88 protein-coding genes, 3 tRNA genes and 1 pseudogene (1 of these 92 running past the window's edge) are annotated in these 106,813 nt (G+C 37.2%); 27 read left to right on the top strand and 65 right to left on the bottom strand.

Annotated features, from left to right (window positions below; translation table 11 throughout):
* From V5N67_RS03040 to V5N67_RS03030, 3 genes are all read right to left on the bottom strand, one after another.
* Nucleotides 1-127, bottom strand: a 127-nt coding sequence (locus tag V5N67_RS03040; RefSeq protein ID WP_234924853.1) for a GTP-binding protein, incomplete at its 3' end; no start/stop codon positions are given.
* Between the two features lie 167 nt (nucleotides 128-294).
* Nucleotides 295-368, bottom strand: a tRNA-Gly gene (locus V5N67_RS03035).
* A 29-nt stretch (nucleotides 369-397) separates the two neighbouring features.
* A tRNA-Tyr gene (locus V5N67_RS03030) sits at nucleotides 398-481 on the bottom strand.
* A gap of 202 nt (nucleotides 482-683) precedes the next feature.
* Between V5N67_RS03030 and rlmB the strand changes: the two genes are divergently transcribed.
* Nucleotides 684-1,514, top strand: a complete 831-nt coding sequence (gene rlmB, locus V5N67_RS03025) for a 23S rRNA (guanosine(2251)-2'-O)-methyltransferase RlmB (protein ID WP_332060429.1) — start codon at nucleotides 684-686, stop codon at nucleotides 1,512-1,514.
* On the opposite strand, the gene V5N67_RS03020 is transcribed toward rlmB, so the two are convergent.
* The 6 genes from V5N67_RS03020 to V5N67_RS02995 all read right to left on the bottom strand — a co-directional run bounded on the left by V5N67_RS03020 (nucleotide 1,504) and on the right by V5N67_RS02995 (nucleotide 7,165).
* Entirely contained in the window at nucleotides 1,504-2,244 is a 741-nt protein-coding gene (locus tag V5N67_RS03020; protein ID WP_332060428.1) for a rhomboid family intramembrane serine protease, read from the bottom strand. The two genes, rlmB and V5N67_RS03020, sit on opposite strands and share 11 nt — an antisense overlap.
* Nucleotides 2,245-2,810: 566 nt before the next feature.
* A complete protein-coding gene (locus tag V5N67_RS03015) occupies nucleotides 2,811-3,218 on the bottom strand; it encodes a DUF2155 domain-containing protein (protein WP_332060427.1) in 408 nt (135 codons plus the stop codon).
* Nucleotides 3,219-3,304: 86 nt separating this feature from the next.
* Nucleotides 3,305-3,703, bottom strand: a complete 399-nt coding sequence (locus tag V5N67_RS03010; protein WP_332060426.1) for an NADH:ubiquinone oxidoreductase subunit NDUFA12 — start codon at nucleotides 3,701-3,703, stop codon at nucleotides 3,305-3,307.
* 189 nt (nucleotides 3,704-3,892) lie between these two features.
* Complete coding sequence (gene gatB / locus V5N67_RS03005) at nucleotides 3,893-5,392, bottom strand: Asp-tRNA(Asn)/Glu-tRNA(Gln) amidotransferase subunit GatB (protein WP_332060425.1); 1,500 nt, start codon at nucleotides 5,390-5,392, stop codon at nucleotides 3,893-3,895.
* A 129-nt stretch (nucleotides 5,393-5,521) separates the two neighbouring features.
* Nucleotides 5,522-6,946 (bottom strand): trigger factor, encoded by a 1,425-nt coding sequence (gene tig, locus V5N67_RS03000; RefSeq protein ID WP_332060424.1) that lies wholly within the window; start codon nucleotides 6,944-6,946, stop codon nucleotides 5,522-5,524.
* A gap of 136 nt (nucleotides 6,947-7,082) precedes the next feature.
* Nucleotides 7,083-7,165 (bottom strand) — tRNA-Leu (locus tag V5N67_RS02995).
* A 168-nt stretch (nucleotides 7,166-7,333) separates the two neighbouring features.
* Here V5N67_RS02995 and trmFO point away from each other — a divergent pair.
* The gene (gene trmFO, locus V5N67_RS02990) at nucleotides 7,334-8,725 is read left to right on the top strand and encodes a methylenetetrahydrofolate--tRNA-(uracil(54)-C(5))-methyltransferase (FADH(2)-oxidizing) TrmFO (protein ID WP_332060423.1); all 1,392 of its coding nucleotides are present in this window, start codon (nucleotides 7,334-7,336) and stop codon (nucleotides 8,723-8,725) included.
* Between the two features lie 518 nt (nucleotides 8,726-9,243).
* Here the strand turns inward: trmFO and V5N67_RS02985 are convergent.
* From V5N67_RS02985 to V5N67_RS02950, 8 genes are all read right to left on the bottom strand, one after another.
* Complete coding sequence (locus V5N67_RS02985) at nucleotides 9,244-9,522, bottom strand: HU family DNA-binding protein (RefSeq protein WP_332060422.1); 279 nt, start codon at nucleotides 9,520-9,522, stop codon at nucleotides 9,244-9,246.
* A gap of 225 nt (nucleotides 9,523-9,747) precedes the next feature.
* Nucleotides 9,748-12,171: an endopeptidase La gene (gene lon / locus V5N67_RS02980; protein ID WP_332060421.1), complete on the bottom strand. Its 2,424-nt coding sequence runs from the start codon at nucleotides 12,169-12,171 to the stop codon at nucleotides 9,748-9,750.
* A gap of 181 nt (nucleotides 12,172-12,352) precedes the next feature.
* Nucleotides 12,353-13,627 carry an ATP-dependent Clp protease ATP-binding subunit ClpX gene (gene clpX / locus V5N67_RS02975; protein ID WP_332060420.1) on the bottom strand — a complete coding sequence of 425 codons (1,275 nt, stop codon included), beginning with the start codon at nucleotides 13,625-13,627 and terminating at the stop codon, nucleotides 12,353-12,355.
* Between the two features lie 191 nt (nucleotides 13,628-13,818).
* Entirely contained in the window at nucleotides 13,819-14,451 is a 633-nt protein-coding gene (clpP, locus tag V5N67_RS02970) for an ATP-dependent Clp endopeptidase proteolytic subunit ClpP (RefSeq protein ID WP_332060419.1), read from the bottom strand.
* 143 nt (nucleotides 14,452-14,594) lie between these two features.
* Nucleotides 14,595-15,401 carry a glycosyltransferase family 32 protein gene (locus V5N67_RS02965; protein ID WP_332060437.1) on the bottom strand — a complete coding sequence of 269 codons (807 nt, stop codon included), beginning with the start codon at nucleotides 15,399-15,401 and terminating at the stop codon, nucleotides 14,595-14,597.
* A gap of 8 nt (nucleotides 15,402-15,409) precedes the next feature.
* Nucleotides 15,410-16,786, bottom strand: a complete 1,377-nt coding sequence (gene trkA, locus V5N67_RS02960) for a Trk system potassium transporter TrkA (protein WP_332060418.1) — start codon at nucleotides 16,784-16,786, stop codon at nucleotides 15,410-15,412.
* A 3-nt stretch (nucleotides 16,787-16,789) separates the two neighbouring features.
* The gene (gene ntrX, locus V5N67_RS02955) at nucleotides 16,790-18,148 is read right to left on the bottom strand and encodes a nitrogen assimilation response regulator NtrX (RefSeq protein ID WP_332060417.1); all 1,359 of its coding nucleotides are present in this window, start codon (nucleotides 18,146-18,148) and stop codon (nucleotides 16,790-16,792) included.
* 2 nt (nucleotides 18,149-18,150) lie between these two features.
* Nucleotides 18,151-20,415: a sensor histidine kinase gene (locus V5N67_RS02950; protein ID WP_332060416.1), complete on the bottom strand. Its 2,265-nt coding sequence runs from the start codon at nucleotides 20,413-20,415 to the stop codon at nucleotides 18,151-18,153.
* Between the two features lie 179 nt (nucleotides 20,416-20,594).
* On the opposite strand from V5N67_RS02950, the gene rirA reads away from it, so the two are divergent.
* From rirA to V5N67_RS02935, 3 genes are read left to right on the top strand one after another with little or no spacing between them, the layout of a single operon-like run.
* Entirely contained in the window at nucleotides 20,595-21,047 is a 453-nt protein-coding gene (rirA, locus tag V5N67_RS02945; RefSeq protein ID WP_332060415.1) for an iron-responsive transcriptional regulator RirA, read from the top strand.
* A gap of 15 nt (nucleotides 21,048-21,062) precedes the next feature.
* Nucleotides 21,063-22,259 (top strand): bifunctional 2-C-methyl-D-erythritol 4-phosphate cytidylyltransferase/2-C-methyl-D-erythritol 2,4-cyclodiphosphate synthase, encoded by a 1,197-nt coding sequence (locus V5N67_RS02940; protein ID WP_442879233.1) that lies wholly within the window; start codon nucleotides 21,063-21,065, stop codon nucleotides 22,257-22,259.
* Complete coding sequence (locus V5N67_RS02935) at nucleotides 22,256-22,744, top strand: CinA family protein (RefSeq protein ID WP_332060414.1); 489 nt, start codon at nucleotides 22,256-22,258, stop codon at nucleotides 22,742-22,744. Before V5N67_RS02940 ends, V5N67_RS02935 begins: the two co-directional genes overlap by 4 nt.
* Before the next feature lie 321 nt (nucleotides 22,745-23,065).
* Here V5N67_RS02935 and V5N67_RS02930 read toward each other — a convergent pair whose 3' ends face one another.
* From V5N67_RS02930 to tpiA, 16 genes are all read right to left on the bottom strand, one after another.
* The gene (locus tag V5N67_RS02930; RefSeq protein ID WP_332060413.1) at nucleotides 23,066-23,758 is read right to left on the bottom strand and encodes a hypothetical protein; all 693 of its coding nucleotides are present in this window, start codon (nucleotides 23,756-23,758) and stop codon (nucleotides 23,066-23,068) included.
* Nucleotides 23,759-24,328: 570 nt separating this feature from the next.
* On the bottom strand, nucleotides 24,329-24,790 hold the full coding sequence (locus V5N67_RS02925) for a type II toxin-antitoxin system RatA family toxin (RefSeq protein WP_332060412.1): 462 nt from the start codon (nucleotides 24,788-24,790) through the stop codon (nucleotides 24,329-24,331).
* A 2-nt stretch (nucleotides 24,791-24,792) separates the two neighbouring features.
* Nucleotides 24,793-25,755 carry a lipoyl synthase gene (gene lipA, locus V5N67_RS02920; protein WP_332060411.1) on the bottom strand — a complete coding sequence of 321 codons (963 nt, stop codon included), beginning with the start codon at nucleotides 25,753-25,755 and terminating at the stop codon, nucleotides 24,793-24,795.
* A gap of 74 nt (nucleotides 25,756-25,829) precedes the next feature.
* Nucleotides 25,830-27,290 (bottom strand): dihydrolipoyl dehydrogenase, encoded by a 1,461-nt coding sequence (gene lpdA / locus V5N67_RS02915; protein ID WP_332060410.1) that lies wholly within the window; start codon nucleotides 27,288-27,290, stop codon nucleotides 25,830-25,832.
* A 223-nt stretch (nucleotides 27,291-27,513) separates the two neighbouring features.
* The gene (locus V5N67_RS02910; protein ID WP_332060409.1) at nucleotides 27,514-28,842 is read right to left on the bottom strand and encodes a pyruvate dehydrogenase complex dihydrolipoamide acetyltransferase; all 1,329 of its coding nucleotides are present in this window, start codon (nucleotides 28,840-28,842) and stop codon (nucleotides 27,514-27,516) included.
* Between the two features lie 14 nt (nucleotides 28,843-28,856).
* The gene (locus tag V5N67_RS02905) at nucleotides 28,857-30,239 is read right to left on the bottom strand and encodes a pyruvate dehydrogenase complex E1 component subunit beta (protein ID WP_332060408.1); all 1,383 of its coding nucleotides are present in this window, start codon (nucleotides 30,237-30,239) and stop codon (nucleotides 28,857-28,859) included.
* A gap of 16 nt (nucleotides 30,240-30,255) precedes the next feature.
* Nucleotides 30,256-31,293 carry a pyruvate dehydrogenase (acetyl-transferring) E1 component subunit alpha gene (gene pdhA, locus V5N67_RS02900; protein ID WP_332060407.1) on the bottom strand — a complete coding sequence of 346 codons (1,038 nt, stop codon included), beginning with the start codon at nucleotides 31,291-31,293 and terminating at the stop codon, nucleotides 30,256-30,258.
* A 111-nt stretch (nucleotides 31,294-31,404) separates the two neighbouring features.
* Nucleotides 31,405-31,737, bottom strand: coding sequence for an FtsB family cell division protein (locus tag V5N67_RS02895; RefSeq protein WP_332060406.1), 333 nt, complete (start codon nucleotides 31,735-31,737; stop codon nucleotides 31,405-31,407).
* Between the two features lie 173 nt (nucleotides 31,738-31,910).
* Nucleotides 31,911-32,315: an NINE protein gene (locus V5N67_RS02890; RefSeq protein WP_332060405.1), complete on the bottom strand. Its 405-nt coding sequence runs from the start codon at nucleotides 32,313-32,315 to the stop codon at nucleotides 31,911-31,913.
* A 95-nt stretch (nucleotides 32,316-32,410) separates the two neighbouring features.
* The gene (locus V5N67_RS02885) at nucleotides 32,411-32,776 is read right to left on the bottom strand and encodes an NINE protein (protein ID WP_332060404.1); all 366 of its coding nucleotides are present in this window, start codon (nucleotides 32,774-32,776) and stop codon (nucleotides 32,411-32,413) included.
* A 51-nt stretch (nucleotides 32,777-32,827) separates the two neighbouring features.
* The gene (locus tag V5N67_RS02880; protein WP_332060403.1) at nucleotides 32,828-33,229 is read right to left on the bottom strand and encodes a TM2 domain-containing protein; all 402 of its coding nucleotides are present in this window, start codon (nucleotides 33,227-33,229) and stop codon (nucleotides 32,828-32,830) included.
* A gap of 86 nt (nucleotides 33,230-33,315) precedes the next feature.
* Nucleotides 33,316-34,584, bottom strand: coding sequence for a phosphopyruvate hydratase (gene eno, locus V5N67_RS02875; protein ID WP_332060402.1), 1,269 nt, complete (start codon nucleotides 34,582-34,584; stop codon nucleotides 33,316-33,318).
* 77 nt (nucleotides 34,585-34,661) lie between these two features.
* Nucleotides 34,662-35,498, bottom strand: coding sequence for a 3-deoxy-8-phosphooctulonate synthase (gene kdsA / locus V5N67_RS02870; protein WP_332060401.1), 837 nt, complete (start codon nucleotides 35,496-35,498; stop codon nucleotides 34,662-34,664).
* Nucleotides 35,499-35,534: 36 nt separating this feature from the next.
* Nucleotides 35,535-37,163 carry a CTP synthase gene (pyrG, locus tag V5N67_RS02865; RefSeq protein ID WP_332060400.1) on the bottom strand — a complete coding sequence of 543 codons (1,629 nt, stop codon included), beginning with the start codon at nucleotides 37,161-37,163 and terminating at the stop codon, nucleotides 35,535-35,537.
* 128 nt (nucleotides 37,164-37,291) lie between these two features.
* Nucleotides 37,292-37,744 (bottom strand): preprotein translocase subunit SecG, encoded by a 453-nt coding sequence (secG, locus tag V5N67_RS02860; RefSeq protein WP_332060399.1) that lies wholly within the window; start codon nucleotides 37,742-37,744, stop codon nucleotides 37,292-37,294.
* 80 nt (nucleotides 37,745-37,824) lie between these two features.
* Complete coding sequence (tpiA, locus tag V5N67_RS02855; protein WP_332060398.1) at nucleotides 37,825-38,589, bottom strand: triose-phosphate isomerase; 765 nt, start codon at nucleotides 38,587-38,589, stop codon at nucleotides 37,825-37,827.
* A 153-nt stretch (nucleotides 38,590-38,742) separates the two neighbouring features.
* Here tpiA and V5N67_RS02850 point away from each other — a divergent pair, with 153 nt between their 5' ends.
* The gene (locus tag V5N67_RS02850; protein WP_332060397.1) at nucleotides 38,743-40,632 is read left to right on the top strand and encodes a peptidylprolyl isomerase; all 1,890 of its coding nucleotides are present in this window, start codon (nucleotides 38,743-38,745) and stop codon (nucleotides 40,630-40,632) included.
* A gap of 692 nt (nucleotides 40,633-41,324) precedes the next feature.
* Here V5N67_RS02850 and V5N67_RS02845 read toward each other — a convergent pair.
* From V5N67_RS02845 to nagZ, 7 genes are all read right to left on the bottom strand, one after another.
* The gene (locus tag V5N67_RS02845) at nucleotides 41,325-42,185 is read right to left on the bottom strand and encodes a phytoene/squalene synthase family protein (protein WP_332060396.1); all 861 of its coding nucleotides are present in this window, start codon (nucleotides 42,183-42,185) and stop codon (nucleotides 41,325-41,327) included.
* Nucleotides 42,182-42,568 carry an Mth938-like domain-containing protein gene (locus tag V5N67_RS02840; RefSeq protein ID WP_332060395.1) on the bottom strand — a complete coding sequence of 129 codons (387 nt, stop codon included), beginning with the start codon at nucleotides 42,566-42,568 and terminating at the stop codon, nucleotides 42,182-42,184. The genes V5N67_RS02845 and V5N67_RS02840 overlap by 4 nt, the downstream gene beginning before the upstream one ends.
* Nucleotides 42,569-43,085: 517 nt before the next feature.
* On the bottom strand, nucleotides 43,086-43,532 hold the full coding sequence (gene yajC / locus V5N67_RS02835) for a preprotein translocase subunit YajC (RefSeq protein ID WP_332060394.1): 447 nt from the start codon (nucleotides 43,530-43,532) through the stop codon (nucleotides 43,086-43,088).
* A 370-nt stretch (nucleotides 43,533-43,902) separates the two neighbouring features.
* Nucleotides 43,903-45,072, bottom strand: coding sequence for a peptidoglycan DD-metalloendopeptidase family protein (locus V5N67_RS02830; protein ID WP_332060393.1), 1,170 nt, complete (start codon nucleotides 45,070-45,072; stop codon nucleotides 43,903-43,905).
* A 166-nt stretch (nucleotides 45,073-45,238) separates the two neighbouring features.
* A complete protein-coding gene (locus V5N67_RS02825) occupies nucleotides 45,239-45,898 on the bottom strand; it encodes a protein-L-isoaspartate(D-aspartate) O-methyltransferase (RefSeq protein ID WP_332060392.1) in 660 nt (219 codons plus the stop codon).
* A 133-nt stretch (nucleotides 45,899-46,031) separates the two neighbouring features.
* Nucleotides 46,032-47,309, bottom strand: coding sequence for a serine--tRNA ligase (serS, locus tag V5N67_RS02820; RefSeq protein ID WP_332060391.1), 1,278 nt, complete (start codon nucleotides 47,307-47,309; stop codon nucleotides 46,032-46,034).
* Nucleotides 47,310-48,942: 1,633 nt separating this feature from the next.
* Nucleotides 48,943-49,974, bottom strand: coding sequence for a beta-N-acetylhexosaminidase (gene nagZ / locus V5N67_RS02810; protein WP_332060390.1), 1,032 nt, complete (start codon nucleotides 49,972-49,974; stop codon nucleotides 48,943-48,945).
* Nucleotides 49,975-50,836: 862 nt separating this feature from the next.
* On the opposite strand from nagZ, the gene uvrC reads away from it, so the two are divergent.
* Both uvrC and pgsA read left to right on the top strand, forming a co-directional pair.
* The gene (uvrC, locus tag V5N67_RS02805) at nucleotides 50,837-52,825 is read left to right on the top strand and encodes an excinuclease ABC subunit UvrC (protein WP_332060389.1); all 1,989 of its coding nucleotides are present in this window, start codon (nucleotides 50,837-50,839) and stop codon (nucleotides 52,823-52,825) included.
* Between the two features lie 74 nt (nucleotides 52,826-52,899).
* A complete protein-coding gene (gene pgsA, locus V5N67_RS02800; protein ID WP_332060388.1) occupies nucleotides 52,900-53,481 on the top strand; it encodes a CDP-diacylglycerol--glycerol-3-phosphate 3-phosphatidyltransferase in 582 nt (193 codons plus the stop codon).
* A gap of 114 nt (nucleotides 53,482-53,595) precedes the next feature.
* On the opposite strand, the gene ndk is transcribed toward pgsA, so the two are convergent.
* From ndk to bafA (V5N67_RS02780), 4 genes are all read right to left on the bottom strand, one after another.
* A complete protein-coding gene (gene ndk, locus V5N67_RS02795) occupies nucleotides 53,596-54,018 on the bottom strand; it encodes a nucleoside-diphosphate kinase (protein ID WP_332060387.1) in 423 nt (140 codons plus the stop codon).
* A gap of 393 nt (nucleotides 54,019-54,411) precedes the next feature.
* Nucleotides 54,412-58,488: a BafA family autotransporter gene (bafA, locus tag V5N67_RS02790; RefSeq protein WP_332060386.1), complete on the bottom strand. Its 4,077-nt coding sequence runs from the start codon at nucleotides 58,486-58,488 to the stop codon at nucleotides 54,412-54,414.
* 395 nt (nucleotides 58,489-58,883) lie between these two features.
* Nucleotides 58,884-61,397, bottom strand: coding sequence for a BafA family autotransporter (bafA, locus tag V5N67_RS02785; RefSeq protein WP_442879231.1), 2,514 nt, complete (start codon nucleotides 61,395-61,397; stop codon nucleotides 58,884-58,886).
* Nucleotides 61,398-61,592: 195 nt separating this feature from the next.
* Complete coding sequence (gene bafA, locus V5N67_RS02780; RefSeq protein ID WP_332060384.1) at nucleotides 61,593-65,399, bottom strand: BafA family autotransporter; 3,807 nt, start codon at nucleotides 65,397-65,399, stop codon at nucleotides 61,593-61,595.
* A gap of 590 nt (nucleotides 65,400-65,989) precedes the next feature.
* Here bafA (V5N67_RS02780) and V5N67_RS02775 point away from each other — a divergent pair.
* A complete protein-coding gene (locus tag V5N67_RS02775; RefSeq protein WP_332060383.1) occupies nucleotides 65,990-67,279 on the top strand; it encodes an MFS transporter in 1,290 nt (429 codons plus the stop codon).
* On the opposite strand, the gene V5N67_RS02770 is transcribed toward V5N67_RS02775, so the two are convergent.
* On the bottom strand, nucleotides 67,276-67,539 hold the full coding sequence (locus V5N67_RS02770) for a hypothetical protein (protein ID WP_332060382.1): 264 nt from the start codon (nucleotides 67,537-67,539) through the stop codon (nucleotides 67,276-67,278). The two genes, V5N67_RS02775 and V5N67_RS02770, sit on opposite strands and share 4 nt — an antisense overlap.
* An 83-nt stretch (nucleotides 67,540-67,622) precedes the next feature.
* Complete coding sequence (locus tag V5N67_RS02765) at nucleotides 67,623-68,069, bottom strand: DNA polymerase III subunit chi (protein ID WP_332060381.1); 447 nt, start codon at nucleotides 68,067-68,069, stop codon at nucleotides 67,623-67,625.
* 399 nt (nucleotides 68,070-68,468) lie between these two features.
* On the opposite strand from V5N67_RS02765, the gene lptF reads away from it, so the two are divergent.
* From lptF to rsmA, 6 genes are all read left to right on the top strand, one after another.
* Nucleotides 68,469-69,659, top strand: coding sequence for an LPS export ABC transporter permease LptF (lptF, locus tag V5N67_RS02760; RefSeq protein ID WP_332060380.1), 1,191 nt, complete (start codon nucleotides 68,469-68,471; stop codon nucleotides 69,657-69,659).
* Nucleotides 69,656-70,747 (top strand): LPS export ABC transporter permease LptG, encoded by a 1,092-nt coding sequence (gene lptG, locus V5N67_RS02755; protein ID WP_332060379.1) that lies wholly within the window; start codon nucleotides 69,656-69,658, stop codon nucleotides 70,745-70,747. Before lptF ends, lptG begins: the two co-directional genes overlap by 4 nt.
* Nucleotides 70,748-73,108: an LPS-assembly protein LptD gene (locus V5N67_RS02750; protein WP_332060378.1), complete on the top strand. Its 2,361-nt coding sequence runs from the start codon at nucleotides 70,748-70,750 to the stop codon at nucleotides 73,106-73,108. It begins immediately after the preceding gene.
* Nucleotides 73,109-73,210: 102 nt separating this feature from the next.
* Nucleotides 73,211-74,167, top strand: coding sequence for a SurA N-terminal domain-containing protein (locus V5N67_RS02745; protein ID WP_442879230.1), 957 nt, complete (start codon nucleotides 73,211-73,213; stop codon nucleotides 74,165-74,167).
* A complete protein-coding gene (gene pdxA, locus V5N67_RS02740) occupies nucleotides 74,167-75,180 on the top strand; it encodes a 4-hydroxythreonine-4-phosphate dehydrogenase PdxA (RefSeq protein ID WP_332060376.1) in 1,014 nt (337 codons plus the stop codon). The genes V5N67_RS02745 and pdxA overlap by 1 nt, the downstream gene beginning before the upstream one ends.
* Complete coding sequence (gene rsmA / locus V5N67_RS02735; protein ID WP_332060375.1) at nucleotides 75,171-76,001, top strand: 16S rRNA (adenine(1518)-N(6)/adenine(1519)-N(6))-dimethyltransferase RsmA; 831 nt, start codon at nucleotides 75,171-75,173, stop codon at nucleotides 75,999-76,001. Before pdxA ends, rsmA begins: the two co-directional genes overlap by 10 nt.
* A gap of 50 nt (nucleotides 76,002-76,051) precedes the next feature.
* Here rsmA and gmk read toward each other — a convergent pair whose 3' ends face one another.
* From gmk to V5N67_RS02700, 7 genes are all read right to left on the bottom strand, one after another.
* Nucleotides 76,052-76,717, bottom strand: coding sequence for a guanylate kinase (gene gmk / locus V5N67_RS02730; RefSeq protein ID WP_332060374.1), 666 nt, complete (start codon nucleotides 76,715-76,717; stop codon nucleotides 76,052-76,054).
* A gap of 60 nt (nucleotides 76,718-76,777) precedes the next feature.
* Nucleotides 76,778-77,887: an endolytic transglycosylase MltG gene (gene mltG, locus V5N67_RS02725; protein ID WP_332060373.1), complete on the bottom strand. Its 1,110-nt coding sequence runs from the start codon at nucleotides 77,885-77,887 to the stop codon at nucleotides 76,778-76,780.
* Between the two features lie 84 nt (nucleotides 77,888-77,971).
* Complete coding sequence (gene fabF / locus V5N67_RS02720) at nucleotides 77,972-79,234, bottom strand: beta-ketoacyl-ACP synthase II (RefSeq protein ID WP_332060372.1); 1,263 nt, start codon at nucleotides 79,232-79,234, stop codon at nucleotides 77,972-77,974.
* A gap of 99 nt (nucleotides 79,235-79,333) precedes the next feature.
* Entirely contained in the window at nucleotides 79,334-79,570 is a 237-nt protein-coding gene (locus V5N67_RS02715; protein WP_332060371.1) for an acyl carrier protein, read from the bottom strand.
* A gap of 267 nt (nucleotides 79,571-79,837) precedes the next feature.
* On the bottom strand, nucleotides 79,838-80,575 hold the full coding sequence (gene fabG / locus V5N67_RS02710) for a 3-oxoacyl-[acyl-carrier-protein] reductase (RefSeq protein WP_332060370.1): 738 nt from the start codon (nucleotides 80,573-80,575) through the stop codon (nucleotides 79,838-79,840).
* Between the two features lie 19 nt (nucleotides 80,576-80,594).
* Entirely contained in the window at nucleotides 80,595-81,539 is a 945-nt protein-coding gene (gene fabD / locus V5N67_RS02705; RefSeq protein ID WP_332060369.1) for an ACP S-malonyltransferase, read from the bottom strand.
* 74 nt (nucleotides 81,540-81,613) lie between these two features.
* On the bottom strand, nucleotides 81,614-82,201 hold the full coding sequence (locus V5N67_RS02700) for an undecaprenyl-diphosphatase (RefSeq protein WP_332060368.1): 588 nt from the start codon (nucleotides 82,199-82,201) through the stop codon (nucleotides 81,614-81,616).
* 345 nt (nucleotides 82,202-82,546) lie between these two features.
* Here V5N67_RS02700 and rpsF point away from each other — a divergent pair, with 345 nt between their 5' ends.
* From rpsF to V5N67_RS02655, 9 genes are all read left to right on the top strand, one after another.
* On the top strand, nucleotides 82,547-82,954 hold the full coding sequence (gene rpsF / locus V5N67_RS02695; protein WP_332060367.1) for a 30S ribosomal protein S6: 408 nt from the start codon (nucleotides 82,547-82,549) through the stop codon (nucleotides 82,952-82,954).
* Nucleotides 82,954-83,202: a 30S ribosomal protein S18 gene (gene rpsR, locus V5N67_RS02690; RefSeq protein WP_332060366.1), complete on the top strand. Its 249-nt coding sequence runs from the start codon at nucleotides 82,954-82,956 to the stop codon at nucleotides 83,200-83,202. The genes rpsF and rpsR overlap by 1 nt, the downstream gene beginning before the upstream one ends.
* Before the next feature lie 151 nt (nucleotides 83,203-83,353).
* The gene (locus V5N67_RS02685) at nucleotides 83,354-84,346 is read left to right on the top strand and encodes a hypothetical protein (RefSeq protein WP_332060365.1); all 993 of its coding nucleotides are present in this window, start codon (nucleotides 83,354-83,356) and stop codon (nucleotides 84,344-84,346) included.
* A gap of 24 nt (nucleotides 84,347-84,370) precedes the next feature.
* On the top strand, nucleotides 84,371-84,976 hold the full coding sequence (gene rplI, locus V5N67_RS02680; RefSeq protein ID WP_332060364.1) for a 50S ribosomal protein L9: 606 nt from the start codon (nucleotides 84,371-84,373) through the stop codon (nucleotides 84,974-84,976).
* A gap of 670 nt (nucleotides 84,977-85,646) precedes the next feature.
* Nucleotides 85,647-87,164 (top strand): replicative DNA helicase, encoded by a 1,518-nt coding sequence (locus V5N67_RS02675; protein ID WP_332060363.1) that lies wholly within the window; start codon nucleotides 85,647-85,649, stop codon nucleotides 87,162-87,164.
* 6 nt (nucleotides 87,165-87,170) lie between these two features.
* Nucleotides 87,171-88,565 (top strand): DNA repair protein RadA, encoded by a 1,395-nt coding sequence (gene radA, locus V5N67_RS02670; protein WP_332060362.1) that lies wholly within the window; start codon nucleotides 87,171-87,173, stop codon nucleotides 88,563-88,565.
* Between the two features lie 113 nt (nucleotides 88,566-88,678).
* A complete protein-coding gene (locus V5N67_RS02665) occupies nucleotides 88,679-89,260 on the top strand; it encodes a CvpA family protein (protein ID WP_332060361.1) in 582 nt (193 codons plus the stop codon).
* Nucleotides 89,261-89,338: 78 nt separating this feature from the next.
* Nucleotides 89,339-90,829 (top strand): amidophosphoribosyltransferase, encoded by a 1,491-nt coding sequence (gene purF, locus V5N67_RS02660; protein WP_332060360.1) that lies wholly within the window; start codon nucleotides 89,339-89,341, stop codon nucleotides 90,827-90,829.
* Nucleotides 90,830-90,831: 2 nt separating this feature from the next.
* On the top strand, nucleotides 90,832-91,581 hold the full coding sequence (locus tag V5N67_RS02655) for an SDR family NAD(P)-dependent oxidoreductase (protein WP_332060435.1): 750 nt from the start codon (nucleotides 90,832-90,834) through the stop codon (nucleotides 91,579-91,581).
* Between the two features lie 76 nt (nucleotides 91,582-91,657).
* Here V5N67_RS02655 and pssA read toward each other — a convergent pair whose 3' ends face one another.
* The 5 genes and pseudogenes from pssA to cysS form a co-directional block, all read right to left on the bottom strand.
* Nucleotides 91,658-92,497 (bottom strand): CDP-diacylglycerol--serine O-phosphatidyltransferase, encoded by an 840-nt coding sequence (pssA, locus tag V5N67_RS02650; RefSeq protein WP_332060359.1) that lies wholly within the window; start codon nucleotides 92,495-92,497, stop codon nucleotides 91,658-91,660.
* Between the two features lie 8 nt (nucleotides 92,498-92,505).
* A complete protein-coding gene (locus V5N67_RS02645) occupies nucleotides 92,506-93,204 on the bottom strand; it encodes a phosphatidylserine decarboxylase (RefSeq protein WP_332060358.1) in 699 nt (232 codons plus the stop codon).
* Nucleotides 93,205-93,316: 112 nt separating this feature from the next.
* Nucleotides 93,317-95,200, bottom strand: a complete 1,884-nt coding sequence (locus V5N67_RS02640) for an ABCB family ABC transporter ATP-binding protein/permease (RefSeq protein ID WP_332060357.1) — start codon at nucleotides 95,198-95,200, stop codon at nucleotides 93,317-93,319.
* A 143-nt stretch (nucleotides 95,201-95,343) separates the two neighbouring features.
* Nucleotides 95,344-96,020: pseudogene (locus tag V5N67_RS06825) on the bottom strand (YetF domain-containing protein).
* A 44-nt stretch (nucleotides 96,021-96,064) separates the two neighbouring features.
* Nucleotides 96,065-97,573, bottom strand: a complete 1,509-nt coding sequence (gene cysS / locus V5N67_RS02635) for a cysteine--tRNA ligase (protein WP_332060434.1) — start codon at nucleotides 97,571-97,573, stop codon at nucleotides 96,065-96,067.
* Nucleotides 97,574-98,093: 520 nt separating this feature from the next.
* Between cysS and V5N67_RS02630 the strand changes: the two genes are divergently transcribed.
* Nucleotides 98,094-98,465 (top strand): TIGR02301 family protein, encoded by a 372-nt coding sequence (locus V5N67_RS02630; protein WP_332060433.1) that lies wholly within the window; start codon nucleotides 98,094-98,096, stop codon nucleotides 98,463-98,465.
* Between the two features lie 214 nt (nucleotides 98,466-98,679).
* Here V5N67_RS02630 and V5N67_RS02625 read toward each other — a convergent pair whose 3' ends face one another.
* Complete coding sequence (locus V5N67_RS02625; RefSeq protein ID WP_332060356.1) at nucleotides 98,680-100,008, bottom strand: dihydroorotase; 1,329 nt, start codon at nucleotides 100,006-100,008, stop codon at nucleotides 98,680-98,682.
* 64 nt (nucleotides 100,009-100,072) lie between these two features.
* On the opposite strand from V5N67_RS02625, the gene ygfZ reads away from it, so the two are divergent.
* Entirely contained in the window at nucleotides 100,073-100,945 is an 873-nt protein-coding gene (ygfZ, locus tag V5N67_RS02620) for a CAF17-like 4Fe-4S cluster assembly/insertion protein YgfZ (RefSeq protein WP_332060355.1), read from the top strand.
* Nucleotides 100,945-101,565 carry a YfbR-like 5'-deoxynucleotidase gene (locus tag V5N67_RS02615; protein ID WP_332060354.1) on the top strand — a complete coding sequence of 207 codons (621 nt, stop codon included), beginning with the start codon at nucleotides 100,945-100,947 and terminating at the stop codon, nucleotides 101,563-101,565. Before ygfZ ends, V5N67_RS02615 begins: the two co-directional genes overlap by 1 nt.
* A 424-nt stretch (nucleotides 101,566-101,989) precedes the next feature.
* On the opposite strand, the gene panB is transcribed toward V5N67_RS02615, so the two are convergent.
* The 6 genes in view from panB to lepB are tightly spaced (at most 27 nt apart) and all read right to left on the bottom strand, a layout consistent with a single transcriptional unit that may run on beyond the window.
* Nucleotides 101,990-102,805: a 3-methyl-2-oxobutanoate hydroxymethyltransferase gene (panB, locus tag V5N67_RS02610; RefSeq protein ID WP_332060353.1), complete on the bottom strand. Its 816-nt coding sequence runs from the start codon at nucleotides 102,803-102,805 to the stop codon at nucleotides 101,990-101,992.
* An 11-nt stretch (nucleotides 102,806-102,816) separates the two neighbouring features.
* Nucleotides 102,817-103,662: a pantoate--beta-alanine ligase gene (gene panC / locus V5N67_RS02605; protein ID WP_332060352.1), complete on the bottom strand. Its 846-nt coding sequence runs from the start codon at nucleotides 103,660-103,662 to the stop codon at nucleotides 102,817-102,819.
* 27 nt (nucleotides 103,663-103,689) lie between these two features.
* Complete coding sequence (gene recO, locus V5N67_RS02600; protein WP_332060351.1) at nucleotides 103,690-104,436, bottom strand: DNA repair protein RecO; 747 nt, start codon at nucleotides 104,434-104,436, stop codon at nucleotides 103,690-103,692.
* Between the two features lies 1 nt (nucleotide 104,437).
* On the bottom strand, nucleotides 104,438-105,343 hold the full coding sequence (era, locus tag V5N67_RS02595; RefSeq protein ID WP_332060350.1) for a GTPase Era: 906 nt from the start codon (nucleotides 105,341-105,343) through the stop codon (nucleotides 104,438-104,440).
* Complete coding sequence (gene rnc, locus V5N67_RS02590) at nucleotides 105,336-106,043, bottom strand: ribonuclease III (RefSeq protein WP_332060432.1); 708 nt, start codon at nucleotides 106,041-106,043, stop codon at nucleotides 105,336-105,338. The genes era and rnc overlap by 8 nt, the downstream gene beginning before the upstream one ends.
* Nucleotides 106,024-106,813, bottom strand: partial view of a signal peptidase I gene (gene lepB / locus V5N67_RS02585; RefSeq protein ID WP_332060349.1) — the 3' portion only. 23 nt of this gene lie beyond the right edge of the window; 790 of the gene's 813 nt are visible here — the last part of the coding sequence; its start codon lies beyond the right edge, outside the window; the stop codon is at nucleotides 106,024-106,026. The genes rnc and lepB overlap by 20 nt, the downstream gene beginning before the upstream one ends.

The following is a 106,813-nucleotide window of genomic DNA, read 5'->3' as shown; positions in this document are numbered from 1 at the left end:
CATACGCTTTAAATTCACCAAAATATTTTGTAATCGCTGCTGTCAATGAGGTCTTCCCATGATCAACGTGACCAATCGTACCAATATTAACATGCGGCTTCGTACGTTCAAATTTGCTCTTTGCCATCGCTGTCAATCTCTTATTTTACGCCCCAAGGAACAAGGCTCGCAAAACTACATAAACTGGCTTGACACATCAGCCCAACCACTAAAATTCTCAAACAGGAACTCCGTCTAAATCTACGATAGAAATGCTCTTCCTATCATATTACTGACCAATCCTCAACAGATCTTTGGAGCGGGTAGCGGGAATCGAACCCGCGTATTCAGCTTGGAAGGCTGCTGCTCTACCATTGAGCTATACCCGCATACCACAGACGCAATCCCCTTTGATAGATGGTGGAGGGGGTTGGATTCGAACCAACGTAGCATACGCAACGGATTTACAGTCCGCCCCCTTTAACCACTCGGGCACCCCTCCATCGCACCAGTAAAACCACGCGATACGGTATCATTTCAACCAAACCGCGATAACCTGTTCAATTTAAACCGGCTGCGAAGGGTTTATGACGGTTAGTATCGTATCTGTCAACAAAATAAATACAATTTTATAAAATTTTCTGCTAATAATTTAAATCATAAATTTTTATCTACTTCTGTTATTAATACGCTATAAGAAAAATATGACAAAAAAAATATCTAAAAACTTTCGTCACGCTCATATACATCATCAATGTCGTGGTACAAAAAAGTCCCTTTTTTTCTCTATAACACACTCAAAACGCGGAGCCGCTCCTTTAAGAAAAGAAGTAGTCCGTCTTTATGGTATCCACTCAGTTCAAGCCGCTTTAAAAAATCCAAAAAGAGTTTTTAAATATCTCTATATCACACAAAATGCTTTAAAACGATTAAATATACTCGAATCAGATTTACCCTGCCCCGCCACATTATGCTCTCCTAAACAACTTGATGCACTAGTCGGAAATGATGCCGTTCATCAAGGTGTTGTTGCAGAAACTGAACCCCTCAAGCCATGCCAATTATCTGAATTAACAAATACCGATCTTGTTGTTGTAATGGATCAAATTACCGATCCACATAATGTCGGTGCTATTATGCGCTCTGCAGTCGCGTTTAAAGCTGAAGCACTTATCACTACTTATCGTCATTCGCCCCAAGAAAGCGGCGTTCTTGCTAAAGCAGCTTCTGGAGCTTTGGAGCTGATTAATTATATTACCGTACGAAACCTTACTGAAGCACTTCAAGAACTTCATAAAGCAGGCTTTACCAGCTTTGGACTCGATTCAGAAGGCGATTTACCTTTAGAAACAGCATTAACAGGAAAAAAAATAGCTCTTATTTTAGGAGCAGAAGGCAAAGGCTTACGGAAAAAAACACGTGAAACCGCTTGCGCATTAACACGCCTTGATATGCCTGGAAATATTAAATCATTAAATGTTTCAAATGCAGCAACAATTGCGCTTTATGCAACCCATAAATATCTTAGACTGTAATTTTTGATTTATCCCGTGAAATATCAAAAAAACCAACCAACAAAAAACCTGAAAAAAGCCCACCAATATGAGCCTCCCATGCTATTGAAACGTTATCACTTTCAAATAAAAAAGAAAAAATACTCATCATAAAATTAACAATCAACCATATACTTATATAAACAAGTACACCCCTCGAACAAAGCGCCTGTTTGATAGATAATAAAGAACCCAAAAGTTTCTTATCCTGCGCATTAACACTGAAATAAACAGAGAAAAAACTGTAACGTGCAACAGCACCCATCATTCCAGAAACTGCACCTGATGCTCCAACAAGCGGCATTATACTATTCTGGTGAAATACAAAATAAGTTAATGCAGAAACAACCGCTGTTAATAACCAAAAAATTAAAAAGCGTACCTCACCAAAATATCTTACCAAAGGAGACCCAAAAACCAAAAGCCAAGCCATGTTAATAGCAATATGTTCAAAACTACCATGCATGAGCGAATAACTAATAATAGTATGACAGAATGCTAAAGAATCGGTCTTGAATAGCAGCGGTGTAAATGAAAAAAATTGAAGACTTTTAATATAGAGCTGCTCAGAAAAAAAATACCGAGGAATGAAATAAATACAAAAACAAACTGCTATCAAAACAACTATAATAAATGGAACATTCAATAATGATTCCCTCGGCTGTTTTGACAACAAAACAACATCATCATATCGGCGACCTGCATCTTTCATTATATAAATCTCATACTCTTTGTAAAATTAACAGCCTTTTGCATAAAATAAACATGTCAGTTACAATAAGAAAAGGTCTTTAAGCTTAACGCTCCTTTTATTTTCACTCATAAATGCCTAATATCTCTATGTGAAAACATTGGTATCTTATCAAAAAGATTTTTTAAAATACACATCAACAACATCGTCTACAGAATTATCGTACTGCACTAAACTTACAGAGATCATTTGGATGATCTGGAACTTCTATGTACCAATAACATAATCTTAATTGCCAGTTTTACCCACTATTTCGTTAAAATAAAAAGACTAATTTATCGCTAGGAAAAAACGTATCAACTTATTTATGTGCTTATAGTTTATCAGCCTAATACTATACTTTTGCTAAAGCCATCATAAATGTAAAATAAAAAGCCTATTCATTAAATACGAAAGCAGAAACATCAGCGATCTTTTAACTTTAAACCATTGCAATTTTAAAAATTTTCTTACGAAATCAAAAAACAACAAAAGCAAATATTTAATTAATCACATAATTTATACAATAAATCATTAACATAGAAAATTTAAAAGCTCTGCTTGCAATCCTTTAGCCACACATCATAAATAGGATGCTCTACTGCATTTAACCCTGGACTCTCTGCAAACATCCATCCTGTAAAAATACGCCGTATCTTTTTATCTAATGTTATCTCATTAACCTCAATAAAACCAGTTGTATAAGTTGGCTCATCCTTGGAACTAGTATAACATACTCGTGGCGTGACCTGCAAAACACCATACTGATAAGCCTCACCAAGAAGAACTTCAAAACGAGTCGTTCTACCAGTAATTTTATCAAGACCCGCAAAAACAGCAATTCCATTGCTAACACGCTCAGCCTGCACTCCACCAGCTGAAGCAAAGATCACCACAATCCCCATGAAAGCAGCATAAAAAATATGCTTCAATCCTGATTGTACAAAAAAACTCATAATACCCAATCAATCATATATAAAAAACAGTCGTAACTATAACTTATAGCAAAATAAACAAAAATACACTGGTCAATCAAAATGCTCTATTTTTTAGGCGACCATGCATCATAATCCTCATACACACAGGGGCGCTCTCCATTATACACAATAGACCCCTTTGGTCGATAAGCTTCGCTTGTTCCTGTCATATTCCTAACATGAGGCTTTTCCCATTCATATGGCTGATACTTTTCCTGTGTAGGTGGAACATTACAGCGATGATGAATCCAACCATGCCACCCTGGCGGAATAGCTGAAGCTTCAGAGTAACCCTTGTAAACTACCCAACGACGCGGATAACCATCCTTATGATAACCACCCTCATAATAAATATTACCAAACTGATCCTCCCCTATGCGTTTTCCTTTGCACCACGTAAAGAAGCGTGTATTAACGGTATTACCATTCCACCATGTAAAGACTTGCTTAAAAAAACCAGCCATCTTCTCTTCCATTTTTTAGCATACCCTAAAATCAGCTGTTACAATAAGCCTACCTTAACATTTGAAGTTACTGAAAACAGAAACCACCTGTAAATAGCTATCATGATTTTTTTTGGATAAAAACTTTTAATTCGTATTTCTTCAGCTGTAAAAAGATATCATATTTATTAGCTTTTCTCTACCCTATTATTAATCTATGCCAAGTTTTACCCTAATCAGTTCATTAACAGTCTGAGGGTTTGCTTTACCAGCTGTTACCTTCATTACCTGCCCAACAAACCAACCAACTAAAGCAGGTTTTTGTTTTGCCTGTGCAACTTTATCAGAATTATTGGCAACAATTTCATCAACAGCTTTTTCAAGAGCTTTTATATCTGTTACCTGTTTCATATTACGCTGCTCCACAACTTGACGTGGATCACCACCTTCATTCCAAATAATCTCAAAAAGATCTTTAGCAATTTTTCCAGAAATAGTTCCTTCTTTAATAAGATCAATAATGCTTCCCAATTGATCTGGTGTCACTGGTGTATCTTCAATTTCACGATTATCTTTGTTTAAAGCACCCAAAAGGTCATTAATTACCCAATTAGCAGCTATTTTTCCATCACGCCCACGTGCAACTTCTTCAAAATAATCAGCAATAGCCCTTTCTGTCACAAGAATGGAAGCATCATACGCTGTCAATCCCATCTCATTAATAAAGCGCGCTTTTATATCATCAGGGAGCTCTGGCAATTCCGCTGCCAAAGAGTCTACAAATTCTTGATCAAATTCCAATGGCAAAAGATCAGGGTCGGGAAAATAACGATAATCATGTGCCTCTTCTTTTGAACGCATAGACCGCGTTTCACCTTTAGCTGCATCAAAAAGCCGAGTTTCCTGATCTACTACACCACCACTTTCTAAAATCGCAATCTGACGACGCGCCTCATACTCAATCGCCTGACCAATGAAGCGAATAGAATTAACATTTTTTATCTCACAGCGTGTTCCAAAATTTTCACCAGGACGGCGAACCGATACATTGACATCCGCACGCATAGAACCTTCATCCATATTGCCATCACAAGTCCCTAAATAACGAACAATCGTACGCAACTTTGTCATATAGGCTTTGGCTTCATCTGATGAACGCATATCTGGTTTAGAAACAATTTCCATAAGAGCTACGCCAGAACGATTCAAATCTACAAAAGACATTGTCGGATGCTGATCATGCATCGATTTTCCTGCATCTTGCTCAAGGTGTAGCCTTTCAATTCCAACTTCAATATCCTCAAATTGACCATTCGAATCTGGACCGACAGATACAATAACCTTCCCCTCACCTACAATTGGATATCGAAACTGAGAAATTTGATACCCTTGCGGTAAATCTGGGTAAAAATAGTTCTTACGATCAAAAACAGATTTTAAGTTAATGTGAGCTTTTAATCCCAAACCAGTGCGAACCGCTTGACGAACACATTCTTGATTAATAACAGGCAACATACCAGGCATCGCTGCATCAATAAGCGATACGTGATTATTTGGCTCAGCACCAAATTTAGTTGATGCACCTGAAAAAAGCTTTGAATTTGATATGATTTGAGCATGAACTTCCATGCCAATAATGACTTCCCAATCACCTGTAGTTCCAGAAATAAAACGCTTAGAATCAGGAATACGCGTATCAATGATTTCCATTGCCAGTCCATTACCAATATTAAAAAAATATATCTGATGGCTAATCTAAAATCACTATAAGTGCAAGCTTAGAATATAAATCTAATAAAAAAGCCCGATTTCATCGGGCTTATTCTGTGAGTGCATACATTAATCCTTTTTAGGAGCCTTTTTCGTTGGAGCCTTCTCCGTAGCTTTTTTCTTGACTGCAGATTTTTTCTTTATCGGTTTTTTTTCAATTAAATCTGATTCGTCATATTCCTTCATCAGCTCTTCAACTGTCACTTCTTTATCTTTAACTTTTATCCGAGCTAACAGATGATCAATAACTTTTTCTTCAAAAATCGGGGCACGTAAATTTGCAACAGCTTCTGGTGTATTACGGAAAAAATCCATAATCTCTTTCTCTTGTCCAGGATATTGGCGTACCTGATCAAAAACTGCTGCCTTTAATTCATCATCATTGACTTTAACACCAACCTTCACCCCTATTTCAGAAAGCACTAAACCAAGACGAACACGACGTTGTGCAAGCCCACGATATTCTTCCCGCGCCTGCTCTTCTGTAACACCCTCACTTTCAAAATTGCTGCCTGCCTTTTTTAAATCCTCATTCACCTGAGTCCAGATATTGTTAAACTCAATTTCCAAAAGCCCTTCAGGAATCTCAAAATCATAATCAGCATCCAAAGCATCAAGAATTTGACGTTTAATTTTTTGACGTGTCATTGAACCATACTGACTTTCAATCTGCCCACGAACAACTTCACGTAAGCGATCCAGAGATTCCAAACCAAGCTTTTGAGCTGCTTCATCATCAATCTTCAGCTCATCTGGTTTCAAGACAGCTTTAACAGTAACATCAAATTCTGCATCCTTACTTGCCAAATGCACAGCGCTATAATTATCAGGAAATTTAACAGAAATTGTCTTCTTATCTCCTGTTTTTACACCAATCAATTGTTCCTCAAAACCGGGAATAAATTGCTTTGACCCAAGAATCAATTGCGCATCACTATCTTTCCCACCTTCAAATGGAACACCCTCAAGCTTCCCTAAATAATCTATTGTAACACGATCACCTTCTTCAGCAGAACCGTCTTTCAGCGAATAGCTACGAGTAGAAGAAAGGGTACGCTTTACTTGCTCATCAATTTCTTTTTCAGGAACAATCGCAATTTCACGAACAACTTCAATATGATCGAAGTCTTTAATTTCAAATTTCGGTAAAATTTCATATTTTAAATTGAAAACAAAATCGGCTTCACCATCTAAAATTTTTTCATTTTCATCTATATCAATTTGCGGCTGCATCGCTGAACGTTCATTACGATCAGCTAAAATAGAGTGGGGAGCATCTTTGATAATCTCATTCAAAATTTCCGCCATAAAAGACTTGCCATACATTTTTCGTAGGTGACCTGTAGGCACCTTACCAGGACGAAAACCATTAAGCTTAATCTTACCCTTGGTATCATCCAATCGTTCATTCAACTTTTCTTTTAAATCTCTCGCTGGAACAACGATCTTAATTTCGCGCTTCAGTCCTTCATTAAGCGTCTCGGTAACTTGCATCAAACAACCTTTATTTTTCTAAAGAGAAGGATAAACCTGCTCTGATAATAATTACATTCTAACACTTGAGTGTTAAAGCACTATGAAACAAACTTCCAGTTACGCAGAGAAGTCCGTAATATTCAAAGAACTCCTTTGGTGCGGATGAAGGGACTCGAACCCCCACGGTTTCCCGCCAGAACCTAAATCTGGTGCGTCTACCAATTTCGCCACATCCGCTTAAACCTATAAAACCAATAACCTCACATAGGCGGCGTTTCTATACCATTAATTAAAGAAAAAAAGCAAATAAATATATTTAAAAATCCAAATACACACCCTTCTTTACAAATTACAAAAACAAAATTTATGCTTTTCAGATGAAAATACTTCTACTAAAAGGGAATTATGTTAAATAAGTTCAATGATCCAATTCATGTCATCGGCGGTGGACTTGCAGGTAGTGAAGCAAGCTGGCAGATCGCTCAATCAGGTATCCCCGTTATTTTGCATGAGATGCGTCCTCAAAAAAAATCTGATGCTCATAAAACAGATAGACTCGCAGAATTAGTATGTTCAAATTCATTCCGTTCTGATGACTCATCAACAAATGCTGTCGGTCTTTTACATGCTGAAATGCGATTAGCAAAATCCCTGATTATGAAAGCTGCAGATGCCAATAAAGTACCAGCTGGAAGTGCACTGGCCGTTGATCGCGATGGATTTTCCAAAACCGTTACAACAGCACTTGAAAGCCATCCCTTTATAACTATAAAACGTGAGGAAATTCAAGATCTCCCTGAAGATGGAAGACACATTATCATTGCAACAGGTCCTCTTACCTCACCAGCGCTTGCTCAAGCAATACAAGCAATTACTGGAACAGAATCGCTTTCTTTTTTTGATGCTATCGCGCCCATTATTTATACTGATAGTGTTAATATGGACATCTGCTGGTATCAATCACGCTATGATAAAATCGGCCCTGAAGGAACAGGAAAAGATTATCTTAATTGTCCCCTTGATAAAACACAATATGAAATATTTATTCAAGCATTAAAAAATGCAGAAAAAACAGAATTTCGTGACTTTGAAAAAACACCCTATTTTGATGGATGCTTGCCAATTGAAGTTATGGCTGAACGTGGACTTGAAACCCTAAGACATGGACCTATGAAACCTATGGGCTTAACTAATGCCCATAATCCTACAATTAAACCATACGCCGTCGTCCAATTACGTCAAGACAATAAGCTTGGAACCCTTTATAATATGGTCGGGTTTCAAACAAAACTGAAATATGGTGAACAAGTTCGCATTTTTAGAATGATTCCTGGTCTTGAGAAAGCAGAATTTGCCCGTCTTGGTGGACTTCATCGCAATACCTATCTTAATTCACCAATCATCCTTGATAAAACCCTTTGTTTGAAGCAAAGACCTCAGCTACGTTTTGCTGGACAAATTACAGGATGTGAAGGTTATGTAGAATCATCTGCAATAGGACTTCTCGCTGGGCATTTTGCTGCTGCTGAATATAATCATAACTGCCCTTCTCCCCCACCACTAACCACAGCATTTGGTGCTCTTTTGAACCATATTACTGGTGGACACATCGTAACAAAAACAGAAAAACAGTCTTTTCAACCAATGAATATCAATTTTGGTCTTTTTCCACCTATTATTTCTGTCGCCTCCTCAGAAAAACGTTTACTAAGTAAAGAAAAAAAATTAGCAAAAAAACAAGCTATAACTGCTAGAGCCTTACATGATTGTGCTCAATGGTTAAAAAATAGAGCGTAAAATAATTTCTAAACTAATTATTGTCTTTGATTTCCATGAGATACACATCACTAATCTTTGATCTATTAGATTATCACTCCACAAAAATAATCTAAAATTTTTTTATGGAATTAACAATCTCAGTCAATAAACAATAAGTATAAGAACCATCATTTATTAAACTTAAACAGCACAGAAGCTTTATTTAAAAATCTTTTGCTATAAAAACCATAAAATAGATTTTAAACGCGCTTCAATTGTTAAAAAATTTGTCATAATATGTATGTTGCAATTATAATAGCAGTTAAAGTATATACCAATACCCTGATCACTGTCACAAACATCTGCTACATGAAAACGCTGTAGCCTCTTGGCATGACTAAAATTTAAGCCAATATCTACAAGCTACACCCCCTATAATCCAATATTTCATTTGAACAAAAACAAACACATCCTGTAAAATTTTATGTAAAAACATATACAGAACATTTTTAAAAAAACCCGTTTATAAATAAATCGGGTTTTTTATATGGCTTAAATTACTTTTTATTAACAGCTTCTTTAAGAGTTTTCCCTGCAGAAAATTTGGGAACAGAACGCGCTGGGATATCAATTTCAGCACCAGTTGAAGGATTCCGCCCCTTTGTAGCAGCACGATGAGAAACTTCAAAAGAACCAAAACCTGGAAGGCGAACATCACCTCCTGAAGCCAAGGCTTCTGTTACAGAAGCAATAAAAGCATCAATAACAGAGCCTGCCTGCGCTTTTGAAACACTTGCTTTTTCAGCAACGGAAGTAACCAATTCACTTTTATTCATTAAACATTTCCTTTCCCTATATTATCAAATAACGTAATCTAACGGTCATCGCTCAGTTTATTGAAAAGTACAGTAAACAGAAGTCTTATTTTTATCCAAAGCATTGTTTTTTTAGCAATAATCACAGTTATTCACGGAATTTTTCATTTTTTTTAAATAAATGAAACGGTAACTGTAAAAATAGCCCCTGCAACTCTTACAAACACAACGGCAGTGAATAATGATTCAGTGTGCAATTTGTCTTCCTCCACCGTCGCTTTCCGTCCTGACAGTTGAAGCCACTGTAGGAGATTCCGTCCATTCAATAGCCTCTGGAGAACGAACCAAAGCATGTTTAAGAACTTCACTAACATGATTTACTGGAATAATTTCCATATTATTTTTGACAACATCAGGAATATCAATCAAATCTTTTACATTTTCTTCAGGAATGAGCACTTTTTTTATCCCTCCCCGAAGAGCTGCAAGTAACTTTTCTTTTAATCCACCAATCGGCAAAACACGACCACGTAAAGTAATTTCCCCAGTCATCGCAATATCTCTATGCACAGCTATCCCTGTTAATACCGAAACAATTGCTGTAACCATTGCAATTCCAGCAGACGGTCCATCTTTTGGCGTAGCACCCTCTGGAACGTGAACATGAATATCACGTTTATCAAACAGTGGCGGCTCTATACCAAAATCAACAGCACGAAAGCGCACATAAGATGCTGCTGCAGAAATGGATTCCTTCATGATATCACGCAAATTCCCAGTTACTGTCATTTTGCCTTTTCCCGACATCATAACACCTTCAATAGTTAACAGTTCTCCACCAACCTCAGTCCATGCAAGCCCCGTAACAATACCAATCTGATTTTCACCTTCGACTTGCCCATAGCGATAACGTTTAACACCCAAAAAATCACCAATATTATCTTCTGTAATCTTCACAGATTTTTGATGAGTCTTAAAAATTTTCGTAACCGATTTACGTGCCATCTTCATTAATTCACGCTCAAGGTTACGCACACCCGCTTCACGTGTGTAAAATTGAATAACAGATCTTATGGCATCATCAGAAACACTGAATTCTCTTTTAGAAAGACAATGATCCTTCAGCGCCTTTGGTAAAAGATGCCGCCTAACAATTTCCATCTTTTCACATTCGGTATAACCAGCAATACGAATAATTTCCATCCGATCCATTAACGGTCCTGGAATATCAAGCGTATTCGCCGTCGCAACAAACATCACATCAGAAAGATCATATTCTACCTCTAAATAATGATCAATAAATGTACCATTTTGCTCAGGATCAAGTACTTCCAATAAAGCCGATGAAGGATCTCCACGAAAATCTTGTCCTATTTTATCAATCTCATCGAGCAAAAAAAGCGGATTAGACTTTTTTGCCTTTTTCATTGACTGAATAATTTTTCCAGGCATAGAACCAATATAAGTCCGACGATGTCCACGAATTTCTGCCTCATCCCGCACCCCTCCCAATGAGATACGAACATACTCACGACCCGTCGCTTTTGCAATAGAACGCGCCAGCGATGTCTTCCCAACACCTGGGGGTCCCAGCAAACAAATAATAGGACCTTTTATTTTCGATGCTCGGCTTTGTACTGCTAAATATTCAACAATCCGTTCCTTGACCTTTTCAAGACCAAAATGCTCATTATCCATGACTTTTTCGGCAAAATTTAGATCATTTTTAATTTTTGACTTTTTACCCCAAGGTATTGCTAAAAGCCAATCAAGATAATTACGTACAACAGTTGCCTCTGCAGACATAGGAGACATATTCCGTAATTTTTTCAGTTCTGCCACAGCTTTTTCATGCGCTTCCTTCGAAAATTTAGTCTTTGTGATGCGTCCCTCTAATTCAGACAACTCATCGCGACTATCATCACTTGCCCCTAACTCCTTCTGAATAGCCTTCATTTGTTCATTAAGATAATATTCCCGCTGATTCTTTTCCATTTGCCGTTTAACATGTGAACGAATCCGTTTTTCAACCTGCAGAACAGAAATTTCTCCTTCCATGAACGATAAAATGCGTTCAAGACGGTCACGTATAGGCAATAAAGCTAATATTTCCTGCTTTTCTGAAAGCTTAATTACCAAATGTGAAGCAATAGTGTCAGCAAGCTTAGAAGGGTCATCAATTTGACCAACCGCATTAACAACCTCAGGAGAAATTTTTTTATTAAGTTTTACATAATTTTCAAAATAGGAAATCACAGACCGAGAAAGAGCTTGAATCTCAACAGCATCTTCCTTGGGCTCTTCTGTAACACTCGCAAAAGCTTGATGATAATCATTATTTTCAGTAAATTGGCTAATTTTTGCACGCGCAGTACCCTCAACCAAAACTTTTACAGTTCCATCAGGAAGTTTTAAAAGTTGAAGAACATCAGCAAACGTACCTATATCATAAATATCTTCCGATTTTGGATCATCATCCGAGGCATTTTTTTGTGTGACCAGCAATATTTGTTTGTCAGATGCCATTGATTTTTCAAGAGCACAAATTGACTTTTCTCTCCCCACAAAAAGTGGAACAATCATATGCGGGAAGACAACAATATCACGAAGAGGTAAAACAGCATAAAGCCCCTCCCTTACTCCGTCTGTCTTTTCATCAATATATTGCATAATTCTCCTTTCTGGAGCCTATGATTTATCCACACACAAGCCCGCCTTTTAAAAAGCCTTTAGCTCTTCACAATGCATGAAGTGGTAACTCGAACATATAAATCAAGCATTATGCCTTATAATATCTCAAAATATCCACTTTTAAATGGTGTTCATTGCCACTTTTCATTATCGCACACTGTCATGCCGATACATTTTCTTTATCCTCTGTACGCTCTGAATAAATGTAAAGAGGACGAGCATTTCCATCAACCACATCACTTGAAATGACCACTTTTTGAACACCTTCAAGAGCTGGTAATTCAAACATAGTCTCAAGAAGTATCTTCTCCATAATTGAACGTAAACCACGTGCACCAGTTTTTCGTTCAATCGCCTTCTTGGCAATAACCCGTAAAGCATCCTCATGAAACGTTAACTCAACATTTTCCATATCAAAAAGACGCTGATATTGCTTTACTAAAGCATTTTTGGGTTGTGATAAAATCTGAACAAGCGCATTAACATCCAAATCCTCTAAGGTTGCTACAATAGGAAGACGACCAATAAACTCTGGGATTAAACCGAATTTAATAAGATCCTCAGGCTCTAATTCACGAAAAATTTCACCAACACAACGCTCATCAGGTGCCTTAACAGTAGCAGAAAAACCGATGGACGTTTTTTCACCACGCCCTGAAATAATCCGCTCTAAACCAGCAAAAGCGCCTCCGCAAATAAATAAAATATTTGTTGTGTCGACCTGAAGAAACTCTTGCTGGGGATGCTTACGTCCTCCTTGAGGAGGAACAGAAGCAACTGTCCCTTCCATAATCTTTAATAACGCTTGCTGAACTCCTTCTCCAGAAACATCTCTTGTAATAGAAGGATTGTCAGCCTTACGAGAAATTTTATCAACTTCATCAATATAAACAATACCACGCTGTGCACGCTCGACATTGTAATCAGCAGATTGAAGAAGCTTCAAAATAATATTTTCAACATCTTCCCCCACATAGCCTGCTTCAGTTAAAGTGGTCGCATCAGCCATAGTAAAAGGCACATCAATGATGCGTGCTAATGTTTGTGCTAAATAAGTTTTACCACACCCCGTTGGACCAACAAGCAAAATATTCGATTTTGCTAACTCAATATCATTGCTCTTAGACTGATGCGCAAGTCGCTTATAATGATTATGGACAGCAACGGAAAGAACACGCTTTGCATGCTGCTGACCAATAACGTAATCATCAAGAACTGTCATAATTTCTTGTGGAGTAGGAACACCATCACGCACCTTACCTCCAGAAGATTTATTTTCTTCACGAATAATATCCATACAAAGCTCTACGCATTCATCACAAATGAATACAGTAGGACCTGCGATGAGCTTACGCACTTCATGCTGACTTTTGCCGCAGAACGAGCAATAGAGAGTATTTTTTGATTCGCTCCCGCTATTGCCAATTTTGCTCATTTTATTTTCCTTTCACCACGATATATGAATACTTCATCTTCTCAAAGGAAGTTCTTTATAATAATAACCAAAAGACATATAAAAAACCACGCGCATCAAAATATCTTTATTTGTTAGCTATTTTCTATTATTTCTTGCGATATTTTTACAAAATTTTCTATCTAAAATAGCTACTTTTTCTATAAAAACTCTTAATTTTTCTCTTCTTTTTCGGTCTCTGTACGATATTGTATAACGTCATCAACTAAGCCAAATTGTTTAGCTTCTTCTGCTGTCATAAAATGATCACGATCAAGAGTTCTCTCAATAACCTCATAATCTTGACCTGTGTGTTGAACATAAATTTCATTTAAACGCTGTTTCATCTTTATAATATCTTGGGCATGCCGTTCAATATCCGAAGCCTGACCTTGAAAACCACCAGATGGCTGATGTACCATAATACGCGCATTTGGCAATGTAAAACGATGACCTTTCGCTCCAGCTGTTAAAAGTAGTGATCCCATAGATGCCGCCTGTCCCATACAAAGTGTAGAAACAGGAGGACGAATAAATTGCATTGTATCATAAATTGCCATACCAGATGTCACCACACCGCCTGGCGAATTAATATAAAGACTAATTTCTTTCTTAGGATTTTCCGCTTCTAAAAAAAGCAATTGCGCACAAACAAGCATCGCCATACCATCTTCAACAGGACCATTAATAAAAATGATCCGCTCTTTTAAAAGACGGGAAAAAATATCATAAGCTCGCTCACCACGGTTAGTCTGTTCAACAACCATAGGAACAAGACTTAATGCTGTTTTCATTGAATCACTCATATTTCCACTCCCATTCATATAACAATCGCTCTTATGTATTCAATACCTTCACCCATAAGCCAACATGCCTCTTTTGTGCAAGCCACAATTGACGCTATTCAAGCAGGATTAAAGTCACAGCGGTCAAAAAAGCAATAATAATCCTACTCAAATAAACTTTGAGCATTAGGAATACGTGATACTGCCCAATGATAAAAACTTCCTTCCTGTGGCTTTTGAGTTGTCTTTGCTTTTCTGTGAATGTGAAAGCCTATAAACCGTGAATCTTCTACTGGTTTAATACCAAAAGTTGGATCAAAAATCCTTTCAGTTTTGCGCCCTGTCCAATAATAAAAAGTTTCTTTTTCCTTTGCTTCATGAAAAAAGTTGTACTTTTTGGCTAACCGAGAGATACCATCATTACCAAATATAGTAATTCCAAGTCTTCCTGGTAAAATCGGCAATTTTTTTCTCTTTAACCAAAATGGCCTCCAAATACGGCGTTTAAACCCCAACCAATTTGGAACAATTTCTGTACCCGACAAATAATCTTCAAATGCTTTTATAATGGGATTATCAGGAGGCAAATAAAGCGCAGAAACTCCTACCCTTGCAGCATTTTCTCTTGCCAACCAAACACGATCTGCCTCTGGATGAAACTGTTTCACAAGGTAAACATCTGTATCTAACCAAACACCTTGTTGATATTTCATTAGCATAACGCGGAAAATATCTGAAAATTGAACAATCGTACGATTGGGTTCATAATCAGGAAAATTAGGGTCAAGACGGTAAAATGCTGAACGTGGTAAAATTGATTCGGCTTCATGTAACTCAACACCAACAGGCACATTTGCCACCTTTTCATAACTAAAAAGCTTAACACGCTGACCAGTCTTAACCATTGATGCTAAGCACAACCAATCAACAGACCTCAATTGTTCTCCATACCAAAACGTACAAATATCCATAGGCAATATTAAAAATACTCTAAACTTACACGAAATAATTGCTCAACATCATGAACACTATCAGCAAGAGCAAAAATTACTATCCGATCACCTGGCAAAATGCGCGTATCTGCCGAAAGTTGTATTATTGTTTTATTACGATAAATTGCACCAATTCTCAAACCATCTGATAAATCGAGCTCTGACAATGATTTACCAACCAATGAAGACGTTTGCATCACTTCAGCCTCAATAATTTCTGCTTGACCATTAAAAACTGAGTGAACCGCACGAATACGTCCACGGCGCATTTGTTGCAAAATTTTTGATATAGTAACGCTATGGGGATTAAGATACGCATCTACACCAACTGCACGGCTAAATTCTTGGTAAGCAACATTATTAATCAATACCATATTAGCTCTACACCCAAGTCTTTTAGCAATAATAGCACTTAAAAGATTCACCTGATCCTGATTTGTCAGTGTAATTATTAAATCGGCTTGACCAATTCCAGCTTCCTGAAGAATCACCGGATCTAATACATTACCATATAAAACAGTTGTCTTTTCGAGTTGATCAGCAATTGTCAGCGCTCTCTCTCTGTGCGATTCTATAATTTTCAGTCTTAATTTATGTAAACGCTTTTCAATAGCTTGAGCAACATAAAGACCAATGTGACCACCTCCTGCAATAATCATGCGGTGTGCATCCCGTTCCTTATGACCAAAAAGCCCAACCGCACGACGCATCTGATCACGGGCAGCAACAAGATAGGTCACATCACCAACACGTAATTCTGTCTCTGAATGCGCTATCAATAACTCTGAACCACGTTTAATAGCTGTAACCGTTGTTCGAAGATCTGGAAAAAGCTCTGTTAATTGATGCAAAGGCGTATTAATAACTGGACAATCTTCCATACACTCCAAGGCTAATGCAACAATATCATCATTACAAAAATACAGTACATCTATTGTTCCAGGTAAAGCAATACGGCGTAGAACCATTTCCCCAACTTCAATTTCTGGCGAAATAACCACATCAATAGGAATACTCTCTCTGGCAAAAAGAGTTTTATAGCGTGGTTCTAAATAGGACTGTGAGCGAATACGTGCTATTTTTGTTGGAATATTGAACAATGAATGTGCTACTTGGCAAGCTACCATATTAACTTCATCAAATAAAGTCACTGCAATCAACATATCAGCTTTATCTGCACCTGCTGCTAAAAGCACCTCAGGCCGTGAGCCATGACCAACAAAACCTCTCACATCCAACGTATCACGAATTTTTTCAATCAATCTTGTTTCAATATCAATAACAGTAACATCGTGATTCTCTGCAGCCAAACGCTCTGCTATTCCATAACCAACCTGTCCCGCTCCGCAAATAATCACATGCATAACCTATGAAACTCCAAGTGCTTTAAGCTTACGGTGCAAAGCTGAACGCTCCATCCCTATAAATTCAGCCGTACGCGATATATTTCCACCCAAGCGCCCAATTTGCGTCATTAAATACCTCTTTTCAAAGAGTTCTCGTGCTTCACGCAACGGTAAATCCATTATACTTTCATCTGCATTCATTTGAATATGAGGCAAAGAATTGCTCACTTCTGTAGGAAGCAATTCCGCTGTTATTGGACCATCACCATCACGCACAAGAATAAGAAGTCGTTCAATATTATTGCGTAACTGCCGCACATTACCGGGCCAAGCATGTGTTTGCAAAATAGAGATAACATCATCACTGATTTCACGCGGTTTAATACCAACTTGCTGCGATATTATTTTAACAAAATGATGTACAAGCTCTGGTATGTCTTCACGACGTGCAGAAAGCGGTGGAACAGAAACAGGAACAACCGAAAGACGATGAAAAAGATCTTCTCTAAAGCGTCCATCAGCAATCAGATTTTCAAGGTTTTGTGCTGTTGAAGAAATTATACGAACATCCACTTTAACACGTTTTGTGCCACCAACCCTTTCAAATGCCTGACCTGTTAAAACCCGAAGAATCTTACTTTGAGTTTCACGAGACATATCAGCAATTTCATCAAGGTATAATATCCCTCCATGAGCTTCTTCTAATGCACCAATCTTACGTTCATTCCCCTCCATTTCGTTACCAAACAATTCAATTTCCATTCTTTCTGGAACAATCGTTGCCGCATTTATTGTAACAAATGGCCCATTTGAACGCGCTGAACGCGCATGAATAACACGCGCCACCATCTCTTTTCCCGCACCTGAAGGACCAGTGATCATAATGCGACTATTGGTTGGCGCTACTTTTTCTATGACTTGACGTAAATGTTTCATAACAGACGACGTACCGAGCAGCTCTAGTGTTTCACTCGAACGCTTGCGCAATTCTAAAAGCTCGCGTTTTAATTTTGAGTTTTCAAGAGTCCGTTCAGCAACCAATACAAGGCGATCAGCTTTAAAAGGCTTTTCAATAAAATCATATGCTCCTCGTTTTATAGCAGACACAGCTGTTTCAATATTACCATGCCCAGAGATCATAACCACTGGAAGAGCAGGATAGCGCGCTTTAATTTCATCAAGCAGTGCTAAACCATCCAAACGGCTTCCCTGTAACCAAACATCTAAAAAAATGAGTTTTGGAATACGTTCACTAATTTGCGCCAATGCTTCATCAGAATTACTTGCAACACGCGTTTCATAGCCTTCATCATCTAAAATACCAGAAACAAGCTCACGAATATCCATTTCATCATCAACAATTAAGATATCTGATACCATTCTTATTCCCCTATTTTATAATTTATAACTTGTGCAACACTATCCTGCTCAGCCCCATCCGCTGGAAATACCAAACGAATCATAGCACCACGACCTTCATAAAAATTCTTCGGAGCATCATATAATTCCATATAACCACCATGATCTTCAATAACTTTTCGCACAATGGCTAACCCAAGCCCTGTTCCCTTTTCTCGCGTTGTTATATAAGGTTCTAATAATTTTTGCCTTTGCTCTTTAGGAAGTCCTTTACCGTTATCAATAACATCCACAACCAAGCGTTCTTCTTGACGGTAAGAGCGTATAAAAATATGACCGCGAATGCCCTCCTCTCGCGTAACGGAATCAATAGACTCGCTCGCATTTTTGATAACATTGCAAAAAGCTTGAACAATAAGACGGTTATCAAACGCACCTAAAAGTGGTACATTTCCTAAATCTTGCTCAAAATGAATATCATGTCGAGCGACTTCTATTAAAAAACATGCTTCACGTAGTAATCCACGTATATCTAAAATATGCATTTTGGGTTTGGGCATACGTGCAAAAGAAGAAAATTCATCAACCATACGCCCAATATCCCCAACCTGTCGAATAATCGTATCGATACACCGCTCAAAGACCTCACGATCTTGTGTAATAGCTTTATCATAACGTTTCCGAATACGTTCAGCTGATAACTGGATAGGCGTAAGCGGATTTTTAATTTCGTGCGCAATACGGCGCGCAATATCTGCCCAAGCCGATGAGCGTTGTGCTTCAACAAGGTCTGTAATATCATCAATCGTCAAAACCCAAGATTGTCCCCGTCCGTCATCTTCTTCCATAGTAACTTGCACATTACAAACACGTTCTTGCCCAGCAACACTCAAGGTCACTTGTTCACGATGATTTTTACGACCTAAAAAACGCGCTAATTTAAAAACTTCCCAAATTTCAGCACTTAACGATAAAAGATTGCATCCAATAACCTGTTCAGAACGAATACCAAACATCGTTTCAATAGAACGATTAATAATTGTAACATCACCATTATCATCGATTCCAGCTACACCTGCTGTTACACCAGACAAAACAGCTTCAGAAAAACGTCGCCTTTCATCAATTTGATCACGCACCGTAATTAATTCATTGCGCCGATTTTTTAATTCACTCACCATGTAATTGAAAGTTTTTGATAACTGACCAATATCCCCATCCCTCGCTCGCACTGGCACAAAGACTTCCATATTCCCAGAAGCTACATCATCAGCTGCATTAATGAGAAGGCGAATAGGGCGTACCAAGCGATCAGCAACAGCAATACCAGCCCAAATAGCTGACAAAAATAAACTAAAGAAAAGGCATAGATAAAGCATACCAAATGCGATTTGCGTCGGGAGGCGATTTTCATTTAAATCACGATAACGATCTGTATTAATTTCTGTTAAACGCAAAGCAGATAAAACGTCTTTATCAATGTCACGCACTAAATACAAAAATGTATTTGGTATATTGGTAAATTTTAAAATGATACCAAAATAATCGTGAACCCCAGGCTGAAAAGAAAAAGGGCTCATACGCGTTGCTCGCTTGATAAGACTGGGTGGTGGGATAGGCAGATTATCCTCATCGCCAAGATCACTCGATATAAAAACAGTTCCACTCGAACTTAACAAAAATGCACCACGAAGATTGCGCCCTGCAGCATGACGCGTCAGTTGCATCCGATATTCAGCTAAATTACGCTCTAAAAGTTTTTTATTATCAAGTGCAAATGCCATAGTATAGGATAAATTTTTTAAATTTTGAAGCATTTCATCTGCATAAGCATTTGCTAAATCGATAGAAGAACTTACAATTTGCCGAGTTGTCGTATCAAACCATCGATCAAGCCCTAAGTTAAGTGCAGGACCTGATACAAGAGCTACAGCAACAGCTGGGACTGTTGCAACAAGCGTAAATAGTGAAATGAGACGCACATGAAGACGTGAGCCAGCACGCTTTAACCGCCAAGTACGAATAATGGGTATCATCTCGTAACAAACAATTATGACAAGCCCAAAAACCCAAATACTGTTAATCCCTATAAGGATGAGTGTTACAGCTCTATTGGGAACAACTGGGGTTAATCCGATAAGAATGATAAATGAAATAGAAGCCGTTAGCAAAGCCAACACAATGATTGTAACACCTAAAAATGTATAGACTTTATTTAAGCGATACAATTCATCCTTATAGCTACCTTTATCTATATTTTGAAGATTTGTCACGGATGTTGTATTCATGATGAGCTTACGTTACTTTACCCTACTATATATATAACCCTTTGTGACAAAAATTGACAATACCAATACCACGTTTTAAATACAGCCCCTAACAAATGAAGAGAAAATTTTTACATTTTCCAGAATATCTTTAAAAATAAAGCACGTTCGATGATGCTTTATATAACATAGGAGGTGAGATGCGGTTAACCAAACAGACGAATTATGCCCTCCGGATGCTCATGTACTGTGCAGATAATCAAGGATCTTTGAGTCGTATTCCAGAAATTGCTAAAGCATATGCCATTTCCGAGCTTTTCTTATTTAAAATCCTTCAGCCACTTGTTGAAGCAGGTTTTATACAAACAGTACGGGGACGCAATGGTGGCGTTAAATTAGCAAAACCTGCAACAGAAATTTCAGTAGCTGATGTTGTGAAAGTAACAGAAGATAACTTTTCCATGGCAGAATGCTTTGATACTGCAGAACCTAACTGCCCATTAATAGATTTTTGTGGCTTAAATACAGCACTTAAAAAAGCATTAAATGCTTTTTTTGATGTATTATCAGTAACATCCCTTGCTGATCTGCAAAAACCATCTTTTCGAAGCCAATTTAAAATAAATAATCATGAAAACAATGAGGTGAGATAATATGAAAGGAGATTCATTATTTCTATTGCAGCTATAATATTAGCCGCGGGTCGTGGTGAAAGAGCAGGATATTTACAAAAAATTCCAAAGCAATACCGACTTTTAGGACATGAGCCGGTAATTCGTCATACTGTGCGTTGCTTTTTACAAAATCCAGAGATCTCAACGATCATCTTAGTAATTCATCCAGAAGATCATCAAATCTGTGAGCAAGCTATAGCTGACTTTAAAGAGCGCCTCATCATAGTTGAAGGAGGCAACACACGTCAAATGTCCACTTTATGTGGGCTTCATGCACTTAAAAATATAAAGCCACAATATGTTCATATTCACGATGGTGCACGTCCCTTTATCGAAAACAAGCTCCTCGAAAAAATCCATACCACCATTAGCCATCAAGAAGGCGTTCTCCCTGTTCTTGCCATCTCTGATACCCTCAAACGTGTAAATAAAACACAGCATGTTTTAGAAACAGTTCCACGCACTAATCTTTATAGCGCACAAACTCCACAGTGCTTTCCATTTGAACGCATTTTAGCTGCCCATGAAAAAGCACAACAAACCTGCGACCAAGAATTTACTGATGATTCAGCAATTGCCGAATGGTTTGGTATACCTATGCGTACCATCCTTGGAGATCCTCAAAATATAAAAATTACATGGCATGAAGATTTTGATACGGCACATTTATATCTCCAGAAAAAAATGCAAATATTTCCTGATATCCGCACTGGAAATGGTTATGATGTTCATTCTTTCGAAGAAGGAACTTCTGTTACATTATGCGGTATAAAAATTCCTTTCCATAAAAAATTAAGTGGACACTCAGATGCTGATGTTGCTCTTCATGCACTAACAGATGCCCTTCTTGCTACTCAAGGTGCAGGAGATATTGGCACACATTTCCCTCCTTCTGATCCTCAATGGAAAAATACATCATCAGAAATTTTTCTTCGTCATGCCATTGATATTGTAAAAAAAGCGGGTGGGCGTATTACCAATGTTGATATAACACTGATCGCTGAAAATCCTAAAATTAGCCCCTACCGACACACAATGACAGAAAACCTTATGACAATACTCACCATTTCACCTGATCGCATCTCCATTAAAGCAACAACAAATGAAAAACTTGGGTTCATTGGTCGTGAAGAAGGCATTGCTGCTCTTGCAACTGCTACCGTTCTTTATCTAGGAGAAATTCCCAAATGACATATTTTTGTGAAGAGCAAGCATATGCAGTCCTTACAGCTTGTCGCCAAAAAGGTTTGCTTTTAACAACCGTTGAATCCTGCACAGGAGGACTTATTGCTGCAAATCTTACCAATATTGCAGGATCATCAGATGTACTTGATTGTGGATTTGTTGTTTATTCAAATGAATCAAAAATACGCCTTGTTGGTGTATGCGCTGAACTTATTAAAACGTACGGTGCAGTTTCAAAAGAAGTTGCGATTGCAATGGCCGAGGGTGGATTAAAATATTCACAAGCTGGAATTGCAATTTCTGTAACAGGAATCGCGGGACCAAGAGGGGCATGTCTTGGTAAACCTGTAGGACTTGTGCACTTCGCAGTTGCTTACAAAAATCATGAAACCCTGCATACAGAAGTACACTTCGGAGATCTTGATCGCAATACTATCCGCTCTGCAACCGTTGAAAATGCTTTTAAAATGATTTTGACATCTCTGCAATAACATTCCCCACATTAAACTGTTCCATTTTATTGCACCAAAATTACAAGTCCATGTTTTTTGAAATAATTTATTACTTATCTCAATTAAGCTACTATAAAGATAAATAAAGATAAATTAAAAAAGCAATACTATTTTAAGCCATAATATTAAATTGACAGGCTTTTAATTCAGCAAAAAGTAAATTCAAATAAGCTCTCACAGTTGTTATCGATATTACAGACGCCTTCGTGTATTATTGTCTCAAAGTGTTATCAGTCATTTATTTTTGAGCTTTTGTAATCTATGGGAAATTTTCAAATATAAATGAACGTAAAATGCTTGTTATTCTATCAAAAGAAGTCTCGTTTTCGATTCATAAGAAGCACGACCTTCACTACCAAGAGCGACTATCTTTTCCTTTCCAACTCTTTTAATAAACCCAAGAGGGAAAATAACTTTAAGCGTTTCTCTTGGATCATTTGATGAGGTATGCTCTAGAGTAATAAAAATGGGATGAAATTGGGTTAGCTCTTTTTCATTTTTGACATACACTAAAAACCAAAGTTTAAGTTCTTCCTGAGAAAACATACATGAAAAATTCACTGGAAACATTTCATTTATGGGATTTCTAAAATCGATGCGATTGCTTAACTTATTTACATCATCTGATATCCCCACCTCTTTCAACGTACCGTCATCCTTCTCATGTGCTAATTCTGAAAACAAAAATGGACTGTCAGAAGGGAATTCAATGTAATTTATGTTAATTAATTGTTCTTTAGGGTGATAAATGGTTAAATCTACATGAAAATAAGCCGATCCGTCTTTCTCATCCTTTGTGTACTCATAAAGTCTACAAGAAGAAATCTTTAATCTTTCTCCTAATTCTTCTTTTTTACGCTCTCTACGTCTCCATAATTCCCATGAGACCAAATAACCGCCAGTAAAAAGAGCAGCCAAAATAGAGCCAACAGCAGCGAGGGTGTCTGCATCACAAATACTTCTAAGGATATCTGCATACTCAAATATCAACATATTTTACATACCTCTCTCTATTCCTCCTTCTTTTTCGCACTGATTATTTAAGTGACTTACACCTAACCGATTGATCTCAATCATTCAAAAATAAAGATTGCAAAAAAAACTCAGAATTATCAAAATCTACTCTTATCATCTCAATATCAGCATAAATATTGCTTGCACCACAAAATTATTATTTGTCGTAATTATAATAATGATTGATAATTATAAAATATATAATTGGATTATATCCACATATTTTAAAGTGCTGAAATATCTTAATAAAACTTACATATTTTATTATAAAATATTATCGAATTATGATAATTGATAAATAATTTGTTATCAATATAGTTTCATCAAATATCATTATTATTGATTTTTTGATAATTTCTTTAGAGAATTATTGTTGATTCATTCACTAACGTATTGTTATATTATTTTCGCGTAGTAATGATTAAAAGCTATATTTAATATTTCTAAATGAGAATATTAAGTTTGATCATGCAACAAATAAAGAGTGAAAATAAATTGCACAGATTACGAAATACGATATTTATTATGCAATAAAATTAACTAAATAAATTATGATACTGGGGAACCATAAATTTGGTGCGCACGCATTTCAAAAGCGTCAGTAAATTTATGAAAAGCAATATCAAACATTGAGCCCATTACCAATCCAAGCATTTTGCTTTTAAATTCATAATCAATAAAAAATTCTACATTGCACGCGTTTTTATTCTCAATGTGATGAAACATCCAACGATTTTCAAGATACTTGAATGGACCATCAATATATTGAACCTCTATGAGATTTTTCTTCGGTTGAAGAAAAACTTGAGTCGTAAAAGTTTCTCGGATAACCTTATAGCCAACTGTCATATCAGCAAGAAGTAATGTCTTTTCCTCAGCCTCTTTCCGAGAGCGCACCACCAAAGCCTCACACATCGGTAAAAATTCGGGATAATGTTCAATATCTGAAACAAGATTAAACATTTCATGGGCGCTATGGGCAATTTGCCGATGTGTTGTAAAAGTCGGCATAACTACCTCTGTAAAGCGAATTTTTCATCTCGTGCTTTTTGCAAAATTGCGAAATCATCTCCTGCATGATGGGATGAACGTGTCAAAGGATTGGAAGCCATATGCAAAAAACCCTTCACTTTACCAATCTTAGCAAAAGACTCAAATTCTTCAGGGGGCACAAAACGAATAACTGGATGGTGCTTTCGTGTAGGCTGCAAATATTGCCCAATTGTCATAAAGTCAACATCAGCAGAGCGTAAATCATCCATTAATTGAAGAATTTCATTTCGTTCTTCCCCAAGGCCAACCATAATTCCTGATTTTGTGAAGATTGTTGGATCAAGCTCTTTAACGCGTTGCAGTAATCGGATTGAATGGAAATAACGCGCTCCCGGACGAACCTTTAGATATTTAGATGGAACTGTCTCCAAATTATGATTAAAAACATCCGGCTTGGCAGTAACAATAATCTCTAGAGCACCATCCTTATGACGAAAATCAGGCGTAAGAACTTCAATTGTTGTCTTAGGAGCTTTTCGACGAATAGCATAAATAACTTTTGCAAAATGCTGTGCACCACCATCAGCGAGGTCATCGCGATCGACAGATGTAATCACAACATGTCGTAATCCCATCTGCGCAACAGCATCCGCTACACGTTCTGGCTCATTATCATCAACTGCCAGCGGAATACCTGTTGCAACATTGCAAAAAGCACAAGCCCGTGTACATATCTCACCCAAAATCATAAAACTGGCATGCCTCTGGCTCCAACATTCACCGACATTTGGACAACCTGCTTCTTCACATACGGTCACTAATTTGTTAGCACGCACAATACCATGCGTTTCTTTATATACTTTTGATGTTGGTGCTTTTACACGAATCCAATCTGGTTTTTTCTGAACACTTGTATCAGGACGATGCGCCTTTTCAGGATGACGCAGACGCCTATTCGTAACTCTATCAACAACCGTAACCATTTAAGCCTCTGTCTTGTAGATATGGAGTGCCAATGAAAAATCCAAAACGTAGGATCTTTCATACAATCCAGCCATCAAGCATTTAAAACCTGACCATAAGCATCCAATACACTTTCTTTCATCATTTCCGACAATGTCGGATGCGGAAAGACGGTATGCATCAATTCTTCCTCGGTTGTTTCAAGATTCATGGCAATAACAAAACCTTGAATCAGCTCTGTTACTTCCGCCCCTACCATATGTGCACCAAGAAGCTGCCCTGTTTTTTTATCAAAAATAGTTTTCACCAATCCCTGATCTTCACCTAAAGCAATAGCCTTGCCATTAGCTGCAAAGGAATAACGACCAACACGTATATCATAGCCAGCTTCTTTTGCCATTTTTTCCGACAAGCCTACAGAGGCAACTTGCGGTGTGCAATATGTACACCCTGGAATTTTTCTCTTATCAAGCGGATGAGCGCTCTTCAAACCTGCAAGATGTTCAATACATATTACGCCTTCTTCTTCTGCTTTATGTGCCAACATAGGAGGACCAGCTACATCACCAATAGCATAAATGCCCTCCACACCTGTCCAGCTCCATTCATCAGTTACAATGCATCCACGATCAGTTTTTATACCTAATGCTTCCAATCCAAGATTCTCAATATTACCCTGAACACCAATAGCTGAAATCAATCGATCAGCTGTAATTGTTTGTGTTTTACCTTTAACATCAATATGCGCAGTAATAGAATCAGAAGCTTTTTCAACTTTTGTTACCTTAGCTTCAGTAAGAATGCGAATACCTTTTTTCTCTAACTGTTTACGAGCAAACTCTGAAATTTCAACATCCTCAGCTGGCATAATGTGAGGCATCATTTCAACAACAGTCACCTCAGCTCCCATATCATGATAAAAAGAGGCAAATTCAATACCGATTGCCCCAGACCCCATTACCAAAAGCGACTTCGGCATCGTACGTGGGATCATAGCCTCAAAATAAGTCCAAATGAGCTTTCCGTCTGGCTCAATACCAGGGAGAGAACGAGGACGTGCACCAGTTGCAATAATCACGTGCTTTGCTTGATAAGTCCCTTCTCCTAACGTTCCTTTAGGTACTGGATTTTGCGGTTGCATAATCGGTTTAGATGATGAAGAAACAATAATTTCTGCAAGCTGACTCCCTTTAGCTTCTTTAGTGAGCTTTGCCTCTCCCCAAATAATGTCAATTTTATTTTTCTTCATGAGAAAACCAATACCGGCATTTAAACGCGCTGAAACTCCGCGAGAACGCGCCACAATATCTTTAATGTTTGCCTCAATGGAACCATTAAGCTTTAGGCCGTAATCATTTGCATGTTCAGCAAAATGCTTCATTTCTGCAGAGCGTAAGAGTGCCTTTGTTGGAATACAACCCCAATTTAAGCAAATCCCACCCAAATGTTCACGCTCAACAATTGCCGTCTTGAAACCACACTGCGCTGCACGAATTGCAGTCACATATCCGCCAGGGCCCGAACCAATCACAACTACATCATAAAGATTCGCCACAGTAATTCCTCCATAGATATACACAAACGGATATGCATTCTCTGAGCTTAAAACCAAAAATCAACATGACAAAATTTGCCCGTATCTTTCACACTAAAAGCTTCACATAAACGCCTTTATAAAATCAGCAAAAGCAGAAATATTGCCATTCGAGCTTTTTAAATCTGCTTTTATCATACCAATCACCACTCTCACACAATTATGTGAGGCACTTTTAAACAGCTTAAACTAACATTGTTAACGGATTTTCAATTATCTTCTTAAAAGCTTGAGCAAGCTCTGCCGCTAACGCACCATCAACAGCACGATGATCAACAGAAAGTGTAACTGACATAACTGTCGCAATTCCTAATGCACCATTTTTAACAACTGCACGTTGTTCACCTGCACCAATTGCAAAAATTGTTGCATGTGGTGGATTAAGAATGGCAGAAAAGCTTTTCACACCATACATCCCCATATTCGATACAGCTGTTGTTCCTCCTTGATATTCTTCCATTTTTAATTTACGCTCACGCGCACGCTTTGTAAAATCTTTCATTTCGTTAGAGATTACCGATAAAGATTTTTCCTCTGCATGACGAATAATTGGCGTAATTAATCCATTTGAAACAGAAACAGCAACCCCAATGTCACAGTGTTTGTGATGAAGGATTCCTCCTTCAAGCCAAGACACATTAGTATCGGGAATAGCTTTTAAAGAGAGCGCCACAGCTTTAATAACCATATCATTAACTGAAATTTTATAAGCTGGCTTAGATCCTTCTTGCGTCTTAACCATCGGTACAGAAGCATTCAATTGCGCACGAATCTCCAATAAAGCATCAAGTTCACAATCTACCGTCACATAAAAATGTGGTACTTTTTGTTTTGATTCAACCAAACGTTTAGCGATTGTTTTACGCATATTATTATGAGGAATGAGTGTATATTCATCCTCTTTGAAAAGTTGCAATATCTGTTTATCAGAAGCATCTGCAACTACTGACTGTCCAATTTGTGATGAAGAAAAATCTTCACAAGTACCATCACTTACGGCTTTTTCTACATCGCGCTTAATAATACGTCCATGTGGACCGCTACCAGAAATAAGTGATAAATCAAGTCCTGCCTGAGCTGCTAATCGCCGAGCCAAAGGAGACACAAAAAGACGTATACTCTTTTTATCTTTCTGCATAAATTGCTGTGACAGTGATAAATTAGATATTGGTGTTATCTTTGAATCTATCTGTTTCACATCCTGTGATTCTTTGGCTGCAAAAGAAGGAGAAACTTCTTCTGCAATCTTTGCAGCCTCAGCTAAGTCTTCACCTTCTTCTGCTAACACAACAATTAAAGTATTAACTTTAACTCCTTGCGTTCCAGCAGGAACAACAATTTTAGCAACCGTTCCTTCGTCAACAGCCTCTACCTCCATTGTTGCCTTATCCGTCTCAATTTCAGCAATAACATCACCAGAGGAAACCTTATCTCCCTCCTTAACATTCCATTTGGACAAATTTCCTTCTTCCATCGTAGGAGAAAGCGCAGGCATTGTAATCTTAATGGGCATAGTACTTTCCTCCGTTATGCTCTGTAAGTTACAGCCTTAACGGCTTCAATGATTTCAGCAATGTTTGGTAAAGCCAATTTTTCAAGATTGGCAGCATAAGGCATGGGAACATCTTTACCAGAAATTGTGGCAACTGGCGCATCAAGATAATCAAAAGCCTGCTGCATAACACGTGTTGCAATTTCAGTTCCAACAGATGACTGAGGATATCCCTCCTCAATTGTCACCAAACGACCTGTCTTTTTGACTGAAGTAAGAATCGTTGGCAAATCCATTGGACGAATGGTTCGTAAATCAATCAATTCAACATCAACACCAAGTTTTTCAATCTCTGGTAATGCTTGAACCGCATAATGCATCCCAATCCCACACGCTACAATCGTAACATCTTGACCAGACTTATGAATACGTGCCTTACCAATAGGCAAAATAAAATCATCTATTTTAGGAACATCAAATTGATGACCATACAAAATCTCATTTTCAAGAAAAATAACAGGATTGTCATCACGAATAGCAGCCTTCAGCAAACCCTTTGCATCAGCAGCATTGTAAGGCATAACGACTTTAAGACCTGGCACATGACTGTACCATGCAGCATAGCACTGAGAATGTTGAGCACCAACACGCGCAGCCGCACCATTGGGACCACGAAAAACCATGGGAGCAGACATTTGCCCACCAGACATATAACGAGTTTTTGCCGCTGAGTTAATAATTTGATCAATTGCCTGCATAGCAAAATTAAATGTCATAAACTCGACAATGGGACGTAACCCTCCAAATGCAGCACCAACAGCCAACCCTGCAAAACCGTGCTCCGTTATTGGTGTATCGATAACCCGGCGCGCACCAAATTCTTCTAACAAACCTTGGCTCACTTTATAAGCGCCTTGATATTGCGCAACTTCTTCTCCCAACAAGAAAACCATTTCATCGCGCCGCATCTCTTCAGCCATAGCTTGATTGAGTGCTTCACGCACCGTCATTGTATCCATTTGAGTCCCCATTGGAATATCGGGATCAGAAGCAACATCCAAAGTAGGCAGTGCTGGAATTGACAAAGAAAGAGAGGGAGAGCCTTCTCCAGACTTTTTATGAGCAGCTTGAGAAGCTACAGTATCGTCAGTCTGCAAAATACTCTCAGCACTTTCACCTTCTTCTAATAATACAGCAATAACAGTGTTAACCTTCACTCCTTCAGAACCTGTAGGTACAAAAATTTTACCAAGAGTACCTTCATCGACAGCTTCTACCTCCATCATTGCCTTATCAGTTTCAATTTCAGCAATCACATCCCCAGAGCTCACTTTATCGCCTTCTTTCTTGAGCCACTTAGACAACTTACCTTCTTCCATCGTTGGTGAAAGCGCTGGCATCAAAATATTAATGGACATACTCGCTCCCCTCGCATTACACTAAAATATCAGTATAGAGCTCAGAAACATCTGGCTCTCTATCACTTTGAGCAAAGTCTGCCGCATCAGCAACAATCGCACGCACCTCTTTATCGATAGACTTTAAATCATCTTCGCTCGCAAAACCTTGTTTAAGAATCCGACTTTTCACTTGATCAATCGGATCGTGCTCATTTTTTATTTTCTGAACCTCTTCTTTTGATCGATATTTTGCTGGATCAGACATAGAGTGACCACGATAGCGATAAGTTTGCATATCAAGAATGATTGGTCCTTGACCTGAACGCGCCCAAGAAATTGCCTCATCAGCAGCTCCTTTTACCGCACGAACATCCATGCCATCAACAATAATACCTGGAATTTCAAAAGAAAGACCACGGCGAGAAAAATCAGTTTCTGCAGATGCACGCGCAACTGATGTTCCCATAGCGTACTGATTATTTTCAATAATATAAACAACAGGAAGCTTCCAAAGCGAAGCCATATTAAAACTTTCGTAAACCTGCCCTTGATTTGCAGCACCATCACCAAAATAAACTAATGTCACGTTATCTTTGCCAAGATACTGATTCGCAAGTGCCAAACCTGTACCAATTGGAACCTGCGCACCAACAATACCATGCCCACCATAAAAATGTTTTTCTTTAGAAAACATATGCATCGAACCTCCCTTCCCCTTGGAAAAGCCGCCCTGACGCCCTGTTAACTCTGCCATTACTCCACGTGGGCTCATACCAACCGCTAACATATGACCATGATCACGATAAGAAGTAATAACCTGATCACCTTCTTTTGTAGATTTCAGTGTTCCAGTAACAACAGCTTCCTGTCCAATGTAGAGGTGACAAAATCCACCAATAAGACCCATGCCATAAAGTTGCCCCGCTTTTTCCTCAAAACGACGAATCAAAAGCATTTCGCGATAGGCATCAACTTCTTCTTCTTTTGTAAAATTAGCGACTTGTGCTATTTTTGCGGTATTTGATGCAAGATGCGCTACCGACGCAGAATTTTTTTTAAGCCGTTCTGCCATATTGAACTCCCTTTTATGATTATTTAGGAATAACCTTTACGGACAAAAGTTACAAGTATTATCAATTTTCTTAAACAATATCATAAAGAATTGTTTTAAAATAAACGATTTTTAATCATTTTTAATATCGTTAAAGGGATTTAAAATTGTCAATTCATTTGACTTAGAAAAGTTTAAATTTTTTCGGACATACTCATCTAGCATATCTTTTTCAATAGACCCATCACGTAAAAGAGAAATATGCTTCTCAATTGATATACGTTCTGCTTCTATTTGATGAAGTTCTTCCTCCAATTCAACAATATGCTGATTAACTTTACTGCGTGAATATAACCCATACTCACCATGATAAATATGATAACTAAAATAGCTCAAAACTCCCACTGTTATAAGCGGGAGTACAAAGCGCGCTTTAATCGATCTGCGTTTCTGTTTTGTCCACATAAAATAGCACAGTCTTCTTTAAATACTCTAATTAACTATGCATACTTTTCATTAATGCCTTCTTACCAAATCCCCAATTTAAGTAATTTACGCTCACTCCTTTGCCCCCCTCTACTACAACAAAAATATATCCTCCCACTTTTTACATTTTATAAAAACAACATATAGACTTATTAATTTGTGATTTTATCCCCATTTTTTTTAGAAAATTTCCCAGCCACAATGACTATAAAATCAATAATTGCCCAAATTCCACTAATAACCAACCCTACGAGTGATAAAGAAAGAATAAGCATTAAAATACCTGTCCAAAACTTCCCAACCATAAAGCGATGAACACCAAATATACCAGCGAACCAACAAATAAGTGCAAGCATTACTTTTAATTGTTCTGGCTGCTGCTTCAATAATGGAAAGACAGAATTGATAGAATCACCTTCATGCAAAAAATCAACAGTATCACCAATGTTCGGTGGATTTTTTCCTAACCAATCCCAAGTTGCAAATTGGTAACGCTTACCATCATCACCTGAAACGAGGTAAATCCCTTGATCTTGGCTAATAATCACACCTCTCATCTTTATCACCTATAAAATTGCTACTTTATTACTAATAAAATAGTTAAATTAATAATCTTTAAATTATGAATTCATCCCCACTTTTATTCAAATTTTCAAAACACAATAAGCATCAAATCAATCATTATCCAAATCACAATAGTAAACAACCCGATGATTGATAAAGAGAAAAGAATCATTAAAATTTCTGTTCCAAACTCACCAATCACAAAGCGACAGATACCAAATACTCCCAAAAACAGACAAACGAATGCAAGCAGCACTCTTAGTTGCTCTGACCGTTTCCTCAATAATGGAAAAATAGAATTAACAACATTATTTTCATATGCGAAATTAACAGAATCTCCACGTTTAGGTGATTTTTTTCCTAACCAATCCCAAGTTGCAAATTGATAACGCTTACCATCATCACCTGAAACAAGGCAAGTTCCTTGATCTTGGTTAATAATCACGCTTCTCATTTTTATCCTCTATAAAGCTGCTGCTCATTGTCATAGATAAAGCAACCAACTTTAACAGATTTTATCCCCATTTTTGTCTGTAAAATTTCCAGATATAATAAGTATCAAATCAATGAATACCCAAATCCAACTAATAAATACTCCAAACAATGTTATAGTTAGAATAAGCATTAAAATACCCGTCCCAATTTTACCAACCATAAAGCGATGAATACCTAATGTACCAAAACAGAGACAAATGATCGCCAGCAATAGTTTGGAGTGTCCTGACTGTTGATTCGACAACGGAAAAACAGAGCTAATAACATCACCTTCACACACAAAATGAACAGGGTCACCAACCTTCGGGGAATTTTTTCCTGACCAATCCCAAGACTCAAACTGATAACGCTTATCATCATCACCCGCAACGAGATAAGTCCCCTGATTTTTACCAATAATTACACCTTTCATCTTTACCCCTCTATAAAATTTTCATCTGTATATCACCAATAAATAATTAAACAATATCGGAATTTTACATTCTATGCTCATAACCATTAACGATGCAAACCACCAGCATAACATGCCTGCGCTCCCAGCATTTCTTCAATGCGAATAAGCTGATTATATTTCGCTAATCTATCTGAACGCGCAAGTGAACCAATTTTAATTTGCCCACAGTTCGTTGCAACAGCAAGATCTGCAATGAACGCATCCTCCGTTTCACCTGAACGATGCGATATAATAGCACGATAACCTGCTTTATGAGCCGTTTCTACGGCATCAAGCGTTTCGCTTAATGTACCAATCTGGTTAACTTTAATAAGAATAGAATTGGCAGCACCCTTTTTGATACCATCACGCAAACGCGCTGAATTTGTTACAAACAAATCATCACCAACAAGCTGGCATTTTTTACCAATTGAGTCAGTAAGCAACTTCCAACCTTCCCAATCATCTTCAGCCATCCCATCTTCAATTGTGATAATAGGATAAGTTTCAACGAGTTGAGCTAAATAATCTACCTGCTCCTGAACACCACGGAACTTTCCTTCACCTTTATAAAAATATGAACCATTTTTGTAAAGTTCTGTTGAAGCGCAATCTAAACCAATAGCAATTTGTTCTCCTGGCTTATATCCGCATGCTATTATAGATTCCATAATAAAATCAATTGCTTGCTCAGCATTTTTCAATTGAGGTGCAAAACCACCTTCATCGCCAACATTAGTATTATAACCTGCATCTTGTAAACGCTTTTTCAATGTATGAAAAACTTCAGCACCATAACGAACTGCTTCTTTCAGTGTAGACGCCCCTACAGGAATAATCATAAACTCTTGAAAATCAATCGGGTTATCAGCATGTATGCCACCATTAATAATATTCATCATTGGCGTGGGAAGGACATGTGCTTGTGTGCCGCCAATATAACGATACAAAGGCAAATGCAATGATTGCGCTGCTGCTTTCGCAACAGCCAATGAAACGCCGAGAATAGCATTAGCGCCAAGACGTGCCTTATTTGGTGTTCCATCCAAGGTTATCATTGCTTGATCAATGGCTATTTGATTTCTTGCATCTCGCCCACCTAATTCTTCAAAAATCTCGCCATTGACTGCAGAAACTGCTTTTTCAACTCCCTTCCCCTGATAGCGTATACCACCATCACGAAGTTCTACCGCTTCATGCGCCCCTGTCGATGCACCTGAAGGAACAATAGCGCGACCAAAAGCCCCACCTTCTAAATGAACATCAACCTCTACCGTTGGATTCCCTCGGCTATCAAGCACTTCACGCCCAATGATATCAACAATTACACTCATGTGAAGTTCCTTATTTAATAAAAATCTCGATTCATCTTAAACGCCCATAATAATGAAATATCCTCTATAATGTATATTCAATTCATCTTTTTTGCCAAATGATCAAATTCCATCAAATTCTCAAGCAATCTTCGTAAGTTATCAATTTTAATCATATTAAGTCCATCAGAGGGAGCATTATCTGGATCCTGATGTGTTTCTAAAAAAATACCTGCAACCCCAACAGAAACAGCTGCACGCGCTAAAACCTCAACAAACTGGCGCTGCCCACCAGATGAATCACCTTTACCACCTGGCTCCTGAACAGAATGCGTTGCATCAAAAATAACAGGAGCTCCAAATGAACGCAAAATAGGCAATGAACGCATATCAGAAATAAGTCGGTTATAACCAAATGAAGTACCCCGCTCACACAGCATAACATTAGGATTACCACTTTGAGTAACCTTTTTTAAAACATTTTCCATATCCCATGGAGCCAAAAATTGACCTTTTTTAATATTGATAACACGCCCTGTTTTAGCTGCAGCCACCAAAAGATCTGTTTGACGACATAAAAAAGCAGGTATTTGCAAAACATCTACCGTTGAAGCAACGGCCATACACTGTTCTTGCGTGTGTACATCAGTTAATACTGGACAATTGAATTCTTGCTTTAAATCAGAAAAAATATCTATTGCTTTTTCAAGACCAATACCACGTGCTGCATTAAGAGACGTTCTGTTAGCTTTATCGTAACTAGATTTATAAACAAACCCAATACCAACTTGATCCGCAATTGTTTTAATTCGACCCGCCATTTCAAAAGCATGATCTCGACTTTCCATCTGACATGGACCCGCAATTAATGAAAGAGGTGCTTTATTTGAAAAAATAACATCTCCAACATTAACAATAGCATTTGATTTAAACATTTATTCCTCAAAAAAGCGAATAACAAAATTCACAAACTACACCAATCGACTCTGTTTTACAGTCGCTTTAATAAAAGAAGCAAAAAGCGGATGTGGATCAAATGGACGTGATTTTAGTTCTGGATGATATTGAACACCAATAAACCAAGGGTGATCTGCATACTCTATCGTTTCTGGCAAGGCACCATCTGGAGACATACCAGAAAAAATCAAACCACACTGTTCAAGCTTCTCTTTATAATCAATATTTACTTCATAACGATGACGATGCCGCTCAAAAATTTTTGTTCTTCCATAAATTTGAGCGATATGGCTATCTTCTTTTAATTCAGCAGCAAAAGCACCAAGCCGCATTGTACCACCAAAATTTTCACATTTTGTACGCTTCTCAAGGACACCCTCTTTGAGCCACTCTTTCATTAACCCTACAATCGGATTTTGTGTCTCATAAAATTCACTTGATGAAGCATTCTCAATATGTGCAATGTTGCGCGCGACCTCTATACAAGCTAACTGCATCCCAAAGCAAATACCTAAAAACGGAATTTTACGCTCCCGTGCAAATTGAATTGCTTGAATTTTACCTTCTGCACCACGCGCCCCAAAAGCGCCAGGAACCAAAATTCCATGAACTTTTTGTAAATAAGGTGCAGGATCCTCTTTTTCAAAAAGCTCCGCGTCAATCCACTCAATATTAACTTTTACTTTATTAGCCAACCCACCATGCGCAATCGCTTCGGTAAGAGATTTATAAGCATCTTTTAAGCCCGTATATTTTCCAACAATTGCAATTGCCACCTCTCCTTCAGGATGATGGATCCGATGTGCAATATCTTTCCAGCGATCCATTTTTGGTTTAGGAGCTGGATCAATTCCAAAAGCGGACAGAACTTCTGAGTCTAAACCCTCGTTATGATATGCTATAGGAACATCATAAATCGTTGGCACATCCAATGCCTGAATAACTGCGCTCGGACGCACATTACAAAAAAGGGATAATTTGCGTCGTTCTGTTTCTGGAATAGATCGATCTGCACGCACTAACAAAATATGAGGAGCAATCCCTATTGATTGCAACTCCTTAACGGAATGCTGAGTAGGTTTAGTTTTTAACTCACCTGCTGACGCAATATAAGGCATCAATGTAAGATGCACATAGACAACACTTTGCCTTGGTAATTCATTTTGAAGCTGACGAATCGCTTCAAGAAAAGGCATTGCCTCAATATCACCAACAGTCCCACCTATTTCACACAAAACAAAATCAAATTCTTCATTTCCTGTTGTAATGAATCTCTTAATTTCATCTGTAACATGAGGAATAACTTGAACTGTTGCCCCCAAATAACCACCACGTCGTTCTTGCTCAATGATATTGCGATAAATACGCCCTGTTGTAATATTGTCTTGGCTACTCGCAGAGCATCCAGTAAAACGCTCATAATGACCAAGGTCAAGATCCGTTTCTGCACCATCATCAGTAACAAATACCTCACCATGTTGGTAAGGTGACATCGTACCTGGATCAACATTCAAATAAGGATCAAGTTTGCGAAGCCGCACGCGATATCCACGCGCTTGCAACAATGCAGCTAAAGCTGCTGCTGCAATCCCTTTTCCAAGGGAAGAAACCACACCACCAGTAATAAAAACATAACGTGCCATGGGCTTATGGTGATAAGCAGTTTATGATGATTTTTCCAGTAAAAAATGCAAAAAAAATAGTTTTTCTTCATAAAAATAAAAAAAGGTGAAAAATCACCTTTTTAAAACCCGTATTATCTTAAAAAAAACTATTTCTCATCGTTCCCAGAGATTGAATTTTCAAGCAGTGGTGGAATTGGACTTTCAACTGCAGGATCCGCAGATTCACTTTTTTCTCGAGGAGGCACTGAAACACCGCCAAGCTGTTCAAGAATAGAAGGCTGAGATCCACTTTCTGACGATGCAGTTCCTGAAGTTTCTTTATTTGTTGAATCTTGCTCTGAATTAACTGGGATACGCTTGAGAATATCAGAACTAGAGTTTGATATATTTCCAACCACGATCAGTGCAATGGATACTACAAAAAAACAAAACGCCAAGATCGCTGTCAAACGCGTCAATGCGTTTTTAGTTCCACGCGTCTTCATAAGTCCCGAACCACTACTAACACCAAGTCCACCGCCTTCTGAAGGCTGAAGCAATACAACGCCAACCAAAGCAATAACAACCAAAAAATGAATAACAATAAGTACCGTTTGCATAAACCCTGCTCTTTAAATAACTATTTATAGCTGTTTACACATAAATTACACACAAGCCAAGAGGGAACAAGATTCCTCCATTATAATTTACGATAAACATCGCAAATAGCTAAAAAATCAACCGCTTTTAAACTTGCCCCTCCGATTAAAGCACCATTCACATGTGCAACACTTAAAAGCTCTAATGCGTTAGATGCTTTCACTGACCCACCATAAAGCAAACGCATCTTGCACCCCTCATCACCAAAACGAGAGTGCATCTTATGGCGAATAAACTCATGCACTTCTGCAACATCTTCTATAGTTGCCGCATTGCCTGTACCTATAGCCCATACAGGCTCATAAGCAATGATCACATTTTGTGCTGTTGCACCATCTGGCAAAGATCTCTCAAGTTGACGTAAAAGAACATCCAATGTCTTATTATTTGCACGCTCTTCCAATGTTTCACCAATACAAACAAGAGCTACAAGACCTGCTCGCCACGCTGCTTGCACTTTAGTACAGATAACTTCATCACTTTCATAATACACCGTGCGACGTTCTGAATGTCCAATAATAACATGACTTGCTCCTGCTTCTTTTAGCATAAAAGCTGAAATATCCCCAGTATAAGGACCACTATCATCAAAATGACAATCTTGCCCTCCTAAAAAAAGATTTCCCCCCTCCAGTGTATCAAAAGCACGTGACAAAAGCGTTGCGGGAACACAAATAAGCGCCTCTAATAAACGACCTAAATCAGAGCTAATACCAGCAGCAATAGCACGTAATTCTCCGAGAGACTCACCAGTCCCTTTCATTTTCCAATTTCCAGCAATCAAAGGCCGAATGTTTGGAGACATGTTTTTACCTCAAAGCTATCACAACACATCATTTACCCTTAAATATCAAATTATAAAACGAAAGCAAGTCTTTCAGCTTGCATCTTCAGCATCTTTATTGCAGATTTCCCTTATTGCTTTGATGATAATTGTGCCAACAAATGGAGTTGAATAATGCTTGACGTTATAAGAAACGCCACCAAATCTTGGATTGCTAGAACTTTTCTCGCTATTTTGCTCTTATGCTTTATTCTTTTATGGGGTGTACCGCAATTACATACGCAAGATGAAAGGGATCTCATCACTTCTGGAAAATCCACAGCAACTATCGATGATTATCGTCTCGCACTCGCTGATCAAAGCGCACATTTAGCGCGCACTTTCTATTTTGGACGAATGTTTACACCAAACGAAATGCAACAATACAAAATTCCTGCTTTTGTTTTCAGTCAGCTACAACAAGATGTGCTATTTGATGAACAAGCGCGGAAAATGAAAATTAGTCTTTCAAAAGATGCAATAGCCCATATCATTGGCGCTGATAACATGTTTCAAAAAAATAATGTCTTTAATCCAAATTTATTTCATAACTATCTTCAGCAATTACATGTTAGCGAAAATAATTTCCTTGATTATTACGCCAAAAAGGAGAAGCGTAATCAACTCATTTTAGCTTCTCTATCTGGTATGAAGGCACCAGATCTCTTTTATAAAGCACTTGCTCTTTATCAAGAAGAAACTCGTATCGCAGATTATCTCATTATTGATTTAAAAGAAAAAGCAACAATTGCTAATCCAGATCAAGAAATATTGCAAAAATGGTTTGAAATTCATAAAAATCAGTTTCGCGTTCCAGAATACCGCACTGTTTCTTTATTATCTATGAAACTTTCTGAATTTATAAAACCAAAAGATATCTCACTTGATGAGGTTAAAACCTACTATACTCAAAATGCATCACATTTTATTGACCCTGAAAAACGTATCATTGAAGAATTACGGTTTTCCACACGTGAAGCTGCTGATAATGCAGCGAAAAAAATAGCTGATGGACTGAATTTTGATGACTTGGTGAAAGCTGAAAAAAAGACTCTCAATGAAATAACAAAAGGGCCTTTGACAAAAAATGAATTGCCTAATTATTTAGGATCTGAGGTTTTTGAACTTAAACAAGGGCAAGTTAGTGCTGTAATCAATGATTTACAAGGGCCTGTAATCATTCGCGTTACGCATATTGCACCTTCAAGCCCTATTCCCTTTGAAAAGGTAGAAGAAACTATCCGTCAAACTCTTGCAAAAAATCGTGCAGCAGATGATATACGGAACAATTATACGGCAATTGAGAATGCTCGTTTTGAAGGAGCCTCTCTCAAAGAACTTGCTGACCAATATCAATTGTCCCTGCGCACACTTACTCTTGATAAAACAGGCAAAACAATTGAAGGTACAGTACTTACAGATTTACCCCAAAAAGATATTTTACTAAATTCCATTTATCAATCAAATGAAGGAACTGATCTTGATCCTCTCTCTTTTCAAGAAGGTGGATATCTTTGGTATAAAGTAGATACAATCATCCCAGCTCGCGATAAAACGCTTGAAGAAGCTAAACAAGAGGTTCTTGCCCAATGGAAAAATGAAGAAATTCAACGCCTTCTTGATGAAAAAGCTAAAGATGTTCTCAAACAGCTCAATGAAGGAAAAAATCTTGATTTTCTTGCACATGAGCTTGGTGTCACAAAACAAACGACACAAGCCTTACGGCGCCAAGATTCATCTGAAATCCTCGGATCTGAAGGCGTTAAAGCTTTATTCTTGGGTCCAAAAGACTATTACGGCATAGTAAAAGGTTTGGATCCAACCAATCGTATCGTTTATCAAGTAAAGACCGTCACTATACCCGAAAATATTACCGCTCATACACTTTCACCTGATATACGTACCAATATAGATAAGATGATGAGAGAAGACCTAAAGTTAGAAATGCTCAAAGTTGCGAATAAAGAGCACCCTTTGAAAATTAATAGTACTAACTATCATCAAATCTTAAACGCTCTTCAGTAAAAATATTACAGCGATTTTAACATTTATTGAATAAAATGGTTAGGAGCACTTCTTTTGCAGTTAGAAAAAATAGATTTCTTCTTTGCTAATATCAGGATAAATGGTTATTTGTATAAATTAGTATGATTTTTTGCAAGTTCATAGGCTTGTAAAAAAAGTGGATGAAACTTAAAATACGATTTCTTCAGTGCATTAAAGAATGCTGTTTGTTTAAATTATCATGCCTATATTATATCATGGAACGTAAAAATTACTTATGGCTTCACGGTTTATCCGCAGCCATAATTTTTTCGTAGCTGATAAAGATATTTTTTCATCAAAATAAAAACTACATTTCATCAATAAAGTAAATTATACTGCACACATTAAGCTGCTGAGGATTAAAACCTAAATTATAGCAAAAAATAGCCCATATACTGTACAATATTTAATCCTATGTTTTGCATTTTTTAAATCAATTATTGATATATGGTACACTAAATGAGAGGATACGCATTATTTTTAAACACCATAAGTCTAATCTTTAAAAATTTTAAGATCATCCTAATCAACTTATCAGCACCCTTTTTTGAATAACGAAAGTAACGGATGTAACTCTATAATATTGCTCGTACTTTCAATACAAAAAATTTACTTGCATTTTTACTGCTCCCTCCTTTCTTAATAACACACTATAACACACTCTTTTACCCTTATAATATTTTTGGGAGATTCCCACTCATCGCGACTTTTGTTATCAACCAATAGCGATGAAGCAATGGCAAAGTTGCGCTTTCTTGAAAAACCGCTGCCCCCAACTGCATTGCTTTTTGAAGAGATTCTGGCACAATTGCTAATGGAAGAAATGCTGGTTTAAGCGTCTTAGGCAAAGTAATAGAACATTCGTAAAACTTAGTATAATGCTCTTGCGATAACGCTATCACAGCTTCAACTATGTAGCGCTTTTGTTCATCATTAATACGATTAGACTCGAGCTCTTCTCTATCTATTCCTACAGCCTTTAGCATCTCAACAGGGAAATAATATTGATACCGTGATCGCATAAATGATAAAAGACGCAATATTCCACTTAATAACTGAGTAAATCCTCCATGTTTACAGGCATCTGTAAAGTTTTGTGCCGCATCAAAATCTAATATCTGGCAAGAAAGCTTTAAAATTATACTTGTTGTCTTATTACAGTAAGCTTCAAGATCGTGAATAGTTGCTATCGGATCTTTATAAAGATCCAAAATTTGTGCATCACAATAACGTAAAAAATCCGCCTTCGGTAAATTAAAAAGAGAAATTGCAGTAAACAAATCATTCAAAATCGGATTTCTTTCGCTACTTCGTATCTCACCGTTAGCGATAGAATCATACCACCAGCGAAGTCGCATTTCACCAATAAGTGGATCATGCACACTTTCACGAACACGAGAAATTTCTGCATTAAAAGCGTAAAGAGCGGCTAACGCACTGCGCTTTTTTTTAGGCGCAAATAAGACCGACATATAACGATCACGATCTGTAGCACGTAAAATATCAAGACAATAGGGAAGGAAATTTATCATTCTACCGCAAACAACAACGCAGCAACTGCACGATCTTCAGCTAGCAAAACATTAAATGTACGCACTGCTGCTCCTGTACTCATTGCGTCTGATGAAATATGCTTTTCCCATAAAAGCACGCGTAACTCTTCAGGTAACCGTAATAATTCGGTTCCAGTACCTACTAATAAAACTTCAATCTCTTCTGACTCTTTTAAAATACGAGATATATCTTTTAGGGTGGGGATAGGCTCTGCCATATCGATACCATAGATACCCGATGGTACACAAATAATAGAACCTTTATGTGACATATCAGCAAAACGAAATCCACCATTCCCATAAGCGTCAATGGGTGCGCGCCCTGGAAAATGTGCCTCACGAATTTGAATTGCATGAAACATACCTAAATACCCTTTATTTAAAACCCCAATCGCGTTTCCCTCCTATAAATCAACAAAGGAGTAATAATAAAACACTGAGATTATCAATAATAACCCATATAGCAATGTTAACGTAAAATTTTCATATCAAAGCACTACCATGGCAATACAAAAAGCAATACATGCAAAATATTTTAAGGTAATATAAAAAATTTACAATAAAACGCGATCAAATGCTACATCCATTTAAACATACAATTTAAAAAAAGAAAATTTTATCTTAGCCTATTTTACTCAAAAATAAGCAATTTTTGCCATATGCAACAATGGCATTATTTAAATTTAAAGGATAGCGAAAATTGTCTTAATACTCCATAATTAAGACAATTTTTTTTAAAATGACCTCATACAGAACAAAAAAGATATAATGTTTGTTTATCAACTATAAAACAACCCACTTAAGACGAATAACTTTTATATAAAAGTCATTCGTCTTTACAGAAATCAGTTTAAAAGCTTAACAAACTATAATTATACTCTAAGGCTTGTCTTCTTTTGACGCAGCTTTTGCCTCATCAGATTCCCCTACACTTGTCTTCATTGTAGTTTTAGACTTTTGCGATGCTTTTGTTTTAGCATCAAGTTTTGATCTTTTTTCCGAAATAGGTTTGCCTTTAACGCGAACATCCGCCAATGTTGAACGAATAACGCGAATATGCACACCATCACTAATTTCAACCTCTAATTCATCACTCTCATTATGGACTTTCGTCACCTTGCCGATAATACCACCCCCTGTTACAACTGTATCACCACGACGCACAGCACTAAGCATTTCTTGCCGTTTTTTCATTTGTGCACGCTGTGGGCGAATGATGAAAAAATACATAATTCCAAAAATTAAAATGAACGGAACAAAGGTAACAAATGAGACCCCGTTAGGAACACCGCCTGCAACTTGAGCATAAGCGTTGGTAATAAACATTTTTATCTCCTATAGATTAAACTTCAGGTATTTCCCACTTTACTAAAATAAGTTTTTTAAATATTATACATATCGATAACTACACAACGTAGCTGTAATCTTACCAAAAGGTAATAAATCTTCAAGAAACAGAAGGCAACAAGCAAAAATTTCTAAAAAACAGATTTATTCTTTTACAAATATAAATATTTTTACTAATTAAAAAAATAGATGATACAAAATGACTTTTTATTCTCTAATTGAAAGACTGATCAATTACTTTCAAACGTACAGAACTTTTAGCTCAAATCTGCGTGATTAGATTAAATCATCGCCTGTTTAACTTGAAATCTATATGAGCTATAAATTTCTTAAATAAAACCATTATTAATCAGTTTTCTAAATACTTAATAGGATCGACAGGTATACGATTTTTACGTACCTCAAAATGGACACGTGGAGTCTTAACATTTCCTGAAACTCCAGACTTAGCAATCTCATCACCACGCCGTATCCTTTGTCCTCTGTTAACAACGAGTTTACTATTATATCCGTAAACAGTGATAATATCGTCTTCATGTCGAATCATGACAACATTACCGAGATCTTTTAACCCATCACTCGCATAGATAACAACACCATTTTCTGCTGCCTTTACCGATGATCCTACAGGTACAGCGATATCTATTCCCCGATTAATTTCTGTCCCTCTTTTTTGACCAAACTGACTTAATAAACGCCCTCGTACTGGCCAACGCATCTTAGAAATTCCTGTCGCTTGCAAAGGAAGCTTATCCTTTATATGAGGAACTGTATCTGACAGACCATTTCTATGATTCAATGCTGTCATCTGTTGAGAAGAATTTTTTTGAATATCTGACTTTTTAATTTTTTCAGAAGGTACAACTGGCGCAAGATTCTTATACGTAGGTGGAGTCTTCTCGTATTTTTGGGAAGATCTAGCTTGAAATGAAGATTTTTGTGTTGATGTAAATAAATTATTATTTTTTGCATTTGAATTCGCCACTGTACGCTTGCTTGGAACTGTAAGAATCTGACCAACATAAATAGAATTATTTTTTATGCCATTTGCTAATTTTAATGTATCAACACTAACCCCTGTTTGGTGCGCAATGCTTAATAATGTATCCCCACTCTGAACAATGTAAGAATTTCGCCGAAAAACAGAAGTATCACTCACTTGTGAACGAGAGAGCGTTCCAAGATTGCGTGGCGGATCCCCTATAATTTGCCCATCAGAAACAGATCCTCTGTCTTGTATTAAAGAGTTATACGAAGCACTGTCATAGCTCCATTGATCACTACTCGACTCCACAGGTGGTAATTCAGTGCTTTGTATCATATCACCATATGATAGCATCTGCGGGTCATCAGAAAAAACTGCAGACTCATCTGATCGAGCAGAAATTGCATGATGAGAGAAAAAGTTATCGAAACGTTGCGTACCAGAACTACATCCTGCAATAATCACTGTTATCATCAAAAAAGCTATACATTGAAAATTACGCTGAAAAATATTACCTAAAGTTTTGAAATGCATAATTTTTCTCATCCGCCAATATTCAATTCACTTTATTAAAACTTTTTAATATTACCTAAGAGTTAAAATCAGGTATTTTTCACATAAATATCTTGACAATAAGATCAAAATGGATTTATCTTTAAAGAAGATGGAGGCATTTTGGTGCCGTGCTGTAATTTAAGGGTCAAAGCACTTCCGCTATACCTTCAATAAAGGGTTGGTAGCGGACGTTGAACATTTCTGAACGTTCAAATTGACTACCAATTTTTGTATAACGCGTAACCATTTGTACTCCTTCATCTGGACCTATAGCTTGAATGAGAATCCCATTTTCAGCTAAAAGTTCTAAAAATTCTTTTGGTTCACTAGGGCGTGATGGCCAAATAAGAATACGATCAAATGACCCCAAACCTGTCACAGTACGGCTCCCGTCAATTTGCCGTACAATGATATTTTCAATTCCTAAAGTTTGAAATTTTTGTCGTGCTAAATCAACAAGTGTTTTATAGCGATCAATTGTTATTACACGATCACTAAGGCATGCCATAAGAGCTGTACAAAAACCAGAGCCCGTACCAATTTCTAAGACACGATGTTTTTTTTTCAACGATAACGCAAAAAGAATCAGGAGCTGCTCCTCTAAGCGCTCAATATATTCACCACACTCAATCGGAATCACTTTATTATCATAAGCATTGTTGAGCCAAGGAGCTGCAACAAACTGTTGACGTGAAATCCTCTCAAATGCTGTAAAAAAGCGAACATCATCAACGCCTTTGCTGCGCATTTTCAATACAAGAGCTGCCAATTCTTCACGAAATCGTAAACCACCCTTTTGCTCCATAGTATCATTTGCTCTCCAATGGAGTAGTTATTTCTCTGTGTCGGTAAGCTATTTTTTTTAAAACAACAAAACTTTGCGTTTGCATGCCATCATCTGTTAGCAATAAACACATATTGGTTCTCCTTTTGCAAAGTTAAGCGGTAATACAACGCACACCTCTCATATAGGGCTGTAAAACATCTGGAACAATAATTGATCCATCAGCCTGCTGATAATTTTCAAGAACAGCGATAAGACAACGACCAATAGCCGTACCAGAACCATTAAGACTATGAACGAAATGTAATATTTTATCACCTTCTTTACGATATCGGGCATTCATGCGCCGTCCCTGGAAATCTCCACAAACTGAACAACTGGAAATTTCACGATAGCACCCTTGACCAGGAAGCCAAACCTCAATGTCATAAGTTTTACGTGCAGCAAACCCCATATCACCAGTAGAAAGAACTACCGTACGAAAAGGCAAATTAAGCCGTTTCAACACATCTTCTGCACATTTTGTCATGCGTTCCAGTTCAATTAAAGACTGCTCTTCGGTAGTAATTGATACCATCTCCACCTTCCAAAATTGGTGTTGGCGCAACATACCACGTGTATCACGCCCCGCAGAGCCCGCCTCTGAACGAAAACAGGGAGTCAAAGCAGAAAATCGCAATGGCAAATCCGATTCTTGAAGGATCTCATTGTTTACTAAATTAGTTAACGGCACTTCTGCTGTAGAAATAAGCCACCGGCCATCTGTAGTTCGAAAGAGATCGTCAGCAAATTTCGGCAACTGAGCTGCTCCATAAACACTTTCATCACGCACAAGAAAAGGCACCGAAACCTCTGTATAGCCATGTTCCTCAACATGCATATCCAGCATAAACTGACCCAATGCGCGTTCAAGCCGTGCCAATGCTCCTGAAAGAACTGTGAAACGTGTACCAGACAAACGACTTGCCCGTTCAAAATCCATCTGCTTGAGGTTTTGACCAAGCTCAAAATGTTCCTTTGGTGTAAAGTCAAACGTTGGAGGTGTACCAAAATGTCGAATGACCACATTATCGTTTTCATCTTTACCTTTTGGAACGTCATCCAATGGAATATTCGGAAGTGCTGAAAGAGCTTTCTCAAAGCTCTCAGTTAACCGCTTTTCTTCTGTTGTAGAAGATGAAAGAAAAACTTTAATCTCTTCAACCTCAGCTTTAACACGTTCAGCCATTTTTTGATCACCTGCAGCTAAAGCCTGTCCTATTTCTTTTGACGCTGCATTACGACGTTCCTGCGCAAATTGCACTTTAGCGACATACGACCGACGTTCAAGATCAAGTTTTATTAACCTTTCAGCTTGCGGCTCAATACCTCTATTTGCTAACGCTTCATCTAATTTTTCAGGGTGTTCACGAATCCACTTAATATCAAGCATCAAAATTCCTCATTTGCATCGTTTTTTAACTCCTTATCATACAAGATATAAATTTTTATGAAGAGGTTTTTTGTCTCTTTTTTCAGTAAGCAATTAAAATTGAAATTTCGTAAAACTTTATTATTAGTAAAACCACTGCAAATATAAATTTAACGAAATTATTACTGCTATAACTATAAAAAACGAAGATAGCTCACTTTTATTTGGATACCAAAACATCAAATATTTAAAATCCAGCTTTCATTCAAAAACCAATGATAAGGGCGAAATTGCCTAAAAAACTAAACTAAAGCACTATCAGCCCTCAAAAAACATAAACAAACACACCACCAGCAAAAAAAATAATCCCACTAATAAAAAACGAAAAAAGGCTATACGCTTATTTTCATAAAGCTTTAAGCGCAATAAAGTTATAAAACTAAAAATTGGTATAAGAAAAAGGAAAACGTGGCTGCATCAAAAGCAGAAAATTTTATATTCCTTAAAAAGGATTTTTCATATTTGTGTTAATTTCAAACGAATATTTTCAATATACCCGCCTAGCAATTTTTATTGTTCACGGATAAAACCATAAAAAACACGACCAAAACAAAAATAGTTTGTTAATGAAATTTAGTCAAATATTCTAAAAGCAGCATTATACGTTATATTAGCGTTAACTTCATCTTTCTTAAGATTTTCATGACACACTTCCTTTCTCTTTAGAAAAGACTGAAATGCCCCCAGAATTATGAGAACTATTAGATATTATTCAATTTTCATTAGAATTTCTTTATTACACTTCAAAAAATTTCTATCTTTTTTGGGATTAGAGTGTGTGTGCTTACACCAAAACTCTCATCTCCTCTTACACCTCATAGAATAGGATCAAAAGCCTTTTTTAACTCCTTGTGCAGATTAAGGATACTAATATCTGATAATGTTTTTTGTGTCATCAAGCTCAATTTATCTCATTGCATCACCAAATTAATGATAAAATTCATTTATTATTAAACGCACATAAACCATTGCTTTTACCAATCCGCTTAGCATTTTAGAAAAATTTTTAGCATAACGACAACAACGAAAATAAGATTACGAAAAACCTTACCCCATCAATCTCAAACATTGTTTATACATATGTTATTTAAAAAATAATGCACAATTATAATGGTGCCTTCGTTAAACCATTTTTATAAATAGGTATCTTATCTCTTTCATAAGAAAAGAACCTTTCCTGCAAGCTTTGCTGATAACGATTGAGATCCAACATCAACTATCTGAAAATAAGCAACCATTTCACACTTATCCTCTAGGCTGTTCTCTTCTTCCCTCATATTGTTTAAAAAGCTTTCATATTCTTAGCAACATCACCCATTAACTTAGAAATTTTCTCACACTCAAAAAGTACAAGGATAATCATGAAAATAACAATCAAATATGTTGGTAAAAAATACTCCCCATCACTCCCTTCCATACTTTTATTCACGCCTATTCTGTAAGAAAATGTACCAAATATGACCATATTTAAGCTTTATATCTTTTATCAAATGAAAATCCATCGCATACTTTTTGTTACAGTCTGACTGTCCCTATCAACAATTTTTTCAACACGTTATAATAAAGTCAGATAAACACAAGATGATAAATATCTTTAAATAAAAGTTAAAAGATTTGAAAACTCTTCTCTTAAGGACGCTTCATCTGATTTATCGGAGTGTGAGACGCTATTGCAAGCACCATATGCACGTTCTAACGCTTTTCCTTCTAAAAAGGGAGTTGCATGTGCAATAGCCAGCATCTCTTCCAAATTACCATTACAGTGAAGAATAATATCACAGCCTGCAGCAAAAATTTTACGTGTTAAATCTGAAAAATTTTCCGAAAGTATATTCCCTGAAAGAGCTTTCATTGACACATCATCTGACATTAAAAGCCCGCCAAACCCTATCTTCTTACGGACAACATCTTTAATAACCCTCTCAGACAGTGTCGCAGGAATCCTATTATCAATTGCCTCATAAACAATATGCGCAGTCATCGCAGCTGGCAAATTAGCTAAATTTTTAAAAGGAAAAAAATCATACTTTTCTAAAATATCAAGTGGTGCATCGACACGTGCTAATTCAAAATGTGTATCCGAAAGCGCTCGCCCATGTCCAGGAATATGTTTCATCACTGGCAAAACACCTCCATCCAAAAGCCCCTCAGCAGCTGCACGTCCTAAAGCTGTAACTATTTCTCGCTCTTGAGCATAAGCACGTGTTCCAATAACATTATGTGCACCTACCACTGGAATATCTAAAACAGGAAGACAATTAGCATTTATACCAAACCTCATTAAATCAAAAGCATGAAGTCGAGACATAACCCATGCAGCACGCATTCCCTTATCCTGATCTTTTTTGTATAACTTCCCCAAAGTTTCGGCTGCGGGATAACGAGGCACCAGAGGTGGAAGCAAACGTTGCACTCTTCCTCCTTCTTGGTCAATAAAAATGAAAATATCATCACGTTCACTTACCTCACGTAAAGACGTAGTAAGTGCCTTGACATCATCTGCTGTACCAATATTGCGTGCAAATAAAATAAAAGCCCAAGGCTTATATTTAGCAATGAACACTTTTTCATCATCTTTCAGGGAACAACCAGAAATGCTAATGATCATAGCTTTTATTTCTGACATTATCGCAATACCTTGATGTTTATTTTGATCAATAACCCTTAATTTAATTGAGATAATTTATATATCTGATATCAATTTTTAAAAGCTATATTTCGATATCATATAAAAACTAAAGCTCTAAAAATCTCTTCTCTGCTACGGATACTTAGATCATAATTATGAAATTTGAAATGGAAAAATTTATATTACCTATGATAAACATCATTAACAATTTGTACCAATATTTAAGAGAGCATTAACATGCCCTACCGAATAAAAAAATGTTTTTTAACAAGTCGTTAAAGATGCTCTAAAAATAAAAAATAGCAGCTCTATTTCATATGTACCAAACATTATTGTACAGCAAAAAAATTATGAAAAACTGTTTCCTAAGATACAAACTGAAGCAGAAAAATTTTTTTTATTGCTCTTAACAAACACTGTTATTTCTAATTTTTTTACTTTTTTCATGTTTTAAACGTTTTAAATCTGCAAATTAGTTTAGTGCATATCTAAAATGACTACTTAATAACTCTTTTTATAGAGTTTTATTATTACAATATTCCGTGTACTATAAGTACTGATTGTATATAATATCCTGAATGCCATTAGTAAGCTTATCACAAAAACTGTATAATAATCATAAGGCCCTCTATTATGTATAGATTTGAACGAAAATAAATTGGTTCAGAAGAAAACACTGTACTATAATCTCTTTGATTTTTTTAACAAAGTTTATTTTGGGTGATTTCCAATCATCACAGATTTATTATTCTAAAATTGTCTCCATATTTAAAAAAAAATCATAATCACATAAGTGACTAACACTTGATAAAAAAAACTATTTCATATGGAACACACAAAACGCTTCTGGATTAACCAAATGAATTTGAAAAACAACACAACTTGTCCCCAAAATGAACGAGAAAAATCATCTTTTCTCTTTAACATTACATGGGACAACGCCAATAAGGGAGATGATCAAAACCAATTCAAAGGTGCCAAACTCATACAAGAATTTGTTAAACACCTTCCACACAAGTCAGGGGTTTATCGAATGTTGGATGAGAATGGTGATGTTCTTTATGTGGGTAAAGCGCGTAATCTAAAAAAACGCGTTTCAAACTATACCCGTGAACAGGGACACAATAACCGCATTACCCGCATGATTCGTGCGACATACCATATGGAATTTATTATCACCCACACAGAAACAGAAGCACTACTCCTAGAAGCTAATCTTATCAAAAGATTGCATCCACGTTTTAATGTGTTACTGCGTGATGATAAAAGCTTTCCTTATATCATTATCACTGATGATCATCGATCACCTGCACTTTATAAACATCGCGGCGCTCGAACGCGAAAAGCACATTATTTTGGTCCTTTTGCCTCTTCAGGTGCAGTTACACAAACAATCAACGTTTTACAACGTGCCTTTTTATTGCGAACCTGTACCGATACAGTTCTTGAAAACCGTACACGTCCCTGTTTACTTTATCAAATCAAGCGATGTTCTGCACCCTGTACCCATGAAATTAGTGATAGCGATTATATAGAATTGGTAAAAAAAGCAAAAGCTTTCCTTTCAGGAAAAAGCCAATCGGTTAAAAATGATATGGTTCAAGCTATGCACAAAGCCGCAGAAAATCTTGATTTTGAACAAGCAGCATCCTACCGTGACCGCCTATCAGCTCTATCCCATATACAAAGTCATCAAGGAATTAATCCTCAAACTATAGAAGAAGCAGATGTATTTGCGATTGCGCAGCGAGGAGGAGTAACCTGTATTCAAGTATTCTTTTTCCGTATGAAACAAAATTGGGGGAATCGAGCCTATTTCCCCAAAGCAGATCCATCTTTTTCTAGTGCTGAAATTTTAGCAAGTTTCCTTGCTCAGTTTTATGATGATAAACCTATTCCAAAACTCATCCTTTTATCTGAACCAATTGAAGAAAAAGTACTGCTGACAGAAGCATTCAGTCTAAAAGCAAGTCGTAAAATATTCTTATCTTTACCAAAACAGGGGGAACGCAAAGCTCTTGTTAATCACGCCTATATCAATGCTTATGAGGCACTTGAACATAAGCTTGCTGAAACTACCACACATATAAAACTGCTTCACGGCATTGCCGAAATATTCCAACTCCCTCATACCCCATGCCGTCGTATAGAGGTATACGATAATTCTCACATTATGGGGACAAATGCTGTGGGTGCAATGATTGTTGCAGGTCAAATGGGATTTATTAAAAATCAATATCGCAAATTTAACATTCGTTCTACCGATGTAACACCTGGTGATGATTTTGGCATGATGAAAGAAGTTATTAAACGAAGATTTTCACGTCTTATCAAGGAACAAGGTTTGCCTAATGAGAGCAATAGAGAAAAGAGTCAAGGCGATGATCCTATCCCCACTTGGCCTGATCTTATATTAATCGACGGCGGTAAAGGACAAATAAATAGCGTACATACAATATTATCTGAATTAAAATTAGACAATCTTATCACAGTCGTGGGCATAGCTAAAGGTGCTGACCGTAGAGCAGGACGTGAACGATTTTTTATCAAAGGCAAAGCACCCTTTACACTTCCCCCACGAGATCCTATCCTTTATTTTTTGCAACGTCTACGTGACGAAGCGCACCGTTTTGCAATCGGAACTCATAGAGCAAAACGAAAAAAAGAAACATTCAAAAATCCACTTGACGAAATCGAGAATATTGGTTCGAAAAGAAAGCGTGCGCTGCTGCATCATTTTGGAAGTAGCAAAATTGTTGCTGGCGCTTCCATTGAAGATTTAACAAAAGTCGCAGGAATTTCTACCGCAATTGCACAAAAAATTCATAATCACTTTAATGAAAAATAAGGCTTGTTTCATAATCTTTGCCTTGTTACGTTCATAAAATATATCATATTTTACAAAGAATTGAAAATGACTCTATGAAAAATCATACTTTTTCTTTTCCTAATATTTTAACTTATGCACGAATTGTTGCTGTGCCAATGGTTGTTGCATGCTTTTTTTTAGAAGGACGACTACAATCGAGCGATATCGCACGCTGGGTTGCTGTCTCCATTTTTGTGATAGCATCTATTACTGATTTTTTTGACGGCTACCTTGCACGTATTTGGGAACAAACTTCCAATATCGGTCGCATGTTAGATCCAATTGCAGATAAACTTCTCGTATCTGCCTGTTTACTATTACTTGCCGCAGATAGTACTATTGCTGGATGGACACTGTGGGCAGCTATTATCATTCTTTGCAGAGAGATTCTTGTATCAGGATTACGTGAATATTTGGCTGAATTGAAAGTCAGTGTTCCTGTTTCTCGTCTTGCAAAATGGAAAACTTTTGTACAAATGATAGCAATTATCTTTCTTTTAGCAGGACCAGCTGGCAATAAAATTGTTCCTTACACAACAGAATTTGGTATCATTATGCTATGGATTGCAGCTCTTCTTACATTGTGGACAGGATGGGATTATTTTCGTGCAGGACTAAAACACGTTATTCCATAACACATGGCAACATCTACTACCTTTTTAAAGATGCAGGGCATTCTACAACTTCGTAAAAAATCCCGAAACATATTGTTTCGAGATTCTCTTGTTTTTATATTTTACACGCTTTTACTAACCAACAATTTCCATTTCGGAAAACCAAAAAGCGATTTCTGTTTTTGCGGTTTCAGTACTATCTGAACCATGAATAGAATTTTCACCAATTGATAAAGCATGTACTTTACGAATTGTTCCTTCCTGTGCATCATCAGGATTTGTAGCCCCCATCACTTCACGGTTTTTAGATATTGCATTTTCGCCTTCTAAAACCTGTACAACAGTTGGACCAGAAGACATAAACTCAACTAATTCTTTAAAAAATGGGCGCTCTCTATGGATAGCATAAAACCTTTCAGCTTCACGCTGGCTCATCCACACGCGTCTAGATGCAATAACACGCAGCCCTGCATCCTCAAGCATTTTTGTAATTTCTCCTGTCAAATTACGACGCGTCGCATCTGGTTTAATCATTGAAAAAGTACGTTCTACAGCCATTTGACCACCTTTATTTATTATTTACAAGATTATTTAGCCGTTCTATAGCGAGCAAGAAGCATCTTGCCAAGTGACTGTGAAAAAATCCGCACTAATTATTTAAAGTTACGTAGTTAGCAATAAAATGAGCTTCAATAAAAAATAAAAATACCCACGATTATTGATCTCTTCTCATAGTGTTATTGCCTCTATTGTAAAGTCTTGTTGTACTGAATCAATTACATAACCTCCGTTTCTTCTTCCCTAAATTGCTATTTAAGAAAAAAACAAATCAAAAAGAAAAAGCGCTCTCTTCTCCAATATACATTCCTTTAAAATGCTTGTTGCATCATTTAACCTCACTTACAAAACAATCACACACTCATTAAGCATAATCAAAGAACAAACGCATATTTAAAAACTATAGCGGATACCTAAAACACCCTGAAGCGACTGCTTAACCTTGCGCCCCTTAAGATAGTGACCTTCCGCATAAAGCTTTAATCTATCACTCACAGAGCCACTCAAACCAATTCCCAATTTACCAAAATTTCCAGATAAATCCGTGATAAATTTATGGTGTTTATTAATCGTCGTGTGATTGTTATTGATATTCTCACGCAACCAAGCTGCTGTAATGTAAGCCATCGATGACGTACCTGTGCCAGATCCAAATTCATACCCTAAAGATAATCCAACCTCACTTCGTAAGGAAACTGACCGACTTATATCTCCTTTCATTCCATGAGAAAGCTTGATTTCTTTACCTTCAACCTGCAACCATGTTAAATGAGCATAAGGCTGCATCCAACTGTTTTGTGTCGTCTTAAAGCGATAACCTGCTTCAAATGATGTGCCTACTGCCCACTGGGTATAATCCCCTTGAACAGATAAACCATTCGTCGAAATAGCCTTCAGATTATTTTTATAATGATTATATTTCAAAACACCATCTAGATACCATCCACTGTGATCAAAATAAGTCACATAAGTTCCGATACTATAACTGTTTATACCACTTGTACCACCTCGTGCATGCGCAACACGTGCTTGGTCATAACCACCAAAACCACCAATATAAAACTCTCCATTGGTCAATTCGCTTAGACCATTCACACCTAACACTATACCCGTCTGCTCAAGATTAAAATCTGTATGACCTGTAGCAACGTGCTCTTTGCTCTTAATGGCATAAGTCCACAAAGAAGCATTTTTCTTACTTCTGTCTAAAATTCCTCTTCCAGAACGTACAGTTTGCACCTCATTGTTAAAAATAAGTGCAGGAGCAACTGCCATAGACAAAACTGCATCAGTAGAAGGCGTAGTTAAAAAATCAGAAACCTTTATCTCTTCATCCTGCTTTACTTGCAAAAGAAGAGAATCTTGGACACTTGGTCGCGTAATCATTTCATCTGCTAAAGATCGAGAAGCAAGAGAAGTAACAGGCTGTAATTTTTGACTTGGTGACTGAGATCGATTACCCAAACGTGATGATCCAACAGCTTGATTTTCTGAGGAAGAAATAGAAACTTGTTGATTTCCTCTCAAATGCCGTGGAGTCCGCAGCCTAGGCACTTTATCGCGCTCTCTTACATTACCATTCCCCGCAGCGAATCCTCGCCTTCGAGAACGAGAAGAGCTTTGATGCGGTAACTGACTTACGTTAACAGCCGTAGACTCCTCCTTTGATTGCTCACTTATATAGGAAAGCTGATAACTTGAAAGACTGAATGCATCATTCTTTGTACCCAAATACCAAACTGTAATATTATCTCCCGTCCCTATGACCATATTTCCTTTATGCAAGCCATACATAAAGGTTCCACCATCAACACCTTTAATTTCTTTGCCAGAATAATCTGCCAAAGTAAAACTAGCTCCTCCATTTTCGGTTCTATCAGCAACCAAAACGATATGAGAAGAACTCATATCATTTTTTGAAAAAAAATCTGTAATTTCAGTGCCAGAATCTGCAACACTTATTTTATGACTTCCCTCTCCCTTATTAATCAATAAATAATTGCTATATTCATTTGTACCATTGTACTTGCTATATCCATTTCCAGTAGCATTGATATTAAAATAAAAATTTAAACTACCTGAAAGATCCTCAACACGAAGTGACAAGTGGCGTTTATCATATAGGATAGAGATAAAACGAACATTTCCTCCGTCACCACTTAATTTTTCAAATAAGAACCAAGACCTCTTCCCACTATCACGCTTCCCAACATGAAAAATTGTTTCGGAACTTCGGTCTTCCACTAAGAGTTGTTCTCCTGTAACAAAATTTGTACTATCGCCAGCATACAAATAGAGATCCCCTCCCTTATTGACCTTTATCTCTTTAGTTAATATTCTCGCACCAGCGTGTAACCATGAGCTAGCACCGCCATCAATTGTTAAACCATTGATCTTTCCATCAGGATATACTATCTGAACAGCTTGATCCCTCAATGTTGTATTCGTAGCCGTTCCTCCTGCTAAAACATGCTGCCTACCAGTACCAGAAACAATAGTATTTGATGCACTACCACCAATATTGCTGTTTCCTGTATAAAGATTTTGTTCTCCCCCACTGAGAACTACTGTATGCCAAGCTTCCCCCCCATCATACACATTTTGTTGACCAATAGTTCCATTCACACCCGAAATTTCAGTCTCATAAGCGCTGCTATGTTTTGCTATCTCCTTAAGATGCCGAAAACTTTCTTCCTCGAAAACCAACTGCGTACCTCCGTGAATCTTAGTATTTATTGCAGTTCCTTTACGTGTAACTATCTGCATTCCACCTCTTTCAACAGTAGATTTCATTGAACTCATCCCATTTTCAACAATCTCTACACCACCATTTTTAACTATAACATCAGTATTCACACGAGTACTAATCAGCGCTGAACCCTTTAGCACTTCTTTCCCACGGCTTATCACCGTTAGCACTCCATTTTCATTTCCATCTGCATCCACAATAGAATCAACAGGTTGTTCTTCTGAAAGGGAAGAAATTGGATGAAAAAGAGCAGGCAAATTCTCTTTTAAATGCCGAGGAGGACGTTCTTTGGGTTTTAACGTCTCCGTATTACGCATAAAGGCAGTCCACGAGGGAAAATTAGAAGCGAAATTACTATGAGATTGTGGTTTATTTGCACTCGCATCAGGAGTGGAAGTTTTTGGTTTGGTTTTTGATCTACTTTTCGTACGTAGAGAACTAACATCTGAAGAATGAGAGTCAGCCTTCGTACCTAAATACCACATCGTAGGACTACCGATCGAACTTCCTGTTGTTTTATACAAACCATACATATAGGTTCCGCCATCAATCGCTGAAGTTTTTTCTCCAGAATCCCTCACCAAAGTAAAATTAACATCCTTGCTTCCGCTTCTGTCAGTAACCAAATAAACCCGAACTGCACCATTTTTTTGTGAAAGAGAATCCGTAAATTCAGAACCAGAATCTGTAACACTTACCGTATGTTCACCCGCACCCTCACCGTTAATCACCAAGTAGTCACCACGATTATTTTTAATATCGATATTAAAATTAAAATGTAGTTCGCCTGAAAGCTGCCCAACATGAAGCGACAAACGTCGTGGATCATACGGAACAGAAGAAAAATCAACAGTTCCTCCCTCACCACCTAGCTTCTCAAGATAAATACTAGATCCATTCTGCATCCCAACAAAAAATAAATCCTCGTCACTTCGGCCTACGACAGAAAGTCTTTTTTTTGTAATATGATTTTTTTTATCGCCAGCATACAAATAGAGATGTCCATGATCACTGACTTCTATTGCTCCACGTGATACTGCACCAACGTGTAACCATGAACTAGCATAATCATTAATTGTTAAACCATTTATTTGCCCACCAGGATATACTATCTGAACAGCTTTATCCACTAAGGTAATGTTTTCAGCCATTCCTCCTGCTAAAATATGCTGCCTACCAGTACCAGAAACCTTAGTATTTGATGCAAAACCACCAATATTGCCGTTTCCTGTATAAAGATTTTGTTCTCCTTTACTCTCAACTTTCGTACCCCAAGCTATTCCGCCATCATACAAATTTTGTTGCCCAATTGATCCATCCATACCAGAAACTATAGTATAATAAGCGCTGCTATGTTTATGCACATTCTTAAGCTTAAAAAAGCTTCCTTCTTCAAAAACAAGCTGCTGACCACCGCGGACTACAGCATTTATTGCAGTTCCTCCGCGCGTAACTGTTTGCATCCCGCCTTTTTCAATAATAGCTTCCATTGCATTCCCCCCATTCTCAACAATCTCTACGCCTCCATCCAAAACCATAGTGCGATTGCTGAACAAAAAAGTACTTAGTGTTGAGCCTTTTGGCACCTTCTGTCCAACTGTCATTCTTCCCTTTGAAATATTTTTTAGCTCCCCATTCTCTTTTTCACCCGCATTCGCAATTTGTACAAAACAACTACTAATCATCAATACTGAAAAACTTAATTTGCATTTAAACCGCATAATCCACACTCCATCATCAAATAAAGACATACACCCCAACACTACATATGTAGTTTATTTTAGATTGTATCATAATGTGTTTTATTTATGTTGTAATGTATTTGTATGACGGTATCATAATCTTAATAATTTGATATAAATTCATGAATTAAAACATTATTTTCTATTTTTATTTAAAATAACGCAGCTAAATAAAAAAATTCAAATTGTGTTTTAAAATTCAAAACACAATTTGTAATACTTACAATAATGGATGAAAAAATTACATCGCCTATAAAAATCGTAGAATTATCTTCGATATCTATGCATTCCCAAGGAATATTATCCAACCATTGAATATTTAGCGCGTAAAAAATAATGGCATGTTTGAGATTAACCAGAGAATAAACACATATTTAGAAACTATAACGTATACCTAAAATACCCTGAAATAATTGCTTAATTTTGCGCCCTTTTGAATAATAAGCTTCTGTATAGAGCTTTAACTTATCACTGACAAAACTGTTCAAGCCAATTCCCAATCTCCCCACATTTCCAGATAAGTCCGTGATAAATTTATGTTGTTCATTAATCGTCGTGTAATTATCATTTATATTTTCGCGCAACCAAGCTGCTGTGATATAAGTTGTTAATGGAGTGCCTTCACCAACAATAAATTCATGCCCAGCAAATAATCCAATTTCACTACGAAGTGAAGTTAATGTACTTATATCAGCTGTCATTCCATTGGAAAGCTTGATTTTCTTATCTTCAATTTGCACTCCAGTTACTTTGATATAAGGCTGCATCCAACTATTTTGCGCTGTTTCAAAATAGCATCCCATTTCAAATGCCCCACCTATTGCCCACTGATTATAATCACCCTGGACGACTAGACCGTTTGTTGAAAAAGCTCTCAAATTATCCTGATAATAATTATATTTTAAAATAGCGTCTAAATACCATCCGTGCGTATCCAAATAAGTTGCGGAAGCTCCAATACTATAAGTATCTACATTGCTAGCACCACCTCGTGCATGAATAACACGCGCTTGATCATAACTGCCGAAACCACCAATATACAGCTCTCCATGCGTTAATTCGTTTAACTGATCAGCACCAAATATTATACCTGTCTGTTCAAGCTTAAAATTTGTATGATCTGTAGCAACACGCTCTCGACTCTCAATCACATATGTCCATATAGCCGTATTTTTTTTGTTTTTGTCTAGAATTCCTCTACCCATACGAATAGTTTGCAGCTCATTGTTAAAAATAAGATCAGGCGCCACTACTGTATCCAGTACCGCATCTGTTGAAGGAGTCGTTACAAGCCCACCCGGAGCAAATGGATTTTCCACATCAGGTATAACAAATTCTGGTGCACCAACGCGATTCGCGGATAAAAACCAAATTTTTTCATTTTCATCCGTTCTCTGTTTCAAACTATACATATAGGCTCCACCATCAATAGCATCAATTTTTTTGCCAGATAGGTCTTTCAAAGTGAAATGAGCCCCACCACTGTAATCAGTAATTAAATCACGATTTTTTAAATTAGAATCCGTAATCTCAACTCCAGAATCAGCAACACTCACTGTGTGACTACCCTCACCATTCTCAATGAAAAGATAATCACCCCGACCATGTGCAAGATCGGTATTAAACTCAAAATGTAAACTTCCTGAAAGATTGTTAACATGAAGCTGAGAGTAATACGGGTCAGATCCAGTAAATGAAAAAACAACACTACCCTCACCACTTAATTTCTGAATAAAAGAACTTTTTCCGTCAGACTTAGCAGTGATAGAGTACAATTTTGTATCTTTTCCATTTAAAATAATCTCTTCTACTGTAGTACGATGCTGATCATTTCCAGCATAAAGATGAATCTGTCCAAAATTATTCACCAGCGCCGCACCTTCTAATGTTGCACCAGCATACACCACTGATGTTGCATTATCATGAATCGTCAAGTTTTTTACATATCCACCAGCATATACTTCTTGGATAGAAGTATCATTTAAAGTAACCCCTACAGCCTTCCCTCCCGCCCAAACATGCTGTTCACCATTGTCGAATATTTCTGTATTAAACGCAGAGCCACCACTTTTTGCACTTTGCTCTTCTTTGGTAATATCTTGTACGCCTCCTCGCATAACTTTCGTATTCCAAACTATCCCTCCATCATACACTTTTTGCTTCCCCAGAGATTCACCTTGACCATAAATTATAGTATTAGAAACAGTACTATCTTTCACCAGTCCTTCAGCATCAACGCCCCCGAAGACAAACTGCTCACCACCATAAATTTCAGCCCCTTCTGCTTTTCCTCCATTACTAACAATTTGCTTTCCTCCATACTTAATTACAGCATTTTGCGAAAAGCCTTGTTGCCCCTTCGAAGCTCGAACAATTTCAGCTCCACCATTTTCAATTTTACTATTCTCACTAAGACCGCCCGCATCAACATAAATTACTGCACCATTCATAATTATATTGTTGATGGATCTTCCTGGATCATCTATTGCACCATCATTAGAAACATAAGCTTGTGCATTATTATCGAGTACAAAATTTTTTAAAATCGCCCCATCCTTAACAAAAATAAGTTCAGGGTCTTTAAACATTGCAATATTTCTTCCTTGCACACTACGTTTAACATTGCTGTCATCGATTTTTTGTTCTGTGTTGGGAGATATTATAGGGCTTTCGCTCGTAGCAAGATTAGCCAATTTTTGTAAATGTAGTTTACTGTGTGTCTCTATGAGAGAATGTGCCAATGTTTTAGCACTTATGCACTTTTCTACCTTCAAGCTCTCTTTATCATAGAGTATTTTATTGTTGATATTATATTTCACAGATGAGCAAGAAAATTGCGTCTTACCTTTGTCTGCAATTGCGGTTTGCACAAAACAGCTGCTGAGCATAAGCACCCAGCAATTTAATTTCCATTTATACTGCATAGCTATACCCTTCCCCTTTATATCTAGCAAATATAAAATGTAATTAGTTCTGCAAAATTTATTTTCAATCTAAAGCATTAGAAATTATCTTTAATCCCTGATTAACCTTGTAAAAACAATCACACACTCATTAAGCATAATCAAAGAACAAACGCATATTTAAAAACTATAGCGGATACCTAAAACACCCTGAAGCGACTGCTTAACCTTGCGCCCCTTAAGATAGTGACCTTCCGCATAAAGCTTTAATCTATCACTCACAGAGCCACTCAAACCAATTCCCAATTTACCAAAATTTCCAGATAAATCCGTGATAAATTTATGGTGTTTATTAATCGTCGTGTGATTGTTATTGATATTCTCACGCAACCAAGCTGCTGTAATGTAAGCCATCGATGACGTACCTGTGCCAGATCCAAATTCATACCCTAAAGATAATCCAACCTCACTTCGTAAGGAAACTGACCGACTTATATCTCCTTTCATTCCATGAGAAAGCTTGATTTCTTTACCTTCAACCTGCAACCATGTTAAATGAGCATAAGGCTGCATCCAACTGTTTTGTGTCGTCTTAAAGCGATAACCTGCTTCAAATGATGTGCCTACTGCCCACTGGGTATAATCCCCTTGAACAGATAAACCATTCGTCGAAATAGCCTTCAGATTATTTTTATAATGATTATATTTCAAAACACCATCTAGATACCATCCACTGTGATCAAAATAAGTCACATAAGTTCCGATACTATAACTGTTTATACCACTTGTACCACCTCGTGCATGCGCAACACGTGCTTGGTCATAACCACCAAAACCACCAATATAAAACTCTCCATTGGTCAATTCGCTTAGACCATTCACACCTAACACTATACCCGTCTGCTCAAGATTAAAATCTGTATGACCTGTAGCAACGTGCTCTTTGCTCTTAATGGCATAAGTCCACAAAGAAGCATTTTTCTTACTTCTGTCTAAAATTCCTCTTCCAGAACGTACAGTTTGCACCTCATTGTTAAAAATAAGTGCAGGAGCAACTGCCATAGACAAAACTGCATCAGTAGAAGGCGTAGTTAAAAAATCAGAAACCTTTATCTCTTCATCCTGCTTTACTTGCAAAAGAAGAGAATTTTGGACACTTGGTCGCGTAATCATTTCATCTGCTAAAGATCGAGAAGCAGGAGAAGTAACAGGCTGTAATTTTTGACTTGGTGACTGAGATCGATTACCCAAACGTGATGATCCAACAGCTTGATTTTCTGGAGATATAACAGTTAAAGTAACAGAACGCTGCCGTCCCTGCCTCAAATGCCGATGGCTAGCACTCAGACGTGATAACTTATTGGTATTGACATGCCCCTCTGGAGATACAGAAGTTGAAAAAGTAGAAATTGGTTGATTTTTACTTAAATGTTGGAGAGATCTTCTCCTGCGTGACAAATTATTACTGACTTCCTTATCAAGAAATACCGCAGCTAAATACCAAATTGTTTCGTAGTAATTCTTTTTTCGCTTTAAACCATATTTATAAGTTCCACCATCAATATCATTGATTTTTTCACCAGAAAAATCTTGTAAAGTAAAATGAGCTTCTCCGCTTTGATCAACAATTAAATCAAGACTTGTTGAGGAGGGATTAGTGATTTCAATACCAGAATCTGTAACGCTTACTGCATGATAACCGCTACCATTCTTAATAAAAAGATAATCACCCTTTTCTTCTGCAAGACTAACATTAAAATAAAAATGAATATTACCCGAAAGATCATCCACAAAAAGGCGAGAATAGTATAAACTAGAATCATCAGAAGTAAAAATAACCTCACCTACACCACTTAAGTTTTTAATATGAGAATTTTTGTCATCAAAGTTACTAGAAACGGCGTATAATCGAGATTTATCTTCATTTAAATTGATGCTTTCTACTATAGCTTGATGATTGTCTTCTCCAGCATAAAGATAAAGATATCCAGAATCATGAACCGCTACTTCGCCTTCTAACATTGAACCCGCGAAAACCCACGAATTGGCTCCACTTTCAATCGTTAAGTTTTTCACATATCCACCAGCATGAACTTCTTGAACAGCACCAGCATGTAAAATAACATCCTCCGCTTTACCTCCTGCTAAAACACGCTGTCTACCACCAGCGAAAACTTCAGTCTTCATTGCCAGACCACCACTCTTTAGTGCAAAATCATCTTCGAAGAACCATTTAGCAAGATTTTGTACCCCTCCATCCATAACTTTTGTATTCCAAGCCACTCCGTCATCATACACATTCTGCTCTCCTAGTGTTTCATTTTGGCCATAAATTTGAGTCTCATAAGCACTGCTACCAACAATCACACCATTTACATAATCATCTCCAAAAACAGATTGATTACCACCATAAATTTGAACCCCCACCACTGTTCCTCCTCCTTCTACACTTTGTTTTCCACCCTCATAAATAATAGTATATTCTGAAGTTCCTTGTTCTCTCACAATCTCAGAACCACCTCTACCAATTGTAGCATTCTTACTGACACCCCCTGCCTCAACATAAATTATTCCAGCATTCTCAACAAAGTTATTAATGGATAATTGAGCAGCGCTTATCTCTCCATTATTGGATATATAAATTTCCTTATCATCACTAAGTGTAAAATTTTGCAAAGTGAACTTATCTTCACCCACACTAAAATCATCTGCGTAAAGACTAAAATTACTTTCATAAAAGTTGAATATAGGATCTTGCGAAGTAAGGATGTTTTTTTCTTGCCTAAGAGGTGCAATCACAGACAATTTTGTATCAGAAAAAACACTTAAAGAGTTATGATTTCTTTCTGCAACAGCCAAATACCAAATTTTTTCATCTTTATCGTTCCCCTTTTTATGTCGCAAATTATACAAATAAGCTCCACCATCAACAACATCAGCTTTTTTATCAAGATGGCTTTTTAAAGTAAAATGAGCTCCTCCGCTTGCATCAGTAACTAAATTAAGTGGAGATAAAAAAGAGTCTGTAATTTCATGACCATAATCCACAACATCTATTTTGTGACTTCCTGTACCATTTGCAATAAAGAGAGAATCACTACACTCATCCGAAAAATTAACATTGAAATAGAAATCCATATTCCCAGAAAGATCATCAATATAAAGCTTAGAATAATATGGGGCAGACTCTTTATAAACGAAAACAACACGACCATTTCCACTTAGTTTTTTAATAAGAAAAGAGGATTCATTAGATTCAGTGGCAAAGAACTGTAATAGAGAATTCTTTCCATTTAAAATAACATTTTCTACTGTAGTGCCCTGTTCATTACTTCCACCAGCGTAAAGATTAAGCATTCCAAAATCATTAACCGCTATTGCTCCTTTTAATATCGCACCAGCATATACCCGCGAACTAGCATTACTATTAATCGTTAAAGTCTCTACAGATCCACCAAAATAAACTTCTTGAAGAGCACCATCTTCCAAAACGGTATTATTCGCCACACCTTTCGCTAAAACGCGCTGTATACCACCTTTAAAAACCTTAGTGTCTACTGCCAATCCTCCTTCCTTACTCTCACCGCCAAGCTGTGTACCAAGATTTTGTATTCCTCCTTTCATCACATTTGTAAAGAAAGCTGCTCCCCCATTATACACATTCTGTTTCCCTAGCATTTCCTTTTTACCACGAACTTGGGTATTATGAGCATAACTACCACTTCCTAAAACAATTTGCTCACCATTACTATAAATTTTAACATCATATGTTTCCCCTCCTTCAACGCTTTGCAACCCATATTGGCGGATAAAAATACCTGTTGAAGTTTGTCCTTGTCCTACAACTTCAACTTTACCATTCTTAATTGTAGGATTTTTTCTTTTTTTTCTTAACTGCGCACTTGCTCCTACTGATGTTAATGGATCCCCTTTTATGGCAACTATTCTATCTGCATTTGCAGTCTTTATAAAAAAGCTCACGACCATTAATATCCAAAAGCTCAGCTTAAATTTGCATCGCATCATCTCCTCCATATTTCCAAATAAAAATAGCACGACCGCTTATTTTCACACTCTTCATGACAACGAACTGTTTTTCACAAAATATTAAGTGTACTGTGAGCTCTAATTGATCAAATATTACGTGTGTATTTTAAATTTATATACAATTAACAGTAGAAAATGGTTTTTATACAACTAAAGATTGTTTTAATTGCACTCATAAAAGCTTTTTAAAACATTTTTATGACACTAAACATTGGTTTATAAATTAAGATTAACCTCTAAACAGATAAAAACAGTGTCGTGTATTAAAGGAGAAAGTAATATTCAATGAAATGAATTTAACCGTTTATAAAAATATATTTCTATCTTCTATGGCGTTTTAAAAAGTGCTTTTATTGCATTTAGCTTAGATGTGTCCACAATAGAATCATCTACGCTTATCATGCCTTCATTAATTGCTTTAATGCGCTAGAATCATAACAATACTGACTCGACACTGATCCAAAATTTTTATAGTTATGAAACGTTAGTTTTAAATTTGATTTACTATACACTGAAAGGGACATTTATTCATGTCTACAAGCTCAGAGAAACAAGATATGAGCAAACAAAATTCTCACCGCCGAATTTTGTTTGCAAGCCTTATTGGTCCAATAATTGAATATTTCGATTTTTATGTTTTTGGAACTGCTGCAGCTCTTATATTTCCTTATTTATTTTTTCCAACTCAAGATGATACACTTACCATTTTGCAATCTTTCCTTATTTTCGGAGTAGCCTTTTTTTCACGCCCATTTGGGTCAGTTATTTTTGGACACTTTGGGGATAAAATTGGACGCAAAGCAACACTTATCGCCGCTCTTCTTACGATGGGAATATCAACAATTGTTATTGGTATTCTTCCTACTTATGAAACAGCTGGTTGGTGGGCGCCTTTCTTTTTAACAATATGCCGGATTGGTCAAGGAATGGGATTAGGAGGTGAATCAGGGGGAGCTGTTCTGCTTGCAACAGAAAGTGCTCCACCAGAAAAACGTAGCTGGTATGCAATGTTTCCTCAATTAGGCGTTTCCATTGGTTTACTCTTATCTATCATAGTTTACTTATGTCTATTTCATTTTCTTAACCATGATGAACTTTTAGCGTGGGGATGGCGTATTCCTTTTATTTTTTCAGTTGTTCTCATGATTGTGGGATTATGGGTTCGCCTTTCGATTAATGAAACTGTTGAATTTAAAAAAACTCTTGAACGTGAAGAGCGTGTCAGCTTACCTATAATGAATGTCTTTTTTAAATGTCCACGAATTTTATTTCTTGGTACATTTGCTGGTATGACAATATTTGTTTTATTTTATCTTATTACCGTATATGCGTTAAGTTATTCAGAAAAACATTTACAATTGTCATCTACTCAGACTCTCACAGTAGAAGGTATCGGAGCTGTTTTTTGCATATTTTTTACCATCATCACTGGAAAAATCGCTAATTATATTAAGCGCAGAACTTTAATAATTTGCGCTACAATTATTATTGGTATCTATTCTTTCGCAATTCCTTACTTCTTGAGCTCTGGAATTATAGGAATTTTTGCAATGTCTATCATTGGTCTGTCACTCATGGGAATAGTATATAGTCAGCTTGGTATTGTTTTGGCTTCACCATACCCAACCGCAGTTCGATATACAGGCTCTTGTGTCACCTTTAACTTATCTGGTATCGTAGGTGGAGCTCTTGCACCTTATATTGCAGAATATCTCGTGCAAAATTTTGATATTTCTTATATTGGTTATTATTTGCTTCTTTCTTCTTTTATTTCACTCGTTTGCTTCGTTGGATTTAGGGATGATGAAATATCTAACTAGGATATTATAAAGGAAAATAAAATAACTGCTGGCGGTAAAAATGCCGCCAGTTTCATTTTCAAAGACATTGGTTGAGGTACACTCAACCATAATATTCCAGCAAACAGTGCACTTAGAAAAAAAAATAAAATATCCGCAATATTGCCAATATAAGCAATAGAAAACATCTGTGAGAGGATATGCGTTGTACCTAACCACGAAACACAAAAAAAAGCTAACATCACAGCCCATATAACAAGTAAAACTCTATCAACAATCATCATCATTCCGTTTAAATATTTTAGTTAAAAACCACATCTTTATTGCTTCCATAAAAAAATTGTACTAGCAGACGTTACATATATTAAACTTGTTTTTTCCAACCGCGATCCTCTGTCTGTCGCCAATAAGTTAAAGTGTGATTTTCCATTTTATATTTTTTCCACTGCACACGAATGAGATTTAACTCCTCATTATTTCGTCCATCAAAGATCACTACAAGTCGTTGATAAGCATAGATATCTGAGCAAATTGCTCCTTCTGTAAGAAAGCGTATCTTTGAATCATTTGGATTTTCTTGTCCTGTGGTAAGAAATACAGGCTGAAAATTTGGATATTGGTCACATTCAGTTCCATGCCCAATGAATGCTTCATCAGCATAAACCCATAAGCGAGTGTCTATAGCATCACGTCGTTCTTTAGTCACACATTGTATTGTCACCTTACCAAAACGAGCCAATGCACGTTCCACAAGCGTTGGCAAAATATCTTCTAGCGTCGATTGCATCAAATGATAGAAAAGAATATCCATCTTCTTAGCCTTTATCATTCTTTATAAAAGCCAACACCTCTTTGGAGAAGCTTCTATCTCCCCAACACAAAAGAAAATGGTTAAGATATAATGATCCTCTTTTTCCCATGTGGGTATCATATTTTATTTCATGCACCCTAAAAGATAAATCATCATTTTAAAGTTAATAAAAGGGTCTATTTTAATTTACTTTTTAACTTTTTTATACACCACACTTGAAAATGCAATGCAATATATGGAAAAATAAGTTAAATTTGGTGGGTTATCTCCTATTTACTGCTTATCTGGCAATAATATGCGTATAATATAAGGCGATTTTTTAATTTTTGTTTTATTTCTAAACTCAAAACATTTAGAGTATCTGCTTTCTAGTTAAAAACTGAGGATATCACCCAGTCTATGCGTATTATTGAGTTATACATTCTAAAACGCGTTATTATTCTGTTTAGTGCTGTAATGATGATAGCCATCGGGATTAGTTGGACAGTGCAAATTCTTGCGCGAATCAATTTTCTCACAACAAGCAAACAAACATTTTTAACAGTCTTGCATTTTTCGTTCTCTTTGGTTCCTTCTGTTATTTTCCTTGTTATTCCATTTGCATTAGTGATTGCAATTACAACCACCCTTTCAACAATGAATCAGGACTCTGAACTCACTATCATTAGCGCTTCTGGTTTTCCTAAAAGTACTATTTGGAAGCCAATTTTTCTTCTCGCTGTTATTGCATCATGTGCATCCTTTTTTATAGCCAATTTTGTTGCTCCCCAAGCACGCCTGAATATGCGACAAATGTTAGCAAGCGCTCACTCTGATCTCATTAATCTTTTCATTCGTGAAGGTAGTTTCCAAAAATTAACAAATAACCTTTACATAGAAATTGGTGAGCGGAATCCAGATGGAATCCTTAAGCAGCTTTTTATTGCCGACCAGCGCGACCCTAAAACTGATCTTTTTTATTATGCAACCGACGCATCAGTTATTAGCAATACAAGTGGCAATTTTTTAGTTCTCAATAATGGTGAAATAGAAAGAATCAATCATCAAAATGACAGCGTTTCGATTATTCAATTCAGCTCGTACACCTTTAACCTAAGTGAATTCACTCCTAATGATAAAACTCCCACCATTTATCCCAAAGATAGACCTCTTTCTTATTTGCTCAATCCTGATCCGAAAGATCCCTACTATCAGTATAAACCAATCCAATATAGAGCTGAGTTTCACCGCAGACTTATAGAATGGCTCTATCCCTTTGTTTTTTCATTAATTGCAATAGCAGCAGCAGGAGATGTGCGCTCACACCGACAAGCACGGATATCAGCAAACTTCTCTGCGATTTCCCTGTCTTTGCTAGTTTATTGGGTAGGCTATTTTTTTGCCGAAAAAGCAAAAAGTGATCTCGCATACATTCCTTTGCTCTATATAACTCCAATAGGAATGATTATACTTATTTTTTTCATGCTCTTAACAAACCGTAAAATCGTCATCTTCGCGAAACTTAATGAGATTATTCAAATATTTTTTAAAAAAGTGATAGAAAAATTTGAACATCGTAAATCTCAATATCCCTCAGGTGATATATTATGATTGGATGGACACTTGGACGATATTTCTTTGTGCGTTATCTCAAAACGACCTTTTATTTTTTATTGAGTATTTTTGTTCTCGTTCTTTTAATTGACTTTACAGAAAACTCCAGTCGACTGGCGTACCTTCCCCACTATACAACAAAAAATGCGTTTCTCGTCTCACTTCTGCGTATCCCTTTTATCATGCAGCAAATCATCCCCTTTATTGCTCTATTTTCTGCAATGGCAATGCTGATATCGTTTAATAGAAAATCCGAACTTGTGGTTGCTCGTTCAAGCGGTGTTTCTGCATGGCAATTTCTCATGCCTGCTTGTTTTGGAGCTTTTCTTTTTGGATTATTTTCAATTCTTTTCATTAACCCACTTGCCGCATGGGGATCTTCTCAAGCAGAAAAAATGATGACTCAATGGCGTAGTAATAGTGTATTAACATCTCTTACTAACACGCGTGTCCCATGGTTCACACAACGCACAAATTCAGGCAGAACAACCATTGGTGCTCGATCTATCACAGATCAAGGACGCTCTCTTATAGATGCAACTTTTGTACAATACAACGACGATACTACAATCAAGAATTGGATTAACACCAAGAAAGCAATACTAATAAACGGCGCATGGCTATTAACCAATGGAACAATCTATAAAATAGGACACCCCCCTGAAAAATTTACTGAACTCAAGATAGCAACTAACATAAAGCCAGCATTCCTTACTGAACACTTAGCGGATCCTGCAACTATCCCATTTTATCAATTGCCAACAAAAATCATGATTGCACGTTCATTTGGCTATTCTGCCAATAACTTTGATATGTATTTACAATCGTTGATTGCATTACCAACACTGCTCGTGGCAATGACTCTCATTGCAGCGACTGTATCTTTAAGCTTTACGCGCTTTGGACAAACTGGAACATTAATTCTTAGCGGCATAATTGCTGGATTTACACTTTATGTCATTTCTGTACTTGTTCAAGCTTTTGGAAACGCTGGATACATTCCGCCAATCATCGCAGCTTGGACACCAGTTATGATTGCATTATTTTTGGGAATCTCCTTTTTACTTCATAAAGAGGATGGATAGGTGAAACTATTAATCAATGAAAAAATCATTTTAACAAAATTAAGCACCTTAGCTTTAAAGACTGTTATTGGCTTTATTTTAGGTGCGTTCTTATTCTATTATACATTTGTACAAAGTCTTACTACCCTTGCTCAAAATCGCATCCAAAATCCTATAAGCCCTCTCTTGTTATCCGCAAATGAGCTCATCTACAATCGCGATGCAAATACTGTTTCTGCACAAGGTAATGTTCAGATCGAATATGATGGCAATAAAGTTGTCGCCCAAAAAGTCACTTACAATCAAAAAACAGGACGCATTATAGCGCAAGGAAATGTTGAAATTATTCAAAAAAATGGTAATAAAATTTACTCAAATCAAATTGATATGACCAAAGATTTTGGCGAAGGGTTCGTAAACTCCTTACGCATCGACACAGCTCACAATATTCATTTTGCGGCTGAAAATGCTACACACAGTAGTAGCCAGATAACAGTCTTCGACAATGCTACTTATACAGCGTGTGAACCTTGTTCTTATAAATCAGACAAAGAAGTCCTGTGGAAAATTAAAGCAAGAAAAATCATATGGAATAGCACCACCAAAACAATTCGATTTGAAAAGAGCCGTTTTGAAGTTTTTGGATTACCGATTATACAACTTCCAACTTTTGAGATCTATGACCCAACTGTGAAGCGTGCTAGCGGTTTCCTTATGCCTCATTTTTTTTACAATAGTTACCTCGGCATGGGCATAAAAAATTCCTACTTCTGGAATCTCGCACCTTATTATGATTTTACACTTTCCACTACTGCCTATACCCAACAAGGGCTTTTAACCGAAAGTGAATGGCGTCAACGTTTAAAAACAGGAGATTACAATATTCGCTTCGCTTATATACACCAAATGAAACCTCACAACTTTGATAATGATATAATCGATGCACAACATACAAATCGTTATATGTTGGCAACAAAAGGGGATTTTCGGATTAATTCACGCTGGACTTACGGATGGAATATTCTCGCACAATCTGACCGAGATTTTAGCCGTACATATAAACTTGAAAATTACAGTAATCCTACACAACTTTCTCAAATTTATTTGAATGGTCTTGCAGGTAAAAACTACTTTGATATGCGTTTTTACCATTTCCAAATTCAAGATTTGATAGCAAACAGTACCCATCATGAGCGCCACTCTCGGCAAGCATGGATTCTTCCCCATATTAATTATTCTTTCACACCAAATGAATCAGTTTATACTGGATTACTTACCTTTCATAGCAATATGCAATCAATTTATCGTCGTCATGCTGACTTTAATTCTACTGATTGGAATAATCATCCGATTGAGGTTGCTCGGCTTTCTGGTATCGCTGGCAATATTTTTCGCTTAACAAATGAGCTCGAATGGAAAAAGCGCTTCAACACGCAGGGTGGATTAATATTAACCCCTATCCTTGCTTTACGTACTGATATCATTACAACAAATGCACACCAAAATCACGCTGCTCATATAATAAACGACTTCTCATCAGCTATCCGCAGCTCAGCCATTCGTGGCATGGCAACTGCAGGTTTGGAATTACGATATCCCTTTCTCATTACGTCTAACAGCTCTACACATATTATAGAACCAACAGCACAAATTTTTGTCCGCAATAATGAACAATATATTGGGCAAATCCCTAATGAAGATGCACAAAGTTTTGTATTTGATGCGACCACTCTATTCCAACGTGACAAATTCTCTGGATATGATCGCGTAGAAGGCGGAACAAGAGCCAATATAGGTTTGAGATATTCTGGAAATTTTAACAATGATTGGTCTTTTGACGCTCTTATTGGGCAATCTTTTCACCTTGCAGGCAAAAATTCTTTTACAGAAAAAGACTTTGTTAATGTAAGTGCTCATTCTGGCCTTGAAACAACACGCTCAGACTATGTTGCTATGTTTGGTGCACATCATAAAAGTGGCTTTTATTTAGAAACTCGTGGACGTTTTGATCAAAAAACAGGGAAAATCCGCCATAGTGAAATTGAAGCATCACAAAAATGGAAAAATTTTTGGGCAGCAGTGCAATATGCCCATATCTCAAGCCAACCCAATTATGAATATACGCAAGATCGCCAAGAAATTTCTTTTCAAGCTGCTATTAAATTGGCCAACTTTTGGTCTATTAACAGCAATGCTGGTTATGATTTAGCATCTGGTATATTCACAAAACGGGGCATCAGCTTGGATTATAAAGACGAATGCTTCAGACTAACATTTGGCTATCAGCAAGTAACTAACCCAGGTGAAAGAACACCTTTACAAAATTTTAATTTTTCCCTTTCACTCCGTACAATTTCAAATATCAGCAAACCAGATTTATAAAGAGAGATATATAGGGAGATTAAGTTATCATTGTTTTTACCAAAAAAAACGTATATTTTAATGAACTGATGAAATTGATAAACAATGCAAAGGGTTACTTACATGAACAAATTTAAAAATTGTGCTCTTGCCTTATTTTGTATTGCGACTTTAAGCGTAAGCAATTTAGTGGTAAGTGAATTTTTTGTTCCACGAGTTTTCGCCCAAACCGTAATTGTTACCATAGTTAATGGCTCTCCTATCACAAATTACGATATTCAAAGACGCATTGCTTTTCTCAAGTTGCAACAAAAAAAAGGAGACCTCTCTGCACAAGCTAAAAATGAACTTATAGATGAAGCTCTTAAAAAAATTGAAATAAGGCGTTATAATATTGAAGTGAGTGATAATGAAGTTGATAGCGCTTTTGAAAATTTTGCAACGCAAAATAATATGAGTATTGACCAACTTAACCAAATTTTGATCCAAACTGACATCACAATAGAACATTTTAAGAATTACATTCGTGGACAAATGGGATGGGGGCGTCTTGTTAGCGCGCGCTATCAAGCTGAAACTGGCGTACTTACTGAACAAGATGCTGTACGCAGAGTATTAAAAAATGGTGGTATAAAACCTTCAACCAATGAGTATACGCTCCAGCAAATTATTTTTGTCATTCCTGCACATCGTCGTTCAGAAATTTTCCAAAGGCGTCAAAGAGAAGCAATTAATTTCCGTGCACATTTTCAAGGATGCGCGAACACAAAAAAGCAAGCAAAAGGTATGTTAGATGTTACCATCCGAAATTTAGGAAAATTTTTGGATCCCCAACTTCCCGCAGAGTGGGAACAGGATATTCGTGCAACACCTGTTGGAAAAATGACCCAATTACGAGAGACATCATATGGCATTGAAGCCCGTGCTGTCTGTCAAATAAAAAGAGTTTCTAATGATTACGTTGCCCGACTCATATTTGCAATTCAAGATAATAAACAGATTAGCCCACAAAAGCTTGAAAGCCTAAGCGAAAAATATTTGAAAGAATTGCGACGAGATGCACATATTCAGAATTCATAATGGCTGTGCTTATTGTTAGTGGTGGTGATCCTGCTGGTATTGGCCCTGAAGTAGTTATAAAAGCGTGGAATTTGCGTACTACACGTCAAATTCCATCTTTTGCTCTCCTTGCTGATCCAAATGTTATTCGCTCACGTGCCCATTTTTTGCAAATCCCTATTGAAATAGAAACTGTCTTTACAGATGATTTTGTAAAAAATTTTCAAAATGCTCTTCCTATAATACCATTAAAAAATCAGCAAAGTGATCAAATTGGTTTATCTTCACCAAACAATGCTGCTGGAATAATTGAAGCGATCAAGCGTGGATTTCAGTTGATTCAAAATGGTAGAGCATGTTCTTTAGTTACTTGCCCTATCACAAAAAAAAGTCTCTATGATGCTGGATTTAAGTTTCCAGGACACACAGAATTTTTAGCTCATTTAGCTCATCAAGCTTCTCATAAATGCTATCACCCAGTTATGATGTTATCTGGACCGCAATTAAAAACAGTACCAGTTACTGTTCATATTCCATTCCATGAAGTTCCCTCACACCTTACTCGCCACTTAATTATTCAAACTGCGTTCATTATTGAAAATGATTTAAAAACGCGATTTAAAATAGTTTCACCCCGATTAGCTGTCGCGGGTCTTAATCCCCATGCTGGAGAAAATGGTGCAATGGGAAAAGAAGAGCTTGAAATTATCGCTCCCGCTATTGAGTATCTTAAAAATAAAGGGCTCAATATTGTAGGTCCGCTACCTTCCGATACAATGTTTCATGAACGTGCACGAAAAACATATGATGTTGCTCTTTGTATGTATCATGACCAAGCCCTTATTCCTGTTAAGACATTGGACTTTGATACTACTGTAAATGTTACTTTAGGATTACCTTTCATTCGAACTTCCCCAGATCACGGCACTGCTTTTGATATTGCAGATAAAGGAATAGCCTCTCCCGAAAGCTTTATTGCTGCTCTTAAACTTGCAAACCAACTTACAAAAAATAGTTTACTACCATGCCGATAGATAATTTACCTCCTTTGCGTGAAGTAATTAATACATATGGATTGCAAGCTCATAAATCTTTAGGGCAAAATTTCCTTTTTGATCTCAATTTAACATCCAAAATTGCTCATCAAGCAGGAAATATAGAAGGAAAACCTGTTATTGAAGTTGGTCCAGGACCTGGAGGTCTCACGCGTGCCTTGCTTGCAAAGGGTGCCATCGTAACAGCAGTAGAGCGTGATGAGCGATGTTTACCAGCTCTATTAGATATAGAAAAATACTATCCGCAAAAACTAAAGCTTATCTGTAATGATGCACTGAAACAAAATTTTTCAAAGATTTTTGAAATATCTCCAGAGAAACCACGTATCATTGCAAACCTTCCCTATAATATTGGAACACAGCTTTTATTAAATTGGCTTTTAGCTGAACCATGGCCTCCTTTTTATGAATCCATGACCTTGATGTTTCAACGTGAAGTTGCCAAACGTATCATTGCAAAACCTCAATCCCCTCATTATGGGCGTCTTGGTGTATTAACAAGTTGGCGTACCATTGCAAAAATTGCTTTTGATGTACCTCCTCAAGCCTTTATACCGTCACCTAAAGTAACTTCTTCCGTTGTCCATATTATTCCGCGCGCGCAACCTCTTGCCTGCTCTACACAAAAATTAAGCTTTGTAACAAAAGTCGCTTTCGGACAAAGACGAAAAATGCTTCGCCAAAATTTGAAAACTATCGGAGGTGAAGCACTTTTAGAAAAAGCTGGAATTGATGGAACACGTCGAGCTGAAACATTGTCAATCTCCGAGTTTGTGACTTTAGCAAATTTGATAGTTTAAAAAGCTTGCCTTTTTATTATGCTAGTTGCCAGTTTTTTAACAATACGGATTTAATCAATTTTTTCAGCAATAAGCTGATCAATAAAAGAATGAAGAAAGAAGCATCGCTCACGTTTCATTGTTTCTGCCAAATAAATCGATTTAATAAGTAACAAAGACTGGTTTAAATCTTCATTAATCACAACATAATCATAAGAACACCAATGCCGCATCTCCATTCGCGCATTCTTCAATCGCAGATCAATAATATCATGGCTATCTTCTGCTCGACGATATAAACGAGAAGTAAGCTCTTTCATTGATGGTGGAAGGATAAAAACAGAGACAGTATCCTCGGGCATTTTTTTTTGAAGCTGCTCAGTACCTTGATAATCAATATCAAATAACATATCTCGACCAGAACTTAACACGCTTTCAACATTTTCACGTAAAGTTCCATAATAATTTCCGTGAACTTCTGCCCATTCAATAAACTCGTCTCCATCACGCTTACGTTCAAACTCTTTCTTTGAAATAAAATGGTAATGAAGACCATCCACCTCACTAGGACGTCTTTGCCGTGTTGTCATACTTACAGAGAGTTCTAATTGTCCATCTTTGAGAAGTAATCGAGAAAGAGTTGATTTACCAGCTCCTGAAGGTGAAGAGAGAATAAATAAAAAACCACGACGTTGACCTATTTTTTTAGCATTAGCTTCACTCTCAAAGGATGTCATAATACCACTCTACTTTTTCTTGAATTTTGTATCAAAACTTTGGTAATAAATTTTTTTAATTCAGTGTGCCTGCTTTAATGCACGCCACTTACGAACATTTTTATTATGTTCTTCCAAAGTTTTGGAAAAAACATGCCTACCTGAGCCATCAGCTACAAAATAGAGTGCATCACTGCTCGGTAAATGTGCAACCGCTTTCAGAGAATCTCGACCTGGATTCGCAATCGCCGTTGGTGGTAAACCATTAATTTTATAAGTATTATATGGTGTTTCTTTCTCAAGATCTGAGCGATAAATTACACGACCTGATGGCTTCCCTTTCCCACCAAAAAGACCATAGATTACCGTTGGGTCAGATTGAAGACGCATATGTTTTGCAAGACGATTATAAAACACTGCAGCAACCTGCGGTCTTTCTTCTGCAATTCCCGTCTCTTTTTCAACAATCGATGCTAATATAATAAATTCTTCAATGGACTTGATTGGTAAATCAGGTGAGCGAGTCGCCCATATTGCATTAACTAATTTCGTTTGTCCTTCACGCAATCTCTTTATAATTTCTTTGCGCGTCGTACCCCGAATAAAATGAACAGTATCAGTCATCAAACTGCCTTCTGGAGGCAAAACTTCTGGAAGCTCTCCAATTAAAATGTCATTAGCAGCTAATCGATCAAAAACTTGTTGAACCGTCAAACCTTCAGGCACTGTAAATGTATATTCAATAGATTTGCCTTTTACAAGAATATCCATAATATCCCGCATCGAAGCATACGCTGGAATTAAATATTCGCCAGCTTTAAGAGATGCCGCTTTTTGATGATAACTCACTCCATAAGTAAAGATATCAGACGATCGAATAAGACCCTTTTTTTCAAGAAGCGACGCAATTTCACGAATTCCTGTTCCAGGATAAATAAGAACAACTTTTTCCTCTCCAGCTGTCCCCTTTCCTTCAAAGATACTCTTCCCAATATAAAGAGGAATAGCTGTGGCTAAAATGACAACCATAATCAGCATCAGAAAAAAATGACCAAGAATGACCAATGGACTACGTAAGATATACGACTTTTTTCGCTTTTTATGCACTGACATATCATCATTATCTACTAAATAATTCGAAGAAGAATCACCTACGTCCTTTAGTGGTCTCACATTTTTCACATCGGACATAACCATCAACCCCAACAACTTTTAGATATTTTTACTCAAATCCTATAATAAATCAGAAGCAGAAAATACAAACGGAAATGTTTTTTATTCTCCAAAACGTCGGAATACCAAAGATGCATTTGTCCCACCAAACCCAAAAGAATTGGAGAGAACCGTATTAATTTTTCGTTCACGCGGTTTATGTGGAACAAGATCAATTTTTGTTTCAATCGACGGATTATCAAGATTAAGTGTTGCTGGAGCTATATTATCCCGTATGGCTAAAACACAAAAAACAGCTTCAGCCGCACCAGCCGCACCAAGCAAATGTCCAATAGACGACTTCGTTGATGACATAGATATTTTCGGTGCGTAATGCCCAAAAACATGCTCAACAGCTTTCAGTTCTATGACATCTGCCATCGTTGATGTACCATGAGCATTAATATAATCAATATCGCTTATATTCACTTGTGCACGCTCAAGAGCAGCTATCATACTGCGCTTTGCACCTTCACCACTCTCTGAAGGAGCTGTAATATGATAAGCATCTCCAGATAAGCCATAACCAATAACCTCAGCATAAATATGAGCACCACGCCTTTTTGCATGTTCAAGCTCTTCTAAAACAACAATTGCAGCTCCCTCCCCCATAACAAATCCATCACGATCAGCATCATAAGGACGCGATGCCTGTTCAGGAGTATCATTACGATTAGTGGAAAGAGCACGACAAGCAGAAAAACCTGCTAAAGATATTCGATTTATCGGGGATTCAGTTCCTCCTGCAGTCATTACATCTGCATCACCCAATGCAATTAAACGCGCGGCATCACCAATTGCATGTGCACCCGTCGAACAAGCTGTTACAACAGAATGATTAGGGCCACGTAATCCATATTTAATAGATACATAGCCAGATGCAAGATTAATCAAACGTCCTGGAATAAAGAAAGGCGAAACACGTCGTGGACCTTTATCACGCAGTATATAACCAGCCTCAACAATACCTTCAATGCCACCAATACCTGAACCAATCAATACACCCGTACGAATCTGTTCTTCATCACTCTTGGGATACCATCCAGCATCTGCAAGCGCTTGATCAGCAGCTGCCATTGCATAAACAATAAATGAATCAACTTTACGCTGCTCTTTAGGTTCCATATGCAAATCAGCATTATATGTACCATTGGTTCCATCCCCCAAGGGAATACGCGCAGCAATTTGACAAGGCAAATCGGACACATCAAATTCAGTAATACGCCGAACCCCGCTTTTCCCTTCAAGAAGTCGTTTCCAACTATATTCGACATCACCAGCTAATGGAGACACCAATCCCAAACCAGTAATAACAACACGTCTCATATTTTTAACCTTGAACCGAGAAATTACCTCTTAAAGCCATATTTTTAATAGCCCTCAAAAATATAGGCAAAAGCATTTTACGCCTTTGCCTTTCAGTAATTATGCAGAAGCCTTATCAATGAACTTTACTGCATCATCAACTGTGAAAATTGTTTCAGCAGCCTCATCTGGGATTTCTACACCAAACTCTTCTTCAAACGCCATAACGAGCTCAACTGTATCAAGACTATCTGCTCCTAGATCATCAATAAAGCTTGCATTTTCCACTACCTTATCTGCATCAACTCCAAGATGCTCCACGATAATCTTCTTAACACGCTCTTTTGTATCACTCATGTTGAAATCCTCGAATTTGTATCATTTTTCTGTAACTGGTTAACTATATCGGGTCATCTAATCAAACAATAGATCCATTACTTTTAAAATTTTAGCAGAGATTCAAAACATCCTGTGGATATCCTTAAAAAAACAAATCAATTTGATATTCCGACATAAACATAAATTGGTCAACTACCATGTTAAACAAACAGGTACATGTTTCCTTTTCACTTGTTATTACTAAAATATTACAGCTTATAAATCAATGTGGAATAAAGCAAATTCTTAGATCATTGCCATACCACCATTGATATGTATTGTTTGACCCGTCACATATTCTGCTTCATCACTTGCTAAATAAACAGCTGCATAAGCTATTTCTTTCCCCATCCCCATACGCTTCATCGGGATTGCCGCCATAATAGTTTCTTTTTGCTTCTCATTGAGTTTATCAGTCATCGCAGACTTAATAAATCCTGGAGCAATACAATTAACAGTAATATTTCGTGATGCAATTTCTTGTGCCAGCGCTTTAGAAAAACCTATTAAACCCGCTTTCGCAGCACAATAATTCGTTTGTCCAGGATTTCCTACAACACCAACAATTGATGTTATATTAATAATCCGCCCGTAGCGACGTCGCATCATAGAGTGCGTCAATTCACGTGTTAAAGTAGAAGCAGCTGTCAAATTGATTGCTAATACATCATCCCAATCTTTATCCTGCATACGTACAAAAAGACCATCGCGTGTAATTCCAGCATTGTTAACAAGGATATCAACACCCCCCATGTCTCTTTCCGCAGCTTTAGCTAATTGCTTAATGGATTCAGGCTCAGAAAGATTCGCGGGGAAAACAATAACATCCTGCCCTAAATCTTCAGCCACTTCTTTAAGTTTGTCTTCACGCGTTCCATGGAGCCCAACAACCGCTCCTTGTGCGTGGAAGCAACGCGCAATTGCTTCACCAATGCCTCCCGATGCCCCCGTTATAAGAGCTTTACGACCTGTTAATTTAAACATTTTTTAGACTCCTTAAAGATTAAACACCAAGCACCTGTAGCGCTCCTTCTATTTCCCCAGCTGTCCCAATTGTTAATCCCTTTATATCCTTGTTAACACGGCGAGCTAAACCTGTTAATACTTTTCCAGAACCAACTTCAAAAAGCGTATCAACCTCATTGGCACTGATCCACTCTATTGTTTCACGCCATCGCACTCGCCCCGTCACTTGTTGAACAAGAAGCATAGCAATACGTTCCGGATCACTTTCTGGTGCAACAGAAATATTCGCAATGAGAGGAACAACTGGAGCCACCTTATTAACAGTCAAAAGTGCATTCTTCATGGCATCAGCAGCAGGTTGCATTAAAGCTGAATGAAAAGGTGCAGAAACTGGAAGAAGAAGCGCACGTTTTGCACCTTTTTTTGATGCAATCTCCACTGCTGCCTCAATTGCCTTTACTTCGCCTGAAATAACAATTTGCCCACCACCATTATCATTAGCAATCTGGCATAGCCCTTCTCCTAAAACAGTTTCGCAAATTTTTTCAACGTCTTGCTCATCTAAACCAATAATTGCTGCCATAGAACCTTTACCAACAGCAACAGCAGCCTGCATAGCATTTCCACGAATCCGTAAAAGCCTTGCTGTATCGGTAAGGCTAAATGTACCAGCAGCACAAAGAGCTGAGTATTCTCCTAAAGAATGACCTGCAACAAATTTTACCTTTGATTCTATATTCAGCCCTAAATTTTCCATTACACGAATAATTGCCATAGATACAGCCATCAACGCTGGTTGTGCATTCATCGTCAAAGTCAAAGTATCTGCAGGTCCTTCGAAAATGATATCTGATAATTTTTCACCTAAAGCATCATCTACTTCCTCAAAAACCATACGCGCTGCAACAAATTGTTCTGCAAGCACTTTGCCCATACCAACAATCTGACTCCCTTGCCCTGGAAAAGTAAATGCTGCTACCATCAGTCACCTCCGAAATTATGCAAAATTATTTATTTTTAATCTTAGTCCATAAATATGAATCAAGATAAAGTAATTTATCTGGAATGAATATCTATCTTAAAGTTATATTTCAACGGTGGAATTTGATATAAAAATTGAGGAAAATGCGGTACCATGAATCGAATAACACCCCAACTTACACCCCCTCCTAAAACTGTACCAGCTACAACATCAAAAGGATAATGTACACCGACAAAAACACGTCCCCAACAAATTAAACATGAAAATATCACTGCAAGCTTAAAGGCAGTTTTATACCGGTAAAAATAAAGGCATGCCGTATAAGATGCAATAGTTAAAGCGTGATTACTAGGAAAAGAAGCTGTTGCACGGTGCTTAATCAAAGGAGGTGTGAGATTTACCACAAATGGACGTGGATGAAAATAAACAAGAGAAATGAGATAACCTATGAAAAGAGCCATACAAATGCTCGCACAAATGCTTAACGCTACGTATCGTTCCATGATTTTTCCGCAAAACCACAACATACAAAGGTGTGCTGGAATAACATAAATTAAAAATTTTGCACAAAAAATACCAATTAAAACTAAAATTGACCATGATTGATAGTTGCCAGCAAGCATTTTTAAAAGTGCGGAATCAATCTGGTTTAAAAAATCCATTTTTATCTCCTTAATTTTAATTGTTATAGCTTGAGGTCGTCATTTTTTGTGGAGCATCCTGCAATATATATTCAAAACTTACTAATTTTTTATAAGCATAAACTTGCTATTTTTAAAAATAAGCTGTAAACGTCAAACGTTCGTTACCAGTGTTTTGGCTGGGGGTTGAACGGAGGACTGAGAAATAGTGTCAGTAGGAGACGTGATGTTTCCGACCTCCCGTATCCTCACTCTCGAATGTCTCGAATTATAAACGCGTCCTTTCTTCTTTGGATTTCCAAAAAAGACAAGTCGCAGAGGCTTTGCGCTAAAACAGGTGAAGTTTAATTGAAGAAAGGCAAAATAATGGCTCTTTATGAACATATATTCCTTGCCCGACAGGATATTGCACCACAGCAAATTGATGAACTTTTGGGCGTTTACAAAGGTGTTATTGAGACGTATGGTGGAAAAGTTGGGCGTGTAGAAAATTGGGGGCTTCGTACCCTTGCTTATCGTATTCGTAAAAACCGTAAAGCTTATTATGTACTGATTAATATTGACGCACCAGCTGCGGCAATTGCTGAAGTTGAACGTCAAATGCGCATCAATGAGGATATTTTACGTTACATGACTATTCGCGTGAAAGAGCATGAAAAAGAAAAATCTGCTATGTTTGCACGTATGGATCGCAATAATCACGCTGGACAAGATGGAGAGCGACCTCGCTCTCCGCGTCATCAACGTGAAGATGCTGTAGAAGGAATAGAATGATGACAGATATTAATCAAACAGCAACGCGTCGTCCTTTTCATCGTCGTCGCAAAACGTGTCCTTTTTCAAGTGCAAATGCTCCGAAGATTGATTATAAAGATGTCAAATTGTTACAGCGTTATATTTCGGAGCGCGGAAAGATCGTCCCTTCGCGGATTACAGCTATCAGTCAAAAAAAACAGCGTGAATTGGCTAATGCTATCAAACGTGCTCGTTTTCTTGGCTTGCTTCCATACGTTATAAAATAACAAATTACTATGCAGCTGAGGTATTTTCAGCTGCCTTTTTTCTATGATTTAGCAATACGTCGATTAATTATGTACGTGTGCGAGGATGTATAAAATATAAAAAGTTGAGGCATTATAACGCCCCTAACTGCAGAAGGCAGGACAGCGATAAATGAAAAGTTTTCATACCTATGAAATAATGACTGGTGTTTTAGCTGGGTTGTTTGTTGCTGTTATAGGAATGGCAGTCATTAGTGTCGCAAATATTGCACCTTCTTTTTCTCTTCTTCTCGGTTGCTTTCTTTCACTCCCAATTTTCATTGTTGCATTCGGTTGGGGAACGTTAGTCAGCTTTGTTGCATTAATCAGTGCCACTCTTGTTCTTGCCATAGCCAGTAATGTTTATATTGGTTTTGGCTTTATGTTATTATTTTTTCTTCCTGCTTTTTATGCTTCTTGGTTGCTTGGGCTTGCACGACCAGTACAAGAGGGGAACTTATTGATATGGTATCCGTTGTTTTTGGTAATTTTTCATTTAACCAATTTCATCGCTCTTATATCAAGTCTTATCGGACTCTACATTCAAACGCGTCCATCCATACCTGCTATTACAAAACAAATCATTACCAATATAACGCAAGCTATGCAGCAATCGCAGTCTATAAAAGAAGCTGATATACTCGCTTTTAGCGAAATTTTAACAACGCATGCAGCAACTTTGACAGCTATTATTCTGACTATTTATAGTGTGATTTTTTTCATTGGAAATCTTTATTTTTCGATGATAACAGCACAGCGTATGAATTGGCTGAAAAGACCTCGGGATGATTGGGGAAAAACTTTCCGTCTTCCAATTTCTGGACTTGTTATTTTTATTGTTGTTTGTGTAGCATCAATGATTGAATTAGGATTTACTTTTAATTTGATCACGCGCGTCTTTACCACTGCATATACTGTCGTTATATCAATCAGTGGCTTAGCATATTTACACAACATCACAAAAGGGATAAACGGTCGGATTGTTATACTCTTTTTCGTATATATTGCCATTTTTATTGCCATGTTAACTGTCTTTCTTGCTCCACCTATTTCTTTCATAATGCTTTTGATGGGTATTTGGGCAGCTATTCAATACAATTTTCAATCACGGGATAAACTCTACTAATTTATTTGTTCGAAAGGAAAAAATATGGATATTATTCTACTTGAGCGCATCCCCCGTCTCGGTCAGATGGGTGATATTGTTTCAGTTAAAGATGGTTATGCACGCAACTTTCTTTTACCTCAAGGCAAAGCTTTACGTGCGAATGAAGCGAATAAAAAACATTTTGAAACACAACGCACTCAGCTTGAATCTCGTAATCTTGAGCGCAAAAGTGAAGCGCAAAAAATTGCTGAAAAACTTGATGGAAAGTCATTTATTGTTGTTCGTTCAGCTGGCGAAACAGGACAACTTTACGGATCTGTATCAACACGCGATGTTTCTGAAATTATAACAACTGAAGGCTTTTCTATTGGACGCAATCAGGTTGAATTGAATCATCCAATAAAAACTATCGGCCTTCATGCTATCACGATTATCCTACACCCTGAAGTTCAAATTTCTGTGACAATGAATGTTGCACGTTCAACAAGCGAAGCACAACGCCAAGCAGAAGGTGAAACTCTTACTTCTGCTGAAGCAATATATGATATTCAAGAAGAACCAGAAGAGTCATTGGTAGAAAATCAAGGAGAATTGTTAGCAGAAGAAATGAACAATAACGATACCAATAGTGCTGACAAAAAGGATTGATTATCGCTTTTTACCTGTTTTTCATTTTTTATTTTTTTAATTTTTTTTGACATAATTGCAGAATGCTTAGATCAAAAATCTAAGTACTTTATTGTTACCATCACTCCAAAACTGAATTCTTGTACTTGTATAAGAATCAGGATTTGGTGTGGTGTAAAAATTGAAGTATGCCTAAAATTATGAATAGCGTGATAAAAATACTCTCATATACTATATTTTCCTAAAATAAAAACAAAGAATCACTTAAAATTTTGTGTTTCAAAAAGATGAGATCTTTTATGAGTGATCAACTTCTTACATCTTCGCGTCATCTGAAGTAATTTTGACCATGAAGGCACATAATCTTATCATTCTCAACATTGAACTTTGATTATATAACACCAAAATACTCAGAATATAGCGTCATGCTTTTTTAGAAAACTGAAAATGTAATTTTTTAATTTTTATGCTTTTACTACAATTTTTAAATTATAAAAAAATACAAAAAAATTATGTTACATATAAATGTAATTATACGTAAATTATGAATAAGTAATTGGGATAAGAATCTTTTAAAATAAAAGTATGATTTTAACTTAAAGCAAGGATTTGGGACCCAATTCGTTTAATATACAATACTCGATTTATTGCCTAAAGTAACAAAATACACAGTTTTAGTGAGAAAATCGTTATGAAAGAAATAAGCATTGCCAATTTCAGCTCTTCAGAAAAAGAAGACCCTTCTCTTTTTCGACAACTCCCACATAATGTTGAAGCTGAACAAGCCTTGCTTGGTGCAATTTTTATTAACAATGATGCACTTGACCGCGTTTCAGATTTTTTAAAACCAGAGCACTTTTTTGAACCATTGCATCAAAGAATCTATGATATTTTATCGCAAATTATCGCAAAAGGAAAACTTGCAAATCCAGTTACTATAAAGCCCTTTATTCCAGCTGAAGAAAAAATCGGAGATATTACTGTATTTAATTATGCGATTCGTTTAGCCAAAGAAGCGGTAACAATCATTAACTCTGAAGATTATGGACGAGTTATTTATGATCTTTTTATCCGACGATCTTTGATTAACCTTGGAAACCAAATTGTTAATACAGCTTTTGATGCACCTATAGAGCTTACGCCAGCTCAACAAATTGAAATGGTTGAACGCAATTTATTTGAACTGGCAGAAAAAGGAAAATACGGTGGTGGATTTGAAAATTTTGATGAAGCTATAAAAAAAGCCTTTGACATGGCAAGTGCTGCCAAAAAGCGTTCTTCACGATTATCGGGGATAGCCACCCATATTAAGACACTTGATGAGCAAATGGGAGGATTACAACCATCCGACTTAATCATCTTAGCTGGACGCCCTGGTATGGGAAAAACTTCACTTGCCACCAATATTGCTTTTAATATTGCTAATGCTTACAATCATAACACCAAAACAGAAGATTCTTCATCAGAAAATGAGGGAGGAATCGTTGGCTTTTTTTCACTTGAAATGTCATCTGAACAACTTGCAACGCGCATTATTTCAGAACAAACAGAGCTTTCTTCTTCTGATATCCGACGTGGCAATATTTCAGAAAAGCAGTTTTCCAAAATAATCCGTGCAATGCAACACTTACAAAAAGCACCACTCTACATTGATCAAACAGGGGGAATATCAATTGCACAATTGGCAGCACGCGCACGGCGTCTAAAACGGCAACATGGTTTGGATGTCTTGATTATTGACTATATACAGTTAATGACCAGCAATTCAAAGCGCTCATCTGAAAATCGTGTTCAAGAAATTACAGAAATTACTACGGGTCTCAAGGCATTAGCTAAAGAACTGAATGTTCCCATTATCGCTCTCTCGCAGCTTTCGCGCCAAGTTGAAAATCGAACAGATAAACGTCCGCAACTTTCGGATTTACGAGAATCTGGCTCAATTGAGCAAGATGCCGATGTCGTTCTTTTCGTATATCGTGAAGCATATTACTTTAAAAATGAAGAGCCCAAGATAGGGTTCACAGAACATGAAAAACGGAAGCATGAAGAATGGCAAGATAAAATGGATGATCTTTTAGGGCAAGCTGAAGTTATTATTGCCAAACAGCGTCATGGACCAACTGGGCTAGTTAAGCTTGCTTTTCAGCCTGATTTCACACGTTTTAGTGATTTGGCAGACAGTCAATATCTCCCAGAGCAAATTGGTTAAGCCACCATGGCACGCATCCGTGTTCAATTTATTTGTCAAAATTGTGGTACCATCCATTCACGTTGGGCTGGAAAATGTAATTCTTGTGGAGAATGGAATTCCCTGATCGAAGAAAGCACAAATAACGGCATTGGCAGTGGTCCTATGCAAAATGTTCGTAAAGGGCGAGCCGTTACTCTTATGTCTCTTTCTGGAAATATTGAAGATGCTCCACGTATCCATTCTGGCATCGCTGAGCTTGATCGCGTAACTGGAGGTGGTTTTGTTCGTGGATCAGCATTACTTGTTGGCGGCGATCCAGGCATTGGGAAATCAACATTGCTAACACAAACAGCCGCTGCTTTATCGCGAAAAGGACATCATGTTGTTTATGTTTCAGGCGAAGAAGCCATTGCGCAAATATGTTTACGTGCACAAAGACTTGGTGCTGCCAATACGGAAATAAAACTTGCGGCGGAAACTAATGTTGAAGATATTCTTGCAACTTTAAGCGAACATAAAAAACTTGATATGGTTATTATTGATTCCATTCAAACCCTATGGTCAGATGCAGCAGACTCCGCGCCTGGAACAGTCACACAAGTGCGTATCGCCGCTCAAGCAATGATCCGCTTTGCCAAAAAAACAGGAGCAGCTGTTGTTCTTGTCGGTCATGTGACAAAAGACGGACAAATTGCTGGTCCTCGAGTTGTCGAGCATATGGTTGATGGCGTTCTCTATTTTGAGGGTGAAGGTGCCCATAATTATCGAATATTGAGAACCGTAAAAAATCGTTTTGGACCAACTGACGAAATTGGTGTTTTCGAAATGTCTGACAAAGGACTACGAGAAGTGACCAATCCATCTGAACTTTTTTTGGGTGAACGGAATGAAAAAGCACCAGGAGCTGCTGTTTTTGCAGGAATGGAAGGAACACGTCCGATATTAGTAGAAGTTCAAGCACTTGTTGCTCCCTCTTCACTCGGAACACCACGACGTGCTGTTGTTGGGTGGGATGGAAATCGCCTTTCAATGATTTTAGCTGTTTTAGAAGCCCATTGTGGTGTTCGCTTTGGACAACATGATGTCTACCTTAATGTTGCAGGTGGATACCGTATATCAGAGCCAGCAGCTGATTTAGCTGTTGCAGCAGCTTTGGTCTCCTCTCTTGCAAACATTCCTCTCCCGACTGATTACGTATATTTTGGCGAAATAAGCCTTTCAGGAGCTATCCGCACCGTTGCGCATTCAGGACAACGCATTAATGAAGCTAAAAAACTTGGCTTTCAAGGATCTGTTCAGCCTACTGCAACAACCCAAACAACAAAATCGCAAACCTTTCAACAAAAAACATTTTCTGAACTTCCTGAATTGGTTGGCTCTATTGTTGCAGGAAAAAAACACCCTGTATCACGTGCATGATAAAAAAAATTTACAAAATATAAAAGATTTTTGCTATAAGAAGCAAAGAAGCAGAAGCACACTCGTATATTGTTTAAACAAAACGCAATCTTATGTATAAGGAATAAGTAAAGATGGCTATAACAATCCTTGATGGAATTGTCGTAATAATCGTCTTGTTATCTGCTTTTCTCTCCATGCTCCGAGGATTTTCACGTGAAATTCTTTCATTAATGTCTTGGGCAATTTCAGCTGTTGTCACATTATTTTTATTCAAACCTGTACTGCCCTTCTTTGAGCAATATCTTTCTAACAAAACGGTTGCATTGATCGCCACAGTGGTTACGATTTTCATTATTATTTTGATTATTATTTCCGTTGTTACAATGAAAATTTCTGATTTTATTATTGATAGTCGAATTGGTGTACTTGACCGCACTATCGGCTTTATCTTTGGAGCAATCCGCGGCTTATTCATTATTGTCATTGGCATATTACTCATTAATGCGCTTATCAAACCTGAACAACAATCTGATTGGTTGAAAAATGCAAAAACAAAGCCCATCTTAGATTCACTGGGTCAAAAAATTTGGGACATATTACCCAAAGATCTCGACTATGCTCTCGAAAAGGCCGAACAACTTTTTAAAAGAGACGATACAAGCACAAATGGTAAACATTCTGATAAAAATATGTCCCAACAAAATGAGGAATAATTTTCCATTAGGGAAAAAAATCAGATAATACAACGTAACGATATTAACCATTTTTTATATCATAACCGAAAAAATATAATGACAAAAATTGATATTCCCTTTCAGAAATTCTCATTGGATGATGATACCCTTCATGAGGAATGTGGAGTTTTCGGTATTCTTGGGCATGAAGATGCAGCAACATTAACAGCCCTTGGGCTTCATGCACTTCAACACCGTGGTCAAGAAGCAGCTGGAATTGTTTCCTACCATAACAAAATGTTTCATCAAGAAAAACATCTTGGTCTTGTCGGAGATCACTACACAAATCCTGCAACACTTGCTCGTTTACCAGGGAATCGTGCTATCGGACATACACGTTACTCAACAACTGGAGAAGTAGCATTACGTAATGTACAACCTCTCTTTGCTGAATTAAAAGCTGGAGGTATTGCTATTGCACATAATGGCAATCTCACAAATGGTCTTACATTACGCCGCGAACTCATTGCATCTGGTGCTATTTGTCAATCGACATCAGATTCTGAAGTTTTTCTTCATCTGATTGCTCGTTCCCGTTATGAATCGTCATCTGACCGTTTTGTTGATGCTATTCGACAAGTGGAAGGTGGATATGCTATGTTAGCACTCACACGTACAAAGCTTATTGCAGCACGTGATCCAACTGGTATTCGACCACTCGTAATGGGTGAACTTGACGGTAAACCAATCTTTTGTTCCGAAACCTGTGCACTTGATATTATTGGAGCAAAATATGTCCGCGATGTCAAAAACGGGGAAATAATTATATGCGAAATACAAAAAAATGGGGAAATCACTAAAAAAGTTATAAAGCCAGAGATAGAAAAGCCAGAAAAACTTTGCCTTTTTGAATATGTCTACTTTGCTCGTCCTGATTCAATCGTTGGAGGACGAAATGTTTATATGGCACGTAAAAATATGGGTATTCATTTAGCACAGGAAGCACCTTGTGAGGGTGATGTTGTGGTTCCAGTTCCTGATGGTGGAACACCCGCTGCAATTGGCTACGCACAAGAAATTGGAATTCCTTTTGAGCTTGGAATTATTCGGAATCATTACGTTGGTCGTACCTTTATCGAACCAACACAACAAATTCGTGCTTTTGGAGTGAAATTAAAGCACTCTGCAAATCGCCCAATCATTGAAGGAAAACGCGTTATTTTGGTCGATGACTCTATCGTGCGTGGAACAACATCCGTCAAAATTGTGCGAATGCTCCGAGAAGCAGGAGCGAAAGAAGTTCATATGCGTATTTCTAGTCCTATGATTTTTTATCCAGATTTTTATGGAATTGATACACCTACAATTGAAAGTCTTTTGGCTAATCAGTATCCTGACTTAAAATCTATGTGTAGTTTTGTTGGAGCAGATTCATTAGAATTTCTTTCAACGGACGGTTTATATCTTGCTGTCGCAGGAGAAAAGCGAAATAACGCTGATCCACAATTTACTGATCATTATTTTACTGGACACTACCCTACACATCTTGTTGATCAAGAAATGGTTCCCAAAATGCGTCAATCATCTGTCCTTAAGACAAGAAATTAATGATGACAAAGCTTGACTTTAATCTCCATGGATATATCGCACTCGTTACAGGTGCTTCAAGAGGAATTGGTTATCATTTAGCGTTAGAGCTTGCAGCGCGTGGCGCTCACATTATTGCTCTTGCACGAACAATTAGTGGCTTAACTGAACTTAACAATAAAATTCAAGAAAAAGGTGCTTCTGCAACGCTCATTCCACTTGATTTACATCATATGGAACATATTGACTCTCTCGGAATTTCTATTGCTAAGCGCTGGGGGAAACTCGATATTATGGTTGCAAATGCAGGAATCCTTGGAACACTTTCACCAATAAGTCATATCCAAAATACGGTATTTGAAGATGTTTTTCAAATAAATCTCATGAGCCAGTGGCGCTTAATGAAAGCAGTTGAACCTTTATTACGTAAATCTGATGCAGGACGAGCTGTTTTGCTATCCTCAAGTGTTGCTCATCTCGCACGTGCTTTTTGGGGACCTTATGCAGCCTCTAAAGCAGCTTTAGAGATTGTTGCTCGTTGCTGGGCAGAAGAGCTAAAACAAACCCATATCAAGATTAATTGTGTTGATCCAGGTGCAACACGTACTGCCATGCGCGCGCAAGCTATGCCTCATGAAAACCCTCAAACTTTACCTTCACCGCAAGAAGTTGCAGAAAAAATAGTGCATTTATTATCACCCAATTTAAAAGAAACAGGTAAACTTTTTAATGTCCATAAAAATCGGTTTACGGATTATCATGCACCTGATTAATTATAATCATAAAAACCATGTATTTTAACCGCAATTTTTTATATTTTTATTCTATCTTACAAAAAAATATAAAACTTTACGATTTTTTGATAGCTTTCACATTAATCTTTTTTTCTTCAAAAGCAGCCCGCTTATTATAAGCCACAAAACTACAGGGTAAAAAAATCATATAGCCAACAGCTGTGATTAATAAAGTATACCATGTGTAAGTTGCCAGAAAGCCCACATAAATAACAATAAAAAGCATGCATGGTACAACAATATCACGCCTCAAATTTTGATCAATTGTTTTTGCATTCCATACTGGCAAGCGACTGACCAAAAGAAAAGCAATCACTACAGTATAAAGACTAAAAAACAACGCCCAGCCCCAACTTGGTATCAAGCCAAGAGCTCCCAAATAAACAGGCAATAAAAGCAATAGCGCCCCTGCTGGCGCAGGAACACCAATAAAATAACTTCCCTTCCATTTTGGTATATTAGCGTCATCCAACATTACATTAAAACGAGCTAATCGCAAACAACAAGCAGCACAATAAACAAGAGCTGCCACCCAACCTACTTGATGAACCTGCGTTAAAATAAAAGAGTAAACAATAAGTGCAGGTGCAACACCAAAATTCACAACATCAGCAAGAGAATCCATCTGTGCCCCAAAAGATGAACTACCATCCATTAAACGAGCAATACGACCATCAGCACCATCTAAAACTGCTGCTAAAAGTACCATTAAAATAGCAGCCTCATAGCGATGCTCAAAAGCTAAGCGAATACTACTCATTCCCGCGCAAATTGCCAAAACAGTAATAATATTGGGGATGACATACCGCATCGGCGTGGGTGAACGCCACCGATTTGGAATGTCATCATGTTGTCCTTCAGGATTAAATGAAGAAAATAATGAAAAATTTTTCATTGTTTATCCTAGTCAAATCTGAAATCAGTTATAGCACTCTTATCATCAAAAGAGCCTAAAACTGTTTCTCCAGCAATAGCTACTTGGCCAACCGCAACACGTAATTTTACTTCAATCGGAATATAAATATCAAGGCGAGAGCCAAAACGTATCAAACCAAAACGTTGTCCTGTAATAACTGAATCATTTTCTTTTGACCAACAAACAACCCGACGCGCAACCATTCCTGCTATCTGCACTATACCAATTTTCCCATGTTTGCTGTCAATCACTACCCCATTACGCTCATTAAATTGACTAGCCTTATCAAGCTCAGCATTCACAAACTTACCTGGACTATACACGATAGACTCTACCGTACCACTTATAGGAATACGATTAATATGGCATGAAAAAATATCCATAAATACGGAAATACGAATCATTTCTTTATTACCCAATCCCAACTCTTCAGGTGGAATGCACGGCTCAACGAACGAGATACGCCCATCAGCAGGAGATATAACCCAATTTGGATTCAAAGGTATCACACGATTTGGATCGCGAAAGAAATATATACACCACACCGTTAAAACAAGACCACACCAAAAAAATGGACTCCATATCCAACCAAGAATGAGAGAAATAACAAAGAACGCTACAATAAAAGGATAACCTTCTTTATGAATTGGCACAAAGTTATTATGGATAGATTGCAGAATACTCATATAATTTCCTGTTCAGATATAATCTCATAAGTAATGATTTTTTTTTGTTCTTTCCCTCTTTTTACACACTAAATCAATCACTCCATATGAAATATAGGTCATTTCACACAGGTTATTTTTTACGATTAACAATGCCCAGCTCATCCTCTTCACGCATTTTACGTAATTTTTCTTCAGCCTGCGATGCTTCAAGTTGTTTATTCCACATTGAAGCATATAAACCTTTCTTACGCAAAAGCTCATCATGTGTTCCGTTTTCAATAATACGACCATGTTTGAGTACCAAAATTTCATCAGCATTGATAACAGTAGAAAGACGATGAGCAATAATCAATGTAGTACGCCCACGGCTTACAATATCCAATGCCTGTTGAATTTCTTGTTCTGTTGCCGTATCAAGAGCCGCAGTCGCTTCATCTAAAATAAGAAGTGGCGGAGCCTTTAATAAGGTTCGCGCAATAGCCACGCGTTGTTTTTCACCACCTGATAGCTTGAGACCACGTTCACCTACCATCGATTGAAAACCTTCCGGAAGCATTTCAATAAATTTTGATATCTGTGCCATTTGAGCAGCTTTGTGCATTTCTTCATCTGTAGCACTTGGACGCCCATAACGAATATTATATGCAATTGTATCATTAAATAAAACTGTATCTTGTGGCACCATACCGATAGCTTCACGTAAACTTTCTTGAGTTACATCACGAATATCCTGTTCATCAATTGTAATCGAGCCCTCATCAACATCATAAAATCGAAAAAGTAATCGCGAAATAGTCGATTTACCAGCACCTGATGGGCCAACAATTGCAACTGTTTTTCCTCCTGGAACTTCAAAATCAATATCTTTAAGAATCTGGCGTGTCTGATCATAAGCAAATTTTACTTTATTAAATCGAATGGTACCGCCACCTACCACCAATGGCTTGGCATCTGATTTGTCAACAATTTCCTGCCGAGCATCTAAAAGATCAAACATAGCTTCAATATCTGTTATACCTTGTCGAACTTCACGGTAAATTGAGCCAATAAAGTTCAATGGAATGGAAAGCTGTATTAAAAGTGCATTAATAAAAACGAAATCTCCTAAAGTTTGCGTCCCATGAAAAACTTCGTAAGCTGACATCAACATCAGGATAGCCATTCCTATACCAAAAATAAGAGCCTGACCAAAATTAAGCCAACTTAATGATGTCCAAATTTTCGTTGCAGATTTCTCATAATCTGCCATCGAAGAATCAAATTGGTGTGCTTCTAAAGTTTCATTGCCAAAATATTTGACCGTTTCAAAATTCAAAAGAGAATCAACAGCACGCGTATTGGCCTCAGTATCTGCTGTATTCATTTTTTGTCGAATACGAATACGCCAATCGCTCGCTTTGATTGTAAACCAAGTATATAAACCAACTGTTGCTACAACTATGAGAAAATAAAGCCCTCCATAGCTGACATAAAATACAAGTGCCGTTAGCACAAATTCTAAAACCGTTGGAACTGTATTGAGAATTGAAAATCTAACGATAGCTTCAATTCCCTTCGTACCACGTTCAATCACACGAGAAAGCCCACCAGTCCGCCTTTCCAAATGAAATCGCAAAGATAATCCATGAACATGCACAAAAGTCTTATAAGCTAAGCGACGAATAGCATGTTGACCAACGGTTGCAAAAAGAGAATCTCGTAACTGGTTGAATCCAGCTTGAACGATACGTGCAGCATTGTACGCCAAAACGAGCATGATGGGAGCAAGCAAACTTGATGAAAACCACATAGATAACTTAGATCTCACATCAAGCACATCTGTAGCATACTTAAAAAAATACGGAACAGATATGAGAACCAGCTTAGCTAAAACAAGATAAAATATCGCCCATACAACACGCATTTTCAGATCACGCCGATCTGCTGGCCACATATACGGCCATAAATTATAAAGTGTGCGCAAAGTCTGACCTGTATCTGACGACACAGTTTTCATCATTTCATTCTGTTTCATAAAACTACTATTTCTCTCTCAAGTGCCCAATGGGCAATACAATACTTCTCCTGCATCAGTTTACGGGCCATATTATTCCCCCCTCTCTTTCTATAAGCTTCCTATAAGCTACACGTATTAGTACTTGATATTAGTATCTGAGGTTAGACTGTTTTTGAAAAAGGAACAAGAAATAATCCACTATAAGGTTTATTATTTTGGTCTATATCCTCATACCATTCTGCCACAAATAAACTCTCAACTTCTACACACCTTTTTTCAATCCCTCTTAAAACCATTTCTTTGATTTACTAATCTCTTTAAGGACTTTATTAAGAGTTTCACCATTTGAGAATGGTAAATTTCTTACCCTCTGCCTTTTTAATAATTGCATAATCGCCATTGATTTCCAAACAGACAAAAGCAGCTTCATGTAAACTACAATTGTTTAATACGCGACATTATAATTGGATCATTCACGCTGTTCTCCAAGTTTTTAATCTTATCAGCTTAAAAAATATCATCTGAAATTAATACAGTATTTTGCACTGTAATAAACTTTGCTCTACAATGAGAAGGTGAGAAAACTAAATAGCGTGCTAAAAAATTAAAAGATGCAATCAAGGAGCCAAATGAATAAGACAAGCAACAATTGAATACTGCTTAACATACGATTGTAAATAACTCCTTCAATGATATACTCATCAAAAAATTACTTACCAAATCCAATGATGCTATTTTGATTAAGGCTGCCACACCCTGTGGTTCTTAAAATAAAGAGGAAAGCAATAAGGTCTACAACTAATTTAAGTGCAATATCTATAATGATACAAAATTCCATCAAATCCTCTATTTATGTCATGAAAGCTATTGAAATATGGGTAATTAAAAACGCTTTATTTCCCACTTGGTTATACGCTCACCTGTCTGTGGATCTTTTCCATCTTTTAGTAAAATCCCCTCAATTGCAAGCTCATCACGAATTGTATCCGCAGCTGTCCACTCTTTATTATGGATAAGACGTAATCTTTCAGCAATGCGCCGATCAATAAATTTTGAATCAAGAGAGATTTTTCTCATAAACAATGGGCATTTTACTTCTCTAACCCACTCTTGCCGCAATAGTCCAAACAAGTCCATCCCATTTGCAAGAGCTACAGCATTACCTGATTTATAAAATTTTCGCAAAACAGCAATCGCATTTGGAGTGTTAAGATCGTTACTTAATATATTTATCAAAGAGTCCTCAAAAACCTCATTCTTCTCCAAGCTTTCTCTTTCACAGCGAAGCAATTCATACCAACGATACAATTCACTACTGGATTGTGCTAAACGTTCAGCTGTCCAATTTAATGGTTCACGATAATGCGTTTGTAACATCGAAAAACGTGTAGATAAACCAGCCCAATTTTGTTTCACTTCATCTGTTACAGCATCATTAAATTCAAAAAAATTACTCTCTAAAATAGAGCGGATAGTAATGAAGTTGCCAAGGCTTTTAGACATTTTCTGACCTTCAACTTGCAAAAAACCATTATGCATCCAAAGGTTAGCCATTCGTTCAGTCCCAAAAACTGAACAACTTTGTGCAATTTCATTTTCATGATGAGGAAAAATTAGATCGATACCACCACCATGAATATCAAAAACATTCGCTGTCGGATCATCACACATCAAGCCACCACCATAAGGAGTTAATAGCTTTGCCATCGACATCGCAGAACATTCAATATGCCAACCAGGACGACCCAAAACAGGAATTCCTGCTGGTGATGCCCAACCTGGCTCTCCTTCCGCAGAAGGTTTCCATAAAACGAAATCCATCTCCTCTCTTTTATAAGCAGCAACATCAACACGCGCACCCGCTCTCATTTCATCTAATGAGCGTTTTGCAAGTGTACCATAATGAGGATGTTTTTTTATGCTACTTACAGAAAATAATATATGATTTTCCGCTTTATAAGCGTGTCCCTTTTGAAGCAACTTTTCAATCAAAGAGCGCATTTCTTCTAAATGATCAGTTGCACGTGGTTGGCTTGTTGGCAACAAACAACCAAGTGCCATTGTGTCTTGTTGAAATTGAGAATATGTATGCTCAGTCAATTGGCGGATAGCATCATTCAGAGCTAATTCTGAATACTCGCAGGCTGCTCGTGCATTAATCTTATCATCTACATCTGTAATATTACGAGCATATATAACATGATCATTACCATAGATATGGCGCAATAAGCGAAATAAAACATCAAAAACAATCACAGGGCGCGCATTACCTATGTGAGCATAATCATAAACTGTCGGACCACAAACATAAAGACGTACCTTAGTCGCATCTATCGGTGTAAAATTTTCTTTTTTGCGTGTAAGCGTATTATAAAATCGCAATTCTCTCATCATCATACTCCGTTAGCGATATTGACTTGTCGCTCTTAGGTGAATTTTACTTAAGATCACCAAGCTATGCGAACTTAGAATAAGATTTTTATGCATCTGGTGTAAAATTCTCATAACCACTCCACTTTATCTAATGCTGTATCCACCATCCGTAACAAAAACAATCGTATTTTATTTGATTAAGCAAAAGTATTATCGATAAAGATCATACTCAATTTGTTTATGATCAAAATATCAGAGAAGAAAATCTTCGACACGCAAAACAATGTAAATTTACACGCAAAAAAAATTACATGCAGAAAATCTGAAATTTTTAACAACATAAAACTCAGTTAAAATTTTTAATATTCCCATGTTTATTTCCTTACTATCTCCCCTGCCCTAAATTTCATAATATGTTTTCTATCGGCCGATAATGCATAATTTTTGTCATATCCCTCAATAATACACTCAATGACAAAAGCACTTTATCCGTGATTGTAATCGTACAGAAATTTATTAAAAGTGAGCAATAAAAATGATGCGTAATATATTGATAAAAATTATTATTTTAACATTTTTTGTAACATCAATACCAACTTTTGCGCAACAATATCCACCATATGATACAAAATTACTGCGACTGGCAGAAATTTTGGGATCTCTGCATTATCTGCAAAATCTTTGCAATACCCCAACAAATCAATGGTATAATCACATGACTGCACTCATTGAAGCAGAAAAACCAACTCCACAAAGACGCGCTTATTTTTACGAAGCGTTTAATGAAGCTTATCGTGCTTTTTCAGCAAATTATCATCATTGTACACAATCAGCAATTGAAGCAAACCAACGATACGTTACAGAAGGCAGATCCTTATCAGAAAACCTTCTTACGCGCTTTAACAATTGACCCGTATAAAAATATCATGTCACCACTTTACGCTATAGTAATGATAATAATTTCTAATACAAATAAGCTAGTCAACCAAATTTGATATAAAGATAACTCTTCAATTGCTAAAAAATAAACTCTCAAGGTACTTTTATTTATATACCACCAAAGCATAATGAGCACCTTTTTCACTCACAAAATCATCTTATAAGATTTATCAATTTTAATTTGATTATGCCAAAGCTTCTATAAATTTAACAGGTTCACCTTGCGAAGGTGTAACAATTTCACCTTCCCACATAACCCGCATACCACGAATAATGGTTCCAACAGGCCAACCTTTAACCTTTTTGCCATCATAAGGTGTCCACCCCGCGCGCGAGCCAATCAATGCATTCGTAATAATCTCTTCCCGCTTAAGATCAACAATAGTTAAGTCAGCATCATACCCAACAGCAAGACGCCCTTTGCAGCTTATACCAAAAATGCGGCTAGGACCATGCGAAGTGAGATCAACAAAACGTTCAAGAGATATCTTTCCTGCATTTACATGTGTCAGCATAATTGCTGCTGTTGTCTGCACACCTGTCATCCCTGAAGGCGAAGAAGGATAAGGCTTATGCTTTTCTTCAAGCGTATGAGGAGCATGATCGGAACCCAAAACATCAACAATTCCCTGCTGAACACCGTACCAAAGAGATTCACGATGAAAATTTTCACGAATAGGCGGATTCATCTGAATCAATGTGCCAAGTCGCTGATAATCATCAGCAGTTAACGTCAAATGATGTTGAGTTACTTCAATTGTTGCTATATCTTTATGATTCTTCAAAAAATCAATTTCTTCCGCTGTAGAAAGATGTAACACATGAATACGCGCTTTCATTTCATGTGCAATTTTAACTAAACGCTGTGTACATTTTAATGCTGCAACTTCATCACGCCAAATTGGATGTGATGATGCATCCCCTTCAATACGCAACATTTTACGTTCATTGAGCCTTGCCTCATCTTCAGAATGAAAAGCCACACGACGACGTGTGTTTTTCAAAATAAGACGTACACTTTCATCATCATCCACCAAAAGATTCCCCGTAGAAGACCCCATAAAAACTTTAATTCCAGCAGCACCAGAAAGTCTTTCTAACTCAGCCAATTCTGATGTATTTTCACGCGTTCCCCCAACCCAAAATGCAAAATCACAATGCATCCGGTGAAATCCACGTTTAACCTTATCGGTTAATGCTTCTTCCGACGTAGTCAATGGGTTGGTGTTAGGCATTTCAAACACTGTTGTAACACCTCCTAAAACAGCAGAATATGAGCCACTTTCTAAATCCTCCTTATGTTCATTGCCTGGCTCGCGAAAATGAACTTGGCTATCAATAATACCAGGTAAAATATGAAGCCCTGTACAATCAATCACTTCACCAGCAGACGCACATGTCAGATCACCAATTTCAGCAATACGACCGTTTGTGATACCAATATCACGCTTGCTACTTCCATCATGGTTCACAAGTATTGCACCTTTTAAAATTGTATCAAATGTTTTAAACATAACCGTGCTCCTAACATATCCCCTCTTTATCGATTATGTAACTTTGAGCAGAAAGGCAAGAACCATGAACGAAAAACAACATGCCATTCGCTTTAAAAACCGTAAAATTATTAAAGTTACAGGTGAAGAAGCAACAAATTTTCTGCAAGTTCTTATCACAACAGACGTAAAACAAATTAAACCACAAGAAATTTTTCCTGGAGCTCTCTTATCTCCACAAGGAAAGGTTATTGCTGATTTTTTAATAGGCAAAATAAATGATGGCTATCTGATCGATATTGTTGCATCTTTAGCGGACACCTTCCAAAAACGCCTTCTTCTCTATAAATTGCATAAAAAAGTAGAAATTACACAACCACTACAAGAAATGGTTACGGTTTTGTGGAATAATGAAAAGGAAATAGACAGTTTAGATTGTAATTTAAGTTTTATTGATAAGCGATTTCCACAAAAAGAGAGGATATTACGAACTTATGGAAAAACACCTTTTTCTGCTCCAGAATATAATGATACTTGGAATAAATTGCGTATCCGTTATGCAATTGCAGAAAGTGATGAAGACTATGAAATAGGAAAAGTCTTTCCTCATGATATTAATTACGATCAAATCGGTGGATTAACATTTAATAAAGGTTGCTATATCGGACAAGAAGTGATTTCACGAATGCATCATCGTCGTGCGGCGCGTCGTCGTATTTTGGTAGTAAAAAGCCAACACAAACTAGCCTCAAAATCCAGCATTACAGCAGGAACAAAAGTGCTTGGTTGTTTGGGAACATGTTCTGCAAACGAAGCCTTAGCTTTAATGCGTATTGATCACGTTAAAGATGCCATGAATAACAATATCACATTTACAGTAGAAAATGCCCCTGTCACAATAAATATTGCTGAAAATATGAATTTTACCTTTCCTGAAAACACTGTGGAAACTAACTAATGGCTAAAGCTGAATTATCACAAAATGGAGAAGCGCGCGCTTGGCAAAGAATGCTTTCTGGACGGCGACTTGACTTACTAAATCCTTCACCTTTTGATATTGAAATCGAAGATATTGCTCACGGGCTTGCCCGCGTTGCACGTTGGAACGGTCAAACACAAGGAGAGCATGCCTATTCTGTCGCACAACATTCACTTTTGGTAGAGCAAATATTTCAGAAAATTTCTCCACAATCGTGTAACAACGAACGCCTTTGTGCATTGCTTCATGATGCACCAGAATACGTTATTGGCGATATGATCTCACCCTTTAAAGCTGCCATAGGCGAGCAATATAAACTCATCGAAAAGCGTATACAAGATGCTATTCACATGCGTTTTTCTCTCCCCATTGATCTTTCTCAAAAACTCGTAAACAAAATTAAACAAGCTGACCGTATTGCTGCATTCTACGAAGCCATCACTCTCGCTGGATTTAATTCAGAAGAAGCTCTCCACTATTTTGGATCTCCAAATAATATTTTACCCGACGATCTTATTTTGCAATCATATTCCACACAACAAATTGAACACACCTTTTTAACCCGTTTTAATAACCTTGACACTCAAAGACCATATTAATATTTTTTCTGACTTTTCATCCTTTATGATTGCAACTACAAAGCTCATAAAAATATATTAGTTTATAGCCTTCTCTCATTCATACCTATATTTGAGAACAATCATAAAAAGAGTGAAGCAAACACTTTTTTCATCATTATCCCGTGAAGCTTTAGGACTCTACAATCGCTATCATTATAATAACGCATAGCTTAAAATCTGCAAAAAATGAACATCATTAAACCCAAGCATTCGCGACAATCCAATATCGAACATACCTCAGAAAATTTACAAATTCATTGGTCAATTTATACAAATGAAATAACATACAAAAAACCATGCTGCACTTTGCATACAAGCAAGGTACATATAAAGGAATGCATGTTAAATATCAGAATTTAGAAACAAATGCTCTCTTGTGATAATTTTTATATTAAACTGAACTTTATTTAAGCTTATAAACTTCTGAATCTGCTGGAAAAGCACGTGCTTTGACATCATCTGCATAACTCTTAATTGCAGTTTCTACAGCTTGTTCAAGAACACCATAACGACGCACAAACTTAGGTACATAGGCACCATAGCCCAACATATCTTCCATGACCAATATCTGTCCATCACACTGTTTGGATGCACCAATACCAATAGTAGGAATAGAAAGCTTTTCTGTCAGCTTTACCGCTAAGGGTTCCACAACCCCTTCTATAACAACAGCAAAAGCACCTGCCTCTTCAATTGCCACCCCATCTGCTTCAATTTTTTGCCAATCACCCTCTTTACGCCCTTGCGTCTTAAAACCACCAAAACAGTTTACCGCCTGTGGAGTAAGACCAATATGCCCCACAACTGGAATGCCACGTTTACATAAAAAATCAATTGTTTCTGCTATATAAACACCACCTTCTAGCTTAATAGCACCACAACCTGTTTCTGCCAGAATACGTGACGCATTAGAAAAAGCTTGTTCTTTGCTTTCTTCATAAGAACCAAAAGGCATATCAACAACCACAAGTGCCCTCTTAGACCCACGCATAACTGCCTTTCCATGCAGAATCATCATATCTAAGTCAACAGGAAGTGTTGTATCAAACCCATGCACAATCATACCAACGCTGTCACCCACCAAAAGTAAATCGCAATATGGATCAGCAATCCGTGCCGTATAAGCTTGATAAGCCGTTAAAGAAACAATCGGTTCTTTTCCTTTTCTTGATCGTATTTCAGAAGCAGTAATACGTTTTATGGTTTTATGTACACTCATTTTTAACCCTTCTATTGCAATATATATTGATCAATAAGTCTAACATCACCAAAGCGGACAGTTAGTAATAAAACTGCAGGTGTATCCAGTGTTCCTTTGATCTCGCATAAAGTTTTCATATCTCGTAAATCTATTGATTCAATAATCGCACGCGATTCCTGTTGTAAAGTATCGTGCACAACTTTGTACAATTTATCAACAGACCGTTCACCTTGGAGATAAAGCTTTTCAGCAGCTTTACCGCTCTCAGGAATAATTTTTGCAGCTTTGCGATCTTCTAATGTTAACAACTGATTCCGTGAAGAACTTGCTAAACCATCTGCTTCACGTAAAATAGGCACTCCAACAATTTCAACAGGAAAAGCCAAATCTTCAACCATACGACGAATAATCAGAAGCTGTTGAAAATCCTTCTCCCCAAAAAAAGCCTTATCTGGCTGAACAATGTTAAAAAGCTTAGCAACAACGCTGGTCACACCACAAAAATGCTCTGGACGTAACTTTCCCACTAAAATGCATGATAACTTTTCTACCTTCACACTTGTTTCATTGTCTAGTGGCCACATTTCTTCCACAGAAGGTGCAAAAACATATTCTACACCCGCTTTTTTCAATAAAGCACAATCACCCATCAAATCTCTTGGATATTGATCAAAATCTTCGTGAGGACCAAATTGCTTCGGATTAACAAAAATAGAAACCAATATTCGGTCACACACTGTCCTTGCTCGCTGTACTAATGCAAGATGGCCATTATGCAATGCCCCCATAGTTGGAACAAAACCAATTGAAAATCCTAAACATCGCTCTTTTGCAATATATTCGCGTACTTCAGCAATTTTTCTTAAAATTCGCATTTTTATATTCTATTCATTTTTCTCAAATTAACAAATTAACGCTTCTGCACAAAACCGTCGTTCAAACAATTGTATTAAATTAATACGCATTGATGGCTGCTTTATCCCCCGTGGTTCCCAGACATGACGCATTAAAAAAAAACCTGTTAAAATAAAACCATTTATTATGTCACTATAATTTGTAGGACGGACGGTTCTTTGTACAAGAAACTGTGGTAAAATTAGAAGCTTTTTTTTCCAAGGATATCCTGCGTCCTCGCATACAGCACGCCCTGATTTTGGTGAGACATAATAAAGTTTTTCTTGACACCCCGTTGCAGCACAACGAGATAAATCAAGACCAAAGCCAAGTTCTTCAAGGAGTCGCATTTCAAAACGTACAAGCAATTCTGCATTTACGAACAGCTCGTCAAAATTTTGCATAAAAAGATATAAAATATCATATAAAATAGGATGCGGATCACGCTCAGGAAGAAGGCGCAAATGGCAAGCTATCAGCTGCAAAGCATAAAGTGCCTCTGGTAAAATAATTAACCGTGCAGCATGTAAATCAAGTGCTTCAAGCCGAAAAAGCCCCAAATGTTCATCTAAACGTGCCCACCACTCAGCCTCTACAAAATTTCCAGGTTGAAGAAGAGCTGCCATACGACGTGAACGCCCCCCTTTTACTACCCCCATATAGCGACCATGCTGACGCGTCATAATTTCAAGAATAACGCTTGTTTCACCATGCTGACGTGTGCCAAGAATAATGGCTTGTTCTTTCCATCTCATTTTATTTTAAAAAGTTCAATCCCATTTCACGGTAACGCTCTGGATCAGTATCCCAATTATCACGCACTTTTACAAATAGAAAAAGATGAACCTTCTGATCCATAATTTCCATTAATTCCTTACGTGCTGCCTGACCAATTGCTTTAATTGTATCTCCTTTTGTTCCTAAAACAATTTTTTTCTGACTATCACGCTCTACATAAATAACTTGATTAATCTTTACTGAACCATCTGGGCGCTCTTCCCAATTTTCTGTTTCAACTGTTGAAGAATAAGGAAGCTCATCATGAAGGCGAAGAAAAAGTTTTTCACGCGTAATTTCAGCCGCAAGCTGACGCATAGGCATATCTGAAATTTGGTCTTCTGGATAATACCACGGACCCTGTGGCATCGTTGCACTTAATGTGTGAAGCAAATCCTTGCAGCCAGAACCGTTAAGAGCTGAAATCATAAATGTCTGCACAAAATTTACTTGCTCATTAATTTTGGCAGTTAATGCTAAAAGGGATGATTTGGCAACTGTATCAATCTTATTAAGGACAAGAATCTTATCCTGTTTCATATTTTTTACAATATCCAGCATCGCATAAACTTCGTCCGAAAGACCACTTTGCACATCAATCAAAACTAAAAGAATATCAGCATCTTTAGCACTTCCCCAAGCAGCAGATACCATAGCGCGTTCTAACCGCTTATGGGGACGAAAGACACCTGGTGTATCAATCAACACAATTTGCGTATCATTATGAATGATGATTCCTCGGATCAAAGTCCGTGTTGTCTGTACTTTATGCGTTACAATTGAAACCTTTGTTCCAACGAGCTGATTAACCAATGTTGACTTACCCGCATTAGGCATCCCAATGAGTACAACAAAACCAGAACGCGTTTTGATAACGTCATCCATGATCATTTTTTCCCATTGTTTCCCATATACCTTCTCGCCGTAAAATTTTCTCAGCTGCCATTCTTTCGGCATATCGCTTTGAACTGCCTTGCCCAATCTCTGGTGCAAAACCAGGAATACTTACCTCGACCATAAAGACAGGATCATGATCTGGACCATAGCGTTTTACAATCTGATAATGTGGCTGTGCGCAACCTTGCACATGCGCCCATTCCTGCAACTCTGTCTTGGAATCACGTCGACCAGCTCCCATTTTCTGTGCTCGACCTTGCCAATATTTTTGAATAAAGGGGCGAACGCTCTCCAATCCTCCGTCAAGATACATCACAGCAATTAAAGCTTCAACTACATCAGCGTACATATTTGTAAGTCGACGACCCTCCAAGTTTTTCATCTCAAAACCAACATAGATCATATCAGGCAAACCCATTTCTAGCGCAATATCAGCACATGTCCGCGCATTTACCAAGCCGTTTAAACGTACTGACAATTCACCTTCACTTGCCTGTGGGAAAAACTGATACAGCATCTCTGCAATCAAAAGCCCAAGGACTCGATCACCTAAAAATTCCAATCGTTCATAATTTCCCTGCTCCAAACTCTGTACGCTGGAATGCGTTAATGCTCTTTTTAATCGATGCTCATCTTTAAAATGATGCCCCGTCAGTTTTTCAAGTTGATCAATGATTGAGCGCTTCATCATTGATCTCCTGCTTATTGAGCGGCAAATCATAAACAGTATGGATAAAGGAAAACAAACGCTTCCAACGCACATCAAACGGCCAGCGCCAAATTTGCCAAGCACTTGAACCATTACTAATAGAGAAAAAAATCAAACTTGCTCGGCCAATAAGATTTTCCTCTGGAACATAACCCACACTTAAACGACTATCATCTGAATTATCTCGATTATCACCCATTACAAAATAATGCCCTTGAGGAACTTCAAAAACTTCTGTTTCATCAATTTGTGGGAAAAATCCTAAATCGAGTGTATCATAAGTGACACCATTAGACATCGTCTCGCGATAAACATCAACAGGATAGTCAACCTCTGTTATATCAGGATTATGAATTTGTCCCATAAAGCGACGTGAAACAGCCTCATCATTGATATAAAGGACACTTTGACGAATCTGTATACGATCCCCTGGGAGACCAACAACGCGTTTTATATAATCAATATCTGTATTACTCGGTAAACGAAAAACCATAACATCCCCACGCTGAGGCTGAGATGCCCAAATACGTCCCGAAAAAATAGGAGGAGAAAAGGGTATGGAAAAATGAGAATACCCATATGCGTACTTAGAAACGAACAGATAATCACCTACCAGCAAAGTAGGACGCATTGAGCCAGAAGGAATACTAAAAGGCTGAAAAAAAAGCGTGCGAATAAGCGCAGCTAAAAATAGAGCCTGTATCAAAACGGAAATAAATTCAAAAATTCCGCCTTTTTTTTCTTTTTTA

Origin of the sequence: Bartonella rhinolophi (genome assembly GCF_036576165.1) — a bacterium.
Lineage (GTDB): Bacteria > Pseudomonadota > Alphaproteobacteria > Rhizobiales > Rhizobiaceae > Bartonella.
This window is presented reverse-complemented; position numbering and strand designations above follow the sequence as displayed.

Excerpts from the sequence above, each read along its gene's own strand:
- ntrX (WP_332060417.1), bottom strand. The coding sequence starts at position 18,148 with ATGGTATCAGATATCTTAATTGTTGATGATGAAATGGATATTCGTGAG.
- V5N67_RS02850 (WP_332060397.1), top strand. The coding sequence starts at position 38,743 with ATGCTTGACGTTATAAGAAACGCCACCAAATCTTGGATTGCTAGAACT.
- V5N67_RS02615 (WP_332060354.1), top strand. The coding sequence starts at position 100,945 with ATGGCTAAAGCTGAATTATCACAAAATGGAGAAGCGCGCGCTTGGCAA.
- bafA (WP_332060386.1), bottom strand. The coding sequence starts at position 58,488 with ATGCGGTTTAAATGCAAATTAAGTTTTTCAGTATTGATGATTAGTAGT.
- V5N67_RS02830 (WP_332060393.1), bottom strand. The coding sequence starts at position 45,072 with ATGCATTTCAAAACTTTAGGTAATATTTTTCAGCGTAATTTTCAATGT.
- V5N67_RS02700 (WP_332060368.1), bottom strand. The coding sequence starts at position 82,201 with ATGGATTTTTTAAACCAGATTGATTCCGCACTTTTAAAAATGCTTGCT.
- bafA (WP_442879231.1), bottom strand. The coding sequence starts at position 61,397 with ATGCTCAGCAGCTGTTTTGTGCAAACCGCAATTGCAGACAAAGGTAAG.
- lptG (WP_332060379.1), top strand. The coding sequence starts at position 69,656 with ATGATTGGATGGACACTTGGACGATATTTCTTTGTGCGTTATCTCAAA.
- mltG (WP_332060373.1), bottom strand. The coding sequence starts at position 77,887 with ATGTCCGATGTGAAAAATGTGAGACCACTAAAGGACGTAGGTGATTCT.
- pdhA (WP_332060407.1), bottom strand. The coding sequence starts at position 31,293 with ATGGCAGAACGGCTTAAAAAAAATTCTGCGTCGGTAGCGCATCTTGCA.
- V5N67_RS02965 (WP_332060437.1), bottom strand. The coding sequence starts at position 15,401 with ATGGATATTTGTACGTTTTGGTATGGAGAACAATTGAGGTCTGTTGAT.
- bafA (WP_332060384.1), bottom strand. The coding sequence starts at position 65,399 with ATGGTCGTGAGCTTTTTTATAAAGACTGCAAATGCAGATAGAATAGTT.
- V5N67_RS02640 (WP_332060357.1), bottom strand. The coding sequence starts at position 95,200 with ATGAAACAGAATGAAATGATGAAAACTGTGTCGTCAGATACAGGTCAG.
- V5N67_RS02890 (WP_332060405.1), bottom strand. The coding sequence starts at position 32,315 with ATGAGAGGTGTGATTATTAGCCAAGATCAAGGGATTTACCTCGTTTCA.
- V5N67_RS02950 (WP_332060416.1), bottom strand. The coding sequence starts at position 20,415 with ATGAATACAACATCCGTGACAAATCTTCAAAATATAGATAAAGGTAGC.
- tpiA (WP_332060398.1), bottom strand. The coding sequence starts at position 38,589 with ATGTCTCCAAACATTCGGCCTTTGATTGCTGGAAATTGGAAAATGAAA.
- pssA (WP_332060359.1), bottom strand. The coding sequence starts at position 92,497 with ATGAAAAATTTTTCATTATTTTCTTCATTTAATCCTGAAGGACAACAT.
- V5N67_RS02770 (WP_332060382.1), bottom strand. The coding sequence starts at position 67,539 with ATGATTGTTGATAGAGTTTTACTTGTTATATGGGCTGTGATGTTAGCT.
- ygfZ (WP_332060355.1), top strand. The coding sequence starts at position 100,073 with ATGAACGAAAAACAACATGCCATTCGCTTTAAAAACCGTAAAATTATT.
- recO (WP_332060351.1), bottom strand. The coding sequence starts at position 104,436 with ATGAGATGGAAAGAACAAGCCATTATTCTTGGCACACGTCAGCATGGT.
- era (WP_332060350.1), bottom strand. The coding sequence starts at position 105,343 with ATGGATGACGTTATCAAAACGCGTTCTGGTTTTGTTGTACTCATTGGG.
- cysS (WP_332060434.1), bottom strand. The coding sequence starts at position 97,573 with ATGAGAGAATTGCGATTTTATAATACGCTTACACGCAAAAAAGAAAAT.
- trmFO (WP_332060423.1), top strand. The coding sequence starts at position 7,334 with ATGTTAAATAAGTTCAATGATCCAATTCATGTCATCGGCGGTGGACTT.
- pdxA (WP_332060376.1), top strand. The coding sequence starts at position 74,167 with ATGGCTGTGCTTATTGTTAGTGGTGGTGATCCTGCTGGTATTGGCCCT.
- panC (WP_332060352.1), bottom strand. The coding sequence starts at position 103,662 with ATGCGAATTTTAAGAAAAATTGCTGAAGTACGCGAATATATTGCAAAA.
- V5N67_RS02745 (WP_442879230.1), top strand. The coding sequence starts at position 73,211 with ATGAACAAATTTAAAAATTGTGCTCTTGCCTTATTTTGTATTGCGACT.
- V5N67_RS02775 (WP_332060383.1), top strand. The coding sequence starts at position 65,990 with ATGTCTACAAGCTCAGAGAAACAAGATATGAGCAAACAAAATTCTCAC.
- V5N67_RS02925 (WP_332060412.1), bottom strand. The coding sequence starts at position 24,790 with ATGCCGACTTTTACAACACATCGGCAAATTGCCCATAGCGCCCATGAA.
- clpP (WP_332060419.1), bottom strand. The coding sequence starts at position 14,451 with ATGAGTGATTCAATGAAAACAGCATTAAGTCTTGTTCCTATGGTTGTT.
- uvrC (WP_332060389.1), top strand. The coding sequence starts at position 50,837 with ATGAATTTGAAAAACAACACAACTTGTCCCCAAAATGAACGAGAAAAA.
- V5N67_RS02910 (WP_332060409.1), bottom strand. The coding sequence starts at position 28,842 with ATGCCCATTAAGATTACAATGCCTGCGCTTTCTCCTACGATGGAAGAA.
- V5N67_RS02845 (WP_332060396.1), bottom strand. The coding sequence starts at position 42,185 with ATGATAAATTTCCTTCCCTATTGTCTTGATATTTTACGTGCTACAGAT.
- yajC (WP_332060394.1), bottom strand. The coding sequence starts at position 43,532 with ATGTTTATTACCAACGCTTATGCTCAAGTTGCAGGCGGTGTTCCTAAC.
- V5N67_RS02625 (WP_332060356.1), bottom strand. The coding sequence starts at position 100,008 with ATGTTTAAAACATTTGATACAATTTTAAAAGGTGCAATACTTGTGAAC.
- V5N67_RS02630 (WP_332060433.1), top strand. The coding sequence starts at position 98,094 with ATGCGTAATATATTGATAAAAATTATTATTTTAACATTTTTTGTAACA.
- nagZ (WP_332060390.1), bottom strand. The coding sequence starts at position 49,974 with ATGTCAGAAATAAAAGCTATGATCATTAGCATTTCTGGTTGTTCCCTG.
- V5N67_RS02765 (WP_332060381.1), bottom strand. The coding sequence starts at position 68,069 with ATGGATATTCTTTTCTATCATTTGATGCAATCGACGCTAGAAGATATT.
- panB (WP_332060353.1), bottom strand. The coding sequence starts at position 102,805 with ATGAGTGTACATAAAACCATAAAACGTATTACTGCTTCTGAAATACGA.
- rirA (WP_332060415.1), top strand. The coding sequence starts at position 20,595 with ATGCGGTTAACCAAACAGACGAATTATGCCCTCCGGATGCTCATGTAC.
- fabG (WP_332060370.1), bottom strand. The coding sequence starts at position 80,575 with ATGTTTAAATTAACAGGTCGTAAAGCTCTTATAACGGGGGCATCGGGA.
- purF (WP_332060360.1), top strand. The coding sequence starts at position 89,339 with ATGACAAAAATTGATATTCCCTTTCAGAAATTCTCATTGGATGATGAT.
- lipA (WP_332060411.1), bottom strand. The coding sequence starts at position 25,755 with ATGGTTACGGTTGTTGATAGAGTTACGAATAGGCGTCTGCGTCATCCT.
- V5N67_RS02885 (WP_332060404.1), bottom strand. The coding sequence starts at position 32,776 with ATGAGAAGCGTGATTATTAACCAAGATCAAGGAACTTGCCTTGTTTCA.
- V5N67_RS02715 (WP_332060371.1), bottom strand. The coding sequence starts at position 79,570 with ATGAGTGATACAAAAGAGCGTGTTAAGAAGATTATCGTGGAGCATCTT.
- trkA (WP_332060418.1), bottom strand. The coding sequence starts at position 16,786 with ATGCATGTGATTATTTGCGGAGCGGGACAGGTTGGTTATGGAATAGCA.
- lptF (WP_332060380.1), top strand. The coding sequence starts at position 68,469 with ATGCGTATTATTGAGTTATACATTCTAAAACGCGTTATTATTCTGTTT.
- kdsA (WP_332060401.1), bottom strand. The coding sequence starts at position 35,498 with ATGTTTAAATCAAATGCTATTGTTAATGTTGGAGATGTTATTTTTTCA.
- V5N67_RS02685 (WP_332060365.1), top strand. The coding sequence starts at position 83,354 with ATGAAAAGTTTTCATACCTATGAAATAATGACTGGTGTTTTAGCTGGG.
- V5N67_RS03015 (WP_332060427.1), bottom strand. The coding sequence starts at position 3,218 with ATGAGTTTTTTTGTACAATCAGGATTGAAGCATATTTTTTATGCTGCT.
- fabF (WP_332060372.1), bottom strand. The coding sequence starts at position 79,234 with ATGAGACGTGTTGTTATTACTGGTTTGGGATTGGTGTCTCCATTAGCT.
- rsmA (WP_332060375.1), top strand. The coding sequence starts at position 75,171 with ATGCCGATAGATAATTTACCTCCTTTGCGTGAAGTAATTAATACATAT.
- V5N67_RS02905 (WP_332060408.1), bottom strand. The coding sequence starts at position 30,239 with ATGTCCATTAATATTTTGATGCCAGCGCTTTCACCAACGATGGAAGAA.
- clpX (WP_332060420.1), bottom strand. The coding sequence starts at position 13,627 with ATGAGCAAAATTGGCAATAGCGGGAGCGAATCAAAAAATACTCTCTAT.
- V5N67_RS02985 (WP_332060422.1), bottom strand. The coding sequence starts at position 9,522 with ATGAATAAAAGTGAATTGGTTACTTCCGTTGCTGAAAAAGCAAGTGTT.
- V5N67_RS02840 (WP_332060395.1), bottom strand. The coding sequence starts at position 42,568 with ATGTTTCATGCAATTCAAATTCGTGAGGCACATTTTCCAGGGCGCGCA.
- V5N67_RS02665 (WP_332060361.1), top strand. The coding sequence starts at position 88,679 with ATGGCTATAACAATCCTTGATGGAATTGTCGTAATAATCGTCTTGTTA.
- V5N67_RS03010 (WP_332060426.1), bottom strand. The coding sequence starts at position 3,703 with ATGGCTGGTTTTTTTAAGCAAGTCTTTACATGGTGGAATGGTAATACC.
- tig (WP_332060424.1), bottom strand. The coding sequence starts at position 6,946 with ATGCAAGTTACCGAGACGCTTAATGAAGGACTGAAGCGCGAAATTAAG.
- fabD (WP_332060369.1), bottom strand. The coding sequence starts at position 81,539 with ATGGTAGCAGCATTTACTTTTCCAGGGCAAGGGAGTCAGATTGTTGGT.
- secG (WP_332060399.1), bottom strand. The coding sequence starts at position 37,744 with ATGCAAACGGTACTTATTGTTATTCATTTTTTGGTTGTTATTGCTTTG.
- ndk (WP_332060387.1), bottom strand. The coding sequence starts at position 54,018 with ATGGCTGTAGAACGTACTTTTTCAATGATTAAACCAGATGCGACGCGT.
- V5N67_RS02880 (WP_332060403.1), bottom strand. The coding sequence starts at position 33,229 with ATGAAAGGTGTAATTATTGGTAAAAATCAGGGGACTTATCTCGTTGCG.
- rpsF (WP_332060367.1), top strand. The coding sequence starts at position 82,547 with ATGGCTCTTTATGAACATATATTCCTTGCCCGACAGGATATTGCACCA.
- rpsR (WP_332060366.1), top strand. The coding sequence starts at position 82,954 with ATGACAGATATTAATCAAACAGCAACGCGTCGTCCTTTTCATCGTCGT.
- pyrG (WP_332060400.1), bottom strand. The coding sequence starts at position 37,163 with ATGGCACGTTATGTTTTTATTACTGGTGGTGTGGTTTCTTCCCTTGGA.
- V5N67_RS02645 (WP_332060358.1), bottom strand. The coding sequence starts at position 93,204 with ATGAGTATTCTGCAATCTATCCATAATAACTTTGTGCCAATTCATAAA.
- V5N67_RS02935 (WP_332060414.1), top strand. The coding sequence starts at position 22,256 with ATGACATATTTTTGTGAAGAGCAAGCATATGCAGTCCTTACAGCTTGT.
- V5N67_RS02655 (WP_332060435.1), top strand. The coding sequence starts at position 90,832 with ATGACAAAGCTTGACTTTAATCTCCATGGATATATCGCACTCGTTACA.
- V5N67_RS02895 (WP_332060406.1), bottom strand. The coding sequence starts at position 31,737 with ATGTGGACAAAACAGAAACGCAGATCGATTAAAGCGCGCTTTGTACTC.
- V5N67_RS02930 (WP_332060413.1), bottom strand. The coding sequence starts at position 23,758 with ATGTTGATATTTGAGTATGCAGATATCCTTAGAAGTATTTGTGATGCA.
- lon (WP_332060421.1), bottom strand. The coding sequence starts at position 12,171 with ATGCAATATATTGATGAAAAGACAGACGGAGTAAGGGAGGGGCTTTAT.
- V5N67_RS02825 (WP_332060392.1), bottom strand. The coding sequence starts at position 45,898 with ATGGAGCAAAAGGGTGGTTTACGATTTCGTGAAGAATTGGCAGCTCTT.
- rlmB (WP_332060429.1), top strand. The coding sequence starts at position 684 with ATGACAAAAAAAATATCTAAAAACTTTCGTCACGCTCATATACATCAT.
- rplI (WP_332060364.1), top strand. The coding sequence starts at position 84,371 with ATGGATATTATTCTACTTGAGCGCATCCCCCGTCTCGGTCAGATGGGT.
- radA (WP_332060362.1), top strand. The coding sequence starts at position 87,171 with ATGGCACGCATCCGTGTTCAATTTATTTGTCAAAATTGTGGTACCATC.
- gatB (WP_332060425.1), bottom strand. The coding sequence starts at position 5,392 with ATGGAAATCATTGATACGCGTATTCCTGATTCTAAGCGTTTTATTTCT.
- rnc (WP_332060432.1), bottom strand. The coding sequence starts at position 106,043 with ATGAAGCGCTCAATCATTGATCAACTTGAAAAACTGACGGGGCATCAT.
- gmk (WP_332060374.1), bottom strand. The coding sequence starts at position 76,717 with ATGACATCCTTTGAGAGTGAAGCTAATGCTAAAAAAATAGGTCAACGT.
- V5N67_RS02675 (WP_332060363.1), top strand. The coding sequence starts at position 85,647 with ATGAAAGAAATAAGCATTGCCAATTTCAGCTCTTCAGAAAAAGAAGAC.
- V5N67_RS03020 (WP_332060428.1), bottom strand. The coding sequence starts at position 2,244 with ATGAAAGATGCAGGTCGCCGATATGATGATGTTGTTTTGTTGTCAAAA.
- serS (WP_332060391.1), bottom strand. The coding sequence starts at position 47,309 with ATGCTTGATATTAAGTGGATTCGTGAACACCCTGAAAAATTAGATGAA.
- pgsA (WP_332060388.1), top strand. The coding sequence starts at position 52,900 with ATGAAAAATCATACTTTTTCTTTTCCTAATATTTTAACTTATGCACGA.
- eno (WP_332060402.1), bottom strand. The coding sequence starts at position 34,584 with ATGAGTGTAATTGTTGATATCATTGGGCGTGAAGTGCTTGATAGCCGA.